This is a genomic window from Ochrobactrum sp. MYb379 (genome assembly GCF_037479515.1).
Taxonomy (GTDB): domain Bacteria; phylum Pseudomonadota; class Alphaproteobacteria; order Rhizobiales; family Rhizobiaceae; genus Brucella.
This window is the reverse complement of the sequence record NZ_JBBGYW010000001.1, coordinates 570,489-685,831: the sequence shown is the minus strand read 5'-3', so window position 1 is coordinate 685,831 and position 115,343 is coordinate 570,489. Positions and strand designations below refer to the sequence as shown.

Genomic DNA, 115,343 nt, shown 5'->3' with positions numbered 1-115,343 from the left:
GTGCCCGAATGCACTGTTCCTTGATGGCGGGGGCGGCGCTGGAATTTATAGTCCTGCCATGGGTCGCAACGACATTTCATGGCATGGTGGATATGGGCCTGTTGTCGGTTTTTTTGAATAAAAAAAGCCGGGCAATGCCCGGCTTTAAAATTATTCAGCAGCTTCTGCTTTACGTCTTGGACGGCGTTCGAGCAGCTCCTTGAGGAACTGGCCGGTATAGGAACGCTTTTCCTTGGCAATATCTTCAGGACGCCCAACGGCAACGATTTCGCCGCCGCCATCACCGCCCTCTGGACCAAGATCAATCACCCAGTCAGCAGTCTTGATGACTTCAAGATTGTGTTCGATCACCACAACCGTATTTCCCTGCTCAACCAGTTCGTGCAGCACTTCGAGAAGCTTTGCGACGTCGTGGAAATGCAGACCTGTCGTTGGCTCATCAAGAATATAGAGCGTTCGGCCTGTAGCTTTGCGCGACAGTTCCTTGGCAAGTTTCACGCGTTGCGCTTCACCACCCGAAAGTGTTGTGGCTTGCTGGCCGACCTTCACATAGCCCAGTCCAACTTTGACAAGCGTTTCGAGTTTGTCACGCACAGCGGGAACGGCTGTGAAGAATTCAGCGCCCTCTTCGACCGTCATATCCAGTACGTCGGCAATTGATTTGCCTTTGAAGTGCACTTCGAGCGTTTCGCGGTTGTAGCGTTTGCCGTGGCAAACATCACAGGTCACATAAACGTCTGGCAGAAAGTGCATTTCGATCTTGATGACGCCATCGCCCTGACAAGCCTCACAGCGTCCACCCTTCACGTTGAATGAGAAACGTCCGGCTTGATAACCGCGTGCCTTGGCTTCGGGAAGACCTGCGAACCAGTCGCGTATCGGCGTGAAAGCGCCGGTATAGGTTGCGGGATTGGAACGCGGCGTGCGGCCAATCGGTGACTGGTCAATGTCGATCACCTTATCAAGGAACTCAAGGCCCTCAATACGGTCATGTTCCGCAGGATGTTCGCGGGAACCCATGATGCGGCGCGATGCAGCTTTGAACAGCGTTTCGATCAGGAACGTCGATTTGCCGCCGCCCGATACGCCGGTAACGGCTGTAAATGTGCCAAGCGGAATATCCGCTGAGACGTTTTTCAGATTGTTACCACGCGCGCCGACAACTTTGATGCGCTTTGCCTTGGAAATTTCGCGGCGCTCAGCAGGAATTGCAACTTCAAGCGCACCTGACAAATATTTGCCGGTCAACGAATTGGCGTTCGACATCACGTCATCAGGAGAACCTTGCGCAATGATATGGCCGCCATGAATGCCGGCTGCTGGCCCAATGTCGACCACATAGTCGGCGGTGAGGATCGCATCTTCATCATGTTCGACAACGATCACGGTATTGCCGAGATCGCGCAGGTGACGAAGCGTATCCAGAAGGCGCGCATTGTCACGCTGATGCAAGCCGATAGATGGCTCGTCCAGCACGTAAAGGACGCCAGTCAGGCCGGAACCAATCTGCGAGGCGAGGCGAATGCGCTGGCTTTCACCACCTGAAAGCGTGCCTGAATTACGCGCGAGCGTCAGGTAGTCGAGCCCAACATCATTGAGGAAGTCCAGACGCTCGCGAATTTCTTTGAGAATGCGCGCTGCGATTTCGCGCTGCTTGTCGTTGAACGTACCATCGACATCGCGGAACCATTGGTCAGCGTTGCGGATCGACATGCTGGTGATTTCACCGATATGCTTCATGCCAACTTTGACGGCCAGTGCTTCTGGCTTCAAGCGATAGCCACGACATGCCGGGCAGGGCGTTGACGACATGAAGCGCTCAATTTCCTCTCGCGACCATGCTGAATCGGTTTCTTTCCAGCGGCGCTCAAGGTTTGGAATAACACCTTCAAATGCCTTGGTGGTCTGATAGGCGCGCAAACCATCATCATAATTAAAGGCAATTTCTTTGCCCTTGGTGCCGTAAAGAATGGCCTGTTGAGCTTCTTCTGGGAGATCAGTCCACTTGGCACTCAGTTTGAAGCCATAGGATTTGCCAAGCGCTTCAAGCGTTTGGTTGTAATAGGGCGATGACGAGCGCGCCCATGGCGCAACTGCCCCATCTTTCAGAGAAGCGGAATGATCCGGGATGATCAGATTAGGATCAATTGCCTGTTGCGTGCCTAGACCATCGCAGGTCGGGCAGGCACCGAACGGATTGTTAAACGAAAACAAACGCGGCTCGATTTCAGGAATTGTAAAACCTGAAACAGGACATGCAAATTTTTCCGAGAACATCACGCGTTCATGCGTTTCGTTCGCCGATTTATTCGCTGCACCCCCGGAGGCTGTCTCTTCTGCTGGTAAAGGTTTGTCGGCAAATTCGGCAATCGCCAGACCTTCGGCCAATTTCAGACAGGTCTCAAGACTGTCGGCCAAACGGGTTGCAAGATCACCACGCACAACAACACGGTCCACAACCACATCAATGTCGTGCTTGTATTTTTTATCGAGGGCAGGGACATCAGCGATTTCGTAGAAGGCGCCATCGACCTTTACGCGCTGGAAACCCTTCTTTTGAAGCTCTGCCAGTTCCTTCTTATATTCGCCCTTACGACCACGAACGATTGGAGCCAGAATATAAAGACGGGTGCCTTCTTCAAATGCGAGAACGCGATCAACCATCTGGCTGACAGTCTGGCTTTCAATCGGCAGGCCCGTCGCAGGTGAATAAGGCACACCTACGCGTGCGAAAAGCAGGCGCATATAGTCGTAGATTTCGGTTACAGTACCGACGGTCGAACGCGGATTGCGGCTCGTTGTCTTTTGCTCGATGGAAATAGCCGGGGAAAGACCATCAATCTGGTCCACATCTGGCTTCTGCATCATTTCAAGAAACTGGCGCGCATAAGCCGAAAGGCTTTCGACATAGCGACGCTGGCCTTCTGCATAAATCGTATCGAAAGCCAGCGATGATTTGCCGGAGCCCGAAAGACCGGTCATGACGATCAGCTTGTCGCGCGGCAGATCAAGGTCAACATTTTTCAGATTGTGTTCACGCGCGCCACGTATGGAAATGAATTTCTGATCGCTCATTCCGCGTCCTGCCTGTTTGGTCCTGTCATGGATTGTCGGGCGTGGAACTCAATGCCGCGCCGCTCCACAATATGGGTATGAACCCCTTCCAAGGAAAGGGGCGTTCAATCATTCCGGGCTTAAATAACACCGGAACAAAGATCGAACAACTGAACTTCTGATATGCGATACGAAATGTGAACGCAAGAGCGTTGACTGTTACTCCTGACAGGCGCAGACTGCACCTACTCGCTGGATGGAGAGATATCGGGATGATTATTCGATATCGACAAGAGGTCCAAACGGTTGGGTTAATGCAACAGGAGGAAATGGAGCATGAGTCCACCTGACTAAGTTGCCTCGCTTTCACGATTGTGAAAGCACAATCACTTCACGTCATTCTGTATCGTCTTTTCGGACAAATGCATAATTGATCGTGTTAGCTGATTGCAGAAAACCTGAAATATGCGCGGAGATCGTCCGCTTCCAGGCAGTAGATTTCCGAAAACATTTATCGGCGAAGCATTGTCGATATAAGAGCATTGCTCAAATCCAAGCCCTGCGCGCCAAAGAAACAGTGAGCGGCAGGGCTTAACTTTGCAATACGATTTCAAATCATTAGAGTGCCATATATCCTCGGAGTATGACTTTTAAATGCGTCAACGCGGTCATGATTTATGAATATTGTTGCATTTTGAACAAAACAAGAACATAATCATCTGTGGAACATTCTTAAAATAATCTCTGCAATCAGCGCGCTTCGAGAATGACTGTTGTAGTGTGTGTTCAGAGTTTTATGTGATGGCGCATATTTGCGCCTGATCTTTATTGTGGAAAGCACGTCTTGCCAGATCAGTCCGATCCAATTCGGATGAAACTGTAGGTTAGGTTGTGCTTGCGAGACCCGGAGTAAGTTTTCGATGGCTGGTAGCGTCAACAAAGTCATTCTGGTCGGCAATCTTGGTGCCGATCCTGAAATTCGTCGCCTTAATTCAGGCGACCAGATCGCCAATCTGCGTATTGCGACCTCGGAAAGCTGGCGTGATCGTCAGAGCGGTGAGCGCAAGGATCGCACAGAATGGCACAGCGTTGTTATTTTCAATGAAAATCTTGCTAAGGTTGCCGAACAGTACCTGAAGAAGGGTTCTAAGGTTTATATCGAAGGCGCGCTTCAAACACGCAAATGGCAGGATCAGAACGGCAACGACCGCTATAGCACCGAAATCGTGTTGCAGAAGTTCCGTGGCGAACTGCAGATGCTCGATAGCCGTGGCGAAGGCGGCGGTGAGGGTCGTTCCTTTGGCGGCGGCGGTGGTGGTGGCAATCGTAACCAGATGTCAGATTACTCGGGCGGCGGTAATGATTTCGGTTCCTCCGGCCCATCCAGTCAGGGCGGCGGTGGCGGCGGTTTCTCCCGCGATCTCGACGACGAAATTCCATTTTGATGAAAAAAGCGGGCGCATTAAACGCCCGCTTTTTTAATTAAATTGAATAATTGAGATACAAGAATAGTAACTTGTTCTAATTGATGTTTTTATAGATTTTAACATATCAATTTATCGCTCTATTTTCAGCTACCTGCATTAGCTTTGAAGCATTTTTGTTCTTAAAAGTTATCGGCTTTGGTTGAATAAAATCATGTTCACTTTCGTTGCTTAGTGCCTGTTATCCAAGTGTACGGTTTTTTGAAAAAGCCGATTTTTACCGGTCTGTGACATATAATTTATATATCTGTTCGTTGATCTTCATATCCGCAAAGCTTATGAAGTTCATGCGAGTGAGCGAACATATGAAGCATGAGGAACCGAGGGCGAAGTGGCCCATCCGCTGCGTCCCTTTTGGTACATCGTTTTGAAATGCATCGAGTGCAGATATGAGTGATGTTAGTCGGAGATTGGCGCCGAAAGGTTGCTTTGTGGCGGTTGTCGGCCCTAGCGGTGCCGGCAAAGACACAATCATGGACGCCGCGCGTGCCGCACTCGCTGATGATCATCGATTTCATTTCGTTCGCCGCATAATCACTCGCCCACAAATGCCCGGAACGGAAGACCATGACAGCCTGACCGAAGATGCTTTTGTTAGGTTCGCTAACGATGGTGCTTTTGCTCTGCATTGGCAGGCACATGGGTTAAGCTATGGTCTGCCAAAGTCGCTAAACGAGGAGATTGCAAAAGGTTCGGTCATAATTGCCAATGTTTCGCGCCGCGTGCTGGGTGAAATACGCAGTCTTTATGCCTCGCGGTCCATAGTTGTGATTTCTGCAAAGCCAGAGGTATTGGCAGAGCGATTGGCTGCGCGCGGTCGCGAGAGCCGGGAAGAAATTATCAGACGACTTTCCCGTGAAGTCTATTTTGATGATGGCGCTGAAGATGTTTTCATCATCGATAATTCTGGAGATATCGCCTTTGCTACGGATATTTTTCTAAAAAATTTGAAAAAATATAATTAAGCTAATTATTTAAATTATACTCCTCGCAAAGTAGTTTGCCTTTTCTCAGCCCGTTCGCGGTATATTTAATAACGAGCTGAGTGCTTTTACGGCCTAGCCACTAATCAGCGATCGCACACCGTCTGCTACGAACTGAACTGCAAGTGCTGCAAGAATGACACCGAGCAGTCGGGTTAGAATAGAACGACCGGTTTCACCCAGAAACCGGTCTACGCGTTCTGCGAGCAGCAATACGACGTAGGTAATCAGTAGGCAGACTGCGATCACACCGAGCAGGGCTGCGCGCGGCCCGATACCGTCAAAGGAATCCGATGTCAGCACGATGGCTGAGATCGCGCCCGGACCAGCTATCAGCGGAATGGCAAGCGGGAAAGCAGCGATATTGCGGATATGATCCTTGGTGATCGCGACTTCCGCGCTCTTTTCCTTGCGCTCTGTTCGCTTTTCAAAAATCATTTCGAAAGCGATCCAAAAGAGCAGCAGACCACCTGCAACGCGGAAAGCCCCGATGGAGATGCCGAACATGCCGAGTATCTGTGCTCCAGCAATCGCAAACAGTGCCATGACAATGAAGCCAATTATAGAAGCGCGCAGTGCAACCTGACTGCGATGGCTACGATCCATGCCTGGCGTGAGCGCCAGAAATAGTGGTGCCAGACCGGGCGGGTCGATTGTTACAAGGAGGGTGACGAAGGCGCTGAAAACCGTATCGTAGAACCCCATGTTAAACTCGCCTCTTTTATTGGTAATGATTACCTGATTTGTTAAAGGGATTGTAGCCGATCAGTGGCACACGGTCGATGCAAAGCGTGCGCTCACACAACATCATTGCGCGATGTTTATGTGAATATCTTTCAAGCCGTTGATAAGGTAATGGAATTTCACGCCGCGAAATGGCGGTCAAATTGGCCTTTTGTGCTAGTTTGCTCTATAAAGTGACTTTATCGATTCTGTTGAGAAAGATATCTGAATAGTGTCAGATCTAACGCCACCACCCGGTTCCGAAGATATGAATGGCGGCCCGAGCGGCCCTACAGGTATCGAGCCGATCTCTATTATTGAGGAGATGCAGCGCTCCTATCTCGATTACGCGATGAGCGTTATCGTTAGCCGTGCGCTGCCTGATGTGCGCGACGGCTTGAAGCCTGTGCATCGTCGTATTCTCCACGCCATGAACGAGATGAACCTCGCTTACAATCGCCCCTACCGTAAATCGGCAGGTGTGATCGGTGAAGTGATGGGTAAATACCATCCGCATGGCGATGCATCCATTTATGACGCCCTCGTACGTATGGCGCAGGACTTCTCGCTGCGCGATCCGCTTGTGGATGGGCAGGGGAATTTCGGTTCCATCGATGGCGATCCGCCAGCGGCAATGCGTTATACCGAATGCCGTCTTGAAAAAGTCACTGAATCCCTTCTGTCGGATATCGACAAGGATACGGTTGATTTTCAGGACAACTATGATGGCCGCGAGCGCGAACCAATGGTTCTGCCTGCGCGCTTTCCAAATCTTCTCGTCAATGGTTCGGGCGGTATTGCGGTTGGTATGGCCACCAATATTCCACCGCATAACCTTGGCGAAGTCATTGATGGTTGCGTAGCGCTGATTGAAAATCCGGCCATTGAGCTGGAAGAAATCATGGAAATTATCCCCGGTCCGGATTTCCCGACCGGCGGTATCATCCTTGGCCGCGCTGGCATCAACTCTGCTTACAGCACAGGTCGCGGCTCCGTCATTATGCGCGGTGTTGTTGCAATTGAGCCAATGCGCGGCGATCGTGAAGCCATTATCATCACCGAGATTCCTTATCAGGTGAACAAGGCTTCGATGATCGAGAAAATGGCCGAACTGGTACGCGATAAGCGTATTGAGGGCATTTCCGATCTGCGTGACGAATCTGACCGTGATGGTTATCGCGTTGTGATTGAGCTGAAGCGCGATGCGGTTGCCGATGTCGTGCTGAACCAGCTTTATCGTTACACGCCTTTGCAGACATCGTTCGGTTGCAACATGGTTGCGCTGAATGGCGGCAAGCCAGAGCAGATGGTTCTGCTCGATATGCTGCGCGCATTCGTGTCGTTCCGTGAGGAAGTCGTCACACGCCGCACCAAGTTCCTCCTCAACAAGGCTCGTGATCGCGCGCATGTGTTGGTTGGTCTGGCCATCGCTGTTGCCAATATTGACGAGATCATTGCTCTCATTCGTCGTGCGCCAGATCCGGCAACGGCTCGTGAGCAGTTGATGGAACGTCGCTGGCCTGCCGCTGATGTTGCCCCGCTGATCCGTCTCATTGATGATCCGCGTCATAAGATCAATGAAGACAACACTTATAATCTGTCCGAAGAGCAGGCACGTGCAATTCTTGAATTGCGCTTGCAGCGTTTGACTGCACTGGGTCGCGACGAAGTTGCGGATGAACTGAACAAAATCGGCGAAGAAATCCGTGATTATCTAGACATTCTCAGCTCGCGTATTCGCGTGATGACAATCGTCAAAGAAGAGATGATTGCCGTTCGTGACGAGTTTGCTACGCCACGCCGCACTGAGTTTGGTCTTGGTGGCGCGGAAATGGACGATGAAGACCTCATCGCCCGCGAAGACATGGTCGTCACGGTCAGCCATGCGGGTTACATCAAGCGTGTGCCTCTGGCGACCTATCGTGCGCAGCGTCGTGGCGGCAAGGGTCGCTCCGGCATGGCCACGAAAGACGAGGATTTCGTAACCCGTCTGTTTGTTGCCAATACGCATACGCCGGTGCTGTTCTTCTCTTCGCGTGGTATCGTTTACAAAGAAAAAGTATGGCGTCTGCCAGTCGGTAATCCGCAATCGCGCGGCAAGGCACTCATTAATATGCTGCCATTGCAGCAGGGTGAGCGCATCACCACCATTATGCCATTGCCGGAGGATGAAGAATCCTGGGCAAACCTCGACGTCATGTTCTCGACAACGCGTGGAACGGTGCGCCGTAACAAGCTTTCCGACTTCGTTCAGGTCAACCGTAACGGTAAGATCGCGATGAAGCTGGAAGAAGAAGGCGATGAAATCCTTTCGGTCGATACTTGTACCGAATTTGATGACGTCCTTCTGACCTGTGCTGGCGGCCAGTGTATTCGCTTCCCGGTTACTGATGTTCGCGTCTTTGCGGGCCGTAACTCGATTGGTGTTCGTGGCATCAATCTGGCAGATGGCGATAAGGTCATTTCAATGGCGATCCTGCATCACGTTGATGCGGATGCACCGCTGCGTGCCGCTTACCTCAAGCGCTCTATTGCCGAGCGTCGTGCGATGGGTGCGGATGATGCGGATGATATTGTTGTTGTCGGCGAAGAAGTCGCGGTTGAGGCTGAGCTGACGGAAGAGCTTTATCAGGAACTGAAAGCACGTGAGCAGACTGTTCTGACTGTTAGCGAATATGGTTACGGTAAGCGTTCCTCGTCTTATGAGTTCCGCGTTTCTGGTCGTGGCGGCAAAGGCATTCGTGCAACGGATACTTCGAAGACCGACGAAATTGGTGAACTGGTTGCACTATTCCCAGTCGAAGCAAGCGATCAGATTTTGCTCGTTTCCGACAAAGGCCAGCTGATCCGCGTGCCGGTTGGCGGCATTCGTATTGCCGGACGTTCGACTAAGGGTGTCACGATCTTCAATACGGCTGACGGCGAAAAGGTCGTTTCGGTCGAGCGCATTTCGGAAACGGAAAGCGATGAAGAAAATGGCGCTGTTGAAGTTGAGGGATCGACTTCGGAAGGTGAAGCGCCTGTAGCTGGTGGCGAAGATTAAAAGAGTTTCCTGAAGCACAAAATAATCAGGTTAGTCTTTTTAACAAATGAAAAGGCCGGTGGCGGAAGCCATCGGCCTTTTTGAGATGTCAGGACTGGAGGGAACTGACGATCTTTAAAATAAGCAATTAATGTGAACGCAATTTACTCATAGAACTCAAACTGAATGCTGCGGGACGAACTCGGTTACGCTTTGCTTCATTCTCTTCCAGAAGCAGAATAACCGCCGATGCAGCCATTGCTACCATCATGGATAATGCCAGAAGAAATATCATCATCGCTGTATCCTTTCATTATAGATACGCTTGAGAAGCAAAAAGGTTGCACCGAACTTGCACCCATGCTGGTAAACTGGTTGTGAATCTGTCGTGAAATCGTGTTTCATTGCTCATTCAATTTGTTTTCTTGGTTTCTGATTTCTTTCAATTGTGGTTGTTGTTGAAAAACTGACGAGAAAAGGCTAGCTGGAAGAAATGACAATCGCGATTTATGCGGGTTCTTTCGACCCGGTAACAAACGGCCATATGGATGTGCTCAAAGGCTCGCTCCGCCTTGCCGACAAGGTTATTGTCGCGATTGGCATGCATCCCGGTAAAAAGCCGCTGTTCAGTTTTGAAGAGCGCGTCGCGCTTATCAATGCGAGTGCGGAGGCTTTGCTTGGCAAGGATGCAAAGCGCGTTTCGGTGATTTCGTTTGATGGGCTCGTGATTGATGCGGCACGCGAGCACGGTGCGAAGCTGATGGTGCGTGGTCTGCGCGATGGTACCGATCTCGACTATGAAATGCAGATGGCAGGCATGAACGGAACGATGGCGCCGGAATTGCAAACCGTTTTTTTGCCCGCCGATCCGGCTGTGCGCACAATTACTGCCACATTGGTTCGCCAGATTGCCTCAATGGGTGGCGATATAAAGCCCTTCGTTCCCGCCTCTGTTGCTTCCGCTCTGGAAGCAAAATTCAAATCCTGATTTAGGGAGTTTCTCGATTATGTCCTTCATTCGTTCGGCTTTCGCCGCTGCCACCATTGTTGCGCTTTCTCAGGGTGTAGCTTTTGCTGCTGATACTCTCAATTTGCAGCTCAAAGACGGCAATGTCGCTATTGAACTCGATTCAAAGCTTGCCCCAAAGCATGTTGCGCAGATTGAAAAGCTTGTGAAGGAAGGCGCTTATGATGGCGTCGCATTTCATCGCGTGATTCCGGGCTTCATGGCACAGACTGGTGATGTGAAGTTCGGCAATGTCGATAAGGGCTACAATGCATCGCGCGTCGGCACCGGCGGTTCTGACATGCCAAACATTCCGGCTGAGTTTTCTAAGGAACCATTCGTACGCGGTACGGTTGGTATGGCACGCAGCCAGTCGCCAGATTCGGCCAATTCGCAGTTCTTCATCATGTTCAATGATGGCGCATTCCTGAACGGCCAGTACACTGTTGTTGGCAAGGTTGTCAGTGGTATGGATGTCGTCGATAAGATCAAAAAGGGCAGCGAATCCGACAATGGTTCGGTTGAAAGCCCTGACAAGATCGTCAAAGCCACAATCGACACGAAATAAGTTTTAGATTCAACGCGTATCCCTGTCCCAAAACTCATTTAAACTTTTGGGATACGCTCAATAGGAGAGGCCCGATGGCTTATAAAGACCCGGAAAATACACTCGTTCTTGAAACCACCAAGGGCAATGTTGTTATCGAACTCTTTAACGAACTGGCTCCTGGCCATGTGGAACGCATCAAGGAACTGGCACGCGAAGGCGCTTATGATGGCGTTGTGTTTCACCGCGTTATCGATGGCTTCATGGCGCAGACTGGCGACGTGAAGTTCGGTAAAAAGGGCGGTGCGGATTTCAATGGCTCGCGCGCTGGCATGGGCGGTTCGTCCAAGCCTGATTTGAAGGCTGAATTCTCGAACGTATCGCATAAGCGCGGCACGGCATCGATGGCGCGTTCGCAGAACCCAAATTCGGCTAACTCGCAGTTTTTCATCTGCTTTGGCGATGCATCGTTCCTTGACCGTCAGTACTCCGTTTGGGGTCAGGTTATCGAAGGCATGGAAAATGTTGATCAGATCAAGCGCGGCGAACCAGTTACCGATCCAGACACGATCGTAACCGCACGTATCGCTGCTGACATCTAATTCTGTATTTACGATAGAAATATAGCGGCTCCGGTTTTGCCGGGGCCGCTCTTGCTTTGACGCATTTCTGAAAGTTGAAATGCTTTAATGAGGTTTAAAATGCGTGTTGATCTTTTTGATTTCGATTTGCCGGATGAGAGCATTGCTTTGCGTCCAGCCGAGCCGCGTGACCATGCTAAGCTGTTGTGTGTGCGTCCGGGCCAGCCGTTCGAAGATCGACAGGTGTTCGAGTTGCCTGATTTGTTGCAGCCGGGCGATGCGCTCGTTTTCAACGACACAAAGGTTATTCCAGCGCAGCTTGAAGGCATGCGCGAGCGCGAAGGCAATATTTCTCAAGTGAGTGCGACGCTGCATATGCGTACTGGTGCTGATCGTTGGAAGGCATTCCTGCGCCCTGCCAAGCGTGTGAAGGAGGGCGACCGCATCCGTTTCGGTCATTCGGGTTCAAGCTGCTTTTTGGGTACGCTTGATGCAACCGTTGCTGAAAAAGGCGATGCAGGCGAAGTGTTGCTGGTGTTTGACCTTTCTGGCGCAATGCTGGATGAAGCGATTGCTGCCGTCGGCCATATTCCTTTGCCACCTTATATCGCATCGAAACGTACCGAAGATGAGCGCGATCGCAGCGATTATCAGACGGTTTATGCGCGTGAAGAGGGCGCAGTTGCGGCACCAACGGCTGGTCTGCATTTCACGCCTGAACTGCTCGCGAAAATTCGCGAACGCGGTATCGAAGAACATTTCGTGACGCTGCATGTGGGGGCAGGCACCTTTTTGCCAGTCAAAGCTGACGACACAATCGATCACAAGATGCATTCCGAGATTGGTTATGTTTCGAAGGAAACGGCGGATGCACTCACTGCAGTTCATGCGCGCGGTGGCCGCGTGATCTGCGTCGGTACAACTTCGCTGCGCCTCATTGAGAGCGCAGCCGGTGAAGACGGTATTATTCGCCCATGGGCCGGCCCGACCGATATTTTCATCACGCCGGGCTACAAGTTCCGTGCCGTTGATCTGCTGATGACCAACTTCCATCTGCCGCGCTCAACACTGTTCATGCTTGTTTCGGCCTTTAGTGGTTTTGAAACCATGCATGAAGCTTATAAGCGCGCTATTGAGACAGGCTATCGCTTCTATTCTTATGGCGATTCAAGCTTGCTCGAACGAGGTTAGCCGAAACGGTTTCCTTTTCAGTCAAAATTATTTAGAGACACGGCATGACCAGCGAAAATTTTGAATTCAAAGTGGTTGCGCGTGATGGCGCAGCCCGTCAGGGCGAAATCTCCATGCCGCGCGGCGTGGTGCGTACGCCTGCCTTTATGCCGGTTGGCACAGCCGGTACCGTCAAAGCCATGTATATGGATCAGGTGAAGGATCTTGGTGCGGATATTATCCTCGGCAATACCTATCATCTGATGCTGCGTCCGGGTGCGGAACGCGTAGCTCGCCTTGGTGGTCTGCATGAATTTGGCGGTTGGAAAGGCCCGATTCTCACGGATTCTGGCGGCTTTCAGGTTATGTCGCTCGCGCAGTTGCGCAAGATTGATGAAACCGGCGTGACTTTCCGTTCGCATATCGACGGCAAAGCCTATGAAATGACGCCAGAGCGCTCTATCGAAATTCAAGGCCTGCTCGATAGTGATATTCAGATGCAGCTTGATGAATGCGTGGCCCTGCCATCCCCTGAAAAGAACACCGAGCGCGCCATGGAAATGTCGTTGCGTTGGGCTGAACGCTGCAAGGTTGCTTTCGGCACACAGCCGGGTAAAGCGATGTTCGGCATCGTACAGGGCGGTGACAATGCGCGTCTGCGTGAACGCTCGGCAGAAGCGCTCAAAGCCATGGACCTGAAAGGCTATTCCGTTGGTGGTCTGGCTGTGGGTGAGCCACAGAGTGTTATGCTCGATATGCTGGAAGTGGTTTGCCCGATCCTGCCTGCAGAAAAGCCACGTTATTTGATGGGTGTCGGTACGCCAGATGACATGCTGAAATCTGTGGCTCGCGGTATCGACATGTTCGATTGCGTGATGCCGACGCGTGCTGGCCGTCATGGTTTGGCTTTCACCCGCTTCGGCAAGGTGAATTTGCGCAATGCACGCCATGCTGATGATCATCGTCCGCTTGATCCAGAATCAAACTGTCCGGCAACGCGTGATTACAGCCGTGCCTATCTGCATCATCTGGTCAAATCGGGTGAAGCACTCGGCGGCATGCTGCTGACATGGAACAATCTTGCCTATTACCAATATCTCATGCAGGGCATTCGTGCCGCTATTGCGGAAGGTCGTTTTGAGGATTTCGCGGCTGAAACAACAGCCGGATGGGAGAGGGGCGATATACCCGCTCTTTAATCTAATAAAAACGCGCCTCACAGGGCGCGTTTTTTGTAGGTCTACTTAAGTAAAAAATATTAGCCGGCTTCTAACAGCGTTTCCAATCGACAGATCAATGAATGTCGCTCTTCGTCACTGACAATATCACAATCAAGCAATCGACCACATTCGAGCCCGGAAACTGCTAAATACGTAATCAGTACAAGGTTGCGATCCGAAGCATCCTTGAGCATGCGGTCGAGCAGACTACGGTGGTAATGTCTGACCGGGATCATGAAATCCGGGTTTTCGACCAGAGCCGCTAGAATGCCGCTTGCTGGTGGTTCATCATCTGCCTGAACGCGAAAAACATCAAAAAACGCACGCGCGACCTGATTCTTGCCTCCGCTTTGAAGGTTCTCCTGAACCTCCATCGCGTGTTCATGCACTTTCATATATTCTTCAACCACACCTTCCAAAAGTTTAGCTTTGGTTGGAAAAGAATAAAGCAATCCACCTTTTGAAAGCCCAGCGCGTGCAGCCACTGCGTCGAGTGAAATATGTGCGGGTCCGACCTCCTGAGCGAGCTCAACAGCCGCTTTAAGGATACGTTCACGCGAAGAGACCTTCTTTTTTGTGTTCAATTCTATGGGTCTCCTGACAGTTCAATAGTTGACAATACCGTCCAGACGGTACAGTTATTTGATCCAAACATTCAAGTAAAATACGCGCGATTTTTGCTGTGGCAGAAACGCGCTTGAGCCGCCCTGGAGTGCAGCCGCAATGATCAAACGCCTTATTCTGGCAATAATCTTTCTCGTGATCGTCGTAGGGGGGCTCGTCGGTTTTAACCTGTTCAGGACGCAGGCGATCAAAGATTTCTTCGCCAATATGCAACCGCCGGCAAAGACGGTTTCTACGATCACCCTTGAGCCGACGACCTGGACGCCGGGTATTGAAGCGATCGGTTCTGCCAATGCTATCAATGGTGTTGATCTGACAGTTCAGGTCAGCGGAATTGTTGATAAGATCGACTTTAAAGCCAATCAGGAAGTGAAGCAGGGCACGGTCCTGCTTCAGCTCGAAAACAGTATTGAAACCGCTGATCTGGTGGCTGCCAAGGCTGAAGCCGTGCTTGCAGACCAAAATCTCAAACGCGCTGAAACGCTTCGGACGCGTGGTGTAGGTGCAGTTTCTGACGTTGATACAACAGCGGCGGCGGCAAGTGCCAAGGAGGCTGCTGTTGCCAAGATGCAGGCTGTACTCGATCAGAAGACTGTAACGGCTCCGTTTACAGGCGTTATTGGTATTCCTAAGGTTGATCTTGGGCAGTATCTGACGCCAGGAACGATTATCGGAACCTTACAGGAAACCGATAAGATGCGTATCGATTTCACTGTGCCGGAGCAATCGCTGCCTTTGCTCAAACTCGGTCAGCCGGTGAAGGTTGGCCCAAGCATGGAGCAGCTCAATTATAGCGGCACCATCGTCGGTATCGATCCAAAAATCGACCCATCCAGCCGTCTGGTTTCGGTGCGTGCTGAAGTGCAGAATGATGAGCCACGCCTCACACCGGGACAATTCGTTCAGGTTCGCGTTGAGCTTCCAAAAGAAGACAATGTGCTGGCATTGCCGATGACTTCCGTTGTTCGCAGCCTTTACGGCGACTATGTTTACGCTGTTCGCCCTGCACAGCCAAAAGAAGGCGAAAAGGCTCCTGAAGGTGATGCTGCAAAACAGGTCGCACAGCAGGTTTTCGTCAAAATTGGCCGCAGCTATGGCGGTGTCGTCCAGATTAACGATGGCCTCAAGGCTGGAGACGTTGTGATCACGGCGGGCCAAAACCGGCTTTCAGCGGGGACACCAGTAACGATTGACAACACCGTCAATCCTATCCCTGCAGCTGACAAGTAATAGGCAAGCGAGATGAGTTTTTCCGATATTTTCATCCGGCGACCCGTACTTGCTACAGTGGTCGCCCTCATGATCATTCTCCTCGGCCTTTTGGGTATCGCGCAGCTTTCTGTGCGTGAATATCCGAAGGTCGATGAAACTGTAATCACCGTCTCGACCGCTTATGCCGGAGCGAGTGCGGAGCTTATTCAGGGCTTCATCACGTCGCCGATTGCTGAATCGGTGGCTACGACCGAAAACATTGATTACGTCACATCGTCCAGCCGCCCATCGTCCAGCACGGTGACGGTTCAGATGAAGCTTGGCGCTAATCCTGACGCAGCACTCACCGAGGTGATTGCCAAGGTCAATCAGGTTCGCGGTAATCTGCCAACACAATCTGATGATCCGGTGATCGTTAAGGGAACGGGGCAGAGCTTTGCGACCATGTATCTGGCCGCGCAGAACCCCAACATGACCAGCGAACAGATCACTGAATATCTGGAACGCGTCATGCAGCCGCGCATTTCTACCGTTCAGGGTGTGGCGAAGGCTGAAATTCTTGGTGGACAAGTTTATTCGATGCGTGTCTGGATCGATCCGATTCAGCTTGCAGCGCGCCAAGTTACGGCTTCTGAAGTGTTGAATGCGATCAACGCGTCTAACTTCTTGTCCGCGCCGGGCCAAACGAAGAACGAGTATGTTGCATCCTCGATCACGCTTGAATCGACATTGCAAACGCCTGAAGCGTTTGGCGCAATGCCAATCAAATCGACTGGCGATCAGATTGTTCGTCTGCGCGACGTCGCAAAAGTTGAACTTGCTGCGAAAAGCACAGACACGATTGTTTCGTTCAACGGTTCTGCCGGTACATTCCTTGCAATTTATCCAACGCCGTCAGCCAACCCGATTGATGTTGCAACTGCGTTTAAAAAGGAATTGCCGGCCATTCAGGCTTCCCTGCCTGAAGGCATGACGCTTGATCTCGTTTATGATGCGACCGAGCAGATCAGCTCATCAATCAGTGAAGTGTTCACAACCATCGGTGAAGCTGTCGCGATTGTTATTCTGGTTATCATCGTCTTCCTCGGCTCGTTCCGTTCGGTTCTTATTCCGATTGTGACGATCCCGATTTCGCTCATCGGCGTTTGCTTCTTCCTTTATATTCTCGGCTTCTCCATCAATCTTCTGTCACTTCTGGCGATGGTTCTGGCGATTGGTCTGGTGGTCGACGACGCGATTGTGGTGCTTGAAAACATCCACCGGCATATCGAAGAAGGATTGCGTCCGATGGATGCGGCCTTCAAGGGTATGAAGGAAATCACCGGCTCGATTATCGCGATGACGATTACGCTTGCTGCGGTGTTCGCGCCTCTCGGCTTTACCGGTGGTTTGACCGGATCGCTGTTTCGCGAGTTTGCCTTCACGCTTGCGGGTGCAGTTATCATTTCGGGCATCGCAGCTTTGACGATCTCGCCGATGATGTGTGCGCGTATGCTTAAGCACGGTGAAGCGTCACGTTTCCAGCAGTTCATTGACCGGAATTTTAAGAAGCTCGAAAAATGGTACCATGGCATGGTATCCGGTTCGCTGAATTATCGTCCGATTACGCTGATGATCGTTATTGCTCTGGTTGGTCTGACAGGCTTTCTGTTCGTCAACACGTCGAGTGAACTGGCCCCTGAAGAAGATTCAGGCGCATTGTTCTCGATGTTCCAGGCTCCGCAATACGCGACTTCAGCCTATACCAACCTCTATGCAAAAGAGATTGATAGTCTGACCAAAGATCTGCCGGAGCTGGATACACGTTTCCAGATCGTTGGTATGGATGGCGGTACAACATCTGGCATCGCTCTTTGGGTTCTGAAAGACTGGTCCGAACGTACACGTTCGCAAAAGCAAATTCAGGAAGATCTGACTGCTCGACTGACCAAAGTTGCGGGCGTTGACGCATTCATTTTTGCGCCTCCGTCGCTGCCGGGTGCTGGCGGTGGTCTGCCGATTTCCATTGCGCTTCAGTCAACGGGACCATCCAGTCAGGTGTTTGAACTGGCCGAAGAAATTAAGAACGAAGCGCAGGCATCGGGTCAGTTCATCGTCGTTCAGAATTCGATGTCCTTTAATGCACCGCAGACCACGATCACTATTGATCGTGATCGTGCTGCGACGCTCGGTGTTCAGGTCAGCGATATCGGTTCGACGCTTGGTCTTCTGACGGGCGGTGCAAAAATTGCTCAGTTCGACCGTGATTCCAACAGCTATGACGTCATTACTCAGGTGCCGGATGCTTATCGTTCCACCCCGGAAAAACTCGGCGAATTCTTTGTTCGCAGTGTTTCTGGCGAAATGATTCCACTGTCATCAGTAATTGAGATCAAACAGAATGCTTCTCCTGCCGCTATTGAGCAGTTTAACCAGCTCAACTCAGCGACGATCTCTGCTCTGCCAATGCCGAGTGTCACAACAGGTCAGGGCCTGCAAACGCTCGTCAATCTGGCGCAGCAGAAGATGCCAGAAGGCTTCTTCCTCGACTATTCCGGCCAGTCACGTCTGGAAGTCGAGCAGGGCAACACGATCATGATCGCCTTCGGCCTTGCCGTTATCGTGATCTATCTGGTGCTTGCGGCACAGTTTGAAAGCTTCCGTGATCCGTTCATCATCATGATGTCGGTTCCGCTTTCGATCTTCGGTGCGATTGTTCCGCTGAATCTCGGTCTTGGAACGCTCAACATCTACACGCAGGTCGGTCTCATTACACTTGTGGGGCTGATAACCAAGCACGGCATTCTGATGGTCGAGTTTGCCAATCAGCAACGTCGTCTGCATGGTCATTCACGTCGTGAAGCGATTATTCTCTCTGCCGAAACACGCCTGCGTCCGATTCTGATGACCACGGCTGCGATGGCACTTGGCGTTGTGCCGCTGATCATTGCAAGCGGCGCGGGTGCAGCGGCACGTTACTCGATGGGTCTGGTGATTTTCACTGGTATTACCGTGGGAACGGTCTTCACGCTGTTTGTGGTGCCGATGTTCTACACCTTCATCGCTAAGAAGGACGTGGAAGGTGAGTTTGTACCATCGCAAGAAGATGGAAAAGAACCGGCGACCGCATCCCATCACTGAAACTTGTCCATCACTGAAACTTGTATTGAATAATAAGATTAAGGGCGGCCACATGTGGGCCGCCCTTTTTGTTGGGAGTCGAGCGATTTCCAGCATAATCTTATCGATCCTCGTTTTACTCCGGTCGGATTATGCTCTGTTGCATCCCCGATTTTTCACACCATATGAGCAAGCATGATACCTTTATCCGTACTTGATCTATCACCCGTCCCTGAAGGCAGCGATGCTGGTCAGTCTCTGCGTAATACGCTGGAGCTCGCCCAACAGGCAGAAAAGCTTGGTTTCACGCGCTATTGGCTGGCCGAGCATCACAACATGCCCGGCATTGCCAGCGCTGCAACGTCGGTCGTTATCGGCCATGTGGCAGCGGGCACGTCCACCATTCGCATCGGCGCCGGTGGCATCATGCTGCCCAATCATTCTCCATTGGTAATCGCTGAACAATTCGGTACGCTGGCTTCGCTGTTTCCGGGTCGTATTGATCTCGGACTTGGTCGTGCGCCGGGCACCGATCAGATGACAGCGCATGCACTGCGCCGCAATCTGGAAAGCAGCGCCAATGATTTTCCGCGTGATGTCGTTGAGCTTCTCAATTACTTCAAGCCCGCCGATCCTGCTCAACGCGTACAAGCAGTTCCCGGGGCTGGGTTGAATGTTCCAGTCTGGATTCTCGGTTCGAGCCTGTTTGGCGCGCAACTGGCTGCGATGCTGGGGCTTCCTTATGGCTTCGCCTCCCATTTCGCACCGGCTGACATGGAACGCGCTGTAGACCTTTATCGCGAGCGATTTGAGCCGTCCGAATATCTGCAGAAGCCTTATGTCATGCTTGGGCTGAATGTCATTGCAGCGGATACGGACGAAGAAGCACATCACCTGTTCACGTCCCAATTACAGGCATTTGTAAATTTGCGCAGCGGCCGTCCGGGCAAGTTACCTGCGCCTGTAGCGGGGTACCAGGAACAGCTCGATCCGTCAGCACAGGCACTGGTTCGCCAGATGCTTTCATGTCGTGTCGTGGGTGGCCCCGAAACAGTCGACAAGGGCATCCGCGAATTTGCCGAACGCACCGGCGCAGATGAATTGATGGTGACGGGCATGATCTATGACCATCAGAAGCGTCTTCGCTCTTATGAGATCGTCAGCAACTCGATGGCATGAGGATCGAACTCGCGATTGACCTCGGTAAGAAGCCAATCGCGGAAAGCTTTAACCGCAGGCGTGTTTGCGCGCGCCTGCGGTGTTACAAAGTAATAGCTGCTCGGGCTTTTTACCGTGTGCTCATAAGCCACGACAAGCTGGCCGCTCTCAATTTCGGCACTGATCAGAAATAGCGGCATAAGCGCAATCCCAAGACCTGCAACACAAGCCTGAGAAACATTTGAGAACTGCTCAAAGCGCATCCCGCCTGCAACAGGTGCTGCAATGTCAAGGCTTTTGAACCAGTGGCTCCATGCGCCGGGGCGTGATGCCATGTTGAAAAGCGGTAGACGCAAAAGGTCTGTGGGGCCGTTGATCGGATGCTGTTTCAGAAAAGCTGGGCTGCAAACAGGCGCAACCATTTCCTCCATCAGAAATGTGCAGTCGGCATTGGGCCAGTCTGGCTGGCCAATATGGATTGCCGCATCGAGGCCTTCGCGTTCAAAGTCGAACTGGCCAATACGCGTGGCAAAATTCAGAATAATATCCGGATATTGCGCGACAAAGCGCGGGATGCGCGGGATCAGCCAACGGGTGCCAAAGGTAGGCAGAAATGCGAGATTGAGCGTTGTCCCCCGCATTTGCGACATGACCTGTAATGACGCCGCACGAATGGAAGCAAGCGCAGGGCTTATTGCTTGAAGATAGGCGCGTCCGGCATCGGTCAGCATGACATGTCTACTGGTGCGATCAAACAGGACGGCGCCGAGCTGTTCTTCCAGCAAGGCAATCTGACGGCTGACAGCACCTTGCGTCAAAGACAGCTCTTCCGCAGCGCTCGAAAAGCTCTGATAGCGCGCGACTGCATCAAAGGCGGCAAGTGCACTTGTCGAAGGAAGCAGGCGTCTCGAAAGTGAAATCATTATCTATTACTAAATGGAATAGATCGATGAGTAAACGTAAATTGCATGTCGAATAATGCTGCGCCATAGTCTCACCAACCGAATTTGAGGAGATGATTGATGTCGCGTGCCGCATTTAACTGGGAAGATCCGTTTCTGCTTGATGAACAGCTGACCGAAGATGAGCGGATGATCCGCGATTCGGCACAGGCTTTCTCTAGTGATGTTTTGCTGCCGCGCATTGAAAAAGCTTATCTCGATGAAACGACTGATCCAGATCTGTTTCGCCTGATGGGACAGGCCGGTCTTCTTGGCGTAACGCTTCCTGAAGAATACGGCGCGGCAAATGCTGGTTATGTTTCTTATGGTTTGGTGGCGCGCGAAGTCGAGCGTATTGATTCCGGCTATCGTTCGATGATGAGCGTTCAGTCGTCACTCGTAATGTATCCAATCTATGCTTATGGCTCTGATGAACAGCGCAAGAAATATCTGCCGGGTCTAGTTTCGGGCGAGTTGATCGGTTGCTTTGGTCTGACCGAGCCTGATGCCGGTTCCGATCCTGCTGGCATGAAAACCCGCGCCGATAAGATCGATGGCGGTTATCGCATCAGCGGTTCAAAAATGTGGATTTCCAATTCGCCGATTGCCGACGTTTTCGTGGTCTGGGCCAAATCGACTGCCCATGACGGTGCGATCCGTGGCTTTGTGCTTGAAAAGGGCATGAAGGGTCTTTCTGCCCCCAAGATTGGCGGAAAGCTTTCGTTGCGTGCTTCGATCACTGGCGAAATCGTCATGGATGGCGTGGAAGTATCGGAAGATGCATTGTTGCCAAATGTATCGGGTCTGAAGGGTCCGTTCGGCTGTCTCAACCGTGCACGTTATGGCATTTCCTGGGGTGTGCTGGGTGCGGCAGAGGATTGCTGGTTCCGTGCGCGTCAGTATGGTCTTGATCGCAAGCAGTTCGACAAGCCGCTGGCTGGCACACAGCTTTACCAGAAGAAGCTCGCCGATATGCAGACTGAAATCACCTTGGGCTTACAGGCAAGCTTACGCGTTGGTCGTCTGTTTGACGAAGGCAAAATGGCGCCTGAGATGATTTCGATCGTTAAGCGCAACAATTGCGGCAAGGCGCTCGATATTGCGCGTCAGGCTCGCGACATGCATGGCGGCAACGGTATTCAGATCGAATATCATGTCATGCGCCACGCGCAGAATCTTGAAACCGTCAATACCTATGAAGGCACGCATGATGTTCATGCGCTGATTCTCGGACGTGCGCAGACCGGCATTCAGGCATTTTTCTAATCACTCAGAAGGGATTTGAGAAATGCACAATACACCGCTTGCTGGTCTTAAAGTCATTGAGCTGGCCCGCATTCTGGCAGGTCCATGGGTCGGACAGACACTGTCCGACCTTGGTGCCGACGTCATTAAGGTCGAAAGCCCTGAAGGTGACGATACTCGCACATGGGGGCCGCCATTTATCGAGGTTGAAGGCGAAAAGTCGGCAGCCTATTTCCACGCCTGTAATCGTGGCAAGCAATCCATCATCGCTGATTTTCGTACGGATGAGGGGCGGGCGCTTGTGCGCAAGCTCGTTACTGACGCGGATGTGGTGATTGAGAATTTCAAGCTCGGCGGTCTTGATAAATATGGCCTCGACTATGAAAGCCTGAAAGCGATCAATCCACGGCTGATCTATTGCTCAATCACGGGTTTTGGCCACACGGGTCCTTATGCAGAACGTGCGGGTTATGATTTCATGATCCAGGGCATGGGCGGCATCATGGACCTGACTGGCGAGCCGGATCGTGAACCGCAGAAGATTGGTGTGGCGTTCGCAGACATCTTCACCGGGCTTTACAGCGTCATTGCTATTCAGTCGGCTCTTATCATGCGTGAGCGCACAGGCAAGGGCCAGCATATCGATATGGCGCTGTTTGATTGCATGTCAGCAGTTCTTGCCAATCAGGGAATGAATTATTTGGCATCCGGCATTTCGCCCAAGCGTATGGGCAATGCGCATCCCAATATTGCGCCTTATCAGACGCTGCCTGTATCGGACGGTTATTTCATTATCGCTTGTGGCAATGACGGGCAGTTTGCAAAACTGACCGCTTTGCTGGGGATTGGTGAAATCGCGCGCGATTCTCGCTTCCTCACCAATGCATTGCGCGTTGCTAATCGCGATGCACTCACGTCTTTGCTGGAAGAGCGCACGAAGCAATGGGTGCGCGATGACCTTCTGGCAGCACTTGCCAAAGCAGGAGTGCCTGCCGGGCCGATCAACACGGTGGAGGATGTATTTGCTGATCCGCAATTCATCGCGCGACAGATGAGAATCGATCCCGATGGTGTGCCGGGCTTGCGTACGCCAATCCGATTCTCGGACGCAGAACTGAAATTGGATAAGCGATCACCAAAGCTCGGCGAGCATAAAAATAATGAGTAAGAAAAAACCCGCTTTAAGCGGGTTTTTTTAATGGGTCAGTCGTCGGTGGCGACCATCACGTCGGATGCTTTAACGACCGCATAGGCCGTCTTGCCGACCTTAAGATCAAGTTCATCTACTGCTTCATTGGTGATAGACGAGGTAACAACGACACCATTTCCGATATCAATGCGGATATGCGCAGTGGTTGCGCCTTTGGTAACATCGACGATTGTGCCTTTGAGGCGATTGCGTGCGCTGATTTTCATGGTGTCTTCCCGTTATCAATTGGCGTCTACATGATGCAATAAAGCATTTTAGCGACTGGGATAACATCCCAAATTCGAGAAGCTATTCACAGTTAGCGCGCAAAAAATTATATTTTTCAGGGAAGAGAATGGTGCGGTCGAGAAGACTCGAACTTCCACGGGTTGCCCCACAGCGACCTCAACGCTGCGCGTCTACCAATTCCGCCACGACCGCACTGTGTGGTAGAAGCTGAACAATGTCAGCGAGACGGCATTTAGCAAATCAATTTGGACTGCACAAGACCATTTTTTGACTTGAGCACAATTGTTTCACATTGCGCTTAAATACATGATTTGAAATGCAAAAAAGCTTCGCGTCATCTGGAGTAAACCAGATAGCAAAGCTTTAACAAGAACAGATAAAATATTTTGGGAAGAGAATGGTGCGGTCGAGAAGACTCGAACTTCCACGGGTTGCCCCACAGCGACCTCAACGCTGCGCGTCTACCAATTCCGCCACGACCGCACTGTGTGGTAGAAGCTGAACACTGTCAGCGAGGAGCCATCTAGCAAATCGATCCGACAGGCACAAGCCTATTCTTTAGCTAGTTTCAATCTTTTTTGAATTATCGGTGAAATATCAAATTATTAAGCACTTATGCTCTGTAGGCGCCGTATGTCTTCCAGTCGCTTCACCGTTTCGGCATAGCCAATGTCGATTGCTTCGGATGCACGATGAAAGTCCGCGAGACCGATTTGCCCCACCGTTGGCATAAGGGATACATCAGGTGGATCTCCAGCCATACGGGCGCGGGAAATGCGGTCCTGAATGATGTTGAAAGCTTCCATCATTACCCCAGTAATACCAAGACGACCTTCATTTCCGCCATGTATCATCTCGCTTAACGTATCTGGATGCGATTGCGCGTGTTTGATTACAGCAGCACGTCCAAACTGATCATAATGCAGGTTCACCGCCAGTACGAGGCGCTGTTCATAAGCGCGACAGACAGAGACGGGCACAGGATTGACGAGTGTTCCATCAACGAGAACACGTTCCTGCCAACGGACGGGCTCAAATATGCCGGGCAGGGCATAAGATGCACGCATTGCTTCGACCAACGGGCCAGTAGAGAGCCAGATTTCATGGCCTGTGCGCAGTTCGGTGCAGACGGCAACGAAAGGCCGGTCAAGATCTTCGAGACGCAGACCATCAAGGTGTTCGCGCATACGGCTATCAAGCTTCATGCCGCCAAAAAGACCACTGCCGCGTAAGGTTATGTCTAGGAGATTGAACATGCGTCGCCGCGTCAGGCTTCGAGCAAATTCTTCGAGTTCGTCCAGTTTTCCTGCAAGGTAGCAGCCACCAACCAGCGCGCCGATTGATGTGCCGGCAATCATTTCGATTTCAATGCCGGCTTCATCAAGAGCGCGAAGCACGCCGATATGAGCCCAGCCGCGCGCTGCGCCGCCGCCTAATGCGAGTGCGATTCTTCGTGGCTCAGGTCGGGCTTGAGGCCGGGCAGTCTCAACACCTTCGAGGTTCAAAGGCTGTGAACTGGCTGCTTTACGCTTTTGACCCCAAGGGAACATATCGATCAACACCTCTTGTTTCGGCGAGTTTATCAAAACACTGTAGCGAAACAATAAATGTTAAAAGTAACAGTATGAAAAATTGGGGCGCATCCCGAAAAGTGCGAAACGGTTTTCTGGATGCGCTCTAATGGTTACGGTCGCAGGTGTCTTCAATCGACAGGCTAGCCTGACCGTTATCGGACTGAACCTGCCGATAAAAGCACGAGCGGCGTCCTGTGTGGCAGGTTGGACCATCACCCGCCACGCGGACCTTCAGCCACAGCGCGTCCTGATCGCAATCCGTACGCAGTTCGATCACGCTTTGTAGATTGCCAGAGGTTTCGCCCTTTTTCCAAAGTTTGGATCGCGAGCGGGACCAATAATGCGCAATGCCGGTTTCAAGCGTCAGACGCAATGCTTCATCGTTCATATGAGCGACCATCAACAACTCACCATCCTGCGCGTCGGTGACGACCGCTGTGATAAGGCCGGAAGCGTCGAAACGCGGCATGAAAACAGCGCCTTCTTCTATCGACTTTTTGTCTGAGGGCTGTGCTCGAAAACTGCTCATTTTTGCGCCTGATAATATACTTACTTACGAATAAGAGACATGAAGCGAACCTGTTCATTCACGTCTGTCTTATAATCGCCCGTAAAGGTCGTGGTGATTGTGCTTGCACCTTGTTTGCGGATGCCACGCATCGCCATGCACATATGTTCAGCATCAATCAACACCGCAACGCCGCGTGGCTTCAAAATGCGCTGAATGCTGTCAGCGATTTGTGCGGTAATGCTTTCCTGCGTTTGCAAGCGACGCGCAAAAATATCAACAACGCGGGCAATTTTCGACAGACCAAGCACCTTGCCGTCCGGCAGATAAGCGACATGCGCCTTGCCGATGATCGGCACCATATGATGTTCGCAATGCGAGAAGAACGAAATATCCTTCACCAGCACCATGTCGTCATAGCCGGACACTTCTTCAAAAGTGGTGCCGAGTACATCTTCAGGGCTTTCGGCATAGCCCCCAAAAAGCTCGCTATAAGATTTTGCCACACGCTTTGGCGTATCCAGCAGACCTTCGCGATCAGGATTATCTCCCGCCCACAAAAGAAGTGTGCGTACTGCGGCTTCTGCTTCAGCCTGCGTTGGCTTCTGCACTTGTGCAGAAGCAATAGATTCGTCACGGATTTTTTTGATGCGCGCGTCCATCGTTATTCTCCAGTAGCCTCCTTCAAAGAGGAGACGAGTTAAACGGACAATACAACGATGCGCCCGGCGATTGTGCTTGTGAGCGTGCGGTGTATTGATCCAACAACACTGAGCTGCCGGACAGTTATTCCTGCGACTTCATAACCATGTGATAATCTGACCATGGCGTCGTCGCGACTTGCCTATTATATAGACATCAAAATGCAACTTCAAACCGTAACCGGGCGACAATTTTACGTTTTTATCCGGCAAGGCAGAAGGTTCGTCTCAATGATCGACGATGTTTATAATAAACGTATCCTTGAATTTGCAGGGAATATCGAAAAGCTTGGCCGCATTGCTGACCCGGATGCGGTGGCGACCGTTCACTCAAAATTGTGCGGTTCTACCCTCACGGTCTATCTCAAGATGCATGATGGTGTGGTTACCGACTTTGCGCATGAAGTAAAAGCCTGCGCATTGGGGCAGGCATCATCGTCAGTTATGGCGCGGCATATCATCGGCTGTTCATCCGAAGAACTGCGGGCAGTGCGCGATTCGATGTATTCAATGCTGAAGGAAAACGGTCCTGCACCGGAAGGACGTTTCGAGGATTTAAAATATTTCGAGCCGGTTCGCGAATATAAGGCCCGTCACGCCTCGACACTTCTAACGTTTGATGCGGTGGTCGATTGCATTCGCCAAATCGAGGAAAAGGTGCAAGCCGCCTGATGTGTGGTTGCGGGAAAGATCACGCGGGTAATGCCGAGGCACTCAAAAAGCGTCAGACCCGCAACTTCAGCGATCCGTGGCGCAAAACGCCGGGCAGGGTGCTGGGTACAAGTTTGATACGATTATATCAGCTCACACTTTCCTCTTTCATCGGCAATTCGTGCCGCCATATGCCAACCTGTTCCGAATATACCTACGAATCTGTAGCACGATATGGCCTGTGGAATGGTAGCTGGATGGGGCTTTTCCGGATCATGCGTTGTGGACCGATGGGCACGCACGGCTTTGATCCAGTGCCGAGAGAATTATCTAACCATTATCGTTGGTATTTGCCGTGGCGTTATTGGCGCGTTTCATCACCGAAAAACTAAATTCTTTTATAAAAAACTGTTGATCAATTCTATGCTGATTAGAATTCGTTAATGATAAATCTGTTTTATCAGGAAACGCAAATCAGTTTGAGCCAACGTCTTTTTGACGCCGCATTTCAGCTGCATTTGCATCGTGTTTTCTAGTCTTGCGAGCCATCATGAATAAATCGTCGTTCCGCATCTCCCAGCTTATTGCCGGTGTTGCGCTTGGTGCCAGTGTTCTCTGTGCAACCAGCGCTATGGCCAACGTATCATGGGTCGTTTTCGATGCGGATACGGGCGTTGTGGTGGGGCAGGACGGAGCGACTGAGCAACACGCGCCAGCATCGCTAGCCAAAATGATGACGCTTTATCTGGCGTTTGAAGCATTGAAAACAGGTCGCATCCATTGGGATGATGAAATGCCTGTGACAAAAAATGCTTCTGCAAAAGTTCGCATGAAGCTTTATCTCAAACCCGACACGACGATTTCTGTTCGTGATGCGGTTAATGGTATGATCGTCGTTTCTGCTAATGATGCTGCAACCGTTATGGGCGAGTATCTCGGTGGTTCTGAAGCAGGTTTTGGCCGTCTGATGACGCAGAAAGCCAGAAATCTTGGCATGAAGAGTACCTATTTCGTCAATCCATCGGGTTTGACAGGGCATTTGCCACAGCTGACAACTGCACGCGATATGGCAGTGCTTGGAATGTCTCTTCGCCGTGATTTTCCTCAGGAATACGCGTTATTTTCGCAGCGCTCCTTTGAATATAACGGTCGTCCATTTAACGGCCATAACAATCTGATGTATCGCTATCAGGGCGTTGACGGCATTAAGACCGGATATACCGATGTCTCGGGCTATAATCTGGTTTCATCTGCAATCATTAACAACAAGCATCTTGTTGGTGTCGTTCTCGGCGCTGGATCGTCACGTGAACGCGATGACCGCATGTCAAAGCTACTCACGCGCTTTGGCACAGAAGGTGCCGGGTTCGCAGGACGTGAACTGACCGCCTTTGCAGCACCTATTGAAAATGCTCTGCCAATCGTCACGCAGATCAAGACGCCTGAACCAAAAGAAGATGCCGTCTCGGATATGATTGATGATTCCAAGATCGAGCAGGGCGATGGTGGTTTTCTGGTCAATCCTGCAGCGTCACCGTGGCGTGTTCAGGTCGGTATGACGCCATCGCGCAAAGGTGCGGACGAGTTGCAGGCGAAATATATGCCTGTCGTAGACCGCTTGGTGCCGGGCACCAAAGCAGAGATTTCGGCAGCGCCGCGTGGTCGCAAGCTTTATCGCGTTCGCTTTACCGGCTTTAAAGACTCGGATGCTGCGCAAAAGACCTGCACGCAGCTTAAATTGCAGGGTGTTCCTTGCCTGGCTATCCGCAACTGATTTCAGCCAGATTTTAAGATGCCCTGAAAGCACCGTGATGCAGTTTGCCACGGTGCTTTTGCTTTACGTAATGGCCAAAAAAGATTAATAGCTGGCCTTCATTTCCTGTTGTGTAAGCAACATATAGATGGTTCTGCCAATTCAAAGCAGGATCGTTTCATGACTAACCACCCGCAATCGTTGGCGGGACTGGATAAGGATAATATGATGTCGAATGTTTCCATGCAGTTTCCTGATGGATCGGTGCGCGAATATGATGCCGCAACAACCGGTTTCGAGTTAGCTGAATCAATCTCCAAATCACTCGCTAAAAAGGCCGTGGCTTACGCCGTAGACGGCACCGTGCGCGATCTGTCTGATCCGCTTGGCGCTTCCGGTGCAATTGAAATTCTGACCCGCGAAGACCCGCGCGCGCTTGAACTGATCCGTCATGATACGGCACACGTTCTTGCAGAAGCCGTGCAGGAGCTTTTCCCGGGTACACAGGTTACGATTGGTCCGGTGATCGAGAATGGTTTTTATTACGACTTTGCGCGTAATGAACCTTTCACGCCTGATGATCTGCCAGTGATCGAAAAGAAAATGCGCGAAATCATTCAGCGCAACAAGCCGTTCACCAAGCAGATCTGGTCGCGTGAAAAGGCCAAGCAGGTTTTTGCCGATAAGGGCGAGAGCTATAAGGTCGAACTCGTCGATGCGATCGCTGAAGGTCAGGACCTCAAGATCTATAATCAGGGCGAATGGTTCGATCTTTGCCGTGGTCCGCATATGGCCTCCACAGGTCAGATCGGCAATTCATTCAAGCTGATGAAGGTTGCTGGCGCTTACTGGCGTGGCGATTCAAACAACCCAATGCTGACCCGCATTTACGGAACAGCATTTGCCAATGACGCCGATCTCAACGCTTATCTTCATATGCTTGAAGAAGCCGAAAAGCGCGATCACCGCCGCCTTGGTCGCGAAATGGACCTGTTCCATTTTCAAGAAGAAGGTCCGGGCGTTGTGTTTTGGCACGCCAAAGGCTGGCGCATGTTCCAGACGCTTGTGGCCTATATGCGCCGTCGTCTCGACAGCCATGGCTATCAGGAAGTCAATGCTCCACAGGTGCTGGACAAGTCGCTTTGGGAAACTTCCGGTCACTGGGGCTGGTATCGCGACAACATGTTCAAGGTCACGGTTGCCGGTGATGATACCGACGACGACCGCGTGTTTGCGTTGAAGCCAATGAACTGCCCGGGTCACGTTCAGATATTTAAGCATGGTCTTAAGTCTTACCGCGATCTGCCTATAAAGCTTGCAGAATTTGGTAATGTGCATCGCTACGAACCATCAGGTGCTTTGCATGGTCTGATGCGTGTTCGCGGCTTCACACAGGACGACGCGCATGTGTTCTGCACTGAAGAGCAGATGGCTGCCGAATGCCTGCGTATCAATGATCTCATTCTGTCGGTCTATAAGGATTTCGGCTTCAAAGGGATCACGATCAAGCTTTCGACACGCCCCGAAAAGCGTGTGGGTTCGGACGAATTGTGGGATCGCGCTGAAAGCGTGATGATGACCGTTCTGGAACAAATCGCGGAACAGTCAGACGATATAAAGACTGGCATTTTGCCGGGCGAAGGTGCCTTCTACGGTCCGAAGTTCGAATATACGCTCAAAGACGCGATCGGTCGTGAATGGCAGTGCGGAACGACACAGGTTGACTTCAACTTGCCGGAACGTTTTGGCGCATTCTATATCGACAGCAATTCGGAAAAGACCCAGCCTGTTATGATCCATCGCGCGATCTGCGGATCGATGGAGCGCTTCCTTGGCATTCTGATCGAAAATTTTGCCGGTCATATGCCACTTTGGTTCGCGCCAATTCAGGTGGTTGTAGCAACGATTACGTCTGAAGCCGATGGTTATGCTGCTGAAGTTGCGGCTAAGCTCAAGGCAGCTGGCTTGCAGGTTGTGACTGATGTTCGCAACGAGAAGATCAACTACAAGGTCCGCGAACATTCGGTTCAGAAGGTTCCGGTCATTCTCGTTTGCGGTATGCGTGAAGCGGAAGAAAAGACGGTCAATATGCGCCGTCTGGGTTCACGTGATCAGGAATCGATGACGCTGGACGAAGCAATTGCTCGTCTCGCAGAAGAAGCAACGCCGCCAGATTTGCTGCGTTTGCGCAACGTATAATAGCAAAAGGCCCGCTTGAAGCGGGCCTTTTCATTTCAGATATAATTTAATTAGTCTTGCGCGGCATCATCGTCCGTGAGTGCTTCGGATTCGCGGTTTGCGACCACTTCAACCTCTTCATTGGCACCAGAGGTCACTTTGAAGTCGCGCTGATAAATACGATCCTTGTTTTTTGCGACGGCAACATAGTCACCTTCAATCAAAACCATGGACGAGTAAGCACCAGCGCTTTCACGAACGACATCACCTGAGGCATTGAGGATCGACCATGAAGTGTCGGCGAGGGCTTCGCCGCCTTTTTTCGCTACAAGCTTGAGCAAGACTTCGGCTGCACGATGCTGAACCGTCGCTTCTGTCAGCTTGCCCGCTTCCACACGGATATCCGCGCGGATAATAGCATTTGCGGTCCCGTAGTTAGAAACGACGTGATAGGTGCCGCTATTCAACCGGATGATTGTGTCTGGCTTTACGTCTGGCACGATGAGCGAACGGTCGCTGTTGTCTTCGTCTGCATAAATGGAGAAGCGCACGAGATCGCTTTTGATTTTGCCTTCATCGGGCAAAACGGCGCTCAGTTTCATTCCGCCAGCATCAAGCGTCATAACTTCATGACGTGTATTTTTATTGAGCGTAATGCGCTTTGTCGCACCAGCGCGGCCATAGGCAGCGTGAACGAGATAACTGCCTTCTGGCAGGTTGAAAACTGTGCTGCCACCCTTGGCTGATGCAATCAGAGCCAGTTGTCCGTCTGCGCCAACCTCCGGCGCAAAAACCCGCCAAACGATTCCCGAAGAAATATCCGGTCCATCCTGATTGAGGCGAGCCTTCAGATCGAGCTCACTCGTTTTGATCAGTGGATTATTATCTGGGCTTGTCGGGCCGGCATAGGGGCTGATCGATGGTAAATTCAGTTTTGGATCCGGGAAATTAGGCAAGCCAATTGCATTGTTAGACGGGGTTGGTCCGTTATTTCCCAAAGGGGATTGTATGACGGGTGCTGCTGCCGGTGCGGGTAATTCGAGCTGAAAGCTCGGCAATTTGAAGCCACTGTCACTTGGACCACCTTGTGGGCCGCCACCAAATCCGCCGCCGGGCCCGCCCTGTCCACCACTCGGTCCACCACCGGGGCCACCTGGACCCTGCGCTAAAGCCGACGATGCAATCAGGACAAACGAGAGTGTTGCTGCAAGGGTCTTGCGGCGCGATGATTTTGCACTGTTTGCCCTATACGGACCCAGACTATCTGACATGTTGTTGTTTTGAACCGAAGCGGGTGGCGAATTCAAGGCTAAATTGACCGACACCTTTGCAAATTTATATTTACGCAGCGTGCACAGTCATGGATTTTTGACTTTACACCCAGATCACGTCGGGCGAGAAGGAGCTGCCTCCATATTAACTGGAGTGACATATACAAATTTCAGCGATGAGGTTTCCCCCGTGACGCATCCGGTTTTTGAATTTTTGGCGCAGCGCAGTTCTACGCCTATTTCCGCAATTTCAGAGCCTGCTCCGCAAGGTGCTGAGCTGGATGATTTGCTGAAAGTTGCCGCGCGTGTGCCTGATCATGGCCGTCTGACGCCATGGCGCTTTATTCTCTATCGCGGTGATGTGCGTCATAAGGTTGGTGAATATTTGGCTATACGCGCTGAAGAGCGGGAAGGGCCGCTTAATGAAAGCCGCAAGGATCAGGAGAGGGCGCGTTTTGCGCGCGCACCACTGGTCATAGGCGTCGTCTCTTCGCCAGTCGCCCATGAACGCATTCCGGAGTGGGAGCAGTTTTTGTCGGCAGGTGCCGTCGCTATGAATCTTTGCACCGCAGCCAATGCACTTGGTTATGCAACCAACTGGATTACCAACTGGTATTCGGATGATGCGCCAGCGCGTGCATTTTTGGGTGTTGCACCTGAAGAGCGCGTTGCTGGATTTATCCACATCGGTACGGCAGCAAACAAAATGCCAGAGCGTCCGCGTGCGGATATGGATAAGATTGTTTCTGATTACAGCGGACCATGGGTATCCTAATCGTTCTCCTCTAAAATAAGTTATAAGTGACGGAAAACGCTGATGTTTTATGAACCTTCATCTGGTCATAATCTTCCTCATAACCCATTCAAGGCGATTGTCGCACCGCGTCCTATCGGTTGGATTGGTACGCGCTCGAAAGACGGTGCGGTGAACCTTTCACCGTACTCATTCTTCAATGTGGTCAGTGACACCCCGCCAATGATTATGTTTTCATCCAGCGGTTTCAAAGACAGTGTTTCATTCATCGAAGAGACGGGCGAGTTTACGGCCAGTCTGGTCAGCGACCATCTCAAGGAGCAGATGAATGCGTCTTCAGTAAATGCTCCGCGCGGCGTGAGTGAATTTGACTATGCAGGTTTGACCGTTGCGCATAGCAAACTGATTGCAGCACCTTTTGTCAAAGAGGCCTATGCGGCATTGGAATGCGTTCTGGTCGAGATCAAGCGTTTGCAGGACAAAGAAGGCAGGCCAACCGACAATTACATGGTGATTGGTGAAGTCGTCGGCGTTCACATCGATGAAAGCGTGCTGACCGATGGGCTATTTGACATTAAAAAAGCCAAGCCGGTGACCCGCCTTGGCTATATGGACTTTGCGACAACGGATGATGTTTATCAGATGTTCCGCCCCAAATGGGACGATAAGATTTGAGGGACGGGGCTGATTACAGCCCCTTTTTCTTTGCCTCGCCCCAGATCGCTTCCATGTCGTCGAGTTGGGCCGCTTCAAGGCTACTTCCTGATTCCTTCAATGATGTTTCGATGAAGTCAAACCGACGCTTGAACTTGTCATTCGCCGCAATCAGTGCAGTTTCTGCGTCGATCTCGAGATGACGTCCAAGATTGACCATCGCGAAAAGCAGATCGCCATATTCTTCTGCAATATGCGCCTTGTCCTGCGATGCCATCGCTTCTTTAAGTTCAGCCGTTTCCTCAGCGATCTTGTCGAAGATCGGTTCTGCCTCCGACCAGTCAAAGCCAACCTTGGCAGCCTTTTGCTGGAGTTTCAGAGCACGAAGAAGGGCAGGGAATGCATTTGGAATATCGTCAAGATAGCGGGTTTTCTCGACCGTCTCCAAACCAAGCTTAGCGCGACGTTCAGCACGCTCGGCTTTTTCTTCGGCCTTGATGCGGTTCCATGAACCCTTTGCCATGCCAGCACTTCTGGCTTCTGCATCACCAAAAACATGTGGGTGGCGCCGGATCATCTTGCGGGTGATGGCTTCTACGACATCGCCGAAACCGAATTTGCCGTCTTCTTCTGCCATGCGTGCATGGAAAACAACCTGTAACAACAGGTCTCCCAGTTCTTCGCGAAAGTCATCCATATCGTCGCGCTCAATCGCGTCGAGTACTTCGTAGACTTCTTCGAGCGTATAGGGCGCAATAGATTGAGATGTCTGCTCAACATCCCAAGGGCAACCAGTCTGCGGATCACGCAGCGCAACCATGATTTCGAGAAGACGGTCGATATTTTGCGAGGGTTCCATCTTCACTCCGTAAGAATTGATGTCGCATTGTTGATGCAAGCTGCCAAAATCAAATGGTTTGGGTTGCGGTCAATCGTGTTTTTGCATAGTCCAAAGCTAAACGCCCATGGGATCGCACATCGGTGCGGCATGTTCAACAAGCAGGTATTTAAACAATGACGATTCTTGTGACAGGTGGTGCCGGATACATTGGTTCGCACACATGCGTTCAGTTGATCGAAGCAGGTCATGACGTTGTTGTGGTCGACAACTTTGAAAATAGTAGTCCGGAATCGCTTCATCGGGTGGAGAAAATTACAGGGCGTGCGCCGATCCGTGAGCCTGGAGATATCCGTGATCGTGCCTTGCTGGAAAAGATCATCACACGGCACAAATGCTCGGCAGTCATCCATTTTGCTGGATTGAAAGCCGTGGGTGAATCGAATGAAAAACCGCTGCATTATTATGACTGTAACGTGCTGGGCACCTTGCGTCTTTTGCAGGCAATGGAATCGACCGGCGTAAAGACTCTCGTGTTCAGTTCGTCAGCGACAGTCTATGGCGATCCGCAAAAGCTGCCGATTACTGAAGATCAGTCGCTTTCTGCAACTAACCCTTATGGCCGCACAAAGCTCGTGGTCGAAGATATGCTACGCGATCTCTATAACAGCGATAACAGCTGGAAAATTGCGATTTTGCGTTATTTCAATCCTGTTGGTGCGCATGAAAGTGGTCTGATTGGCGAAGACCCAAAGGGAATTCCCAACAATCTGATGCCGATCATTGCGCAGGTGGCGACTGGTCGCCGGGAAAAACTCAATGTCTGGGGCAATGATTATTCGACGCCAGACGGAACTGGCGTTCGTGATTATATCCATGTCGTTGATCTGGCTGCGGGTCATCTCAAAGCATTGAAAAAACTTGATGATCCTCAGTGCTTTTCAGTCAATCTTGGGACCGGGCAGGGCTATAGCGTGCTTGATGTGGTCAAAGCTTTCGAGCACGTCTCAAACCGCGAAATCAAATATGAAATTTCTCCTCGTCGTCCGGGCGATGTGGCCGAATGCTATGCCGATCCGGCCTTTGCACGCGATTTTCTAGGCTGGACTGCGCAGAAGGATTTGCGTGAAATGTGCAGGGATATGTGGAACTGGCAGTCCAAGAATCCAAATGGATACGAACCAGACTGATTATGCTCGGCTTCCCGCAAATGTGAACCGATCAGCTGCTTTGCCTATCCTTTAGTATTGTACCAAAGTCTGATTGGACTATTACAACAGGGAAGAGAGCTGACCAGTTTGCGGCCTGAAGGTTCTACGCGAGCTTATTAAGGACTATCGAGATAATGCGTTTTCTACCGGACAAATTCACCTGTATGTTGATTGCAACCATTGTGCTTGCGTCATTTCTTCCAGTGCAGGGTGATTTTGCCGAGTGGTTTGGCATAGCGACCAAAATCGCTGTTGGGCTCCTGTTCTTCCTGCATGGTGCACGTCTATCGCGTGAAGCTGTCGTTGCTGGCGTCACGCATTGGCGTTTACATCTGGCCGTTGCGCTTTCAACATTTGTGCTCTTTCCAATTCTGGGTCTTCTTGCTGGCTGGACCATTCCGGGACTGTCGCAATCGCCATTCTATCTGGGCATTCTCTATCTCTGTGTTCTGCCTTCGACTGTGCAATCGTCGATTGCTTTCACGTCGATGGCGGGTGGGAATGTATCAGCGGCCATTGTTTCAGCATCCGCATCCAACATTTTCGGCATGTTTTTAACGCCTTTGCTTGTTGGCCTGTTGTTTGCAGTTAAGGGCGGCGGTGGAATTTCCGTAGATGCACTTGAATCAATCTTGCTGCAATTGCTCGCGCCGTTCGTACTTGGCCAGATTCTTCAGCCATGGATCGGCAATTTTATGCGTCGTCACGGCAAGTCGTTGGGCCTTGTCGATCGCGGTTCAATCCTGATGGTCGTCTATCTCGCATTCAGTGAAGCGGTTGTTGAAGGCTTGTGGCACAAGGTTTCGTGGAACGATCTCAGCGTGATGATTGGCGTCAATATCCTGCTTCTGGTTATCGTCATGCTCGCCACCTGGTATGGCAGTAAATGGCTTGGTTTCAATCGCGCCGACCGGATTACGATTATGTTCTGCGGCTCCAAGAAAAGCCTTGCCAGCGGAGCGCCGATGGCGAGCGCTATTTTCATCGGCGCTGATGTGGGTAGCATCGTATTGCCGCTAATGCTGTTTCATCAAATACAGCTCATGGCCTGTGCTGTGATCGCGCGAAAACTTGCCGATCATAAACCCGCATCCAACACGGTAACGTCGGCAGCAGAATAGAACTGTTCTTGCTGTCAAAGCGTTATAAGGTTAGGAGGGCAGGAGGTCTCAAGAAAAGGCAATGCATATGTCCGAGCAGAACGGCAAATCCACTGATACAGAGTCATTTGATCAGGAGGCTTTAGCAGAAGCTTACAATCAGGCACTTGCGCTGGAAAAAGCTGGCGATTTGGATGCTGCCGCGCTGGCTTATCAGGCCGTTCTTGAAATCGATCCCGAGGATCACGGTGGCGCTGCTGTGCGTCTCGCCAGCATGGGACGTGGCGCTGTCCCGTCCAAAGCGCCGGATGCGTATGTATCGACGTTGTTTGATCAGCATGCTGAAATGTTTGATACAATTCTTGTCGATCAGCTCGGCTATGATGTGCCGTTGCAATTGCGTGAAATGCTTCTGGAAATGGATGAAGAGTTTCAGGCTGAGAGAATGCTTGATCTCGGCTGCGGAACTGGACTTTCGGCTGATGCGCTGGATGACATGGCTGACCACAAAACCGGTGTTGATATCTCCGAAAACATGATCGAAGTCGCCTATGAAAAAGGTGATTATGATGCACTGTTTGTGGGCGAAGCTGTACGCTTTCTTGAAGAGACCAAGGAGGACGCCTGGGATCTGATCGTCGCCACAGACGTGCTGCCTTACATGGGTGATCTTGAGCAGTTCTTCGCTGGCGTGGCTGCACATTTGACATCTGGCGGCTACTTCAGCTTCTCAAGCGAAACACAGTCTGAAAAGCGATTTGCCGGACGTAATTTCATGGTCGGCGATTATCAGCGCTTTGCACATGCTCAGACATATGTAAGTTCGCTTCTATCTAAGCACGGTATTGAATGCATCCGCTGCGAAGATATCGTTGTGCGTAGTGAGCAAGGTTCGCCAGTGCCTGGGCATCTTTATATCGCCAAACGCAACTGATCTTAGAACGGTCGGTATAATTTAGTTCCATAAGATAGATTATGCGATTATCCTATATAACAGGGTGGGTTCTAGTTTGAAGTGCGACTTGCAAATGATAACAATGAGTTATCGAATGCAAGGAACCTGTCATGGACCGCACCTATTCGCATATTGATCTGGATGGACGTCGCAGAATAGAACTTTGCTGCGCAACTCAGCGTCAAATAAACAAAACCGAATAAGCGTTGCTCATCCGGTTTCGGTGTAGCTCTAGATTTTCTGGCCTACATCAATACGATTGCCGTCCGGGTCTTCAAAAACAAAGGCTCGCAATCCATAGTCCTTATCCTGCAAGCCTTTTATGATCCGCATTCCGCTCTGCTTACATATTGTGTGTAGAGCGTCGACATTTTCCACCAGCATATGAGCGATGTTGAAAGTTGCCGCCTTATGCTCTTTTTGCAGCGATAAATGCAATTCGGCGTTCTCACGGCGCAGGATCATAAAACCCACCGGATTTCCGTTCTCAAAGACTTTTTCAAAGCCCAATACATTCATGTAAAAACTACAGGCCCGGTCCATATCTTTAACGGGAATCATAACTGCAATTCGTCCGAAACCGACATTCTGATTAGCGACATTGTTCATCGCATAACCTCTGTTTGCGAAGGCCTTGCCTTCAGGAAGACGGTGCTGCTGAAAGAAATGCGCTTCATTGTTTTTATGAGAAGGACGGTGCCAACGCCCTACTCCTACTTTGTTTTCATTTGCTTTGGAACTCGTCTGTGTTGATTAAGATCATTTTCCGGCTGGTGTATTTTGATATAGCTGCTGTGAGTTGATCTAAGACGAAAGCATGCGTGTAATAGCTGACTGCTTAGGCTATTACCTCTATGCGCCGACTCCGAATGCCAGTGTGAATATCCCTGCACGGAGAACGTTGTTTCCGGTCTTTTGGACTGGTCTGCAAGGAAGGTAATTTACATGTTGGAAGCTCGTATCAGGAATACATCTCTGCGTGATAAGATCATCACCGCGGAGGAAGCAGCAAGCCTGATAAAAGATGGCATGATTGTCGGTATGAGCGGTTTTACCCGCGCAGGTGACGCCAAGGCCGTTCCTCTCGCAATGGCAGCGCGCGCTGCGGAAGACCCATTTCAGATCACTCTGATTACTGGTGCTTCTTTGGGCCATGACGTTGATAAGATACTGACAGAAGCCCATGTTCTGGCACGACGTATGCCGTTTCAGGTGGATCGCACGTTACGCGCTGCGATCAATCGCGGCGAAGTGATGTTCATCGATCAGCATCTGTCGGAGACTGTCGAGCAACTGCGTTCCAACCAGATTGGCCCGATTGATTATGCGGTTGTGGAGGCTCTGGCGATCACTGAGAATGGCGGGATAATCCCGACTACCTCCATCGGTAATTCTGCAAGTTTTGCAATTCTTGCTGAGAAGGTGATTGTTGAGGTGAACCTCAATCAGCCATTGGCGCTGGAAGGACTGCACGATGTGTATATTCCGACGAAGCGCCCTTCCCGAGATCCGATCCCTGTGACGGCTTGCGATAGTCGTGTCGGTTTGCCCTATATTCCAATTCCGCCAGAGAAGATCGCTGGCATCGTTATTACCCATGAAAATGATAGCGCATCTACGGTTGAGCCTGCCGATGGCGAAACGATTGCGATTGCTTCCCATCTGATAAAGTTTCTTCTTGATGAAGTCGAAGCTGGTCGTCTTGATCTGACACTTAATCCTTTGCAGGCCGGTATCGGCACAATTGCAAATGCAGTTCTGAATGGTTTTGCTGAAAGCCCATTCCATAATCTGCGTATGTATAGCGAAGTGTTGCAGGATAGCACTTTTGATTTATTTGATGCTGGCAAGTTGGACTACGCATCGGGTTCCTCAATCACTTTGAGCCCAGCTTGTGGCGAACGAGTGTTTAACAACATTGACCGCTATCGGGACAAGCTAATTTTGCGCCCCCAGGAAATTAGCAATCATCCCGAAGTCATTCGCCGCCTTGGCATTATTGGTATCAACACAGCGCTTGAATTCGATATCTACGGCAATGTGAATTCCACACATGTGGATGGAACGCACATGGTGAACGGTATTGGCGGTTCCGGTGACTTTGCACGCAATGCCTATATCTCGATTTTCGTCAGCAAGTCTGAAGCGAAAAATGGCGCAATTTCTTCAATTGTACCGATGGTTACCCATGTTGACCATACCGAGCACGACGTTGATATTCTTGTCACCGAACAGGGGCTCGCAGATCTGCGTGGACTTGCGCCGCGCGAACGCGCTAAGCAGATCATAAATAATTGTGCGCATCCAGACTATCGCGGTCAATTGAACGATTATTTTGATCGTGCGTGCCAGCGCGGGGGGCATACCCCTCACCTGCTTGAAGAAGCATTCAGTTGGCATAGCCGCCGCAAAGAGACTGGCTCAATGCAGGCTTAGCAAAAGCCGCGACAAGAGCTAAGGTTGGGCGACTAAAAGCGAGATCGACGCTTTGAAAATTATTTGGATCGGCGGCGTAAGTCGCCGATTTTGTGGAACCTTATTCTGATTTGAACGTTAACCGGCATATCATCTCTGCATCTGGGATGATGGAGATCGGGGACAGTTTCAGGCTCTCACATGAGCCGCACTTCCCATATTATATGCACTTTCGGCATCGCGATGGAACGGCCGTCGAGAGTGTTCATAAACCGCCGTTCCGGGAAGGGTTCGACTGCCTATGTCTATCCTCATTAGCCTTCTGATAACAGTTCTTGTTATCTTTCTCGTCCTGTATCTCATCAATATGCTGCCCCTTGATGGCAAGGTGAAACAGATTGCTCAAGTAATCGTTATTATCATCGGTATAATATCGCTTTTGAAGTATTTGGCAGTCTTCTAAAAATGTGATCCCATTTTGTTATTTTAAAAGGGGCGTCTTAGGACGCCCCTTTTGCCTGTTAATTATAGTCACATAAATTAGACATATGTTAAAAATTACATTTTGTGTAATTTTTATTAAATACTGTTGCCGTGCGAATGATGTTTAGGTAGTATAATTTCCACCACCTTAGATTGCGCTACTAATGATACGAATTTATCAATAATTGCATATGGGCGGGGACGTAACTTTCAGTATTGGTGCTCTTCTCCTATAAGCCCCCTGACGATTAGGTCTGTTCATAGAGGGTTCAGAAACAGGCACATAAATATCTTCGGCGGGTTTGGGGAGTTTTTAGGCATGAAGACGGCTTTATGGAAAGCAGCGTTAATAACGTTGTATGTGGTTCTATTTTCCGTCGGCGTTAGCTTTCTCGTTGGATTTGTCTCTGGATCTTTGCCTGGTCGTGTCGCGATTGCACTTAGTACCGGCATTCCATTGGTGACGGCGTTTCCATCTCTTGCTTACATTTTCATTCAGCATAGTAAGCTCGGTGAAGCTTACTCACAGCTCGAAAAGGCGCATAGCGAGTTACAGGCGCGCTCGCGCGTCGATCATATGACCGGGCTGCTGAACCGCGAAGCATTGTTTGATGCTATGAAAATCAGCCGTTCGCGCATTGAAAGTGGAACACTGCTGGTTATCGACGCCGACCATTTTAAGGCGATCAATGATACATTCGGGCATAGTGTCGGTGATCGTGCACTTAAACTCATTGCCTTCGCACTTCAGAACGTAACACGCAAAGGCGATCTTGTCGGTCGTATCGGCGGCGAAGAGTTTTGTGTCTTCCTTCCGGGCGCCACAGGCGAAACTGGTATGCGCGTTGCGCAGAGAATACGTGCAGAAGTCGAACACACGCCATTTCATGCAACAGAATATCAAATATATCCGCTCACCATCAGCATTGGTGTAGCATCGGCTCCGAAGAACGAAACCAATTCTCAAGTGTTAAGCCGCGCTGATCGTTGCCTTTACATGGCCAAGCAGCGCGGTCGTAATTGTGTCGTTTTTGATGAGGAAAGCGGTCGTATTACGAGCGCATCGGTTGTATCGATCACCAACGGACGCGAAGTTGCCCGGGGTTAATTACTATTCCCAGGGAGTAACTTCTTCTTCTGACCATCCTACAGGAACAAAACCCATTCTCTGATAGAGTTGCAGCGCGCGCGGATTATCGAGCGTATTGGTATGAATTGCCACTTTTTGCGGGTTGTGTGACCAAGCGGTTGAAATGGCTTCATTTAGGAAAAACTTGCCAAGCCCCCGCCCCTGATAGTCCGGCATAAGACCAAAATACAGAACCTCGGCCGTCTCGGGAAGCGCAGAAAGATCAAGCTCTAAAAGACCTGCTGGATTACCGTCTGCATAGAGAACATGAATATCGGTTGTTTCTGCATGAATCGCCGCAGCCACTTCCGCGTCGCTTTGCATGCGGCGCATCATCCAATGATGCTGACGTCCGACCTGCTCATAAAGGTAGCGATAGAAATGCACCGGCGTTTGTGTTGAACGCATCAGTGCAAGGCGCAGGCCAGATGGCACTGGAGCCGACAGTGCCGGGCGCGCTGTCATTTCCAGATGGGTCACTCTGGCAATCAGTTTTTCAGCCATGCTTAATCTGCTTCGCCGGTCACCACGGGCGTATCCTGCCTGCTGCCCCATTCGCTCCACGAACCATCATAAAGTCGATTGTCCTCATGGCCTAGCGACGTCAGCGCGAGTGTGATGACAGCCGCCGTCACGCCAGAGCCGCAGCTTGTGACAACCGGCTTGTTGAGATCGACCCCTGCATCGGCAAAGATTTCACGCAGGCTATTGAGGCTTTTCAGTTTGCCATTCTCAGACAGCGTACCGACCGGGACATTACGCGCGCCCGGCATATGGCCTGAGCGCATGCCTTCACGTGGCTCTGCATCGCAACCTGTGAAGCGGCCAGCGGCACGTGCATCTGCAATTTGCGAGCTATGTTCTTCCACCACCTTGCTCATCTCTTTGAAGCTGACGACTTTGGCTTCATTGAATGATGGCGTGAAAAGTGTTGCTGCGATTTTGGTGACTTCATTGGTGATGGGGAATTCCGCGGCCTTCCAACCATCAAAACCGCCATCGAGAACCAGAACGTTCTTCACACCCATGACGCGGAACATCCACCAAACGCGTGGAGCCGAGAACATGCCGGGGCCGTCATAGACAACGACTGTTTCATCCGCCGTAATGCCCATTGCACCGACATGGCGTGCAAAAAGCTCTGGCGATGGCAAAGTGTGCGGGAGGCCGGATTCCTTATCCGCAATTAGATCCTGATCGAAAAAGACCGCCCCCGGAATGTGCGCTGCATCATATTCATCGCGCCCATTGCGACCGGCTGCGGGCAAATACCAGGATGCATCCACGATTGCGAGACCCGGCTCGCCCAATCGGGCTTTCAAATCATCGCGGGAGATAACAAATGCGCTTTTATCGGACATGATTGCTCCTGAATTTATGAGAGTGGTGCATTGCCAAATCGAATGCGGAAACGGCGGTTTTCCTTGCCCTTCTTTTCGATTTTGCCAATGTGGATTTCACCCACTTCCTGTGTGTTAGAAACGTGTGTTCCGCCGCAAGGTTGCGAATCCACCGAGCCATTTTCACCGATAACAACCAAACGAAGGCGTCCGGCACCCACAGGTGGCCGAACATTCTTTGACTTCACAATGTCTGGATTGGCGAGAAACTCTTCGTCGGTAATCCAGTGGAGGCTAATCGGTTCACTGGCATTGACCAATTCCATAAGCTTCTCTGTGACGAGTTCTTTTGTGTAGCTCGCATCTGGCAGATCGAAATCGACACGACTTTCCTCTTCACCAACGGCGGCGCCAGTAATTGGAAATGGACAGGCTACGGAAAGCAGGTGGCAAGCCGTATGCATACGCATCAACTTGAGACGACGATCCCAGTTGATATGTAGTGTAAGCTTTTCGCCTATAGCGGGAACCGCCTGCCCTTCGGCTGGCACATGAATGATTTCGCTTTTGTTTTCGCCCGTAACGGTTGCAGCAATCTCAATGCGCGAACCATCAGAGCGTTCAAAATAACCAGTATCGCCCGGCTGGCCGCCGGAAGTGGCATAAAAATTTGTCTGGTCGAGAATGATGCCGCCGGTATCTGTCACAGCCAAAACCGAACCCTCCGCGCTTTTAAGATATGCATCTTCGCGGAACAAAGCTTCGGTCTCATATGCCATGGTCAGTCCTCGTAAGGTATGTGAATTTCAGTTTTCGTTTCCAGCCAGCCCGGCACCGGCAAGTCTTTGCCGCGCAGGAAAGCCGGATTAAACAGTTTGGACTGGTAACGATTACCATAGTCGCAAAGCACGGTCACGATGGTGTGGCCCGGCCCGAGATCTTTTGCAAGGCGGATCGCACCGGCGATATTGATGCCTGAAGAACCACCCAAGCAGAGCCCTTCGTCCTGCACCAGATCAAAGACAATATCGAGCGCGTCAGCGTCGCCGACGCGGTACGAAAAATCGGGCGTAAAGCCATCGAGATTGGCCGTGATGCGCCCCTGCCCTATGCCTTCGGTGATGGAATCACCCTCTGATTTCAATTCGCCTGTCGTGTAGAAGGAATGAAGTGCTGCGCCATGAGGATCAGCAAGCGCAATCTTGATATCGGCATTCTTGTCCTTGAGGCCAAACGCCGTGCCCGCCAGTGTGCCACCTGAACCAACAGCCGAGACGAAACCATCAACCTTGCCATTGGTATCGCGCCAGATTTCCTGCGCAGTTGTTTCAATATGCGCGATGCGATTGGCAACATTATCGAACTGATTGGCCCAGACTGCACCGTTTGGCTCGGTTTTGGCCAGTTGTTCGGCCAGACGACCGGAGAGACGCACATAATTGTTCGGATTGCGATAAGGTGCTGCAGGAACCTCAATTAGTTCAGCACCAAGAAGGCGCAACGCATCCTTCTTTTCCTGGCTCTGGGTTTCTGGAATAACAATCACTGTGCGATAGCCAAGTGCCTTGGCAACAAATGTGAGGCCGATGCCGGTGTTTCCTGCTGTACCTTCAACGATAACGCCGCCGGGCTGCAGAAGCCCGCGCTTTTCGGCATCGCGAATAATATAGAGCGCCGCCCGGTCCTTAACCGACTGGCCTGGATTGAGAAATTCGGCTTTGCCGTAAATCTCGCAGCCGGTGACTTCGGAAGCCTTTTTCAAACGGATCAATGGCGTATTGCCGATAGCGTCGAGTGCCGAATTGAGCATGGCTTCTATCCCTCTGGTTAAGACGAAACTATGTGGAAGTATGCTGATCTTCAAGCAAGCGAGGAATAATTTTCCGTGTGAAACTGCAATTGCAAACTGGTTAGTATCAATGAAACGAAAAAACCGCCCTGTTGAGGGCGGTTTAAAGGAAATGTCATTCTGACAGATTACGCAGCGCGCTGACCACCACCGCCGCCACCTGGACGACGCTTCCGATGGAATGGACGCTTTGGCTTTGCAGCAGCTTCACCACTTGCAGGCTGCGCAGCTGGTGCTGAACGGTGCTCGCTAGACTTTGCCATCTTGTGAGCCGGACGACGATGCTTCTGCGGAACACCGTTTGAGCCGGGTTTGCGATCAAAGCGTGGCTTGTCTTCCGCATCATCAAACTTTGCAGCCGGTGCAGGTGCAAGCTTAACAGGCGCTTCCTTAATGGTCAGCTTGTTACGCGTCACACGCTCAACGGCGCGCAGCTTTGTGTCTTCCGTTGCGGCATCATAAAGCGTGATCGAAGCGCCGCTTGCGCCGTTACGACCGGTACGGCCAATACGGTGCACATAGGTTTCTGGCTCATCTGGCAGATCGTAATTGACGACATGGCTGATACCAGGAACGTCAATGCCGCGGGCGGCGATGTCAGTTGCGACCAGAATACGAAGCGTGCCATCGCGGAATCCGTTCAGTGCGCGCTGACGGGCATTCTGTGATTTGTTGCCATGGATCGCAGCAACATCAAAGCCATCGCGTTCGAGATGACGCACAACAGCGTCTGCGCCGTGCTTTGTGCGCGTGAAGACGATAACCGACTTCATGCCCTTGTCAGCCAGCAGACCAGAAAGCAGACGGCGCTTGTCTTTGGTCGGAACCGGATGCACAACCTGCGTGATTTCCGCAGCAGTTGTACCCTGTGGCGCAACTTCTACACGGATTGGATCGCGCAGCAGTGTCTGTGCAAGCGCTGCAATTTCCTTTGGCATGGTTGCCGAGAAAAGCGCAGTCTGACGGTTCTTATGCGTACCCTTGGCAATGCGCTTGACATCATTGATGAAGCCCATGTCGAGCATGCGGTCAGCTTCATCGAGAACCAGCCAGCGGGTTTCCGAAAGATCAATGCAATTTTCACGTACGAGATCGGTCAGACGACCGGGCGTTGCGATAAGAACATCAACGCCGCCCTGCATGCGCTTGATCTGGCTCAGACGCGATACGCCACCCAGAACGAGTGCTGTCGAAATATGGGCCTGCTTGGCCACAACGCGGATCGTTTCTTCGATCTGCACGGCCAGTTCGCGGGTTGGTGCAAGGATCAGCGCGCGTGCAGTCTTGCCCTTGCGCTTGTCACCAAGTGCAATGATTTTCTGCAGGATCGGCAGGCTGAATGCGGCTGTCTTGCCGGAGCCAGTCTGTGCAATACCCAGAATGTCGCGGCCTGCCAGCTGATGTGGAATAGCCTCGGTCTGGATTGGCTTGGGCTCGGTCATGCCAGCAGCTTCAACGCCTTTGAGCAGCACGCCAGTAACGCCAAGAGCGGCAAAGCCGCCAATATTTTCAGTTGTCAATTTAAACTCTTTCGGCGGCACCACATGATTGCGGTCCGCTTTAAAAACTTCGGACAAGCGCAACTTGCCGAACGGGAATTTCTTGGATGTACGACGGGACGCCGGAAAAAAATCCGGTCGACTTGCGCTGCCGTGCCCGAAACCAGCCGGGTCTCCCCTGCTGTCAGACCATTCTGACTGCAAGAGGCGAGACGCAACAAGTCCGATTCCGGGAAGACTGAAAAAGTTCAGTCCATGCGCCTGAGCCGCCATATGGGGTATTATGCCCCAAAAAGCAAATGAATTTTGTTTTTGGAACTATCAGATAATGAAATCTGCAAGCACCTGATTGTCGGTGATGTCCTGATAAGCCCAGCCCGCTTCGGCAAACTTCTTTTCAAGAATCTTAAAATTTCCGGCATTCTTCGTTTCGATGCCGATCAGCACCGAGCCAAAATTACGCGCAGACTTCTTCAAATATTCAAAACGGGCAACGTCGTCTTCCGGTCCAAGAAGATCGAGGAACGAGCGCAAAGCGCCCGGACGCTGCGGAAAACGGAAGATGAAATATTTCTTCAAACCTTCATAGCGAAGTGCGCGTTCTTTGACGTCTGGCAGTCGTTCAAAGTCGAAATTACCGCCCGATACGACGATGACAATACGCTTGCCTTTGATTTCGCTTTTCTTGAAATCCTTGAGCGCATCAATACCAAGAGCACCGGCAGGCTCGAGCACAACGCCCTCAATATTGAGCATTTCAACCATTGTTGAGCACAGACGGTTTTCCGGAACTGTGATCACAACGTTTTTGTCGAAGCCTTTGAGAAGCTTGAAGTTTTCTTTGCCGATTTCGGCAACTGCAGCTCCATCAACGAAATTATCAACGTGTGAAAGTTTGATACGCTTTCCCGCTTCAAGGCTACCTTTAAGGCTTGCAGCGCCCTGCGGTTCGACAAAGCGATAAGACGCTTTCCAGCCGATGCCATCAAAATACTGTGTGACGCCTGCTGACAGACCTCCGCCGCCAACTGGCAGAAACACAAAATCCGGCTTTTTGTTATCAGGCAACTGCCGTTCGATTTCGAGTGCGACGGTCGCCTGCCCTTCAATGATGCCCTGATGATCAAATGGCGGTACCATTACACCGCTATTCGCTGCGGCATATTCCTGTGAAGCAGCATAGCAGACGTCGAAAATATCGCCGATGAGTTTGATTTCGATAAATTCAGCACCGAAAGCGCGTGTTTTGTCGATTTTTTGCTGCGGCGTCGTCACGGGCATAAAAACCACGCCCTTGCGGCCAAAATGGCGACAGGCGAAGGCAAAGCCCTGTGCGTGATTGCCAGCCGACGCACAGACAAAAACTGCATTTTCGTCTGTTGTCTTCACTGCGCGCGAAATGAAATTGAAAGCACCACGTATTTTATAAGAGCGAACTGGCGTCAGATCTTCACGCTTAAGCCAAATCTCTGCGCCATATTTCCGTGAAAGATAGTCATTGAGCTGCAATGGTGTCTCTGGAAAGAGCGCACGCATGGCGGTTTCAGCTTGAACTACGGCTTTAACGAAGGCGTTCATCGGTCGGCTTTCTGCATTCACAATACTATTTTCGCATGGCTACATGGCTTTCGCGCCGCAAACAAGCGCGAAACACAAAACATGAGTAAAATAGTATTGTTTTATCAATGAAGACGGGTGGTGCGGTCGGCGGGACTTGAACCCGCAAGCCTAAAAGGCGACGGATTTTAAGTCCGTTGCGTATACCAATTTCGCCACGACCGCAGCTAAGACTTTCTATGTCATGATTTGTGAAGCAAATTCAAGCGGTTTTGAGCAGTTGTAACAACTGGTTTTCATGACAGTGGAAAAAAATTAGAAAATAGCCCGCAACGTTTTTGTTGAATAAAAGTTATATTGATAACAATCAGTCGTATGCGGGGTCTCCACTTTGAAAAACACAGAAAACCAGTTGCAGCTTTCATCTGCCGGGGATTAACTGTGCATATACAGAATGGAGTCTGGGCATGACGAATACCCCGCAGCAGGCCGTGACGGCTGCAATGCTTGCTATTGGCGACGAACTTCTCTCAGGACGTACAAAAGATAAAAATATCGGTCATCTCGCCGATGTGATGACGGCTGCCGGTATTGATCTCAAAGAGGTTCGTATCGTTCCTGATGATGAAGACGCCATCGTTACAGCGCTCAATGCTTTACGCCCCGGCTATGACTATATTTTCACGTCGGGCGGCATCGGCCCTACTCATGATGATATTACCGCCGATGCCGTATCGCGCGCTTTTGAAGTGCAGTGCATCTATGACGAAAAGGCTATGAAACTCTTGGCTGATAATTATGCCAAGCGCGAACTTGAGTTCACCGACTCGCGTAAACGCATGGCGCGTATGCCACAAGGATCAGAGCATATCGATAACCCGATATCTGCTGCACCCGGCTTTCATATTGGCAATGTTTATGTGATGGCAGGTGTGCCGTCGGTGTTTCAGGCTATGCTCGACAATGTTTTGCCGACGCTGAAAACTGGCCGTAAACTTTTATCCAAAGCTGTGCGCTGTCCATTTGGTGAAGGTGTTATCGGCGCACCGCTAACAGCAATTCAGAAAGAAAACCCGGAAACAATAATCGGATCATATCCGAAATTTGAAAATGGTCGTTTCAGCACCGAATTGGTTGTTCGTGGCAGTGATGAAGCAAAAATCGACGTGGCGGTTGCTGCAATCGAAGCGATGATTGCCACATTGCAAGAACAAGGTGCGGCGTGAAGGTAATAGTTATTACCCAAGCGCAACCACCATCATATGTTAGAATGAAATATAGCCGGAAGGAGATCTGATATGTCCTACAAAACGGTCGTGGCCTATTCCCGCAGCGAGGCAGAACTGAAGCGGATTTTGTCTGCAGTTGCTCTTCTGACGCGCAGAACGCATGACATTCATGTCATCGGCCTTTATTCTGTTCCCTCGCCCATCGTGTATGCAGATCCCAATGGTTTTATCGATCCGGGCATGTTTGAGCTGCATGATAAGCAGCACAAAGAAATATCGGAGCATCTGAAAGCGCAGTTTGAAGATGAAATGCGCCGTCAGGGAATCAATCATGAGTTCCGCATCACGCGTTCTGAAACCGGAACTGCTGCCGATGGTGTGCTAACCTCGTGCCTCGGCGCTGAATTGCTGGTAGCAGGTCAGCCCGATCCGGATGATCCAGCAACCAATGATGAAACAGCCGATACGCTGGTGTTTAATTCCAGCTGCCCTGTTTTGCTGGTGCCTCATGCGCCCGTCGTTGCCATGGAAGCCATTGATCGCATTGTGGTTGCATTTAATGGCAAGCGGGAAGCATCGCGCGCAGCATTCGACGCTTTGCCTTTCATGAGACATGCAAGCCGCTCGGAACTGGTTTGGATTGATCCACCAGAGCGCGAAGGTGAAGACGAAGCGCTTGCAGGCAGCGAACTGGCCGAAGCCTTGTCGCGGCATGGGGTGGATGTGAGTCTCACTCCGCTTGCATCCAATAGTCGTAGCGCACAGGATGTGCTTCGTGAGCATATCATCGCGCATCGCACCGATCTTCTGGTGATGGGCGCATATAGCCATTCGCGATTGCGCGAACTGGTTTTCGGCGGTGTTACCCGTTCGATGTTGAACGACCTTCCCATCCTGACCCTGTTCTCACGCTAAGAATAATTATAGCGCCGGTCCGTTTTATGCGGTCCCGCGCTATATTTTTGGCCTTAAAAGGACGTGGGGTCTCACGCCGCTCTTGCGCAAAAGGTCTTTTTGCGGTTATCAGCATCACCCGGCGCTGACTGTGCCGGGCGGAGAGCCTTTCCTTCTTGTGCAGCATGCATATGAAATGCTGTGCGCGCATTAGGGAAAGCGGCAGATCCAGACAGTTCAGCGCGAATGGCACCCGTCATCGCGCATTTTTGGTTTGACAGATCCGGAGTGAAACTCCCGGATTTTCCATGGAGCGTTTCGATGTCGTTGCCTGATAAAGCCTTTCCCGTTTCCTGGGATCAGTTCCACCGTGATGCCCGTGCGCTTGCCTGGCGCATTGCTGATATGAATCAGGAATGGCGCGCTATCGTGGCCATTACCCGTGGCGGCTTGGTTCCAGCAGCTATCGTTTGCCGTGAACTCGGCATTCGTTTGATCGAAACTGTCTGCGTTGCATCCTATCACGATTATACATCGCAAGGCGAAATGGAAATTCTCAAAGGCATCAGCGCACCGCTTCTCGAAAATGGCGGCGAAGGCGTGATTGTCGTTGATGACTTAACGGACACCGGCAAAACCGCCGCTATCGTACGCGAAATGATGCCGAAGGCGCATTTCGCTACCGTTTATGCTAAGCCGAAAGGCCGCCCACTCGTCGATACTTTTGTAACGGAAGTCTCACAGGATACGTGGATTTATTTCCCGTGGGATATGGGCTTCACCTATCAGGAGCCAATCGCTGGCGGAAAACGCGGATAAACGAAAATAAATGAAAGTCGATTGCGGTGGTAAAGCTGCCGCAATCGCACTATATTGAAAGTCTGCCGAAATTGTATGGAGGCGTGACTTCAAGCTATTTAGCTAAAGCGTTGCGTTTACTAATTTAAGCAAGGCCTTAAAAATAAAAGCATTTTAAGCTTCTTATCGAAAGACCCTGTCAAACAAATCCATTGTTATTTTGGCGAATCAATCCATTCTGTTTTGAAAATGGTGGGACTTTCGCGGTGAAAACACAGGCTAAAAAATTTGTTGCAACGGAGAAGCGTATTCTGACGCCTTCTGGTCGTTTGCAACAAGTTGCGGCTCTTGTTTACCGCTTTGAGGCCGGCGAACGGCAAATTCTCGTCATTACCAGTCGTGGAACGGGCCGTTGGGTCATTCCTAAGGGCTGGCCGCAAGTGGGCCGTACCCTTGCTGAGACGGCTGCGCGTGAAGCTTATGAAGAGGCTGGCGTGCGCGGGGAGATTTCATCTCATCCGATTGGCAGCTTTGATTATTGCAAAAACGATCTTCCGCCGGAATGCATCAATCAGTTTACGGTGGCAGTTTATGCTTTGCACTTCGTCGAGCGTGCAAAAGATTGGCCGGAGCGTGAGCAGCGTATCTGTGAGTGGGTATCCCCTCGTCAGGCTGCGGAGCGTGTGGATGAAACAGATCTCAAGCGTATTTTGCTGGGTTTTGACGGGTCGCTTACGGCTATTGCTGCTGAATGATGGCTTTGCCAGCGCCACAAGTCGCTATTTCGTCAGATATTGCCTCGATATAATGGCCGGTGTTGCTGATTGGCATGTGTCACCGCATTATTTGAGCTGACATTCATATATCTGTCATTCTCCCCGTTATCCACATTTACCCCCAGAGCTCGATCACAATATCTAGCGCTCTAAGCCATATGGTAAACCAAAGCTTGACGCTCATGTCCGAGTCGTTTTTTATGAAACGGTCGTTGCGTAAGTGGCGTGGCCGAGCGTGAAGTTATGTCGGCCTTTTCTTCAATTTAGTCGGTTGAGTAACGGGCGTTGCGTAGATAATACGTTTATCGCACGAGATTTTTTGCGTCTGAATTTCAGATACTTAGCCTAGTGGAAAGATTTCTGTTTATTGGTGCTGATGTCGGATTAATACTAGATTTAGTATTTTCAATCATGATAACATACTAGATAAGCAAAAACCTTATCCGTCAGCATGTATGAATGAGTCTAGAACTGGCCTCATGGCTGGAACGTTGATCATGCCCTGTTTGAGGCATTTGATCGAAAGAATCCTTGAGGAGATCGCTCCTCGATATGATTGCCCTCCCGCATTGGGAGGATGTTCGAAACGAATATGCAAGACGCCGGTTGTGGCTCGTGTGACAAGGCTGAACTCGGGCTGAAATTGATCAGTCTGCTACTATATATAGAACGTTTGGATGGGACAGATGAAGATCGAACGCCGTTTTACGAAAGAAAACCAGTCAGCTTATGCGGAGATCGAATTTCGCACAGCGACGAGTGAGATCAAGAATCCCGATGGTTCGGTGGTATTTCGCCTTGAAGGCATCAATGTTCCGGCACAGTTCAGCCAGGTAGCAGCCGATATTCTAGCGCAAAAATACTTCCGCAAAGCCGGCGTCCCTGCCCGTCTTAAAAAAGTTGAAGAGTACGATGTCCCATCGTGGCTCTGGCGTTCGATCCCGGATGAAGATGCTCTGGCGAAGCTGCCGGAAGAAGAGCGTTTTGGTTCCGAAATGGACGGCTGTCAGGTTTTCGATCGCCTCGCGGGAACATGGACCTATTGGGGCTGGAAAGGCGGCTACTTCAACTCTGAAGAAGATGCGTCGGCTTTCCGCGACGAACTGGCTTACATGCTGGCGACGCAGCGCGTGGCGCCAAACAGCCCGCAATGGTTCAACACTGGTCTTCATTGGGCTTACGGCATTGACGGTCCGGGTCAGGGTCACTTCTATGTTGACTGGCAGACCGGAAAACTGACGAAATCGAAATCCGCTTACGAGCATCCGCAGCCACACGCCTGCTTCATCCAGTCTGTTGGCGATGATCTGGTAAACGAAGGCGGCATCATGGACCTTTGGGTCCGCGAAGCCCGTCTGTTCAAATATGGTTCTGGTACAGGCTCCAACTTCTCGCATCTGCGTGGCGCTGGCGAAAAGCTTTCGGGCGGCGGCAAGTCTTCCGGCCTGATGAGCTTCCTCAAGATCGGCGACCGTGCGGCGGGCGCGATCAAGTCTGGCGGCACAACACGCCGCGCAGCCAAGATGGTGGTTGTTGATGTCGATCACCCGGATATTGAAGAATATATCGACTGGAAGGTGAAGGAAGAGCAGAAAGTTGCTGCTCTTGTCACTGGTTCCAAGATCGTCAAGCAGCATCTAACTGCAATCATGAAGGCTTGCGTCAATTGCGAAGCCGATAATGACGACTGTTTCGATGCATCGAAGAACCCTGTTCTTAAGCGCGAAATCAAGGCTGCTAAGAAGAACCAGGTACCTGAAAACTACGTCAAGCGCGTCATTCAGTTTGCGCGTCAGGGCTATACGGACATTGAGTTCAAGACCTATGATACCGATTGGGATTCAGAGGCCTATCTGACTGTTTCGGGCCAGAACTCGAATAACTCGGTTTCACTCAAGAATGAATTCCTACGCGCTGTTGAAAATGACGGCGACTGGAACCTGACCGCGCGCCGCGATGGCCGTGTGATGAAGACGCTGAAAGCCCGCGATCTTTGGGAAAAGATTGGTTATGCGGCATGGGCATCGGCTGATCCGGGTCTCCACTTCAACACCACAATGAATGATTGGCACACCTGCCCTGCGGCGGGTCCAATTCGCGCATCCAATCCGTGCTCGGAATATATGTTCCTCGACGACACGGCTTGTAATCTGGCGTCGATCAACCTGCTGACCTATCGCAATAAGGATGGCTCGTTCGACATCGAAGCTTACGAGCACACCGCGCGTCTCTGGACGATGGTTCTCGAAATCTCGGTGATGATGGCGCAGTTCCCTTCCAAGGAAATCGCCCGCCTCTCCTATGAATATCGCACGCTTGGTCTGGGCTTCGCCAATATTGGCGGCCTACTCATGACGTCCGGCATTCCATATGATTCCGACGAAGGTCGTGCGATCTGTGGTGCGTTGACTGCAATCATGACCGGCGTTTCCTATGCGACATCTGCGGAAATGGCCAAAGAACTTGGCGCATTCCCAAGCTATGAGCCAAATGCTCAGAGCATGCTACGTGTTATCCGCAATCACCGTCGTGCTGCTTATGGCGAAAACGACGGCTATGAAGGTCTGGCCGTTAATCCAGTTGGTCTGATTGCCGAAGATTGCCCTGATCAGGACATGATCACTCACGCACGTGCTGCTTGGGACAAGGCGCTGGAACTCGGCGAAAAACACGGTTACCGCAATGCACAGGCAACCGTTATCGCGCCGACCGGCACGATTGGCCTCGTCATGGATTGCGATACCACGGGTATCGAGCCTGATTTCGCACTGGTAAAGTTCAAGAAGCTGGCTGGCGGTGGCTATTTTAAGATCATCAACCGCGCCGTTCCTGAAGCGCTGCGTACACTTGGCTATTCTGAAAGCCAGATCGCTGAAATCGAAGCCTATGCTGTCGGTCATGGCAACCTCAATCAGGCACCGGGCGTCAATCCTTCGACTCTGAAAGCCAAGGGCTTTACAGATGAGAAGATTGAAGCGCTGAATGCTGCTCTGAAGAGCGCCTTCGACATCAAGTTCGCTTTCAACAAGTGGACGCTTGGCGAAGATTTCTGCAAGGACGTCTTGAAGCTGACTGATGAGCAGCTCAACGATTTCTCATTTGAATTGCTGCCAGCAATTGGCTTTGGCAAAAAGGAAATTGAAGCAGCAAATGTTCACGTTTGCGGCGCGATGACCCTTGAAGGCTCGCCCTTCCTGAAAGAAGAGCATTATGCAGTTTTCGATTGCGCCAATGCATGTGGCAAAATCGGCAAGCGTTATCTCTCGGTGGAAAGCCACATCTGGATGATGGCAGCGGCACAGCCGTTTATTTCGGGTGCGATCTCGAAGACCATCAACATGCCAAATGAAGCGACCGTTGAAGATTGTAAGAGCGCTTACTTGCTTTCATGGAAACTCGCTCTTAAGGCGAATGCGCTTTATCGCGACGGCTCCAAGCTTTCGCAGCCGCTCAATGCATCGCTGATCTCGGATGATGAAGACGAAGATGATGCGGTTGAAGCACTGATCGAAGCACCTGCTGCCGCGCGCGCAGTTCAGATCACCGAACGCGTTGTCGAGAAGGTCATCGAAAAGATCGTTCATGAGCGTGAAAAACTACCGAACCGTCGTCAGGGCTACACGCAGAAGGCTGTTGTCGGCGGTCACAAGGTTTACCTTCGCACAGGTGAATTTGGTAATGGTCGCCTCGGCGAGATCTTCATCGATATGCACAAAGAAGGCGCTGCTTTCCGTGCGATGATGAACAACTTCGCCATCGCTGTGTCCCTCGGCCTGCAATATGGTGTGCCGCTCGAAGAATATGTCGAAGCGTTCACTTTCACGAAGTTCGAGCCTGCTGGCATGGTCATCGGCAACGATGCGATCAAGACAGCGACATCGATCATCGACTATGTGTTCCGTGAATTGGCCGTGTCCTATCTTGGCCGCAACGATCTTGCGCATGTCGATACGAGCGATTTCTCGAACACTGCACTTGGCAAGGGCATTCAGGAAGGCAAAACCAATCTCGTTTCAACCGGCTGGACACGTGGCTACAAGCCAACGCTTGTGTCGAACACACAGTCCGGTACGGAACCGAAGGGTTCGGTCACATCGGCACCACAAGGTTCCAATGTTACCACGCTGAAAGCTTCTGCGGCGCGCCCGGCAGCGGTTGGTTTGATGACCGAAGGTGCGACAGCGTTGAAACGCGAGTTTGAACAACAGCCAACGCAAGCACCGCAGCAGGATAATGTTGCAGCAACGGAACTGTTTTCTGACAAAGCAGCTGCTGATGCAGCATCTGCCCGTGCAGAAACGACCAATGCAGCCAAAAAGCTTGAAGCAGATCGTCGTATCAAGTCGATGATGCAGGGCTATACGGGTGATAGTTGCTCTGAATGCCAGAACTTCACTATGGTTCGCAATGGCACCTGCCTGAAATGCGACACCTGTGGATCTACGAGCGGTTGCAGTTAATCTGAAGTTCAATTGAATATAAAAAGCAGGCCGGATCATTCCGGCCTGTTTTGTTTTGGTACATTTGAATTATTTTTCCTAAGCAGCAGAACTCAGAAAAAATTATATTAAAAATTGGAACCCTATTCAGATCTCTACGTTCAACTAATGGAACAAGATGAACAAAGGAGATGATTATGCTTAGAACAACACTGCTGACAACGACATGTGCGCTGCTGATTAGTGGTTCGGCTTTTGCCCAGACAGCGTCTCCCGCACCGACTGAAGCTGCACCTGCCGCCGCAGAGCTTCCAGTTTCTTCCCAGAATATGTTTGGTAGCCCCCCAGCTGCAGAATCTGAAAAGATTGGTTTTGTAGAAGCAAAAGATGGCCAGCTGCTCGTTTCAAGTTTCATCGGACAGACCGTCTATGAAAGTGATGCAGCCGATGCAGCCTCTGTCGGTAATCTCAATGATCTGATCGTTAGCCCCGATGGTGAAGTTCAGGCCGCAGTTATCGGTGTTGGTGGTTTCCTGGGCGTTGGCCAGAAGGATGTGGCTGTTAGCCCCGATCAGTTGCAGCTTGCAACACGCAGTGACGGTAAGAAATGGCTCGTCATCAAAGCCACCAAGGATCAGCTAACCGAGGCACCTGCCTTTGATCGCTCGGTGCTGTTTGTTGATGGTGTTGCTGATCCTGCCGCAGCGGGAGAGACAAATGCTCCAGCCACGGATGCGCCAGCGGCTGACCCGGCCTCACCAGCGCCAATGGCTGATCCAGCCCCGGCACCGGCCGCACCTGCTGCGCCTGCCCAATAATGCGAAATACTCGTTGTATCGCGAACAAAGTCCCGGCCACTGGCCGGGATTTTCTTTGAAATGAGGCCGAAAGGTTGATTTCAGCGGTTCAGACACGTAGGACTCTTGAAAATCACCAAGCTATTCGGGAAAATATATTGTCGGAATTTTTTATTGCCCATCCTTGGGCGCAGACTGTTGCCGCCCTTACAGGTCTTTTCCTTGCGGCCTTTGTGGCAAATTTTCTCATTAAAGCCATATTGCTCAAAATTCTGGACCGGATTGTTCAGAAGACTGCTTTTGGTCAAGATGAAGAACTCAAGCAACATGGCGTGATTGCGCATCTGGCGAATATTGTTCCGGCGCTGATCATTGCGACGGGCATTGTGGCTGTGCCTGAACTTCCAGAGACCGCATTAAAAGTTATCAGCAATGTTGCCATTGCATTTATCATTCTGACGTTGGCCTTTACAGTCAGTGCGGCGCTCAGCGTTGTCGATACGCTTTATAGTCGCCGTGAAGAGTCCAAAGATCGTCCGATCAAGGGCTATGTACAGGTCAGCAAGCTCGTGATTTACCTCGTCGCGGTGGTGCTGATCATTGCAACGCTTCTAGATCGCTCGCCTGTGATCCTGCTGTCTGGTGTTGGCGCCATGGCTGCCGTGCTTATTCTGGTTTTTCAGGATACGCTGCTCTCACTCGTTGCCAGTATGCAGATTGCCTCATCCAACATGGTGCGTGTCGGCGACTGGATCGAGATGAAAAACCTTGATGCCAATGGCGATGTGGTTGAGATCGCGCTCTATACGGTCAAGGTTCAGAATTTCGACAAGACGATCACCACAATCCCGATCCGCAAACTCATCACCGAACCGATGAAAAACTATCGCGGAATGCAGCAATCGGGTGGCCGTCGCATCAAGCGCGCACTTTTCATCGATCAGGCAACAATCCGCTTTCTAAGCGAAGATGAGTTACAAAGCCTTGCCTCCATTGATCAACTGACGGGCTATCTTTCGAAGAAAGAAAAGGAAATCGCTGACTGGAATGCTAAGCTTGGCGATAAGGCAAAAAACCCGGTCAATACGCGCCGGTTTACAAATATTGGCACGTTCCGCGCCTATGTCGAAACCTATCTGCGGAATCACCCTAACGTTCACAAGGGCATGACGCTTCTCGTGCGCCAGATGGACCCGACACCAGATGGTTTGCCGCTGGAGGTCTATTGTTTCACCAACACAACCGTTTGGGCCTCTTATGAGCAGATCCAGTCCGATATTTTCGACCATCTCTATGCAGTAATGCCAGAGTTTGGTCTCTATCCATTTCAGAATCCAAGCGGTGGCGATTTCCGTAAGCTCAATCTTGTGGACCTCACTCTGCCTGCTGCAAAGCCTGAATGATTGCCGCCTGAAGTTGAGGAACCTTATATCCAGTGCGTGATGGTGTAAGGCCAAGCCGAACAATCGCCAAATTCATCGATGGAACAATGATCATGCTTTGACCATCGTGACCCGACATCCAGAAGGCATCTGCCGGAATGCCTTCTGTTCCGGCTTTAACACCTGCGGCTTGCAGCCAAGTCTGTGCTGACCCGTACCAGCCGTCAGAGGCTTTGGACGGCGCTTGCATCAGGCGAATGAAATCTTCACTTAGAAGCTGTTTGTCGCCGACTTTACCGTCATCGAGAATAAGGCGCGCGATAGACAGCCAGTCGTGTGCATTCGCATAAAGGTAAGATGAGCCAACAGGAACGCCGCTAGCATCAACTTCGAGCGTGGCGCTCGCAATACCCAATGGCTCAAAAAGCGCGCTTTGCGCGTAGGTGAGCGCTTGTTCGGGTGTATCAAAGCTTTCCATATAAAGTTTCGACAAAATGTTGGCTGTACCGCTGGAATAGTTGAATTTTGTGCCAGGTTGCGCTTCGAGCTGCAACGATTCTGCAAATTCGGTCATATTGTTTTCGAGAAACAGCATACGCGTCACATCGGTGACGCTGCCATAATCCTCATCAAATTTGAGCCCGCTTTCCATCGCCAACAAATCAGCAAGCCTGATCTTTGAACGGTCGTCGCTCTCCCATTCCGCTAAGAGATGATCGCGCTGCAAATCCATCTTGCCTTCGGCAATACGCATTCCAATCAGCGTAGCCATAACCGATTTGGTCATCGACCAGCCAAGCAAGGGGGTATTTGCATCGAAGCCTAGTCCATAAGTTTCAGCGATGATCTGGCCGTCTTTCAACACGCCAATCGCGCGCATCCCCGGCCCTGCCAGTGTCGGGTTTTCGATAATGCTTTGTATTGCCGGATTGATATTCACATCGGCAATGAGAGCTGCTGCATCCATAGGCTGGTTCAATGAAGGGCGTAAATCGACGTCGTGCACATTGGCGCAGCCAAGCCCCGGGCGATAAACGGCCTTGCTCGGTGCAAAGAAACCAAAAATATGGGCGGTAACTGTCTCGCTGGCATTATCGACTGAAACATCGACAAATTTCAGTAAAGGATGACCGGGGGCCTGCACATCAAGTGCGAGCACCTCTTGCGGATCACGATTGGCCAGAAAGACATTCGAGCAGACGATCTTGGCAGCATAGCCGCTGCCAACTTTAAGAAGTTCGGGCGGACGAAAACCAAGCCATAAGACGACAGCCAGAATAGCAAGAAGGAGAATGGAACCGGTAACTTTTAAAAAGCGCATCGCATTTCCTCTTTGATATTAACGTGACTAACTGCCTTTCGCGAGCCAGTTATCTATGCCATTCGCTGCTGCTAAGCCCGTTGCAAAACACGCGGTCAGAAGATAGCCGCCAGTTGGTGCTTCCCAGTCGATCATCTCGCCAGCGACAAACGCACCAGGCAATTTGGTAAGCATGTAATGCTCGTCGAGCTCTCGCCATTCTATCCCACCTGCCGAGGATATCGCCTCTTCAATCGGACGCGGACGGACGAGCGGAATTTTCAATGCCTTGATAGTCTGTGCCAGCTTGGCAGTATCTTTCTCACGCTGGAATTCCAACATGAGAGCTGCCTTGACGCCCGTTAACCCCGCGCCTTTTCGCAATAAATTACTGATACTTAGCTTGCTGTCTTGTCGGTTAATATCATGTGTTAGCCGTTCAAGGCTTCGCCCAGGCGCGAGATCAAGAATGAGGTCTGCATGGCCATTTTGTTGCAGCGCATCGCGCAAAGCGCTTGAATGCGCATAGACAAGACTGCCTTCCACACCGCCGCGTGTGATCACGAATTCACCCTGCGTTACACCTGCCTCGCTGGTGATGGTCACAGACTTGACCGGCTCGCCTGCGAAACGCTCGGCGAAAAAATCGCTCCAATTTACATCAAAGCCGCAATTGGCCGGACGCATCGGAGCGGACAAAATGCCCTGCTCGGTGAATGGTTCGATCCATGCACCGTTAGAGCCCAGCTTTGGCCAGCTAGCACCGCCAAAGGCAAACAGTGCTGCGTCACAGGTTATTGCTTCTATACCTGAGGGCGTTTCGATGATCAGCTTGCCATTCTCAAAACCTGTCCATTTATGGCGAATCAGAATTTTGACACCCTGTGCTTCCAGTCGCTTTATCCATGCGCGTAAAAGCGGCGATGCTTTCATGGCTTTTGGAAAGACGCGACCGGATGAACCGACGAAGGTTTGCGCACCCAGCGCATCTGCCCAATCGCGCAAATTTTGCGGCGTGAAGTGTTCTAAGGCAGACCGGAGATGCCGATTACTCGCACCATAGCGCTGCGCAAATTGTGCGAAATCTTCGGAATGGGTGATGTTGAGGCCGGACTTTCCGGCAAGCATAAATTTGCGCCCGACGGTGGGCATTTGCTCGTAAACGCTGACGGAGTGCCCAATTGCCGACAAATGTTCGGCGGCAAAAAGCCCGGCTGGCCCGCCGCCGAAAATCGCGATTTCACGCTTACGCATGATTTTCTGCCCTGCATTCTGGCATCAATCTTCTTTCTCCAGCATTTCTTTAACAGAAGTTGCTAACTGTTTGAGAGAGAAAGGTTTTGGCAGGAAGCCAAATTTGGCATCTGCTGGAAGATTGCGTGCAAATGCGTCTTCTGCGTAACCCGAAACGAAGATGAACTTGATGTCTGGATGGGTCTTGCGGAGTTCGCGCAATAAAGTTGGCCCATCCATTTCAGGCATCACAACATCCGAGACAATAATGTCCACCTGACCATTGAGTTCTTCCAGAACCTCAAGCGCTTCAACGCCGGATGCCGCTTCATGTACGGTGTAGCCACGCGACTGCAATGCACGCACGCCGCCCATACGCACCGCATCTTCGTCTTCAACCAAAAGCACAGTTGCAGATCCAGAAAGGTCGGTTGCTTTTTCGACCTTCTTTTCTTTGACCGCTACAGGTGCATTGTCTGCCCCCTGTTCTTCAACGTGGCGCGGCAGGAAGATTTTGAAGGTTGTGCCTTTGCCAACTTCGGAATCGCAGTAGATGAAGCCGCCGGTCTGCTTGATGATGCCATAGACCATAGACAAGCCAAGCCCAGTGCCCTTGCCGACTTCCTTTGTGGTGAAAAACGGCTCGAAGATTTTTTCAAGAACGTCAGCAGGAATACCAGTTCCGCTGTCTTCGACTTCAAAGACAACGTAATCGGCTTCAGGTAGCTCACGATAATTGAGCTTGGCCGCTTCCGACGCTTTGACATTGCGTGTGCGTAGCGTGATTTCGCCACCATCTGGCATGGCATCACGTGCGTTGACAGCAAGATTGACGGCGACTTGCTCAAACTGACCAAGATCAGCCTTCACTGGCCAGACATCGCGTCCATGTTCGATCTTGAGACTAATATCCTTGCCCACCAGACGCGCCAGCAGCATACGCAGATCGGCCAGAACATCGGTCAGATCCAGAACCTCTGGACGAAGTGTCTGACGGCGCGAGAATGCCAGCAACTGCCGCACGAGTGATGCAGCACGGTTGGCATTCTGCTTGATGTTCATGACATCCGGGAACGACGGATCAGAAGCGCGGTAATTGCTTAACAACAGGTCCGACGACATGATGATCGCGGTTAATACGTTGTTGAAGTCATGCGCGATACCACCAGCCAGCTGGCCAACTGCCTGCATCTTCTGGCTTTGCGCCATCTGATTTTCGAGCGCTTTCTGCTCAGTGGTTTCCACCGCAGAAATGATCGCCGCTTCTTCGCTGGTTTCACGAAGATCGGTAACAGCACTCATATAAAAACGGATATGGCGGTCTTCGTTGCCAGGAAGCACTGTATCAACCGGCGAAATACTTGCCTGACCTGCGAAAGCTGCAGCAAGCGCCTTATTGAAGGTTTCGCGATCGCGTTCATGCACAACGTTTTCGAGTTTCACACGATTATCGACGGCATCGCGATCAACCACAGGTGCAAAAATATCGAGGAAACGCGCATTGGTGCGCAGCGTATGGCCTTCGGCATCAACGGCAGCAATGGCCATAGGAGCGGAGTTGAAGAAGCGGGTGAAGCGCACTTCGGCGGAACGAAGAGCGGCGGACGAATCTTCGCCCTCTGCGCGATCCAAAACGATGGTCCGGCTTGTGCCGCGCGTACCATCGCGGGCAGCCTGTACGCGGTGATAAAAACGTACAGCAAGGCTCTGACCATTGCGCTTGATAAGATCAAGATCGATCACGGTGTTGCGGCTGGTGCCCGGCTCTGCTTTGACGGCCTTAATAAGAGCCATGCCACTGCCCGCAACAATGTCTTTCAACGTGAGCGAGCCCGGCGTGAATTGCGTCAGGTCAACGCCAAGCCATTCGGCAAGCGTCGCATTCAGATAGATAATGCGGCCCGAAGGATCAGCTGAGAAAAAGCCTGCAGGCGCATGGTCAAGATGATTAATTGCTTCCTGTAATTCTTGAAAGAAGCGCTCCTGTTCGGCGCGTTCATCCGAAATGTCTGCGATCTGCCAAGCGACGAGCTGACCTTTATAGTCCTGTCCGCCATCAACAGGGCGTGCTTTGATGCGATACCAGACCGGAGATGCAGAGCCGTGGCTGTCACGTGAAAGGCCGCCGGAAATGCGCACTTCTTCTTGCGCGGATAGGCCATCGCGCACCGCATTTGTCAGGCGATAGATTGCGTCGGACGCAGCTGGCTCGCTTGTGAGAATATTATCGAGCGAGCGCACACCATCAGCAGCAGCGACACCTGTCATGCCGGCATAAGCATTATTTGCATAAACAATTTGGCCGCGCGCATCCGAAATCACAGTGCCTTCTGGCATCGTATCCATAAAACGATGCTCAAGATCTCGCCCGCCATGACGCTGACTGAACTCAATGAGACCTGTTGCAGCGCCAAAAAGATAGAACACGCCGATCATCGACAGAATGCCCATCAGAACGATAGCAAACCCATCGCCAAGCTGATCGCGGAACACGAAATAGACGAGTGCCGCAACCGTCAGCACAATGCCGATGACGAGCAGCCGTAAAGCTGAACTTGAGCCACGCTTCGGCATGACGAGCGGTTTCGGATAATTATTGTCCGTCGGTCGCGACATCAGGCCCACTGCCCTTTCATGCTGTTTAGCTGAACTACAAGGGCCGCAAATCGTCCCGCTGCTGTTTGTTTCAGCTTACGCGCTATCTTATTCATCAAGCAAAACCAATCACGTTCCCTGCTTCGTTTTCCAGCTTTATATCTTCTGCCAGATTTTGACGCATATTGCAGGGTATATACGATTCGCAGAATGCGTTAATCGCCTGACAGCACAAGCTTGCAGGCCTTAAAACAGCGTGAGATGGCGTGTTTTGCACTGTTTTGGCTGGGGATCATATGTTTCAGCCAAATGGATGGAACATTCCCAAGTGAGACAAATTGAATTAGTGTTGCACGAGAAATGTGTTGTCCTGTGATTTGAAGCGCGGGGAATTGTAGTTTCCGTCACGGACATTATTGGTTTTAGTATGAGAGGGTTACCCGCATGAAAGAATGGCTCAGCGGTCTTGTTGGGGAAAGTGCTGCAAACATTATCGGCTTTATCCTCATTTTTGCGATCATTCTTGGCGGAATTTTCGTTGTTCTGAGCATTATCCGGCGGTTCAGTGGCGGTGGTTTTTCCACAAACGGTCGAACAGGCCGTCAGCCACGGCTCTCAGTCATGGATGCAGCAGCCGTTGACGGGCGCCGTAAGCTGGTTCTGATCCGCCGCGATGATGTCGAGCATCTTTTGCTGATCGGTGGCCCGACCGATGTTGTCGTTGAGCAAAACATCGTCATGGAAGCCCGAGCAAATCCACGTTTGCAGCCTTCGCGTATTGAGCCGGAACATATTGAGCGGTTTCGTCAGCATGAAGCCAGTGTCACATCGGATATTGCGGAGCGTCCAGCACTTGCTCAGCCTGTCGCTCAAGTGGTCGAAAAAGACGAAGCCATTCAGCTCAACTCTCCAATTGAGCCTGTTGCCCAGCGTAAACCTGAGCCAGTTCAACAGATTGCTCCTGAAGCCCAGCAGTTTCGTGCACCTCCACGCCCGCCGGTAGCACCGCCTGTAACTCCAGTTACATCGCAGGCTCCGAAAAAAGTTGAAGCACCAGCGGTCGCTGCTCCAGCGCGTCCACAGCCGCCTCGCCCAGCTCCTAATTATCCGCCGCAGCCGCGCACAGTTCTTCCAGCTGCGCATCCGTCTGAGCAGCCGCAGTCACCTCGCTTGCACCCGGCTTATCCGCTAAGTCAGGTATCGCGCGGTGTTTTGAGCTCTACATCTGCGGCCAGTGCTGCTGCAGCTGCAAGCGTTGCAGCTGCCAACCTTGGTAATGTCACGCCAGCCAATGAACAGACGACGAACCCGCAGGCTGTTGCACCTGAAGTGAGCCCAGTTGCTGATATTGCGCCTGCGTTTAGATCAGAACCAGAGCCGATTGTAGCAACAGCAAAAGAAGAGCCTGTTGTCGTGATTGCTTCAGAGCCTGAACCACAGTTTGAAGATGATCTGGGTGATATTGGCGGCGCACTGCATGATGCCATCATGGCTGATCTTGCGACAGATGGTGTCGATATTGCAGGCAATAAAGAACCGGAAATGCTCGAAATAGATATTTTTGAAGAAGAGCTGCTTGGTTCGCTCGATATTTCTCCTAGAGGCAGCAAGCCAGATGACAGCATCGAAGACGAAATGGAAAAACTGCTCGGTGAACTCACCAGCGATGAAACCCGTAAGTTCTAATTAAATACATAATCTAAAAAGGGCGTCAGCAGAAATGCTGACGCCCTTTTTTGTTTGAGTTATAAGGCAAAGAAAAAAGGCTGCGAAAACGCAGCCTTATAAATTTCTGTTCGACTGAAATAAATCAATCGTCGCGATAAACCTTTTCGCGGCGCTCGTGGCGCTCTTGTGCTTCAATGGAAAGCGTTGCGATTGGTCGTGCATCCAGCCGTTTCAAACTGATTGGATCGCCGGTCTCCTCACAAAAACCGTAGGTCCCCTCGTCAATACGGCCAATGGCTGAATCGATTTTGGAAATCAGTTTGCGCTGTCTGTCACGAGCGCGAAGTTCAATGGCCCGATCCGTTTCGGAGGATGCCCTATCCGCCAGGTCCGGGTGGTTTGCATTTTCCTGCTGTAGCGCGTCGAGAGTTTCGCGCGCTTCGCGCAGAATATCATTCCTCCATGCAATAAGCTTTCCACGGAAGTAAGACTTCTGCCGTTCATTCATGAACGGCTCGTCTTCAGTGGGCCTATAGTCAAGGTCGATCAATTCACTCATTCTGAATTACCCCACATCTAGGAGACGCGTGCGGTATATAAGTCGATCACATCAATGACACAACATTAAACACACGCTGCTTGCTATTTTTTAGTTCATCAAAATTATGTGATTATGATGAAATTATAAGCAACTAAAATGAAAAATTTAAATTATTCGATTTTGTTTTTTGTAAAACGCTTCAAATAGGCAGTCTTGCAACTTTTTACGAAACATAATTACCGCATAAGGACAATCCTCAATCAATGCTATGCCCAATATTGCAGCAAAACTACCTGTGCATATTTATTCTTTTCATAGAAAAAGCGGCTGAAATTGAAATCCGTATCCCTATTTTGAAGCAATTGTGGCATGAAATGTATTCGATCCTCCTCAAAATGCCTATGGGAGTCCGCTATGAGTCGTCTGTTTCTTCTTCGCCATGCCAAGGCAATCTGGCCAAAACCCGCCATGAAGGACTTTGACAGATCACTGGATGAAGAAGGCATAGCTTCACTGGATGGACTGGCAAAAGTAATGAAATCATCCGGCTCACTGCCGGACAGGATTGTGCTGTCGGCCTCTTGCCGGACTCGCGAAACAGCATTCGGTTTAGTCGAACGACTTGAGATCGATGTTGAAACGATTATTGATCAGACGATCTATAGCGGCGGGGCTGCTGAATATTTACAGGCTATCAAGAACAACTCCGGGTCAGAGCAATTAATGCTGGTTGGGCATAATCCTAGCATTGAGGATCTCGCGCTAGCGCTTGCGGGCGACGGAGATACACAAAGCATAGCGCGGCTTGAGGCAGGTTTTCCCACCGCTGCACTCGCAACATTCAAATTTGATGGACCGTTATCAGGGATTGCGCAGAAGCAGGGTTTTCTTGAAAGTTTTGTTGTCCCGCGCTGACTGCGCATTACAGCGATATTGCTGGCACCTTGTTGATATGCCTCATAAGTTCCTATCTATGGCTTTGACAGGACGTAATTTCTACGAGGGCACAATTGGTAAAACTGACCAGTTTCGGCGATGAAGCACGGATCGCACTCGACACGCTGACAGATCGGGCGACCGGCTTGATGTCTCCTTCGCTAAGGCTTGGTGTCACTGGTCTGTCCCGCGCGGGCAAAACCGTTTTCATCACGGCTCTGGTGCACAATATGGTGCATGGCGGTCGTTTGCCCCTGTTCGAAGCTTATAAATCCGGGCGCATATCGCGCTCGCAGCTTGAGCCGCAGCCAGACGATGCAGTTCCACGTTTTCAATATGAAGAACATCTTTCAGCGCTGCTTGATGAGCGGATCTGGCCGGATTCAACGCGCGCGATATCGCAGCTTCGCCTGACAATTGAATATGAAACGGCATCGGCATGGGGGCGCTGGCTCTCACCCGGACGGCTTTCTGTCGATATTGTCGATTATCCGGGCGAATGGCTTCTCGACCTGCCCCTGCTTGGCAAAACTTATCGAGAGTTCAGTGCCGATTCCTTTGCCCTTGCCAATGAGCCAACACACAAGGATCTGGCACTTGCGTGGCTTGCCGACGCGCACGCGATCACGCCTTCGCATAATGCCGATGAACTGACGGCGCAGCGGTTAGCTAAGAGTTTTACTGCCTATTTGCGTGCCGGTAAGGCCGATGAGCGTGCATTATCGACGCTTCCTCCGGGGCGCTTCCTGATGCCCGGTGATCTGGACGGTTCACCTGCCCTCACATTCGCGCCATTGCCTGATCTGAAGCCGGAAGATTTCAAAACCGGCAGTCTGGCTGCAATGATGGAGCGCCGTTACGAAGCCTATAAAACGCATGTCGTAAAGCCGTTTTTCCGCGAGCATATTGCAAGGCTTGATCGCCAGATTATCCTGATTGACGCAATGCAGGCCATGAATGCCGGTGGTGCGGTGGTTGCTGATCTCGAACGCGCAATTACCGATATTCTTTCCTGCTTCCGTCCGGGCCGTGCCAATCTGCTGACGGGGCTTATTCAGCGCCGCATTGGTCGTATTTTGGTGGCCGCCACCAAGGCAGATCACCTGCATCATGAAAGCCATGACCGTCTGCAAGCAATTGTTCGCCGTCTGGTCGAACGCGCCATTGAACGGGCGGATTTTTCCGGGGCCGACATTGAAGTTCTTGCTATGGCCGCTGTTCGCGCTACTCGCGAAGCAACTGTTAAAGAAGGCAAAGATACGCTGCCCGTTATCATCGGAACGCCGCTGAAAGGCGAGCGGATCGACGGTGAAATCTTTGATGGTGAAACAGAAACGGCTATATTTCCCGGTGATTTACCAAAGAACCCTAATGTAATATTCGAGCCATCGCTTTCGAATGATGATCCTGCCATCCGTTTTGTTCGTTTTCGCCCTCCACGTCTCGAGCGAACGGCTGAAGGCATCACGCTTTCGCTGCCGCATATCCGGCTTGATCGGGCATTGCAGTTTTTGATTGGAGATCGTCTGGCATGAGTGAGCAGCCTCCACGCAAACCAGCGGCCTTTATTGTTCAGCAACCTGCGGAAAAGGTTGCAGCGGCAGAAACACCTCGCCGCCCACGCGCCGTTACCGATCTTGAAAAAGTCGTACCAGACGTTGATGTTTTTGCGCTGAGTGAAGAAGAAGCTGCAGAGCTTGAGATTCTGGATCCGGCTTTTGAAGCGCCGTCACGTAGTCGCTGGTCGTTGAGCAAGGTTTTATTTGGTGCGCTGGTTATTCTTGCGTCCTTCGCCATTGGCATCTGGATTGAAGACCTCATTCAGGCACTCTTCTCCCGCGCTGACTGGTTGGGTTGGGCCGCATTTGGCGTGGCGATGGTAGCGCTTGCAGCATTTGTGGCAATTATTGCGCGCGAGTTGATGGCTCTTCGACGACTGGCTTCGGTTCAGCACTTGCGAAAGCATGCGGCTGATGCGGCTGAGCGCGATGATATGGCAGCTGCGCGTAAAGCGGTCGATGAGTTGCGCGGAATCGCGGCAAGCTTGCCGGAAACTGCACGCGGTCGGCAAATGCTTGATGGCCTGACTGATGAGATCATTGATGGTCGCAATCTCATTCGTCTTGCCGAGACTGAAATCCTGCGCCCGCTTGACCGTGAAGCACGTGCATTAATCCTCAATGCGTCAAAGCGTGTTTCGATTGTCACAGCTATCAGCCCGCGCGCACTTGTTGATATTGGCTATGTGATCTTTGAATCGGCGCGTCTCATCCGCCGACTGTCACAGCTTTATGGTGGGCGCCCCGGAACGCTTGGTTTCCTTAAGCTCGCGAGACGCGTCGTGGCGCATCTGGCCGTCACCGGCACGATTGCCATGGGGGATAGTGTCATTCAACAGCTGATCGGTCATGGGCTTGCATCGCGCCTCTCGGCAAAACTCGGCGAAGGTGTTGTTAATGGCTTGATGACTGCCCGTATAGGCATTGCCGCTATGGATGTGGTTCGGCCCTTCCCGTTTAATTCAGAGAAACGTCCCGGTGTTGGCGACTTTATTGGTGATATCGCTCGCTTAAACGGCGATAAGGCTGTAAAGCCAAAGGATCGTGGCTAAATAGCTTTTTATTCTGGGTAAACCTGTCAGCTTTAATGGCGATGAAAACGAAGCGTTAACCATTCGCGACGATTATAAGACGTGAATATAGGGTGCTCGAATCTGCGATCCTTGCACCATAAAACGCTCTGCCATTTGGTTGCGGCGTGTTTACAAATCATCTATTGGAAGCGTGCCCTTCAGGCAAAAATTCCGGGACAGAGCTGACTATGAAAAACACCATCGCTGCATGCCTCACGCTTCTGCCCGCATCGCTTTTCGTTGCGCCGTCTCTGGCCGCAGATAAGGATGAACAGTTTTTCCAGACAATCGAAGGACAGTGGTCCGGTCCGGGTGAAATTGTTGCCGGTAAATACAAAGGCACCAAATTCGTCTGCAATCTCGCTGGTACAACGCCTGATGCCGCAGTCGGCATGACACTTGATGGCACCTGCCGCGTTGGTGTTTTCTCGCAGGCGATGAAAGCAACAATCACACGCGATGGTTCAACCTATTCCGGTAAGTTTAATGATGGTGCAGAAGGCAAAGGCCTGAACGTTACGTCTGGTACGGTTTCCGGCAACAAGGTCGTTCTTGGGCTGAACCGCAAAGAACTGAACGGCGCTATGCTTGCTCGTGTTGCCGATAAGAACACGATGAATGTCACGGTTTCTGTGCGCGTTGAAAAAGAACTCGTCCCGGTAATCGGCATGAGCCTCAAGCGCGTTGATAATATCGCGGTCGGCAGTATCGCTAAAAACTAAAGCTATTTATTCTTCAAGCCACCAGCCCGCATCTGTGCGGGCTTTTTCTATGTCTGCGCTTGTGCATACAGCATTCCATTCGGAAACGCTTTTACCAGCGATTTCAAGTTCCGACGCAATATCATTGAGTGGAACCAGCACGAAGGCCCGATCCTGAATGCGCGGATGCGGCAGTTCAAGCGTCGCGTCATTCATGATGATCGCCTCGCCCGCCTTCGTTTCCATCGCCAGAATATCAATATCAATGATACGCGGTCCCCAGCGCTCAAGTCGCACGCGTTTGAGCGAACGCTCCACATCGAGACAGATTTCAATCAATTGAAGCGGTGTAAGCACGGTTTCAATTTCCGCACAGGCATTATGAAACCAAGCCTGATCCGTCTTGCCCCATGGCGGTGTGCGATAGACGTTTGAAACGGCGATGACGTTCGTATCGTCACGCGTATCAAGTAGCCTCAAGGCTTTCGCCATCGATGCAATAGGATCATCAATATTGCCGCCAAGCCCAAGCCAGGCGCGATAAGGCAATTCATTGCTCATCAGCGCGGATAAACCACCGTGACTTCAACATGGTCAAGCACGCCAGGAACCGGCGCATTTGGCTTACGAATGGTGATTTCGGCGCGTTTGATCTGCGGGAAACGTTCAGTCAAAGCTTTGCCGACATCCAGCGCAAGTGTTTCGATCAGATAACGCTGACGGCCAGTGATAATGTCCTGAATGACGGCGAAAGCGATGCCGTAGTGAACAGTGCCTTCAATATCGTCGTTTTCCAAGGATGAACCCGCATCAACATCGAGTATTGCATCGACATAGAAGCGCTGTCCTAGCTTATTTTCTTCGTCAAAGACGCCGTGATGCGCGAAGAAGGCGCAATTCATAATGCGGATAGTGTACACGGCTCTTTTCCTATTGTGAACTTGCTCTGCTTTGCAGGATAGCATCAGCAACTGCAAGAGCGTCTCTATTAAACGCGACATTATGAACGCGGAAAATGTCGGCACCTGCCAAACGCAGCGCTAACGAAGTTGCAGCAGTCCCTACATCGCGCTGCGAAGGCTCGGCCTGCCCTGTCATCGCTCCGATAAAGCGCTTCCTCGATGTTCCGATCAGCAGAGGATAACCGAAACGCTGCAATTCTTCCATGTGCGCCATCAGCGCAATGTCCTCATTCTGACTTTTGCCAAAGCCGAAACCCGGATCAAGCGTGATATTAGAAGCGTTGATGCCTGCCCTGCCCGCAATTTCGAGCGATTTGTTCAGAAAGGCGAACTGATCCGCAATCACGTCTGCATCGGTTTCCCGGTCACGGCTTGTATGCATGATGACAATCCCAGCACCTGTATCTTTCGCAACAGCTGCAATTTCCGGCTCTTTTTGCAGACCCCACACATCATTGACGATATGCGCGCCCGCTTCCACCGCAAGTAGTGCTGTTGAAGCGCGATAGGTATCAATCGAAATGATGCAGCCAAAATGCTCGGTCAGCGCACGAATGATTGGCACAACGCGTGCGGCTTCCGTTTCTGCATCGACATTTGTCGCACCCGGACGGGTTGATTCACCGCCCACGTCGATTATCCTAGCGCCTTCGTCGAGCATCGCTTTTGCAGCTGCCAGCGCATTATCCAGCTCAATATGCTTACCGCCATCGGAAAATGAATCCGGCGTGACGTTCAAAATACCCATGATGACCGATTTTGAACCCAATTGGAGGCTACGGCCATGGGCGAGCTGCCATTGTTTGATCATTCAATGATATTCCAATTGTTTATTAACGCTGCTGACTGAACGCTCTGCTGAGTGTGCCATTTTATGAATGCGTTATAGTTCTCTTGACGATTGCATGCCATGTTGCTCATCAATGAATTTGCAATTTTCTTTCTGGTTTATGAAGAGGTGCCGGAACATGTCTTTGAAAAAACGAGTTCTGGCATTGGGACTAGCTTTTGCCGTCATTGCTCCACAGGCGCAGGCTGCTTCGATTTTCCGTACCTTTAGCTATTATAATGTGAACGGAAAGACTGCGGAAGATCTCGACAAAGCATTATCGCGTAGCGGGCCTTTTCTGAAAAAAACCGGCCAGCATCATCCGGGTGCAGCCGAAATTCGTTTTGATGCCAAAGTTCGTTATGGTCGTGCCACAGGTCAGCAAGCCTGCAAGGTGCAGGATGTTTATGTGAACGTTCACGCTAAGGTCATGCTGCCGCGCTGGAAACAGCGCCGCAAAGCTGAGCCAGAAATCGCACTGATCTGGGATACGCTTTATCAGGATATTCGCCGCCACGAAGAAAGCCATATCGTGATTGCCCGCAGTCATGCGAGCGAAATGGAACGTGAAATACGGTCCCTACGCAGCCGCAAAGATTGCGTCACGCTCCGCGCTGACATTGATAAGGTCACGGAAAAGCTGATGGCAGCGCATGATAAAGAGCAGGAACGCTTTGATCGTGTTGAAACCATCAACTTCGAGCGCCGCTTTGAACGCTTGCTGACCTATAAGCTCGAAAAGATGGTTCAGTAGCCGAAAAGTACAAATGCCGCTGAGGTGCATCAACACATTTCAGCGGCATCTTTATATAATGCGTTCTTAGTTCTGGCGTTCTGGCACCCTGATCACAACACCATTGAGCTCGTCGCTTACACGGACCTGACAAGAAAGACGCGAATTGGGCTGCGGCTCATAAGCGAAATCCAGCATGTCTTCTTCCATAGCGTCCGGTCCGCCGACAACCTCTGTCCATTCATCGTCAATATAGACGTGACAGGTTGCGCAGGCACAAGCACCGCCGCATTCGGCATCAATCCCCGGCACGCCATTGCGAACAGCCGCTTCCATCACACTTGATCCGTTATCAGCCTCAACTTCAATGCGTGAAGCACCATCGGCAGATACGAAGATAATCTTTGTCATTTTAAGTTCCTGAACACGCGCGTTCTGCGTGTTTGATAAGCTCATGCGATGTAAAGTGATCGCTGTGAGTTCTATTAATATCTTGCAGACGCAAATACGGACTTATTCAAAGAGTTTCAACCGCCATAAGTCGCTGTTTGAGCCAACTGCGCCAATATGCCGTTATGATCACATCTTCTAACGTAAAAGCCACATTATCCGCACCTATAACTGCGCAGGTTTCCTGAACCAGGCGGCGCAGATGAATCAACCTATCAATAGTACAATATTACCAGTTCACTTTTTACGTGTAATTTTGTTAACGAATTGATGTATGGGTATTATGGTTGTAAGATGGGTGGAGGTGATTTCCACAGAATGATCGTTAACCAAAAAACGCCGCATTTCCGGGCTTTTCTGCAAGCTCCCTTTCGTTTGTTAACCTTGTATTTAAAGTTTTACATATCCTGCCCGGGCGCCTATTTCCTTAACAAGCCCGAGCCGATACGATGAAAAATGGCGGAGTAAGTTTTGTAACGGCTCTCAGTTGATCCGGCCGTCGCAGTAAAGAGTACGAGGTAGGCAAGGCTATGGCTTCTAAATCCAAGGCGCAAAAGCTCGACCATGAGGTTGAACAAGCACTTGAACATGCACTCGATATCGAATTCGGTGACGACTTTGACATCGATATGGATCTGAGTGCACTTGACGAAGAATTTTCGGTCGATGACCTCGAAGAACAGATTTCGCGCGCAGCCGAAGAACTGGTTGCTGAGCAGAACACGAAAGTGGTCGAAGCCGCGACTGTCTCTCCTGTAGACATTACCACTGAAGGAACTGCGAAGGCTGAAACGATTGCTACCGTTTCCGTCATTGCAAGCCCTGCCGCGCCGCCTATGCCGCCAGTTGTGAATGCTGCCTTCCCGTCTGCCAAGCCAGAAGCTGCCAATGTTGCGCCCAAGCCAGCCAACAAGGCAAAGCCTGCTACTCAAGAAGCAGCGCCAAAGCCCACCGCTTCGCCTGCGCCTGTTGTTGCTGCCACGCCTGCTGCAGCTCTTACACCGGCCAATGACGATTCCCGCAGCAGCCGTACAATCACTGCCGCGCCTCGCCGTATAACGGAACGCTCTTCTAAGCTTTACTGGACGACAACCGCCATGAGTGTCCTTTGGGCTGCCGGTGGCGTTGCGATCAGCAAGGCAATCAGCCCTGATGTGTTTTCAAGCCTTCAGGCAACCACGAATTTCTTTACCTCTCCTGCAGGTATTGGCGTGATGGCTGGTGTTGCTCTTCCAGTCGCGATGTTCTGGGGCTTTGCGCACATCGTAAAACGCGCACAAGAAATGCATGTTGCTGCACGCAGCATGTCGGAAGCAGCACTCAAGCTATTGCAGCCTGAAGCAGCAGCCGGTGATCGCGTATCAACGCTTAGCCAGGCAGTTCGTCGCGAAGTTGCTGCGATGAATGAAGGCATTGAACGTACGCTTGCTCGCGCTGTTGAGCTCGAAACGCTTGTCCAGTCTGAGGTCAATCAGCTTGAGCGCGCTTACACCGATAACGAAGTTCGTATTCGTTCGCTCGTGAGCGATCTTGGTAATGAACGCGAAGCCGTGGTCAGCCATGCGGAGCGCGTACGCTCTTCCATTACAGGCGCGCATGAGCAGCTTAAGGAAGAATTGTCGAGCGCTGCCAATATCATACGTGATAATGTTGCATCTGCATCTGAGCAGCTTAGCTCGCTTTTGGGCGATTCTGGTGAGCGCCTGATCAGCAGCATCAATAATAGCGGCGGTGCAATTGCTGACGCGATCGAAACGCGTACCGGCGATATTGCCACCCGCATCACGACCTCGGGCGAAGCTTTCTCGAGCCAGCTCGATTCTCGGATTACGACACTCGACCAGCAGTCACGTGAGATTTCAGAACGCGTTAGTTCGGCGCTTGATGAGCGTACTGCAGGTATTGCAACGCTGCTCGGCGGCGCAACGCAGTCGATGGTCAGCGAGTTTGATGCTCGTCTCACACAGCTCGACACAACGCTCAATGAGCGTGGCCGTTCCCTGCTCAGCGAGTTTGAAAACCGCGCGCATGCGTTGGATAGCAGCACAGAGAAGCTTAACGCGGCTCTTGAAACCCGCTCGCGTCAGATCAATGAGAACCTCATTGCGCGTACCCGTGAAATTGCTGAAACCTTCTCAGGTGGCCGCAATGCACTGAGCACGATGATTGACGAGACAAAGACCAAGATCAGCGATGATCTGACCTCGATCAGTGTTAGCGTTGGCAATGTTCTCAATGAAAATGCCACAGCATTTGCCGGCAAGCTTTCAGAAAGCCGTGATGTTCTGGCTGCGTCGCTTGAAGGTGAAACTGAACGCGTTTCCGCTGTTATTCGCGGCCATGCCGACACGCTTGCTGCCCGCACCAACGACATCGAAAGCGCCATCAACAACAGCGCTTCTGCCCTCAATTCGGCTGCCGAACATCATGCCGCTATTCTTGCTGACAGAACGAGTGTTCTTCAGGAAGAAATGGCAAACAACGCTTCGCGTCTTGATGCGACATTTGCTGATCATGCCCGTTCGCTGGATGAACGCGCCGCTTCACTTAGCGGTGTGATTGCCGGCAATCAGACTATGCTTGCTCAGCTGATGGATGAACGCACCACTGCTCTGCGCGATAACTTCAATGAAAATCGTGAAGTTCTGGCACGCACTTTCGATGAACGTGTTGCATCGCTCGAGGCACTTATTGCTGGAAATCAGCAGGAACTGGCTCGTGTGTTTGACGAGCGTTCGCATGCAATCAGCGAAACGATTGGCGCCAGCCGCGACGCATTCGAGGCGACATTTACCGATCACGTGCAGCGTGTTGAAGAACGCACAAGCGGCCTTCGTTCTGTCCTAAACGATCACAACAGTGCCCTTGCCAACATTCTTGACGGTCATGAACAGACTATTGAAGGTCGCACGGCTGCAATTCGTGAAACACTGACCGAAAGCACAGCTTCGCTGAGCCAGACGCTACAGGATCACGGCGATATTCTTTCGCAGCGTACAGCCAATCTGCACAATGCGATTGAAACCAGCAGCGATAGCATCAGCCGTGCCTTTGAAGGCCAGACCGGTATTATCGAAGAACGCACCCAAACGATGGAAAAGGCGCTTACCATTGGCGTCGACAATGTTCGCCGTGCTCTTGAACAGAGTGCGGGTACAGTTGCTGGTTCGCTGCGTGACAAGATCACAGAAGCAGCAAGCATTCTCTCCGCAGAAGCTGCAAAAGCTGGTCAGTCGCTTGATGGATTTGGTCAGAGCTTCAGCGCTGATCTCAGCACCAATCTTGCGGCTACGGAAGAACGTCTCAGCGAACGCGCCAATGCTATTGCATCGCGTATGTCTGAGATTGAATACAGCATTGCGGACACCGCTGCCAAAACCAGCGAGACGCTGGCCGGTCATGGTGAAGCTTTTGCTGCAAGCGTTGCCGAAAACTTGGCAGGCACGGAAGCTCGCCTGAATGAGCGCGCAAGCACGATTGCTGGTGGCCTTGAAGCCATTGAAAGCCGACTCACCGGCGAACTTTCAGCGATTGAAGCCCGTATTGCTGATACTGCAAGCAAGACCAGTGAAACGCTGGCTGGCCACAGCGAAGCCTTCTCGTCGAGCGTTGCCGATAATCTCGCAGGTACAGAAGCGCGCCTTAACGAACGTGCAAGCGCAATTGCTGGTGGCCTCGAAGCCATTGAAAGCCGCCTCACCGGTGAACTTTCGGCAATTGAAGCGCGTATCGCTGATACTGCAACCAAAACCAGTGAAACGCTGGCTGGCCATAGCGAAGCCTTCTCAACAAGCGTTACAGAAAATCTGTCGGGAACCGAAGCACGTCTTACCGAGCGTGCAGATGCTATTGCGACACGCCTTGGAGACATTGGTTCGCGTATCACGATGGAACTCGGTTCTGTTGAAGCACGTATCGCTCAGGTGACGGATACAACTGCTGTTACGCTTGAAGAACGCACCCGTGAACTCAACGCAGTTCTCTCCGCTCGTTCGCAGGAGATCACGCAGATCCTCAACGATACTGCGGAACCTTTGGTACAGCGTCTGGCTGATAGCGGTCGCGGACTGGCAGAACAGCTTGAACAGGCAACCCATGCAGCAACCGATCGTCTGCGTGCGGAAAATGCTGCTCTCGTCAACGCGCTGGCTAACCGTACAGCTGAAACCATTGCTGCGGTTCAGCAGGCAAAATCCGGTCTTTCGGAAAATGTCAGTGAGCTGATTGAACGCCTCTCGGCGTCGAATGGCGAACTTGGCAAGCTGATCGATGCGGCTGCAAACAACCTCAACAGCATTGATGGCCGTCTTGTTGAAACGACAAGCAGCTTTGTTGAGAATGCAAACCGTGCTGCACAGATGTTCCAGGCATCGACTGGTCTCATTGACACAAATATTGGCACGCTGCGTGCACTCTCCGACGGAACATTGTCGCAGATTGCAGATATTGCCGAGCGCTTTGAAGATCATGGAAAGGTTCTCTCGACCGCTTCCGATATGATTAACTCGGCACAAAACGGTCTTGCTGGTACGCTTGAAGATCGTCATCTGGCGCTCGACAAGCTGGCCTCGGGGCTGGTTGAAAAGTCGGAAGGCATCGAAAAGCTGATGCAGTCGTTTGAAACTGTTGTGGCTTCTGCCTTCCAGCGCGCTGAAGGCCAGACACGCAGTTCGGCTGAGAAGATGCGCGAAAGCGTTACTGAGATCGTTGAACAGGCTTCGCAGAAGTTCTCTGCTGCTACCGACGATATTCGTCGTACAGCAACGGAAATTCGCAGTGAACTCGACACCACTCGTGGCGAACTCAAGCGCGGCGTTCTTGATATGCCAGCGGAAGCCAAGGAAACGACGAGCGCGATGCGCAAGGCAGTTGGCGAACAAATCAATGCTCTGAAAGAACTGGCTGAAATCGTCAATAAGTCAGGCCGTCTAGTTGATGTCGGCGAAAGTCGTGCAGACCGTCCGGTTTCGCGTCCAGTGCAGACACAGCGTGCAGCGCCTGCTCCGGTTCAAGCACCTGTAGCAGCACCGCGAGCGCAGCAGGCAGACGTCGCAGTTCGCAGCCGTCCGGTTGAAGCTCCAAAGGTTACACAGCCAGTACAGTCTTCTGAAAAGCCACGCGGCTGGGTTTCTGACCTTCTGGCTCGTGCATCGGTTGAGGATGATATTGCTGCGCCAGCGCAGGCACAGCCAACACAGACGCCACGTTCGCCAAGCCACGTTGTTGAATCTCTCAACTCGCTCTCGGTGGACATCACACGCGCAATTGATCATGAAGCATCGGTTGAATTGTGGGATCGTTACCGCCGCGGTGAGCGCAATGTCTTCACCCGTCGTCTTTATACCCTCAAGGGTCAGCAAACGTTCGATGACATCAAGCGTAAGTATCAGACCGATGGTGAGTTCCGCCGCGCTGTTGATCGCTACATGGACGACTTCCAGCGCCTTCTTGAAGACGTTGCACGTAACGACCGCGACAACATGGTGACACAGACTTACCTGACTTCAGATACCGGCAAAGTTTACACCATGCTTGCTCACGCAAGTGGACGCCTTCGCTAATCAAAGCGAGCATAAATCTGAAAAACGCAGCCAAAAGGCTGCGTTTTTTTATGTTCATTTTAATGATGGCTAGGGGTTTTAGCATCAACTTTATGCCAACCCCACGGCCAAGCTGATATTTAAAAAGTCAGGCCAACAAAAAAGGCAGCTCGTTTTACCGGCTGCCTTGAATATTTTAGTGTTTCGGAGGATCAGAGCGAAGAGATTGTCCAGCTGACAATTTCGCTTGCGACCTGATCAAACGCCTTGTCCAACGCGCGCACATATTCGTTGTTTGTGGTGCCATGAACCGGCGTAGAGGCGCGGAAAACGCGTGTGGCACGAACTTCGCCATTCTTGTCGTTCATCAGCCTAACAGCGATCTCTACGACCGCTGCACGCTGAGAGCCATAGGCTTGAATGCTGAATACCCGCAGATCGCTCAGGATCTGGTAGTTGATTGCCAGACCATCACCTGGACGGCCTACGCCACCGAATACGCCAGCGTTTTCATAGGCCTGCACAAGACGAGACTGAACGAGATTGGGCAGTCTGTCGCCCCATTGTGCACCTTTGAGGTATTCAATCGTGCCGGGCGCAGTGTTGACGACGATATTCTCGCTATCCAGTGCCTTCAGCGCATTGGGTGATGGCACGAGGATCTGGAGGTTCTTACGGCTAACCGATGTGCCTTGCACCTGTTGTGGCGCTGACAGGCTGAATGTGTCGAGTGGCGTCGTAGTTCCGCAACCGGCAAGCATTGTTGTCAAAAGAAGCGGAACGATCAGCTTACGATGGGATTTTGTCACGATGGAACCTGTAATGGACATTAATGACGCGCCCTTCCGTTATACTGCGGTACACTGCCGGAACCACCAAAGATCAAACGCTGTGGGTTACGTTCTAGTTCTGTAATCGCCTGCTCTACGCGCTGTACAGCGCGACGGCTGTCGCCGATCAATGCCTGAACATCGCTCAGACCTGAACCGGAGAAGCGCTCAAGATTGCTGGCAATCGGCGTGATCCGCTTGTCGAGATTGTTCGATAACTGACGGATCGATTCAAGTGTGGACTTAGCCTGTGCAACAAGACCATCCTTGTCGTCACTGGAAAGCAACTGGTCTGCCTTAGCAATAACGTTTTCAACACGTGCAGACGCAGAGTTCAAACGCTCCATCATCTGCTTTGCTTCCGACACAATCTGATTGATGTTGCCTGCGTTGGAACCCAATTCATCAATAACGTCTGCATTCTTAGCCAATGCGTCTGTGAAGGTCTTTGTATTGTTGATCGTATCGATCAGAGGGCCACGTGCTTCTTTAGCAAAGCCTTCGAGTTCACCCAGCACCGAATTTGCGCGACCAAAAATGTCCTGTGCTGTTGCAAGCAGATTGTTGATCGATGAAGGATCAGCATCAATACGAGCAATCGTATCTTCTTTGGCTGCTTCAGTAAGCAGATTAGGCTCTTCGAGACTACCGCCGTTCAGTTCAATATAGGCCTGACCAGTCAATCCCTGAAAGCCAAGTGAAGCCTTTGTCGAGCGTGTAATCGGCGTCGTCGCATTTACGCGCGTCTGTACAATAACCATGCTTGGATTGGATTCATCCAAATGCAAACGACGAACGTCACCGACCTTGATACCGTTGAAGAGAACCTGACTGCCGATGCCCAGGCCGGTCACAGAACCCGGTATACGAACGTCGAGACCAACGGAATCCCGTGCCTCGCCGTAACGCGCAATCCAATACACGAAACCGAAAGCCAGCAGGCTGACGATCAGCGTGAAAACTCCCACCACAACGTAATTGGCCTTCGTTTCCATATCTTATCCCGTCTGCATTTGGCTGTTAGGCCGACGTCTGCTCGGCGCGGAAGTGTCAATCTGACGAGCGCGCTTTCCTCGAAAATAGGATTTAACCCATGGATCATCTACAGTCAGCATGTCTTCAATGGAACCGCTCACCAGGATTTTTTTATTACCGAGTACGGCAATGCGGTCGCAAATTGCAAAAAGACTATCGAGATCATGCGTTACCATAAAGACCGTGAGGCCCATTGTATCGCGAAGATTGGCAATCAACTCATCAAAGTCGGCAGCACCGATTGGATCAAGTCCAGATGTAGGCTCATCCAGAAACACGATGTCGGGATCGAGAGCCAGCGCTCGCGCCAATGCTGCACGCTTAATCATGCCGCCTGATAACTCAGATGGGAACTTTTCAGCCGCATCAGGGCTGAGACCAACCAGATCGATTTTAAGGCGTGCCAGCTCATCCATGAGTTTAGGCGGAAGATCCAGATATTCACGCATAGGAACCTGGATGTTCTCAAGGACGCTAAGAGCTGAGAACAAAGCGCCGTGCTGAAACAGCACGCCCATACGCATGTCTATAGCCATTTTCTCAACATCGGTCAGCTTATCGATATTATTTCCTAATATCTCAATCTGTCCTGCCTGCTTTTTATTCAAGCCCAAAATGGTTCGGGTCAGCACGGATTTACCTGAGCCAGATGGCCCGATAAAGCCGAGAACCTCGCCTTTGTAAATATCGAGTGAAAGATTATCGAGCACAGGTGCGCGACCGCCAAAACCAACGGTAACATCCCGCACCGAAATGATCGGTACAGGCTGATCGTTGTTGCCAACGTCCTGCAAATCCGGCTGATTATCTATACTCGTCTCCATGAATATTCTTTATCCGAGCTTATTGCGAGACTGAACCGCGAGAAACGGCTTTCTTCAGTTTTATCCCTTATTGTGTCCGAAAGACCCCATAAAGTTGCAAAACTAAAAGGTTAGAAGTCAATTGCGGCATAGAACATCGCAAACATGCCGTCTACGACAATGACAACGAAGATCGATTTAACGACCGAAGCTGTCACGCGGCTACCCAGTGATTCTGCACTTCCGCCGACTTTCATTCCTTCAACAGAAGCAAGTATGCCGATGATGAGTGCCATGAACGGAGCTTTGATCAAACCCGCGAAATAGGTGTTGAGTGCAACGGCATCATGCAAGCGACTGATGAAAGCTTCCGGCGAAATATTTGAGTAAAAGTAAGTAACTGCGGCTGCACCCACCAATGCCGACAAATCAGCGATAATCGTCAGAAGAGGCAGAATCACCACCAAGGCGACAAGCCTTGGAAAGACAAGGACGCCCACAGGATTAAGCCCGATTACTGTGAGTGCGTCGGTTTCCTCCCGCATCTTCATCGAGCCTATTTCAGCTGTGATCGCACTGCCCGAACGACCGGCGATCATAATCGCAGTCAGGAGCACGCCCAACTCACGCAGGACGAGAATACCAACCAGATCGACGACAAATATTTCCGCACCGAAATAGCGCAACTGAAAAGCGCCCTGCTGTGCAATGATTGCACCAACAATCGTGGACATGAGGACGATGATCGGGATTGCACCGACACCCATCCGATCAATCTGCTTTACAATCGCCGGAAATGGGATGCCACTGCCGCGCCCGGCTTTAAGCTGCGCGCCGCGAATGGTTGCCCCCAAAATGTGCATCGCCATCAGGAAGTCTTCGTAAACCGAGGCGACGCCTCGTCCGATAGAGTCCAGCATTTTGATGAGAAAAAATGGCTTTTTCGCTGGCTTTACATCTAGGGTACGCTCAACCGAATTGCCGACTTCTTCAACGAGCGGCAGCCACGCAGGTCTGACGCCTTCCAGATGAACATCGATATTCTGAGAAACCAGCCTCTGGCGCAGGCGTTCAATCAACCAAGCGCCAGCTGTATCAAGTCCCGCAACATTCGTTGCATCGATAATAATTGAATGCGAGCCGCCAACATTTTCCAGCTCACGCATCTTCTTGTCGACAATACCAATAGTTTGCGAAACCCAGCGTCCGCTAAGATTTACGAGGCGTGCGCCATCATGCTCGGCCAAATCAATCTTTGGCGCGACATCAGAAGCAGCACTTGCTTTGTCGGCAGTGTCGGTCAACATGGCCTAACCTCTTATACGAGTCGGTTCACGACCGAAATACTGCGTCCTAAAGGGCATATCCATGCACAATAGTTTGAAAATCATCCAAGAACGCTATCCCATTGCCGGAAAATTCACAATCTCTCGCGGCTCAAAGACCGAAGCTTTGGTCATAGTTTGTGAAATTAGCCGCAATGGAAAATTGGGACGCGGTGAATGTGTTCCTTATGCACGATATGGAGAATCAATCGAGAGCGTTAGTGAACAGATTGAAGCGGTCCGGAGCGCGATAGAAAGCGGTGCGGATCGTCTTGCTATTCAAACGCACATGCTCGCAGGCGCAGCAAGAAATGCAGTTGATTGTGCTTTCTGGGATTTGGAAGCAAAGCTGTCAGGCAAGAGCGTCGCAGATATTCTTGGAACCCAGCCCCAGCCTCTTGAAACGGCGATCACCGTATCGCTTGGCACACCTGAAGAAATGGCGGAATCGACCGCAAGAGTTGCTCACTATCCTTTGATTAAAGTCAAAATGGGCGGCGACAATGATATTGAGCGCATTCATGCCGTTACAAATGCTGCTCCAAACAGCCGAATAATCATTGATGCCAATGAAGGCTGGACTGACGATAACATCGAAGAAAATATGGCTGCGGCAGCTAAAGCTGGCGTAGTTTTGATAGAACAGCCTTTGCCTGCGGATAAAGACGAAATTCTAAGCCGCATAGATCGACCAGTGATTATCTGCGCAGATGAGAGTGTGCATACATCCGTTGGACTGGAAGAGTTGGCGACCCGTTATGATGCGGTCAACATCAAGCTCGACAAGGCTGGCGGACTGACCGAAGGGTTGATCATGCGTGAGAAGGCCATATCGCTAGGCTTGCAGGTTATGGTTGGTTGCATGGTCGGCACGTCGCTTGGAATGGCACCGGCGGTTCTGCTCGCGCAGAAGGCCGATGTTGTCGATCTTGACGGGCCGTTGCTTCTTGCACAGGATCGAGTTCCAGGTCTGCGATATTACGGCGCGCTTGTTTATCCGCCGGAGGCAACGCTCTGGGGCTGATTATGTAAGTGGCCCGATCGTTGTTTGACACTGTTTGTTGCCGCAAGGACATTCTCGAAAATATCTGCACAGGCGTCCCATGTGAAAGGTTTTAACACCTCCGCAGGATCGAATGCAGGCATTTCAAGCGCTGCCAGACAAGCGGCGCGAAGATCTTCTGAGAGAACACCAGCACCGGTCGCACCGACAACGTCGGACGATCCCGGAACTGGAAAAGCGGCAACAGGTAAACCCGATGAAATCGCTTCAAGCAGAACCAGACCAAAAGTGTCGGTTCTGCTTGGAAACACAAATACATCGGCTGATGCATAGGCTTGAGCCAGTGCGTCGCCTTCTTTCTTGCCAATGAAAACGGCGTCGGGAAACCGATTCTTCAGATCATGAAGTGCTGGACCATCTCCGACGATGAGTTTCGTTCCGGGCAAATCCAATTCCAGAAAAGCCGGCAGGTTTTTCTCGGTTGCCACACGCCCCACGCAAATGAATACGGGCTGCGGCAAATCTTTCCTCACATCGCTTCGCGAATGAAATAAGCGACGATCCACGCCCCGCGTCCATAACTCAAGTCCCGTAAACCCACGCGAATGCAAGTCGGTGAGAATAGACTGTGTTGGGACGAGCGTATGCGATGCGGCATTGTGGAATTTGCGTAAAAACGAATATGTCCAGCTTAGCGGAATTGGAAAACGATCCCTGACATATTCCGCAAAGCGGGTATGAAAGCTGGTGGTAAAGCTCCAGCCCATTTTCATACACGCACGCCGCGCCATAAAACCCAACGGACCTTCAGTGGCGATATGAACATAATCAGGCTGTAAATCAATCAACTTTCGCTGAAATGCAGATGGCGTTGTCATTGCCAGCCTGATTTCAGGATAGGTCGGGCATGGAAAAGAGCGATAATCCTGTGGTGAGATAACGATAACTTCGTAGCCACGTTCAGTCATCAGTTCGCAGCACTTGGCCAGTGTTCTCACAACGCCGTTGACTTGCGGATGCCAGGCATCGGTAACGATGACGAGTTTCTTCATTAGCTGCCGTTCATCACTTTACGTGCCACTCTGGGGAGCCGTATTATCTTGCCATTGTCGCCAGCTGCAGGAAGCTGAGGTCGTTGTCCCAGACGATCCGTCCATTCAATCAGTTCCATACGACCATCAAAATGCTCAACAACGGCTGTGCAGCTTTCCACCCAGTCGCCAGTGTTTATATATTCAACACCATTCATTTTACTGATAGTTGCATGATGAATATGGCCGCAAATCACACCATCAACGCCAATGCGTTGAGCTTCTTCGGATACGACGTCTTCAAAATTTCCGATGAAGTTAACGGCCTTCTTAACGCGAAACTTTGCCCAAGCGGAAAATGACCAATAACGCAATCCAAACTTTGCGCGCACACGGCTCATGACCGTGTTAATCCAGATCGCCGTGTCATAAGCCCAATCACCAAGATAGGCGATGAAGCGCGCATTACGTACTACTACATCGAACTGATCACCGTGAATGACGAGAAATTTGCGGCCATCTGCCGTTTCGTGAATCGCGCGGTTCATCACTTCGATGCCGCCAAAATGCGTACCCTGGAAATTTCTCAGAAATTCATCATGGTTGCCCGCGATGTAGATGATTGAAGTACCTTTGCGACTTTTGCGCAAAAGCTTCTGAACAACATCATTATGTTCCTGCGGCCAATGCCAGTTCCGGCGCAGACGCCAGCCATCGACAATATCGCCAACCAGATAAATGGTTTCGGCTTCGTGAGTACGCAGAAAATCCAAAAGCAATTCGGCCTGAGCTGCTTTCGAACCAAGATGCACGTCTGAAATAAACAATGTGCGATATTTCTTTGGTTCGATCTGTTCTTCGCTCATGTGGTTGTCCTTCCATCTGGCAACCCGAAACTGAGCAGACAAAACCCGATTCATGTCACAGACATATGACGGGCATTGTGAATTGAAAGTTGTGATGCAAATGAGCTACCAGAGCGGTGGACATTTCGGCGCGTCAACCAGAATCTGGTTGATTGCAGGTGTCCGCTGGTGGCATGTCTGATGAAATAATAGGCTGGTTTGCTGAGAAACCCTGCGATTGCGGAATAACTGCTTCTCGAAATCATGCCTGTAGTGATTTGATAGTTTGAGATAAGAACGATATTGGCTCAACAGGCGCAAATAAGCGTCATTGTGTGGTTCCCCCTTCAGCCGCGCGTATGAACCGGAAAGCGATGCGATAATGACAAAGAAAAAGACCCCCTCCACTTCCACGCGTTCGGATTTTGACGAAGCGGCCCTGTTCTTCCATCGTTATCCCAAGCCGGGAAAGCTTGAGATTCAAGCGACCAAGCCACTCGGCAATCAGCGCGATCTTGCGCTTGCTTATTCGCCGGGCGTTGCAGCACCCTGCCTTGCAATCCATGAAGATCCATCCACCGCTGCCGAATATACGGCGCGTGGTAATCTGGTAGCCGTTGTTTCAAACGGTACTGCGGTTCTCGGCCTCGGTAATATCGGCGCGCTTGCATCCAAGCCGGTGATGGAAGGTAAGGCTGTTCTTTTCAAGAAATTCGCCGACATTGACGTTTTCGATATTGAAATCGACGCGCTGGAAATCGACCGTATGGTCGATGTGGTTTCTGCGCTTGAGCCAACTTTTGGCGGCATCAATCTCGAAGATATTAAAGCGCCTGAATGTTTTGAAGTGGAAGAGCAGCTTCGCGCCAAGATGAATATTCCGGTGTTCCATGACGATCAGCATGGAACCGCGATTATTGTTGCTGCAGCCGTCCTGAATGGTCTGGAACTGGCAGGAAAAGATATTACGAGCGCCAAGATTGTAACATCTGGCGCGGGTGCTGCGGCTCTCGCATGCCTAAATCTGCTCGTTAAACTTGGCGCTAAGCGCGAAAATATTTTCGTCTGCGATCTTGAAGGCGTGGTCTATGAAGGTCGTCCGGTGCTTATGGACCGCTGGAAGGACGTTTACGCGCAGAAAACAGACGCACGTGTACTGGCCGATGTTATTGGCGGCGCAGATGTGTTTCTTGGTCTTTCAGCTGCAGGTGTTCTTAAGCCTGAATTGCTTAAGCAGATGGCCGAAAATCCTCTCATTATGGCGCTCGCCAATCCAAACCCGGAGATCATGCCGGAAGCTGCACGCGAAGCGCGTTCCGATGCCATGATCTGCACCGGCCGTTCTGACTATCCGAACCAGGTAAATAACGTTCTCTGCTTCCCCTATATTTTCCGTGGTGCACTTGATGTTGGCGCAACGGCTATCAACGAGGAAATGAAGCTAGCCGCGGTGCGCGCTATTGCAGCACTTGCCCGTGAAGAGCCTTCAGATGTTGCGGCCCGCGCCTATTCCGGCGATACACCAACATTCGGCCCGAACTACATCATTCCATCTCCATTCGATCAGCGCCTCATCCTGCGCATCGCACCTGCCGTTGCACAAGCTGCAATGGATAGCGGTGTTGCGACACGTCCGATTGAGGATTGGGAAGCTTACACAGACCGTCTCACACGTTTCGTCTTCCGTTCCGGCCTCATTATGAAGCCGGTCTTCGCCGCAGCACGTGCGCAGAGCAAACCAATGCGCGTGATCTATGCCGATGGTGAAGATGAACGCGTATTGCGCGCTGCTCAGGTTGTCATTGAAGAAGGCATTGCTTCGCCTATTCTCGTCGGTCGTCCAAGTGTTATTGAAGCACGCCTAAATCGCTATGGTCTTAAAATCCGTGCGGGCACAGATTTCGACCTCATTAACCCGGAAGACGATCCGCGTTACCGTGACTATGTTGATCTCTATCTGTCTTACACAGGCCGTCAGGGTGTGACACCAGAAGCGGCGCGTACAATCGTTCGTACGAACTCGACTGCAATTGCTGCGCTTGCTGTGATGCGTGATGAGGCAGATGCGATGATCTGTGGCCTTGAAGGCCGTTTTGAGCGCCATACCCGCGTTGTAAAGCAGATCATTGGTAAGCTGCCGGGCATCAGTGATTATTCGGCATTGAGCCTTTTGATCTCACAGCGTGGCGCATTGTTCCTGACCGATACTTACGTGACTGTGGAACCTGAAGCAGAAGAAATTGCTGAAATGGCAATTCTGGCCGCGAAAGAAATCCGCCGCTTTGGTATTGAGCCTAAGGCTGCGCTGGTTTCGCATTCAAACTTTGGTTCAAAGGAATCGGCAAGTGCCGAGAAAATGCGTCGTGCCGCCGCGATCCTTGCTGAAAAAGCGCCGGAACTTGAATCAGATGGCGAAATGCATGGCGATTCCGCACTCTCGCAGGCATTGCGTGATCGTGTGTTCCCGAATTCGCGACTGAAGGGTGAAGCTAACCTATTGGTTTTCCCTAATCTTGATGCGGCAAACATCACACTCAATGTCGTAAAGACGGTAACGGACGCATTGCATGTTGGCCCAATTCTACTTGGTGCTGCGCGCCCTGCTCATATCTTGACGCCATCGGTTACTTCCCGAGGTGTAGTCAATATGACCGCACTCGCTGTAGTTGAAGCACTTCAGCGCACTGGCGATAATATCAAGAAAAAGTGATTAATAATAAAATCAAAAAGCAAAAATAGATAAATCCATAAACGCCAAGTATACAAATAATACTTGGCGTTTATGTTTTTTTTACTTAAAAGGAGCACATTCAGCCATACGAACAATCAGGACGGGCTTGTTCTATGAAAATCTCAAACCGATATTTGACGCGTTTTATAACTCCATCAATTCTTTTAACAGCTTCTGTGCTTATTTCAGGATGTACGACTATCCAACCGGCGCAGCAATGTACGCCGGCTGAAAAGGTTAGATTAGCAAGTAATGTTAAAACGACTAAGGCTAAGCTGGAGCAAACAAAATCTCAGTTAGCGCGGACACAGACTCAGATGTCCAGGCAAAGCTGCTTGAGCGGAATCAACTCAGCCGCCTGCATTCGAATTAAGAGCAGAGCAGATAAACTCAAGTCAGATATTAAAATTCTGGAACTTCAGCTTGCGGAGCTAAATGCAACAATTGCTGGTAAATCACATACTGGGAAATTTGTTCAGGCTTATACTGCAACATGGATACCAGTCCGAAAGCAGCAAAAGACAGCCCCTAAAAAAGCGGCCGTTAACAAGTCGGCGAAGAACAGCGGTGAACCGGCAACCTACGTTGTTACGCATCCGGTAGAGGACGTTGTGGTTCCGGGCTATCAAGAGATGCCGAAGCCAACTTATACATCGATTTCACACGAGCCATTGAAACAGACTGATTATCGCAGTCCAGCGTCAATTAGTCCGGCATCAAGCACTCCAGCCTCAAGCACTCCATCGGCGGCAGCTTCGCAGTCTGCAACGACGACGCCGGTAGAGCGTGATTATTCGCAAAGCTCAAAGGTCAGAGTTGTCGGTTCTTCGTTCCTTGAAGACCAATCAAAACCAGTAGGTCCGCAAGCTCCGGACCGTGAAGCTGCCCAGTAAGTGCAAGGCGCAGGGGCATGAATAGTGTCTTGCCCTTGCGTCCCGTTGCTGCCTTCACGGCGTCGGTCCAGACCTTCCAGGTCTGTTTGTCCCATGGCTCTGCGGGAAGCAACTTGAAAGCGTCCTTCACAAAGGCCTGATCTTCTTCAGATAGTTCAGGCTTTTCGGGCAAGTTCCCGGTGATGATCTGCCACCAATGAGCCGCATCATTGAAGCGTTCGAGATTCCCGCGCACAGTCATCCAGAAATGCTCTGCCTTTTCACCCGAAATACCCAATATTTCGAGACGATCTTTTGCCTTATCAAATGGCATTTCATGCAGCAGTGTACGGTTGAGCGTATCAAGTTCTGCCGGATCGAACTTTGCCGATGACTTTGAAATTGCAGCCAGATCAAAGCGCTCTGCGAGAGCATCCATATCTGTTGCCGCGGAAACGGATTCCGAAGTTCCAATCAGGATCGCCAGTGACGCTACCGACATTGGTTCATAACCGGCATCACGCAGAGAACCGATGGACAAAGCACCGGAGCGCTTGGAAAGTCCCTCACCCGAAACCGTGGTCAGCAGGTTGTGATGGCCGAAGACTGGTGGCTCTGCGCCAAGCGCTTTAAAGATGGCAATCTGCACACCCGAATTGGTGACGTGATCGTCGCCGCGAATGATATGGGTGATGCCGAGATCAATATCGTCGACAACCGATGGCAGCGTGTAAAGATACGTTCCGTCTTCACGCACCAGAACCGGATCCGACATCGAAGCCAGATCAACCGTCTGTGGACCACGCACCAGATCATCCCAATGCACTTCAGTGCGTGTGGTGTTGAAAGGATCGCTTTCAAAATTCGGCAGAAGAAAACGCCAATGCGGCTTGCGGCCTTCTGCTTCAAAGGCCGCTTTCTCTTCGTCGGTTAGCTTTAATGCTTCACGGCCATAAACCGGCGGAAGCTTACGCGCTAAGCGCAAGCGGCGACGGCGCTCCAGATCCTCTGCTGTTTCATAGCAGGCATAGAGAAGACCAGCCTGTTTAAGCTTTTCAACCGCCTTGGCATAAACCTCAAAGCGCTTTGACTGATATTCGATGCGGTCAGGCGTAACACCGAGCCAAGCCAGATCAACTGCGATGGCGTCAGCATATTCCTGCTTCGAACGCTCAACATCTGTATCGTCATAACGCAGAATAAAATTGCCGCCATTCTTCTTGGCAAAAAGCCAGTTTGAAAGCGCAGTGCGTGTATTGCCAATATGAATATAGCCCGTCGGCGACGGTGCAAAACGAACAGTTACGGTCATGACTAAATCTTTCAGCGGTCGCGGAAGCGGTTCGTTATTGGATAACGACGATCCCGCCCGAAATTCTTCTTGGTAATTTTGACACCCGGGGCCGATTGTCGGCGCTTATATTCGGCCAGATTGAGCAGATGCTCAATCCGTTGCACCGTTTCAAGCGCGTGGCCACGCGCGACAATCTCGGCATTACTCATCTCGTTTTCAACGAGGCATTCGAGAATATCGTCCAGCACCGGATAAGGCGGAAGACTATCCTGATCGGTTTGGTTTTCGCGCAACTCGGCTGATGGTGCTTTAGTAATAATGTTGGTTGGGATCACTTCGCCGGATGGCCCAAGACTTCCCACAGGAACATTGTTGTTGCGCCATTCAGACAGCGCGAACACCTGCATTTTATAGACGTCTTTGATGGGGTTGAAGCCGCCATTCATATCGCCATAAAGCGTTGCATAGCCAACTGACATTTCCGACTTGTTGCCGGTGGTCACGACCATCGACCCAAACTTATTGGAAACAGCCATCAAAATAGTGCCACGTGCACGGCTTTGCAGATTTTCCTCGGTAACGCCGCTTTCGGTGCCTTCAAACATTGGCTTAAGTGCAGAAAGGAAACCTTCAACAGGCTCTGCAATTGGTACAATATCATAACGCACGCCGAGCGCTTTTGCGCAATCAGCAGCGTCTTTCAGCGATTCGTCTGAAGTATAGCGATAAGGCAACATGACGCAACGCACGCGATCTTTGCCAAGTGCATCAACACCCAGAGCCGCACAGATCGCCGAGTCGATGCCGCCCGATAAGCCAAGTACAACATCTTTGAAGCCATTCTTATTCACATAATCACGCAGGCCTAACATGCAGGCTGCATAATCTGCTTCGAGACCTTCGGGAAGCTTCGCCTTTTCAGTGTCTTCACAGCGCCAACCATCAGTTTCGCGCTTCCAGACAGTCAGAGTGATAGCTTCTGCAAACTGCGGCATTTGCAAGCAAGGGAAGTGGCTATCTGGATTAAAGGCAAACGAGCCGCCATCGAACACAAGTTCATCCTGCCCGCCCATCTGGTTGGCATAGAGCATTGGCAGCTCAGTTTCGATAACCTGTTTCAGAACAACCTGATAGCGGCGCTCGATCTTGTCGCGATGATAAGGCGAACCATTGGGCACAAGCAAAAGTTCTGCACCGCTTTCAGCAAGCGTTTCTGCAACGCCCAGATCACCCCAAATGTCCTCGCAGATCGGAATACCGATGCGTACACCACGAAAATTCACTGGTCCTGGCATCGGGCCGGGCTGGAAAACGCGTTTTTCATCAAACTCGCCGTAGTTAGGCAGATCGACTTTGAAACGCTCAGCGATGATTTCGCCGCCATCCAAAACTGCAATCGAATTGTGCAAACCACTATCGCGCTGCAAAGGCGTGCCGATAATCACACCGGGGCCGCCATCGGCTGTGTCTTTGGCAAGTTCACGGACTGCTTTTTCGCATGCTGCAACAAAGGCAGTTTTGAGAACCAGATCCTCTGGCGGATAGCCTGCAATGAACAGCTCCGTGAACATCACGAGATCGGCGTTCATTTGAGCTGCTTGTGCACGCGCTGCACGCGCCTTCGCAAGATTTCCGGCGATGTCGCCCATTACAGGATTGAGCTGTGCAACGGCAATACGAAGCATATCGAGATTCTCGCTAACGCTGATCATGCGCAAGCTTTAGCGCGCTTGTGCATTTAATTGCAACGGATTGCGTGGAAGAACGACAGTTCTTTGTCAGATCAGATAGGTTGTGGCGAGAATGTAGCCCCATGTAACGGCTACAAAAATAACGGCGATAAGAACGGCCAGCGAACCGCAATCCTTGGCAATCTGGATTTCCTTATGGAAATCGCGTGAAACGGCATCGCAGGTCGCTTCAATGCCGGTGTTGAGCACTTCGACCAGAATAAGAAACAGGATTGATCCTGTCATCAGCAGAAATGTCAGCCAAGTTGGGGCAACAAAGAACGCAACTGGTAGCGACAGCAAAAAAAGAACCAGTTCCTGTTGAACGGCCTTTTCGTGTTTCGCCAAGTGCTTGAGAGCACGCATTGAATTTAGAAACGCCAGAAAAATCCGCTTCATGGATGCCCCCTAAAAGTCTTGCGAAAATCAATAAGTGTCTTCATCCGAAAAGCAACAGGGCGGAGAATGAATTCTCCGCCCTGCCATTATTTCAAAGTGGGATTACCCAATCAGCCGTTAACAGCCTGCTTTTCTGTCCCGGCATCGCGTTCCTTCTTGAGCAGCTCTGCAAGAAGGAATGCCAGCTCAAGCGCCTGATCGGCGTTGAGGCGTGGATCACAATGCGTGTGGTAACGATCGTGCAGATCTTCCGCCGAAATGGCTCGAGCGCCGCCCGTGCATTCGGTCACGTTCTTGCCGGTCATTTCAACATGGATACCGCCCGGATGCGAACCTTCGGCGCGATGGATCGCGAAGAAAGATTCCACTTCCTTGAGGATACGGTCGAACGGACGCGTCTTGTAGCCGCCAGCAGTGATCGTGTTGCCATGCATCGGATCACAAGACCAGACGACCTTACGGCCTTCACGTTCAACTGCACGGATGAGCTGTGGCAGATGATCGCCGACCTTGTCGTAACCGAAACGAGCAATCAGCGTCAGACGACCAGCTTCGTTTTCAGGATTGAGAAGATCGATCAGACGGATGAGATCATCCGGCTGCAACGATGGACCACATTTCAGACCGAGCGGGTTCTTGATGCCACGGCAATATTCGATATGCGCATGATCGGCCTGACGTGTGCGGTCGCCAATCCAGATCATGTGACCTGAAGTGCCGTACCAGTCGCCAGAGGTCGAGTCGACGCGTGTCAGCGCTTCTTCATAGCCAAGCAGCAAGGCTTCATGACTGGTGTAGAAATCGGTTTCACGCAGCGCGTGATTGCTGTCGGAAGTAATCCCGATAGCACGCATAAAGTGCATGGTTTCCGAAATACGCTGTGCGAGAGCTGCGTAGCGCTCTGCCTGCGGGCTTTTGCCAACAAAGCCGAGCATCCACTGATGCACGTTCTCAAGGTTCGCATAACCGCCCTGCGCGAATGCACGCAGCAGGTTCAGCGTAGCGGCAGACTGGCGGTAGGCCATATCTTGGCGCTGCGGATCAGGGATACGCGAAGCCGCATCGAAATCGATGCCGTTGATGATGTCACCACGGTATGAAGGCAACTCAATGCCATTGAGTGTTTCCATATCGGACGAACGCGGCTTGGCGAACTGACCAGCAATACGACCAACCTTAACAACCGGCTTCGAAGCACCAAAAGTCAAAACAACGGCCATCTGCAAAAAGACGCGGAAAAAGTCGCGAATATTATCCGCGCCATGTTCAGCAAAACTTTCCGCACAATCGCCGCCCTGAAGCAGAAATGCTTTTCCTTCGGCAACGGCTGCGAGCTGTGTTTTCAGCTTGCGTGCTTCGCCTGCAAAAACGAGCGGTGGATAGGTACGAAGGCGAGCCTCAACATCGGTCAAAGCCTGTGCGTCTGGATAAAACGGCACTTGCTTGATCGGTTTGTTTCTCCAGGAATTCGGGGTCCAGTTCTTCGTCATTTCACACCTGTTTAATTATCCGCGCGATTTCTCTCGGATTTATTCCTCCTTGCACGAAAGCTGGAATGCGCTTGAGCAAGACAATTTAATGTCTGTGCACGCAAACCAGCACGCGTGATCGCGTTGATATAATGCAGACGCTCACTTTATACCAGCAAGAATCGTTAACAGGATTGGAAGGATACGAAAGTTCAGCTCTCGACCTTCTTGCCGTTCACAACGCGGTAGGTCGGCTTATACATCGTCACCAGCTCTTCAGCTGCTGTCGGATGCACGGCCATGGTGCGATCAAAGTCGTCTTTCGTTGCGTCGGCTTTCAGTGAAATACCCAGCAACTGTGCCATTTCACCTGCATCTGGCCCCATAATATGCGCGCCGACGACCTTACGGCTTTCAGCATCCACGATGAGCTTCATCAGCATCTTTTCATTGCGGCCCGAAAGCGTGTTCTTCATCGGGCGGAAAAGTGCGCGATAGATTTCCAGTTCAGGATATTTCTTGGCAGCTTCATCTTCTGGCAAGCCAACGGTGCCGATTTCAGGCTGCGAGAAAACTGCCGTAGCGATCAGGTCGTGATCAGGCTTGGTCGGATTGTTCTTGAAGGCTGTTTCTAGGAAGCACATGGCTTCATGAATCGCTACAGGTGTTAGCTGAACGCGGTTGATGACATCACCCACGGCCCAGATGTTTGAAACGCTTGTGCGCGAATAATCATCAACTTCGATCGCGCCAAGCGCGTCTGTTTTAACGCCAGCTTTTTCGAGACCAAGGCCTTTGGTGTTTGGCTTGCGGCCAATGGCCATCATCACCTGGCCGACATTCAGCGTTTCACCATTGGTCAGCGAAACTTTCAGCTCGCCATCAGCCTGTTTTTCAACCCTCTCGAACACCGCGCCGCAAATGATGCGGATACCTTTGGCTTCCATGGTTTCATGCAGCAGATGACGCAGATCATGATCGAAGCGCGACAGGATTTCCTTGCCGCGATAAACAATTGTGGTTTCAACGCCAAGACCATGGAAAATATTGGCAAACTCAACAGCAATATAGCCGCCGCCAGCGATCACGATGGCTTTTGGCAGTTCTTCAAGATGAAAGGCTTCATTTGAGGTGATGCAATATTCCGCGCCCGGTAAAGATTCGTGCACGCTGGCATGGCCACCGGTAGCAATCAGAATCTGATCCGCAGTTACGCGACGACCATCGGCTTTGAGTTCAATCGTGTGTGCGTCGATAAGCTCTGCACGGCTTGCAAAAATCTCGACCTTCGAATTTTCCAGACCCTTGCGATAAAGGCCTTCAAGCCGGTCAATTTCTTTGTCTTTGGCTTCAATAAGCTTGGTCCAGTCAAAGTTTGATTTGCCGACATCCCAGCCATAGCCAGCTGCATCTTCAAAATGCTCTGGAAATTGGGAGGCGTATACGAAAAGCTTTTTAGGAACACAGCCACGAATAACGCAGGTTCCGCCCATGCGATATTCCTCGGCCAGACCAACCTTTTTGCCCAGGGCACCGGCAAGTCGCCCTGCCCGTACACCGCCCGAGCCACCGCCGATAACAAAAAGATCATAATCATAACCGGCCATGGGACTCTCCATTCAAATCTGATGCGTGAGATATATGTAAGCAAAAGAAAAAGCCCGGCCAAGTCGCCGGGCTTTTAAATTCTACGTGATTGTTAGGAATTACTGCGCTGGCTGCTCAGGAGCAGCGGTAGCGCCAGCCTGTGCTGCGAGAACTTCTGCGACAGAGGTCGCCAGATCGCGCGCAATGCCGTTCTGCCAGATATTTGCAGCTTTCACGACTTCACGGGTTACGATTGGGCCTTCCGCAAGAAGCTTCTTGCCTGCATCAGATGTATAGAACGCAGCGATTGCCTTGAGTTCGTCTTCGCTGAACGCATTCGCATAAGCGCGAGCAGATTCGGTTTCGAGATCAGCGCGGCGTGCAGCCAAAGCAATAGCCTTGTCATCAACGGTCTTGGTGATGAGGGCTTCAAGGTTTGGATCCTTCTGGATCAGCTCACCCTTGAGAGCGCGTGCAGCGCTTGGCAGGATTTCGTCGAACTGTTCAGTTGCCTGAATCGAAGCGATTGCCGCGCGGGCAGCATCAAGATGCGATGCAGAAATTTCCTGCGCAGATGCCGCATGGATGCCTGACATCAGGACAAGTGCAGAAAACGGTGCAATCAGACGGCGGAAGCCAGTTGCCGGGATCATATGGTCGGTACTCCGTTCAAACAATTCGTGTCGGCCACTCAAGACCGGTTCATGGTTCGGATACCGTCAGCGCCAGCGATGATTGCGGCGCGTGCCAGTCCGATAAAAAGTCCGTGCTCAACAACACCCGGTATGGCGAAGAGAGCGTCAGAGAGAATCTTTGGATCGGGAATGCGGCCAAAAGATGCATCCACGATATAATGTCCACCATCCGTTACAAATGGTGCGCCATCTTTTAACCGCAGGACGAGCGGACCTGCAAGACCGCATTGCGATGCAGCGGCCTCAATACCGAGCAAAGTCGCTTTAAGGCCAAAGCGATTGACTTCGATTGGCAGAGGAAAACGGCCGAGTGTTTCAACGACTTTCGATCCGTCGGCAATAACGATCATCGAATCAGATGCAGTCGCTACTATTTTCTCGCGAAGCAAAGCACCGCCGCCGCCCTTGATAACCGAGAGGTTCGGATCAACTTCATCAGCGCCGTCAATGGTCAGATCAAGATGTGGCGTTTCTTCAAGCGTCGTCAGCGCAATACCAAGTTCCGCACAGAGTTCTGCGGTGCGCTCAGATGTTGGCACACCAATAACCTTAAAACCGCTCTTCACCTTTTCCGCCAGCAGACGCACAAATTCTTCTGCGGTAGAGCCAGTTCCAATTCCCAAACGCATTCCGTCTTTGACATGCGTGAGTGCCTCGGCAGCGGCGGCGATTTTCAGCTTGCGTGCTTCATCCATGCTAGAGTTCCTGAGTTTCCCGCGGATTCTTAATCCGCCTCCGGCAACGCCTCTAGCATGGGTGCGCAACGCAACAAAGCTCTCAATACAATTTATCGTTATTTTTGCGATGAACTCTTGTTTCAGCTTTGTCTTGAGAAGACACAAACTTGAGCCTATCTGAAAGATCAACTTGTGTGGTGGATTTGAAGTTCCTATCATTTGTATTGCATTCACGTTTAGGAACTTCAAATCCGTAAACCACACTAGATTCAAAAGTTACTAGTATGGCTTAGAACCCGAAATTCGCTCCGAGAACTGCTTCAAAGCGATACGAATTTCGGGTTCGCCATACTAGCAATGAGAAGATCAATTCCAGAAGGAAACATTATGTCCGCTGCCAATTCCAAACCAATCATTGTGTTCGATCTCGACGGAACGTTGGTTGAAACTGCACCGGACCTTCTGGATAGCTTAAATCATTGCCTGTCAATTTCCGGTTTGAAGACAGCAGATAATGACGCACTTCGCCGCTTTGTCGGTCAAGGTGGACGCGTCATGATTGAGCGTGCTTTTGCAGCGCAGCAAAAACAAGTCGATGATGTAAAGCTTGATGAACTCGTTGAAGAGTTTCGCGAGCATTATAGTGCGCATATGCCGGGTCATTCATCATTCTATCCGGGCGTGCTAGAAGCCATGGATCGCTTCACTGCTAATGGCTATACGCTGGCAGTTTGTACCAATAAGTTTGAAGCGCTGGCAGTAAAGCTGCTGAAGGCAATGGGTGAAGCGCATCGTTTCGCTGCCATTTGCGGCGCGGATACATTTGCATTCCGCAAGCCTGATCCTCGTCATTTGACGGAAACCATCGCTCTTGCATGCGGCAATCGCGATCTCGCTATTATGGTTGGTGATAGCCGTACTGATATTGATACGGCCAAGGCAGCAGGCATTCCTGTCGTGGCGGTCGATTTTGGCTATACTGACCTGCCAGTTCAGCATTATGAACCGAGCCGTGTGATCTCGCATTACGATGAGTTTACGCTCGAAATGGCGGATCAGCTTTTAGAAGCCGTTGCAGATAAAGTGTAAGGGAGTATTATTATGAAGAGAATACTTATGCTTACCGCTGTTTTCTCGACAACAATATCAGCATTTGCTTTTGCAAATGAACCGAGGCCAACTGGCCTACCCGGAGTGAAGCCGCAAACGCCGATTGTATCAGCGCCACCGCCTGCTCCCGAGCCTGATAATCAGCAAGGCGGAACGTGGAAAAACTTCCGTGTCGGAAATACTGATGTGTCGGTTTCCGGCAGTGTCACCGTCGACGTCGGTAGCGGCAACAGCCGCATTTCAGGACGCTGATCGTTCGAGAGCGCTCCAGACAGCAGGCAATTGTAGCGGTAAGTCGTCCGCAATAAGGCCATGGCCGAAGCGACGTGCAGCATCGGCATGCACCCAGACAGCAGCACATGCAGCTTCGAAAGCTGGCATTCCCTGTGAGAGCAATCCGCATATGATGCCAGCAAGCACATCCCCTGATCCGGCAGTCGCCAAGAGTGGCGTGCCATTAGCATTGATCGCGGCGCGCCCATCCGGTGCTGCGATGACTGTATCTGGTCCCTTATAAATCACCACAGCATTGGCACGGTTGGCTGCTTGGCGTGCCCTATCTGGCTTTGATGTTTCGTTATCGGCAGCGATATCAGGAAATAATCGCCGAAACTCGCCTTCATGCGGAGTAAGTACGAGCGCCGTATGAACACTGCGTTTCGCATTGAAAAGCTGGTCTCGCTTATCCTCGAAAGCGGTTATGCCGTCCGCATCAACTACCAATCCCTTTAAATGTTCTGCGCGATTATTGGCGGCTGACAGCAACATCAAAGCATGGTCACGGGCAAAAGCAGCGCTGCCATATCCCGGGCCGAGAACGCAGGCCGCAACCTTACGATCAATCAAAAACGCTTCGACATCTTTGATGCTGCGCGTCTCGCGCACCATTATGCTCGTCAGATGAGCCGCATTTGTTGCAACCGCGTCAGGTGGCGATAGAAGGGTAACCGCCCCTGCACCACTCCGTGCAGCAGCCATTGCGGAGAGCCGCGCTGCTCCGGTTGAATGTGCTGGGCCAGAAAAAACAACGGCGTGACCACGACTATATTTATGCGCGTTGATTGAAAGTGCGGGCAATTGCTTGCGCCAAAGTTCAGGCGCGTTTTCAAATGTATTTGGCGCAATCTTTTCGAGCACACTATCTAAAATGCCAATGTCTGCTACGTGCACCACACCGCAATACGCTCGCCCGGGCTGCAAAAGATGCCCAGGCTTTTTGCGAAAGAAGGTCACGGTTGCGCGTGCGTTGACGGCAGTACCAAGTACCTGCCCGTTTAAACCTGAAATCCCGCTCGGCAAATCGACTGAGAGAACTGGAACATCCGACGAATTGACGGTTTCAATAACACGCGCCTCAACGCCATCTACGCGACGCGACAGCCCCGCACCATAAAGTGCATCGACAATACCGACGAAATCTTCTGGCACCAACGCGCTTAAACGACGAACTTCGCCCTTATAAAAAAGCAGCGCGCGCATGGCATCGCTTCCTTGAGCTGGCTGTTTCGTGCCAAAACAGATGACATCGCGCCCAGCCTCGGCAAGAAATTGCGCCGCTACATAACCGTCACCGCCATTGTTTCCCGGTCCGCATAGAATTGCGATTGGTCCTTGTGCGGGAAACATATTCCGAGCCAACTCGGCAACGGCATGGCCAGCAGCAAGCATAAGAGAAAAACCATCACGCGTACCGCTATTAACTGTCATCGCATCTGCACGTGACATTTGCTCCGGCGTTAGCAGTTCAAACATGGCCGCTATTCTCCTCTACGATGAATGTGATTAATTACGCGGCAAATGACTTTGCGCAAGTCTGATGAAATTTACTGCATAATGTCTATTTTTTAATCACCGATAACGAGATCGAAACCGTATTAAAAATCTTTCACGCAGCGCAGCTTGTGCAGATGCTAATAATAATGCCAGTCTGCGGCAAAGAAGTTGAACTCTTGCAATTTTTAAAAATGCGCTAGCCTTACCTAAAGCCTATTTCCTAACGGCTTATATGCAGAAATTTGGGAAAAATCTCCCAAAACGGCGCTGGATTTAAAAAAGTCGACCAATAAAAATTGAGTTGGCACAGTTCATGCTTCTATTTCAGCGAAACGGGCACAATGTCCATTTCCGAACAAGAGCGGAGACAATTCTCTGATGAAAAAGATCGAAGCCATTATTAAACCTTTCAAACTCGATGAAGTGAAGGAAGCTCTTCAGGAAGTCGGTTTGCAGGGTATTACGGTCATTGAAGCCAAGGGTTTCGGCCGTCAGAAAGGCCATACTGAACTTTATCGCGGTGCGGAGTATGTCGTCGATTTTCTTCCCAAGGTGAAAGTCGAAGTCATCGTCGCCGACGAAACCGTTGATGGCGCTATTGAAGCTATTCGCAAAGCGGCCCAGACAGGCCGTATTGGCGACGGTAAGATTTTCGTTTCCAATATCGAAGAAGTTATTCGTATCCGTACCGGCGAATCCGGCGTGGACGCGATTTAACGAAATCAAACTGACGACCGAAGTCTATCGACCCAAGTCTACCGAACACCGCCGTGCAAACAGGATACCAAAATGACGACTGCCAATGACATTCTGAAACAGATCAAAGACAACGACGTCAAGTTTGTCGACCTCCGCTTCACAGACCCTAAGGGCAAGCTGCATCACGTCACGATGGATGTTGGCCTCGTCGACGAAGAAATGTTTGAAGACGGCGTTATGTTTGACGGCTCTTCGATTGGCGGCTGGAAGGCCATCAACGAATCCGACATGGTTCTGATGCCAGATCCAGAAACCGCGCACATTGATCCATTCTTCGCGCAGTCCACGCTGGTCATTCTCTGCGACATTCTTGATCCGATTTCGGGTGAAGCTTATGGCCGCGATCCACGCACGACTGCAAAGAAGGCCGAAGCCTACATGAAGTCGCTCAACATCGGCGACACCGTTTATGTTGGCCCCGAAGCTGAATTCTTCGTCTTCGATGATGTGAAGTTCAAGGTTGATCCATTCAACACCGGCTTCAAGCTCGACTCGACCGAACTGCCGTCGAACGACGATACCGATTACGAAACCGGCAATATGGGTCATCGTCCACGTGTTAAGGGTGGCTATTTCCCGGTTCCACCAGTGGACAGTCTTCAGGACATGCGCTCAGAAATGCTCACCGTTCTGACGGAAATGGGCATCACCGTTGAAAAGCATCACCACGAAGTCGCCTCTGCACAGCACGAACTGGGCACGAAATTCGACACGCTGGTACGCAATGCCGACAAGATGCAGATCCAGAAATATGTCGTGCATCAGGTTGCTAATGCCTATGGCAAAACCGCAACCTTCATGCCAAAGCCAATTTTCGGTGACAACGGCTCGGGTATGCATGTTCACTTCTCGATCTGGAAAGATGGCAAGCCAACTTTCGCTGGCAATGAATATGCTGGTCTGTCGGAAAACTGCCTGTTCTTCATCGGCGGCGTTATCAAGCACGCCAAGGCTGTGAACGCATTCACAAACCCATCGACCAACTCCTACAAGCGTCTGGTTCCGGGTTATGAAGCTCCAGTTCTGCTGGCTTACTCGGCTCGCAACCGTTCGGCTTCCTGCCGCATTCCTTTCGGCTCGTCGCCGAAGTCGAAGCGTCTTGAAGTTCGCTTCCCGGATCCATCAGCAAATCCATATCTCTGCTTCTCAGCGCTGCTGATGGCTGGTCTTGATGGCATCAAGAACAAGATCCATCCAGGTCAGGCAATGGACAAGGATCTTTACGATCTGCCTGCAAAGGAACTCAAGAAGATCCCGACTGTTTGCGGTTCGCTTCGTGAAGCCCTGCAGTCGCTCGACAAGGATCGCGAGTTCCTCAAGGCTGGCGGCGTGTTTGAAGACGATCAGATCGATAGCTTCATCGAACTCAAAATGGCTGAAGTGCTGCGTTATGAAACAACGCCGCATCCAGTCGAGTTCGACATGTACTACTCGGTTTAACCACTAGAGCAGGTCGGAAACGACCTGCATCGGTTAAGACAGTTACCGAGGGGAACGACGTGCAAAATGCACGCGAAAGAAAACCCGGCGAAAGCCGGGTTTTCTATTTCTATCAATCTATTATGCTTATTAGATGAATAATAACTAGAGCGCTTTGAGCACGCGATCTGCAACCAGCATTTCACCGTGACGCGTCTTGCGGCGCGCCTGTGCCTCAGCGTCTTCACCCCAATGCTCGACCGTCCAGTCTTCATCAAGATGTGCACGCTTCCAGCCGTCTTCAACAGAGATTTCGCCCTTAGCAATTGCAAGCGCGATCAACGATGAGCCAGTCAGCGTTGTCATGGTGTGGAGCGAAGCAAGCGCTATTGGATTTTTGAATTCGGTCAGATGAACACCGAAAGCTGAGATCGCTTCGCGAGACTGTTCGACATGCATCACGCCTTCGGCTAGCGCAAAACGAGCGCCAAGGCTCTCCGCCCAATCAATCAGCGGATCCCATTGCTCTGTCTGGCGAGCAACCAGTTCTTTCGGGCTTGCGGCGCGATAGCAGATCATATCCGTGCCTGCGAAACGCAGAATATCTTCAAACACAGCCTGCGGGTCTTGCGCAATGCCGTCGATTGCGGTGTTCACCAACCGTGTTGCAGGCATTTTGGAAGGGTCGATCACTTCTACCTGCGCACGAAATTCTTCGGCGATGATTTCAGCGGCTTGTGCTGTTGGTAAAAGCAAAACAGCACGCGCTGGCGTTTTAACCGGGCGACCGTCCAGATGCACGGTGAAACCACCCTCAGTTTCAGCGACTTCTGCCTTTTCATAAAAACGCTTTGGCAAAGGTGTGCGCATCAGTTCTTGTGAGCGCTTTACCGGGTCAGTTTGCGAGATTGGCATTTCGGCTTGGGGATCGCTCAGTGTGTCGCGCATATTATATGTCCAATTGTTGTCGGTCAGGATGCGAAGGCATCCATTTCATGCAAAATCGCATGGAGCTCTTCGGGCTTGTTCATAACATGATGGGCGCCTGCATCTTTCAGTGCGTCAGGCTTATGATAGCCCCACGAAACACCCGCGGCACGCGCACCCGCTGAACGGGCCATTTGCATATCGTAAATCGCATCGCCAATCACGATGGTTCGCTCTGGTTCTATCCCTATTTCAGCGCAGGATTCAAGCACCATAGCCGGATGCGGTTTGGACGGACAATCATCGGCCGTGCGTACGGTCACGAAATGATGGCCGATGCCATGACGTTCAAAAATCGAACGCACGCCACGCTGCGACTTGCCTGTGACTATGCCCAGTAACAGATCATCGCGACCGCCAAGTTCATTCAGAAGTGGCAGAATACCGTCATAAAGTGGCTCTGCAAAATCAGGGTTCTGACGATATTTTACAAAATTTTCTTTGTAACGCTGTGTTAGCCAATGCACCTGTTCATCAACTTCGCGACCAAGCAATTGTGCAATGGCAATCGGCAATGAAAGACCGATGATCGAATGGGTCTGCTCAATTTCCGGCGGCGTCAGTCCAGCATCTTCAAAACTTGCAGCCATACAATGATGGATAGTGTCGCCACTATCGACAAGCGTGCCGTCGCAATCAAAGAGAACGATTTTCATGAAGCTGCTCCGGCTTTTGCTGGTCGGTTGATAATAATGAGCCCAAGTCCGATCAGAGCCAGCGCTGCAAAGATTTTCCAGCCCATTTGCTCATTGAGCAGCAAGCCACTCAGCAGCACACCGAAAGCGGGTGTGAGAAATGCAAAGTTCGACAATTTGGAAACCGGATAGCGGCGAACCATCCAGAACCACAAAGGATATGTGACCGCAACTACGAACATTGACTGAAACAGAAATGACAAGACCGAAAGCATATCAGGCTCGCGGATTAACGGCCCACTCAGCGACATAAACGGCAAAGGCACCAGTGCGGCAACCGCCAACTGGTAGAGCAATATCTTTTCAGGGACAGCGAGTGCCAGCTTCGAGCGTTTGATAACAATCGTTGTCAAGCCCCATAACACGCCGGATATCAAAGCCAAGATATCACCATAGAGCGCGTAAGGTCCGGGTCTGCTGCTATTGTCAGCAAACACGATGACGACACCGAAGAATGCCACACACATGCCGATAAAGGCGCGCATCGACATGCGTTCGCCCAACAGAAAATGACTGCCAATTGCCACCCAAAACGGCATAACATTCATCAAAAGCGCGACGCGACCAACGCTGGTCAGTTCCATCGCCAAAAAGATCAGAACAAACTCAACACCGAACAAAAGCCCAGCCAGAATGCCGGGCTTTAATGTTCCGTCGCGCCTGAAAAGCGGAATGTGCTTCCAATAACACCAAAGGAAGACACAAAGTCCGCCCAACGCAGAGCGTCCGGCTGCCATAAGCATGGGATTAAAACCGCGATTGCCTATCTTGATGGCAACCTGATTAAGCCCCCATGTGAACATGATGAACATGACAAGCGCGATGGCTACCCCATCAAATGCAGCACGACCTTGAGTCGCCCCTCCCGCCATGCCTGACATTTTTAATCTTCCGTTTCAGTCTCGTCGAATCCAAGCAGGTTCCACGTTTGCACCATGTGCGGCGGCAGTGGTGCTGTGACGTCAATGATGCCGCCAGCCGGATTGGGAATACGGATACGGCGTGCATGCAAATGCAGCTTTCGCTGAATACCGCCGGGGAAATCCCAGTTGTCGTCACCTTCAAAATATTTCGGATCGCCAAGGATCGGATTACCAATATGGGCCGCATGAACGCGAAGCTGGTGGGTACGGCCGGTATATGGCTCCATCTCAAGCCATGTCAGGCTATTACCACTTTTTTCGATGATCCTATAATAAGATACTGCGTGATCAGAATCCGGCTCACCATGCTGGCAAACACGCATCTTGTCACCATCAGGTGTCTGCTCTTTCACAAGCCAGGTTGAAATTTTGTCTTCGCGCTTGCGCGGAACACCTTTCACCAGGGCCCAGTATGTCTTCTTGGTAGTGCGCTCGCGAAAAGAGGCCGTCAAAGCCTGCGCGGCACCGCGTGTTTTTGCAACAACAAGACAACCCGACGTATCGCGGTCGATACGATGAACCAGACGCGGCTTTTCACCACGCTTATTGCGCCATGCTTCCAGCATGCCATCAACATGGCGAACGAGGCCAGAACCGCCTTGCACTGCCAGACTGGCAGGCTTGTTGAAAACATAGACCTTCTCGTCCTCATAGATCAGCATCTGTTTGAGAACGTCACCGTCATCCTGACTGCGGATGGTGCGAGCCGTCATTGGACCAGTTGGTGTTTCTTCTACACCAATGGGCGGAATACGGACTGACTGGCCGGCTTGCAAGCGTGTGTCTGACTTTGCACGACCGCCATCAACGCGGACCTGCCCGGAACGCAGCAGCTTTTGCAGGTGACCGAAAGCCAATCCCGGCAAATGGACTTTAAACCAGCGATCGAGACGCATGCCCGCCTCGTCTGTAGCCACTATTTTTTGTTCAATGCCTGCCATGGAAAAACCCGATCGATACTTTTTTGGGGCACAAGCCTTGCGTGCCGCTCTTTTATGACTGTCAATAGACGTGCCAACGCCGGATTACTAGGCATAAAAGTATGTGCGATTGTCACAAAAGCGATCCACAATCTTCACGCTCGGTTACATCTGTTTTTAATTTATGGTCAACCTTGTCACCTATTCGCCACTTCTTGCCATCATTGCATATTGATAGAATAGGGCGACTGCACCATGTAGTCCTCTGAAATAGAACGAGCGGGAGTGCTAAGGTGTCATTGCTCAAAATCTACTGGCGTGCCATGGAATATCTTGCGGCGGAGAAAGCTGCAACGATCACCATGTGTATTGCAAGCGTATTGGTTGCCCTTGTCATGCTGGCCGAGCCGATCCTTTTCGGTCAGGTTATTCAGGCTATCTCCGATAAGGGCGATATTGTTACGCAGCTCGCCATGTGGGCAGCTCTTGGTGGGTTTAACATCATTGCAGCGGTTTTTGTGGCGCGTGGGGCTGACCGCCTCGCCCATCGTCGCCGTCTTGGCGTGATGATCGATTCCTATGAGCGCATCATCACCATGCCGTTGTCATGGCATCAGAAGCGCGGTACATCGAATGCTCTGCACACGCTGATCCGTGCAACTGACTCGCTCTTTACGCTCTGGCTCGAATTCATGCGCCAGCACCTGACCACTGTTGTGGCTCTCGTTGCGCTTGTTCCCGTCGCGATGACCATGGATATGCGCATGTCCATGGTGCTGATCGTACTCGGCGTCATTTATGTGATGATCGGCCAGCTCGTCATGCGCAAGACCAAAGACGGTCAGGCAGCGGTTGAAAAGCATCACCACAAGCTGTTTGAGCATGTGAGCGATACAATCAGCAACGTTTCCGTCGTGCAGAGCTATAACCGCATTTCTTCGGAAACAAAGTCGCTACGTGAATATGCTAAGAACCTCGAAAACGTGCAGTTTCCAGTTCTTAATTGGTGGGCGCTTGCCAGCGGTTTGAACCGCATGGCTTCGACACTATCGATGGTGATTGTGCTGCTGCTCGGTGCATATTTTGTGACCAAAGGTCAGATGCGCGTGGGTGATGTGATTGCCTTTATCGGCTTTGCACAGCTTATGATCGGTCGTCTTGACCAGATCAGCGCCTTTATCAACCAGACAGTAACAGCGCGTGCAAAGCTCGAAGAATTCTTCGAGATGGAAGATGCGACCGCTGAACGTCAGGAACCGCAGGGCGCGACAGACATTGAAAATGTTAAGGGCGATATTGTTTTCGACAATGTGACCTTCGAGTTCCCAAATTCGGGTCAGGGCGTCTATGACGTATCGTTTGAAGTAAAGCCCGGTCAGACTGTCGCTATTGTTGGCCCAACAGGTGCGGGCAAGACCACGCTGATCAATATTCTTCAGCGCGTATTTGATCCGGCAGCTGGTCGCATTCTGATCGATGGCACTGATACACGGACCATCAGCCGTCGTTCGCTGCGTCATGCTATTGCGACGGTGTTTCAGGATGCAGGCCTGTTCAACCGCTCGGTAGAAGAAAATATTCGCGTCGGTAATGAAGATGCTTCTTCCGACATGGTTCATGCTGCTGCCAAGGCTGCTGCCGCCCATGATTTCATTCTCGCCAAGGGCAATGGTTACGACACGGTTGTCGGTGAACGCGGTTCGCAGCTCTCTGGTGGTGAGCGTCAGCGTCTGGCGATTGCCCGCGCGATCCTGAAAGATTCGCCAATCCTCGTGCTTGACGAAGCGACCAGTGCGCTCGACGTTGAGACCGAAGAAAAGGTGAAGCAGGCTGTTGATGATCTGAGTCATAACCGCACGACCTTTATCATTGCGCACCGTTTGTCGACTGTCCGCTCTGCTGATATCGTCCTGTTCATGGACAAGGGGCATTTGGTCGAACGTGGTAGCTTCGATGAACTAGCTGCACGCGGTGGACGCTTCTCCGACCTGCTTCGCGCTGGCGGTCTGCAACTTGAAGACAAGTCTGCAAAAGCTGACGAAGAAGAAGTTGAGGAAAGCAATGTTATGCAGTTCCCGGTTAAGGGTTCGGTCGCTTAATCAAGCTCAAAACGCAAAGAAAAAGGCCCGCAACGGGCCTTTTTTTTATGTCATGGGAACTTCAAAGCTTAACCCATCATAGCCGGGTTCGACATGATCAGGCGTCTCACGCATGACCGTGTCGTAATCGAGCGGCACATGCATATGCGTCAGGATTGCGCGTTTCGGACCGAAAAACTCAATCCATTCCAGCGCCTGCTCCAGTGAGAAATGGCTTGGATGCGGACGATATTGCAGAGCGTCGATAATCAGCACATCCGCATGGCGGATATATTTATGGCTCTCATCAGGGAACGCACTGACATCGGTGCAGTAAACGACATTGCAAATACGGAAGCCGAGCGATTCAATATCGCCATGCACTTGGCTGAATGGCTCAAAGCGGATCGGTCCACCCGCACCAGTGATCGAGAATGGTGTTTCAGCCATAATATCATGCATAGACAAGATCGGCGGATAGTTCGATCCCGCGGGTGTCTCGAAACAATAGCCGAAAGCCTCGTAAAGACGGTTGCGCGTCAGACGGTTGGCGTAAACATCCATCAGTCGCTTGTTTTCAACGACATAGGTGCGCAAGTCATCAATGCCGTGAATATGGTCGGCATGAGGATGCGTGTAAACGGCAGCATCAAGCGAACGCACATTAGCATCGATCATCTGGGCGCGGAAATCCGGGCCTGTATCGATTACAACGACTGTATTGTTTCCAGCTTCATCAAACCGCTCGACGAGAAGAGAAGCACGGCGGCGCTTGTTCTTCGGATTTTGTGGATCGCAATTGCCCCAATCGCCGTTGATGCGCGGCGTTCCCGGGGATGAACCGCACCCGAGAATTGTAAACCGCAGGCAATTGCGAGGAGAACCCACGATCACTATCCCTCAATCGGCTTTGGCATTTTGGAGAAAAGCCGGAACACGTTTTCGCTGGTAATGTCCGCGATTTCATCGCGGCTTACGCCAATGGTTTCCGCCAGCACCGCTGCCGTGTGCTGCACGAATGATGGCTCGTTGCGCTGTCCACGATGCGGCATCGGCGCGAGATAAGGCGCATCAGTTTCTACCAGCAGACGATCACGAGGAACAATCTGGGCTATTTCGCGAATATCAGCAGAGTTCTTAAAGGTCAGAATGCCGGAGAACGACACATAACCGCCAAGCTCTACGCCCTTTTCAGCCAATGCTTTGCCTGATGAGAAGCAATGCAGGATGAAGGGAAATGCACCCTTAGCCATCTCAGCCTCCAGAATATCGACCATATCCTGATCAGCACTGCGCGCATGGATCACAAGCGGCAATTGTGTGCGGCGGGCAGCTTCGATATGCACGAGAAAGCCCTGACGCTGAGCTTCCTGCGGCGCATAATCATAATGATAATCAAGGCCCGCCTCGCCAATGGCGACGACTTTCGGGTGCTCTGCCAGCTTCACAAGATCGTCAGCGGTGACGTCGAGTTCTTCATGCGCATTGTTCGGATGGGTGCCAACCGAACAATAAACGCTTTCGTATTTCTCGGTGAGTGCGAGGATCGTATCGAACTTGCGCACACGCGTTGAAATCGTGACCATGCGTTTGATGTCAGCATCAAGCGCGCGTTGCACAATCGCATCGCGCTCTGGCTCGAAATCCGCAAAATCGAGATGGCAGTGACTATCGACAAGCATATTCGGCTCAGTTCTGCTCTTCTGGTTCCACATAGCGCGGGAAAACCGGCTGTGGCGCTGGCAGTTCTGCACCGCCAACAAGTGGATGCGCGCTCACGTCAGAAAACTGACGCTGATCTGCCGGAATTGCCAGAATATCGAGCAGCTTCTCTGCCGACTGCGGAATAAACGGCTGCACCATAATACCGACGCGACGGATCACTTCTGCCGTTACATAAAGCACCGTGCCCATGCGTTCCAGATCGGTCTTGCGCAGCGCCCAAGGCTCCTGCCCTGCAAAGTAACGGTTCGCTTCGGCCACAACGGCAAAAATGCTGCCAAGTGCGATATGCAATGCCTGATCGCCAACGGCCTTACGTGCGGTTTCCAGTGCTGCATCGGCCTGATCGAGAATGGCCTTGTCGGCATCCGAGAACGCGCCCGGAACTGGAACCTTGCCTTCACAGTTCTTTGCAATCATCGACAGAGAACGCTGTGCGAGATTGCCAAGATCATTGGCAAGATCAGCATTGGTGCGGTTGACGATGGCGTCGTGGCTGTAGCTGCCATCCTGACCGAACGGCACTTCGCGCATTAGGAAATAGCGCAGCTGATCCAGACCATAGCGCTCAACCAGTTCAAACGGATCAATGACGTTGCCGAGAGATTTCGACATTTTTTCACCGCGGTTGAACAGGAAGCCATGCGCAAACACGCGCTTTGGCAGCGGAATGCCTGCCGACATCAGGAATGCAGGCCAGTAAACCGCATGGAAACGCGAAATATCTTTACCGATGATATGTGCATCGGCTGGCCAGTAAGCCCATTTTTCGTCAGTCGTATCAGGGTAACCGAGCGCTGTGATGTAGTTGGTCAGCGCATCGACCCACACATACATGACGTGCTTTTCATCGCCGGGAACCGGAATGCCCCAGTCGAATGTCGTGCGCGAAATCGACAGATCCTTCAGGCCAGATTTTACGAAGCTAACGATTTCGTTGCGACGCTCTGCAGGCATGATAAAGCCGGGATTGTTTTCATAAAGCGCAAGCAACCTGTCGTGATAATCCGACAGGCGGAAGAAATAGCTTTCTTCTTCAACCCATTCGACAACTGTTCCCTGTGGACCATAGCGAAGATTGTCGGCACGGACTTCGGTTTCTTCTTCGCCGTAATAGGCTTCGTCGCGAACCGAATACCAGCCGGCATAACCGCCCTTATAAATGTCGCCACTGGCTGACATTGCCTGCCAGATTGCTTGGCTGGCCTTGTAATGACGCTCTTCTGAGGTACGGATATAATCGTCGTGTGAGCTGTTCAGAAACTCGCCCATGCGCTGGAAAGCAGCCGTATTGCGGTCTGCGAGTTCGCGGGGCGTGATGCCCTCCTTGCGCGCGCTCTGCAACATCTTGATGCCGTGTTCGTCCGAGCCGGTCAGGAAGTGAACATCCTTACCATCCAGACGCTGAAAACGCGCCATAGCATCGGTCGCAATCAACTCATAAGCATGACCGATATGCGGCTTGCCATTCGGGTAAGCAATCGCAGTGGTGATATAGAATTTTTCGCGGCTCATCTAAAATCCGGCTTCTTCAAGTGTGATGTTCAAAAAACGTTAGCGGTGACATAACGCAAGTCAGACGGCATGTCACGTAAGCGGAGGCACGCCAGATCGAAAAGCGCGATGCGTTTTTTCCAAAAGGATCATAACGGCCTGCTTGCGGTCGAGATTATAGGTCTCGGCATTGGTAATTTCGCGGGTCAACTCGCTCCAGTAGCGCGACCACTGATCGGCTTCACGCGTTTGCCCCGAATCTGCATAGCGACGCGCTTCATCTGCAATAAGGCTCATCAGATAATCGCGGAACAATTCATATTGAACTTCAGCCTCGCGACCATTGAGAACATTTGAAAGCGTCTGTGCTTTTGGTAGATCAAACGCCTGCCCCCGCAAGATAGCATCGACCGTATCCGAGATTTCCAGTCCACCATGCGCAACGAGCAGCAGCGCTTTGCGAACGCTGCCTTCTGCGCGCGTCAGCAGTGCTGGCGTGATGTTGCCCGCATCAAGGCCAACGCTTGGCCCGATATGCCTCAATGCATCGGTGAGTGGCTCATCCGTCAGCGGCTTGAACTGGATGCTCTGGCAGCGCGACCGGATGGTCGGCAGAAGTCTGCCTGACGAATGCGAGATCAGAATAAACATCGCGCGTGCTGGTGGTTCTTCCAGCGTCTTCAGCAGAGCATTGGCCGCATTGCGGTTCATGTCATCTGCCGGATCGACTATGACAATGCGCCATGCGCCGTCCGATGCCGTGCGTGTCAGAAAATGCGTGACGCGGCGAATTTCCTCGACCGGAATGCCGGTTTTGAACTTACCCGTCTTTTGGTCAAAAGGCCGGTTGATGTGCAGCACCGCTGGATGCATACCGCCTGCAATCTGTCGCCAGAGTGGCTTGCTGAAATCAGGTGTTTCAATGGTTTCAGGCGCAGATGCATGATCACCATGCGCAAGCATGTGACCTGCCAGATGGAAAGCTAGAGTTGCTTTGCCAATGCCCTGCTCACCCTCAAATAACAGCGCATGATGCATACGGCCTTCGCGATAAGCTTGTGCAAGAAACGAAGCTATTTCACTATGTCCTGTCATATAATCGCTGGCCGAAGGTTCTGGAACGCCTTCGATTGAATCATGGGCTTTTGGGACGTCGAGTTCTTCGATCATAGAAGTCCCCTTTTCTTCAAAATTTCATCAGTAACAGCAATAATATCAGCGGAAATAGCGTCTAGATCGCGATCAGCATTGATCACCTTGCAGCGATCAGGCTCAGCTTTGGCGATAGCGAGAAAAGCTTGGCGGCGTGCCTCATGTACCGCTATCGCTTCTTTCTCGAAACGATCTGCCACATCACTCCCGCGTCGCTTGTTCGCTCGCGACAGCCCCTTCTCGGCAGGAATATCGAGAATGATGGTGAGATCAGGCATGGCGCCATCAATCGCAATGCGTTCAATGGCTGACATATAGATGGCATCGAGATTACCAGTTACGCCCTGATAGGCGCGGCTCGAATCGATAAAGCGGTCGCAAAGCACGATACGATTATTGGCAAGCGCCGGACGGATCAGCTGATCAACATGATCGGCGCGGGCAGCAGCGAACAGCAATGCTTCCATCGCAGGGCCATAGCTTTCGGCATTGCCGCTCAGAATCACATGACGAACAGCTTCGGCACCCGCAGAACCACCCGGTTCGCGCGTTATCAGAGGATCAAGACCAAGAGTGCGCAGATGTTCTGCCAGCAAGGCTATCTGGGTCGATTTCCCAGCACCTTCCCCACCCTCGAATGTAATGAACAATCCGGTCAAGCTGACTTCCGCAAAAAGAGTTAGTGCCTATTTAGGCTTCAATCTGTTTAACGGCCTTTATGCGCAAGGTCGAGCGTTTAGAGATACTTACGCAGCCATCCAGTGGAAAGTTCGAGTGCTGCACCCATTGCGCGCTGAGAAAGTGTTCCGACTGGTACGGCTTGCGCCGTATAAAGCGGCATTTGCTGAACCACATTGCCGTTCAGTTCAAAGGCAATTGTCCCAATTTGCGTATCGGCTGCAACCGGTGCGTTCAGCGGACCTTCATAAGAGATGCGCGCTATAAGCTTATCACGGCCTTCTTTTGGCAAAAGCAGCTCGACGTGATCTTTAACTTTCAGCGGAACAGTTGAGGCAGCACCGCCAAACACCTGTGCCGTGCTCACCTCTTCATTAGCCGCATAAATATTGACAGCATCAAAAGACGTCATGGCCCACTGAATAAGCTTTTTAGCTTCTTCTTCGCGTTCTTTGATGCTGGTAAGACCGCTCATGGCCAGAAAAAGCCTACGGCCATTCTGCTCGGCGGAGCCAACAAGTGCATAGCCAGATGCTTCAGTATAACCAGTACCCATGCCGTCCGCGCCAATATCAAGTCGCAAAAGTGGATTTCGATTGCGCTGGAAAATCTTGTTCCAGGTAAACGCATCCTGTGCGTAATATTTATATCGTTCAGGATGTGCGCTGTAGATGTGTCGTGCAAGCTTTATGAGATCAGACAACGTGACCGTCTGTCCGTCAGCGGGTAATCCCGTGGAATTCACGAAATTCGACCCTTTAAGCCCCAGTTCTTTCGCACGCGCATTCATTTTGTCGGCAAATGCAGATTCGTTACCAGAAATTCCCTCAGCAAGAATGATGGCACCGTCATTTGCAGCCTGCACGATCATACCTTGCAGAAGGTCAGCGACAGTTGGCGTCGACTTCAAGGCCGCAAACATTGTTGAGGTGCCAGAAGGCGCGCCACCCGTGCGCCATGCATATTCCGTTACCGGATAGGTCGTCTCAAGCGTTGTTTCGCCTTTTTGAAGCGCCTCGAAAACCACTTCTGCCGTCATCAGTTTAGCAAGCGACGCAGGAGGAATTTTCAGGTCTGGATTCTTAGAAAGGAGGACCGTACCGCTTTTATCATCGAGCAACAGAACTTGCGGGGCTTTGGTTGCAAACGCAGCCTCAGCAGGCTGCGCATAGCCCGGAGACGACAATGCAAGAGCGACAGTCGCCGCCATTGCAAACTTTACGCTGATCGAAGAGCGCCCCATGATACACCTGTCATGCTTTGACAAGCTTGCGCCGCGGCTTTTGCTTATTTCAGTCAGCACGAACGACAAAGGCGTCGGTCGCTCCAGCCTTCCAAGCAGCGCGTAGCAGATCGTCATTGTTGCCTTTTTGTGAGAAGGCCGTCAGCTCATACATATCGCCATTTTCCGTCGGCGTTTTCATACGAGTAACGCGTGCGAAACGCGGCAGCAATTTTTCAAGCTTTATGACGTCTTCAAGCGAGCTAAACGTGCCCAACTCAACATATTCACGCTGCTCTTCCGAATTTCTGCGCTTCCATGCATCCGAAACAGCGCTAGCGGTCAGGATGCTGCCATATGTTTTTTCTTCTGCATATGCAGAAACGGCCATGCGATCTGACGCATAGCCCAAAGTTCCAAGCCGCGATGCATTGGCGACACCAAAACCAATTGCCGGTTTTGGTGATGGAATTGGAACGCTGGCCGGTAAGAGAGGCGCTTCGCCATCACCATAAGCCGGATTTACTTCAAACGGTGATGATTGCGGAACTGGCATAGCGGCAATACCAGCAGGTGTCGGGGTTGGCGCATTCATCGCCATCATCACGCCCGTTGCAGGTTGGCCAACTGGATCGCCGTTACCCGGACTATAAGATGCCATCAGATAAGCATCATCCTGCCCATCAAGCGGTGCACGCCCTACATATTCCACCTTCACATCAGCTGTACCGTGATGCTGATAATCCAGCATTTCCGCAGCCTTCTGCGACAGATCGATCACGCGATCCCGCTCAAACGGGCCGCGATCATTCACACGCACAATAACGGAACTGCCGTTATACATATTGGTAACGCGCGCATAACTTGGCAATGGCATCGTCGGATGCGCCGCTGTCAGATGCGTCATATCGTAAATCTCGCCATTGGCGGTCAAACGCCCATGAAAGGCGCTGCCATACCAAGAGGCACGGCCTCGCGAAGCATAATTCTTGTTCTCTTTTGGATAATACCAGCGGCCTTTAACCTGATAAGGTTTGCCCGTCTGGTCACGACCGCCACCACGCGGCAGAGGCTTGCCCTGCACATTCGTCACGCGCGGGCTGGCTTTGACACCATATTTGGATTCAGCAAAATACTCTTTCGGATGCTTCTTCTTAGAAGACTTCGGCTGCGGAGCGCTTGCACAGCCTGCCAAAGCAAGAGCGAGCGCCATGAATGTCAACATAGCAGTCGATCCGCGTTTTTCACGCTTGATCGATAGCCCCACGCTTTCATCCCGGTTTTGCCACCCGTTCGAACTCATACGCCAACACCCGCAACTCTTTAAGCAACCTGGAGGTCAAAATCTCTTTGAGCAAATAGTGATGTCACTGAATTATTGACGGATCATTAAAGAATTTGCAAATCGGACACTTGAGTCGATGAAGGTTAATAAATTTTCATAGCATCCACCAGGGAACCAAAACGCCTCTTCCACGTTGTTTTTCCAACACGAAGGAGAGAAAAATGTTCCGTGCACTTATCCTATGGCTTCTCGGCGTACCTTTTATTGCAGTGCTGTTTATCTGGTACTTTTTCTTCTGATTAAGGAACAATCGAGGAGTTCCGCCGTTACTTATACGGCTCTTATGACCTCCGAGCCAATCACCTAACGTCATGATTTAGGCCCGTTCTTGTTAGAGCGGGCCATTTTTTATGCGGGTCTGAAAGCATCAATTGCTTT

The 115,343-nt window shown here is 51.3% G+C and carries 99 protein-coding genes, 3 tRNA genes and 1 pseudogene (2 of these 103 cut by a window edge); 48 read left to right on the top strand and 55 right to left on the bottom strand.

The genetic code is table 11. The features are described 5' to 3' along the window. On the top strand, positions 1-121 hold the end of the coding sequence (locus tag WH356_RS03465) for a phosphodiester glycosidase family protein (protein WP_421565864.1). 653 nt of this gene lie to the left of the window's left edge; only the last 121 of its 774 coding nucleotides appear in the window; its start codon lies beyond the left edge, outside the window; its stop codon occupies positions 119-121. 29 nt (positions 122-150) lie between these two features. Here the strand turns inward: WH356_RS03465 and uvrA are convergent, their stop codons facing one another. Next, complete coding sequence (gene uvrA / locus WH356_RS03460; RefSeq protein ID WP_339508801.1) at positions 151-3,075, bottom strand: excinuclease ABC subunit UvrA; 2,925 nt, start codon at positions 3,073-3,075, stop codon at positions 151-153. A gap of 899 nt (positions 3,076-3,974) precedes the next feature. On the opposite strand from uvrA, the gene ssb reads away from it, so the two are divergent. Beyond that, the gene (ssb, locus tag WH356_RS03455; protein WP_339508800.1) at positions 3,975-4,499 is read left to right on the top strand and encodes a single-stranded DNA-binding protein; all 525 of its coding nucleotides are present in this window, start codon (positions 3,975-3,977) and stop codon (positions 4,497-4,499) included. Positions 4,500-4,927: 428 nt separating this feature from the next. After that, the gene (gene phnN / locus WH356_RS03450) at positions 4,928-5,503 is read left to right on the top strand and encodes a phosphonate metabolism protein/1,5-bisphosphokinase (PRPP-forming) PhnN (RefSeq protein WP_339508799.1); all 576 of its coding nucleotides are present in this window, start codon (positions 4,928-4,930) and stop codon (positions 5,501-5,503) included. A gap of 93 nt (positions 5,504-5,596) precedes the next feature. On the opposite strand, the gene WH356_RS03445 is transcribed toward phnN, so the two are convergent. After that, on the bottom strand, positions 5,597-6,226 hold the full coding sequence (locus WH356_RS03445; RefSeq protein WP_339508798.1) for a MarC family protein: 630 nt from the start codon (positions 6,224-6,226) through the stop codon (positions 5,597-5,599). 286 nt (positions 6,227-6,512) lie between these two features. On the opposite strand from WH356_RS03445, the gene gyrA reads away from it, so the two are divergent. Beyond that, a complete protein-coding gene (gene gyrA / locus WH356_RS03440; RefSeq protein ID WP_339508932.1) occupies positions 6,513-9,287 on the top strand; it encodes a DNA gyrase subunit A in 2,775 nt (924 codons plus the stop codon). A gap of 127 nt (positions 9,288-9,414) precedes the next feature. Here gyrA and WH356_RS03435 read toward each other — a convergent pair whose 3' ends face one another. Beyond that, complete coding sequence (locus WH356_RS03435) at positions 9,415-9,564, bottom strand: hypothetical protein (RefSeq protein ID WP_339508797.1); 150 nt, start codon at positions 9,562-9,564, stop codon at positions 9,415-9,417. Positions 9,565-9,759: 195 nt separating this feature from the next. On the opposite strand from WH356_RS03435, the gene coaD reads away from it, so the two are divergent. The 5 genes from coaD (at position 9,760) to tgt (ending at position 13,769) form a co-directional block, all read left to right on the top strand. Beyond that, the gene (gene coaD / locus WH356_RS03430; RefSeq protein WP_339508796.1) at positions 9,760-10,254 is read left to right on the top strand and encodes a pantetheine-phosphate adenylyltransferase; all 495 of its coding nucleotides are present in this window, start codon (positions 9,760-9,762) and stop codon (positions 10,252-10,254) included. 19 nt (positions 10,255-10,273) lie between these two features. Further along, the gene (locus WH356_RS03425; protein ID WP_339508795.1) at positions 10,274-10,840 is read left to right on the top strand and encodes a peptidylprolyl isomerase; all 567 of its coding nucleotides are present in this window, start codon (positions 10,274-10,276) and stop codon (positions 10,838-10,840) included. 74 nt (positions 10,841-10,914) lie between these two features. Further along, positions 10,915-11,421, top strand: coding sequence for a peptidylprolyl isomerase (locus tag WH356_RS03420; RefSeq protein ID WP_339508794.1), 507 nt, complete (start codon positions 10,915-10,917; stop codon positions 11,419-11,421). A gap of 99 nt (positions 11,422-11,520) precedes the next feature. Next, positions 11,521-12,591, top strand: a complete 1,071-nt coding sequence (gene queA / locus WH356_RS03415) for a tRNA preQ1(34) S-adenosylmethionine ribosyltransferase-isomerase QueA (protein WP_339508793.1) — start codon at positions 11,521-11,523, stop codon at positions 12,589-12,591. 44 nt (positions 12,592-12,635) lie between these two features. Next, positions 12,636-13,769, top strand: a complete 1,134-nt coding sequence (tgt, locus tag WH356_RS03410) for a tRNA guanosine(34) transglycosylase Tgt (protein ID WP_339508792.1) — start codon at positions 12,636-12,638, stop codon at positions 13,767-13,769. Between the two features lie 59 nt (positions 13,770-13,828). Here the strand turns inward: tgt and WH356_RS03405 are convergent, their stop codons facing one another. After that, positions 13,829-14,374, bottom strand: a complete 546-nt coding sequence (locus WH356_RS03405; protein WP_339508791.1) for a TetR/AcrR family transcriptional regulator — start codon at positions 14,372-14,374, stop codon at positions 13,829-13,831. 139 nt (positions 14,375-14,513) lie between these two features. On the opposite strand from WH356_RS03405, the gene WH356_RS03400 reads away from it, so the two are divergent. The 3 genes from WH356_RS03400 to WH356_RS03390 all read left to right on the top strand — a co-directional run bounded on the left by WH356_RS03400 (position 14,514) and on the right by WH356_RS03390 (position 19,904). Beyond that, entirely contained in the window at positions 14,514-15,644 is a 1,131-nt protein-coding gene (locus tag WH356_RS03400) for an efflux RND transporter periplasmic adaptor subunit (protein WP_339508790.1), read from the top strand. 12 nt (positions 15,645-15,656) lie between these two features. Then, positions 15,657-18,746, top strand: coding sequence for an efflux RND transporter permease subunit (locus WH356_RS03395; protein WP_339508789.1), 3,090 nt, complete (start codon positions 15,657-15,659; stop codon positions 18,744-18,746). Positions 18,747-18,920: 174 nt separating this feature from the next. Then, positions 18,921-19,904 (top strand): LLM class flavin-dependent oxidoreductase, encoded by a 984-nt coding sequence (locus tag WH356_RS03390; RefSeq protein WP_339508788.1) that lies wholly within the window; start codon positions 18,921-18,923, stop codon positions 19,902-19,904. On the opposite strand, the gene WH356_RS03385 is transcribed toward WH356_RS03390, so the two are convergent. Further along, entirely contained in the window at positions 19,874-20,806 is a 933-nt protein-coding gene (locus WH356_RS03385) for a LysR family transcriptional regulator (protein WP_339508787.1), read from the bottom strand. The two genes, WH356_RS03390 and WH356_RS03385, sit on opposite strands and share 31 nt — an antisense overlap. A 99-nt stretch (positions 20,807-20,905) precedes the next feature. On the opposite strand from WH356_RS03385, the gene WH356_RS03380 reads away from it, so the two are divergent. Next, complete coding sequence (locus tag WH356_RS03380; RefSeq protein WP_339508786.1) at positions 20,906-22,090, top strand: acyl-CoA dehydrogenase; 1,185 nt, start codon at positions 20,906-20,908, stop codon at positions 22,088-22,090. A 22-nt stretch (positions 22,091-22,112) separates the two neighbouring features. Then, entirely contained in the window at positions 22,113-23,237 is a 1,125-nt protein-coding gene (locus WH356_RS03375) for a CaiB/BaiF CoA transferase family protein (protein ID WP_339508785.1), read from the top strand. A gap of 35 nt (positions 23,238-23,272) precedes the next feature. On the opposite strand, the gene WH356_RS03370 is transcribed toward WH356_RS03375, so the two are convergent. The 6 genes from WH356_RS03370 to folE form a co-directional block, all read right to left on the bottom strand. Beyond that, positions 23,273-23,485 (bottom strand): TOBE domain-containing protein, encoded by a 213-nt coding sequence (locus WH356_RS03370; protein ID WP_064320641.1) that lies wholly within the window; start codon positions 23,483-23,485, stop codon positions 23,273-23,275. A gap of 129 nt (positions 23,486-23,614) precedes the next feature. Further along, positions 23,615-23,699, bottom strand: a tRNA-Leu gene (locus WH356_RS03365). Positions 23,700-23,905: 206 nt separating this feature from the next. Then, a tRNA-Leu gene (locus tag WH356_RS03360) sits at positions 23,906-23,990 on the bottom strand. 122 nt (positions 23,991-24,112) lie between these two features. Continuing rightward, positions 24,113-25,057: a patatin-like phospholipase family protein gene (locus WH356_RS03355; RefSeq protein WP_339508784.1), complete on the bottom strand. Its 945-nt coding sequence runs from the start codon at positions 25,055-25,057 to the stop codon at positions 24,113-24,115. A 127-nt stretch (positions 25,058-25,184) separates the two neighbouring features. Beyond that, positions 25,185-25,610, bottom strand: coding sequence for a phosphoribosyl-AMP cyclohydrolase (gene hisI, locus WH356_RS03350; RefSeq protein ID WP_339508783.1), 426 nt, complete (start codon positions 25,608-25,610; stop codon positions 25,185-25,187). Positions 25,611-25,630: 20 nt separating this feature from the next. After that, positions 25,631-26,251 (bottom strand): GTP cyclohydrolase I FolE, encoded by a 621-nt coding sequence (folE, locus tag WH356_RS03345; protein WP_339508782.1) that lies wholly within the window; start codon positions 26,249-26,251, stop codon positions 25,631-25,633. Positions 26,252-26,521: 270 nt separating this feature from the next. On the opposite strand from folE, the gene WH356_RS03340 reads away from it, so the two are divergent. The 4 genes from WH356_RS03340 (at position 26,522) to thrS (ending at position 30,893) form a co-directional block, all read left to right on the top strand. Continuing rightward, positions 26,522-26,962, top strand: coding sequence for an iron-sulfur cluster assembly scaffold protein (locus WH356_RS03340; RefSeq protein ID WP_339508781.1), 441 nt, complete (start codon positions 26,522-26,524; stop codon positions 26,960-26,962). Next, complete coding sequence (gene yidD, locus WH356_RS03335) at positions 26,962-27,333, top strand: membrane protein insertion efficiency factor YidD (protein WP_339508931.1); 372 nt, start codon at positions 26,962-26,964, stop codon at positions 27,331-27,333. The genes WH356_RS03340 and yidD overlap by 1 nt, the downstream gene beginning before the upstream one ends. A 158-nt stretch (positions 27,334-27,491) precedes the next feature. Further along, on the top strand, positions 27,492-28,715 hold the full coding sequence (locus WH356_RS03330) for a D-alanyl-D-alanine carboxypeptidase (protein ID WP_339508780.1): 1,224 nt from the start codon (positions 27,492-27,494) through the stop codon (positions 28,713-28,715). Positions 28,716-28,919: 204 nt separating this feature from the next. Beyond that, complete coding sequence (thrS, locus tag WH356_RS03325) at positions 28,920-30,893, top strand: threonine--tRNA ligase (protein WP_339508930.1); 1,974 nt, start codon at positions 28,920-28,922, stop codon at positions 30,891-30,893. Between the two features lie 50 nt (positions 30,894-30,943). Here thrS and WH356_RS03320 read toward each other — a convergent pair whose 3' ends face one another. Beyond that, positions 30,944-32,143, bottom strand: a complete 1,200-nt coding sequence (locus WH356_RS03320; protein WP_421565792.1) for a hypothetical protein — start codon at positions 32,141-32,143, stop codon at positions 30,944-30,946. Positions 32,144-32,333: 190 nt separating this feature from the next. Between WH356_RS03320 and WH356_RS03315 the strand changes: the two genes are divergently transcribed. Beyond that, positions 32,334-32,918 (top strand): nitroreductase family protein, encoded by a 585-nt coding sequence (locus WH356_RS03315; RefSeq protein WP_339508779.1) that lies wholly within the window; start codon positions 32,334-32,336, stop codon positions 32,916-32,918. Positions 32,919-32,960: 42 nt separating this feature from the next. Then, positions 32,961-33,572, top strand: a complete 612-nt coding sequence (locus tag WH356_RS03310; protein WP_310010074.1) for a flavin reductase family protein — start codon at positions 32,961-32,963, stop codon at positions 33,570-33,572. A gap of 13 nt (positions 33,573-33,585) precedes the next feature. Here the strand turns inward: WH356_RS03310 and mazG are convergent, their stop codons facing one another. Continuing rightward, a complete protein-coding gene (gene mazG / locus WH356_RS03305; protein WP_339508778.1) occupies positions 33,586-34,410 on the bottom strand; it encodes a nucleoside triphosphate pyrophosphohydrolase in 825 nt (274 codons plus the stop codon). A gap of 155 nt (positions 34,411-34,565) precedes the next feature. Here mazG and galE point away from each other — a divergent pair, with 155 nt between their 5' ends. The 3 genes from galE to WH356_RS03290 all read left to right on the top strand — a co-directional run bounded on the left by galE (position 34,566) and on the right by WH356_RS03290 (position 37,634). Beyond that, positions 34,566-35,579, top strand: a complete 1,014-nt coding sequence (gene galE / locus WH356_RS03300; RefSeq protein ID WP_339508777.1) for a UDP-glucose 4-epimerase GalE — start codon at positions 34,566-34,568, stop codon at positions 35,577-35,579. A gap of 155 nt (positions 35,580-35,734) precedes the next feature. Next, on the top strand, positions 35,735-36,721 hold the full coding sequence (locus WH356_RS03295; RefSeq protein ID WP_339508776.1) for a bile acid:sodium symporter family protein: 987 nt from the start codon (positions 35,735-35,737) through the stop codon (positions 36,719-36,721). A gap of 67 nt (positions 36,722-36,788) precedes the next feature. Then, positions 36,789-37,634 (top strand): class I SAM-dependent DNA methyltransferase, encoded by an 846-nt coding sequence (locus WH356_RS03290; protein WP_339508775.1) that lies wholly within the window; start codon positions 36,789-36,791, stop codon positions 37,632-37,634. Between the two features lie 252 nt (positions 37,635-37,886). Here the strand turns inward: WH356_RS03290 and WH356_RS03285 are convergent, their stop codons facing one another. Further along, positions 37,887-38,264 carry a glyoxalase superfamily protein gene (locus WH356_RS03285; protein ID WP_339508774.1) on the bottom strand — a complete coding sequence of 126 codons (378 nt, stop codon included), beginning with the start codon at positions 38,262-38,264 and terminating at the stop codon, positions 37,887-37,889. Between the two features lie 336 nt (positions 38,265-38,600). On the opposite strand from WH356_RS03285, the gene WH356_RS03280 reads away from it, so the two are divergent. From WH356_RS03280 to WH356_RS03270, 3 genes are all read left to right on the top strand, one after another. Further along, positions 38,601-40,091, top strand: a complete 1,491-nt coding sequence (locus tag WH356_RS03280) for an acetyl-CoA hydrolase/transferase family protein (RefSeq protein ID WP_339508773.1) — start codon at positions 38,601-38,603, stop codon at positions 40,089-40,091. A gap of 280 nt (positions 40,092-40,371) precedes the next feature. After that, positions 40,372-40,533 (top strand): Thivi_2564 family membrane protein, encoded by a 162-nt coding sequence (locus WH356_RS03275; RefSeq protein ID WP_250040694.1) that lies wholly within the window; start codon positions 40,372-40,374, stop codon positions 40,531-40,533. Between the two features lie 339 nt (positions 40,534-40,872). Next, a complete protein-coding gene (locus tag WH356_RS03270) occupies positions 40,873-41,661 on the top strand; it encodes a GGDEF domain-containing protein (protein WP_339508772.1) in 789 nt (262 codons plus the stop codon). A gap of 3 nt (positions 41,662-41,664) precedes the next feature. Here the strand turns inward: WH356_RS03270 and WH356_RS03265 are convergent, their stop codons facing one another. From WH356_RS03265 to WH356_RS03235, 7 genes are all read right to left on the bottom strand, one after another. After that, positions 41,665-42,186, bottom strand: coding sequence for a GNAT family N-acetyltransferase (locus WH356_RS03265; protein ID WP_339508771.1), 522 nt, complete (start codon positions 42,184-42,186; stop codon positions 41,665-41,667). A gap of 2 nt (positions 42,187-42,188) precedes the next feature. Continuing rightward, positions 42,189-43,043, bottom strand: a complete 855-nt coding sequence (gene sseA / locus WH356_RS03260; RefSeq protein WP_339508770.1) for a 3-mercaptopyruvate sulfurtransferase — start codon at positions 43,041-43,043, stop codon at positions 42,189-42,191. 14 nt (positions 43,044-43,057) lie between these two features. Then, positions 43,058-43,801 carry an alanyl-tRNA editing protein gene (locus WH356_RS03255; protein ID WP_339508769.1) on the bottom strand — a complete coding sequence of 248 codons (744 nt, stop codon included), beginning with the start codon at positions 43,799-43,801 and terminating at the stop codon, positions 43,058-43,060. Positions 43,802-43,803: 2 nt separating this feature from the next. Next, positions 43,804-44,832: a cysteine synthase A gene (locus tag WH356_RS03250; protein WP_339508768.1), complete on the bottom strand. Its 1,029-nt coding sequence runs from the start codon at positions 44,830-44,832 to the stop codon at positions 43,804-43,806. A 167-nt stretch (positions 44,833-44,999) separates the two neighbouring features. After that, a complete protein-coding gene (locus tag WH356_RS03245; protein ID WP_421565790.1) occupies positions 45,000-46,643 on the bottom strand; it encodes a DEAD/DEAH box helicase in 1,644 nt (547 codons plus the stop codon). Between the two features lie 48 nt (positions 46,644-46,691). After that, complete coding sequence (ilvA, locus tag WH356_RS03240; RefSeq protein WP_339508767.1) at positions 46,692-47,948, bottom strand: threonine ammonia-lyase IlvA; 1,257 nt, start codon at positions 47,946-47,948, stop codon at positions 46,692-46,694. Positions 47,949-48,066: 118 nt separating this feature from the next. Beyond that, positions 48,067-48,152 (bottom strand) — tRNA-Leu (locus WH356_RS03235). Between the two features lie 242 nt (positions 48,153-48,394). On the opposite strand from WH356_RS03235, the gene WH356_RS03230 reads away from it, so the two are divergent. The 7 genes from WH356_RS03230 (at position 48,395) to WH356_RS03200 (ending at position 58,263) form a co-directional block, all read left to right on the top strand. Continuing rightward, a complete protein-coding gene (locus WH356_RS03230; RefSeq protein ID WP_339508766.1) occupies positions 48,395-49,153 on the top strand; it encodes a competence/damage-inducible protein A in 759 nt (252 codons plus the stop codon). 72 nt (positions 49,154-49,225) lie between these two features. Next, positions 49,226-50,071 carry a universal stress protein gene (locus WH356_RS03225; RefSeq protein WP_339508765.1) on the top strand — a complete coding sequence of 282 codons (846 nt, stop codon included), beginning with the start codon at positions 49,226-49,228 and terminating at the stop codon, positions 50,069-50,071. A 300-nt stretch (positions 50,072-50,371) separates the two neighbouring features. Beyond that, positions 50,372-50,869, top strand: a complete 498-nt coding sequence (gene gpt / locus WH356_RS03220; protein ID WP_339508764.1) for a xanthine phosphoribosyltransferase — start codon at positions 50,372-50,374, stop codon at positions 50,867-50,869. A 245-nt stretch (positions 50,870-51,114) separates the two neighbouring features. Further along, positions 51,115-51,603, top strand: coding sequence for an NUDIX hydrolase (locus WH356_RS03215; protein WP_339508763.1), 489 nt, complete (start codon positions 51,115-51,117; stop codon positions 51,601-51,603). Between the two features lie 707 nt (positions 51,604-52,310). Then, positions 52,311-56,084, top strand: a complete 3,774-nt coding sequence (locus tag WH356_RS03210; protein ID WP_339508762.1) for a vitamin B12-dependent ribonucleotide reductase — start codon at positions 52,311-52,313, stop codon at positions 56,082-56,084. Positions 56,085-56,260: 176 nt separating this feature from the next. Next, positions 56,261-56,881: a PRC-barrel domain-containing protein gene (locus tag WH356_RS03205; protein ID WP_339508761.1), complete on the top strand. Its 621-nt coding sequence runs from the start codon at positions 56,261-56,263 to the stop codon at positions 56,879-56,881. A 137-nt stretch (positions 56,882-57,018) separates the two neighbouring features. After that, a complete protein-coding gene (locus tag WH356_RS03200; protein WP_339508760.1) occupies positions 57,019-58,263 on the top strand; it encodes a mechanosensitive ion channel family protein in 1,245 nt (414 codons plus the stop codon). Here the strand turns inward: WH356_RS03200 and WH356_RS03195 are convergent. From WH356_RS03195 to cckA, 3 genes are read right to left on the bottom strand one after another with little or no spacing between them, the layout of a single operon-like run. Next, entirely contained in the window at positions 58,235-59,563 is a 1,329-nt protein-coding gene (locus WH356_RS03195; protein ID WP_339508759.1) for a serine hydrolase domain-containing protein, read from the bottom strand. The genes WH356_RS03200 and WH356_RS03195 overlap by 29 nt on opposite strands. A 27-nt stretch (positions 59,564-59,590) precedes the next feature. Next, entirely contained in the window at positions 59,591-60,796 is a 1,206-nt protein-coding gene (locus WH356_RS03190) for a TIGR03862 family flavoprotein (RefSeq protein ID WP_339508758.1), read from the bottom strand. A 24-nt stretch (positions 60,797-60,820) separates the two neighbouring features. Further along, positions 60,821-63,391, bottom strand: coding sequence for a cell cycle histidine kinase CckA (gene cckA, locus WH356_RS03185; RefSeq protein WP_339508757.1), 2,571 nt, complete (start codon positions 63,389-63,391; stop codon positions 60,821-60,823). Positions 63,392-63,814: 423 nt separating this feature from the next. On the opposite strand from cckA, the gene WH356_RS03180 reads away from it, so the two are divergent. Further along, positions 63,815-65,056 carry a flagellar biosynthetic protein FliO gene (locus WH356_RS03180; protein WP_339508756.1) on the top strand — a complete coding sequence of 414 codons (1,242 nt, stop codon included), beginning with the start codon at positions 63,815-63,817 and terminating at the stop codon, positions 65,054-65,056. 124 nt (positions 65,057-65,180) lie between these two features. On the opposite strand, the gene dksA is transcribed toward WH356_RS03180, so the two are convergent. Next, positions 65,181-65,597, bottom strand: coding sequence for an RNA polymerase-binding protein DksA (gene dksA / locus WH356_RS03175; RefSeq protein ID WP_250040726.1), 417 nt, complete (start codon positions 65,595-65,597; stop codon positions 65,181-65,183). Between the two features lie 396 nt (positions 65,598-65,993). On the opposite strand from dksA, the gene WH356_RS03170 reads away from it, so the two are divergent. The 4 genes from WH356_RS03170 (at position 65,994) to WH356_RS03155 (ending at position 69,869) form a co-directional block, all read left to right on the top strand. Continuing rightward, complete coding sequence (locus tag WH356_RS03170; protein WP_339508755.1) at positions 65,994-66,494, top strand: SixA phosphatase family protein; 501 nt, start codon at positions 65,994-65,996, stop codon at positions 66,492-66,494. A gap of 95 nt (positions 66,495-66,589) precedes the next feature. Continuing rightward, on the top strand, positions 66,590-68,050 hold the full coding sequence (locus tag WH356_RS03165) for a YcjX family protein (RefSeq protein WP_339508754.1): 1,461 nt from the start codon (positions 66,590-66,592) through the stop codon (positions 68,048-68,050). Next, a complete protein-coding gene (locus WH356_RS03160) occupies positions 68,047-69,126 on the top strand; it encodes a YcjF family protein (protein WP_339508753.1) in 1,080 nt (359 codons plus the stop codon). The genes WH356_RS03165 and WH356_RS03160 overlap by 4 nt, the downstream gene beginning before the upstream one ends. 209 nt (positions 69,127-69,335) lie before the next feature. Continuing rightward, complete coding sequence (locus tag WH356_RS03155; protein WP_250040729.1) at positions 69,336-69,869, top strand: hypothetical protein; 534 nt, start codon at positions 69,336-69,338, stop codon at positions 69,867-69,869. Positions 69,870-69,875: 6 nt separating this feature from the next. On the opposite strand, the gene folK is transcribed toward WH356_RS03155, so the two are convergent. The 3 genes from folK to folP are packed head-to-tail and all read right to left on the bottom strand — an operon-like array spanning position 69,876 to position 71,621. After that, on the bottom strand, positions 69,876-70,409 hold the full coding sequence (folK, locus tag WH356_RS03150) for a 2-amino-4-hydroxy-6-hydroxymethyldihydropteridine diphosphokinase (protein ID WP_339508752.1): 534 nt from the start codon (positions 70,407-70,409) through the stop codon (positions 69,876-69,878). Continuing rightward, positions 70,409-70,768, bottom strand: coding sequence for a dihydroneopterin aldolase (gene folB, locus WH356_RS03145; protein ID WP_310010102.1), 360 nt, complete (start codon positions 70,766-70,768; stop codon positions 70,409-70,411). The genes folK and folB overlap by 1 nt, the downstream gene beginning before the upstream one ends. A 10-nt stretch (positions 70,769-70,778) precedes the next feature. Next, positions 70,779-71,621 (bottom strand): dihydropteroate synthase, encoded by an 843-nt coding sequence (folP, locus tag WH356_RS03140; protein ID WP_339508751.1) that lies wholly within the window; start codon positions 71,619-71,621, stop codon positions 70,779-70,781. A gap of 157 nt (positions 71,622-71,778) precedes the next feature. Between folP and WH356_RS03135 the strand changes: the two genes are divergently transcribed. Continuing rightward, a complete protein-coding gene (locus WH356_RS03135) occupies positions 71,779-72,393 on the top strand; it encodes a DUF922 domain-containing Zn-dependent protease (RefSeq protein WP_339508750.1) in 615 nt (204 codons plus the stop codon). Positions 72,394-72,459: 66 nt separating this feature from the next. On the opposite strand, the gene WH356_RS03130 is transcribed toward WH356_RS03135, so the two are convergent. Then, positions 72,460-72,783: a 2Fe-2S iron-sulfur cluster-binding protein gene (locus WH356_RS03130; protein WP_250040736.1), complete on the bottom strand. Its 324-nt coding sequence runs from the start codon at positions 72,781-72,783 to the stop codon at positions 72,460-72,462. 1,034 nt (positions 72,784-73,817) lie between these two features. On the opposite strand from WH356_RS03130, the pseudogene WH356_RS03125 reads away from it, so the two are divergent. Then, positions 73,818-78,383, top strand: a pseudogene (locus WH356_RS03125) (kinesin); the annotation flags it as partial. A 191-nt stretch (positions 78,384-78,574) separates the two neighbouring features. On the opposite strand, the gene WH356_RS03120 reads toward WH356_RS03125, so the two are convergent. From WH356_RS03120 to WH356_RS03105, 4 genes are all read right to left on the bottom strand, one after another. After that, a complete protein-coding gene (locus tag WH356_RS03120; RefSeq protein WP_339508748.1) occupies positions 78,575-79,192 on the bottom strand; it encodes an ABC-type transport auxiliary lipoprotein family protein in 618 nt (205 codons plus the stop codon). Beyond that, a complete protein-coding gene (locus tag WH356_RS03115) occupies positions 79,192-80,187 on the bottom strand; it encodes an MlaD family protein (protein ID WP_339508747.1) in 996 nt (331 codons plus the stop codon). The genes WH356_RS03120 and WH356_RS03115 overlap by 1 nt, the downstream gene beginning before the upstream one ends. A 3-nt stretch (positions 80,188-80,190) precedes the next feature. Then, positions 80,191-81,051, bottom strand: coding sequence for an ABC transporter ATP-binding protein (locus WH356_RS03110; RefSeq protein WP_339508746.1), 861 nt, complete (start codon positions 81,049-81,051; stop codon positions 80,191-80,193). 110 nt (positions 81,052-81,161) lie between these two features. Beyond that, positions 81,162-82,337 carry an ABC transporter permease gene (locus WH356_RS03105; RefSeq protein WP_339508745.1) on the bottom strand — a complete coding sequence of 392 codons (1,176 nt, stop codon included), beginning with the start codon at positions 82,335-82,337 and terminating at the stop codon, positions 81,162-81,164. Positions 82,338-82,398: 61 nt separating this feature from the next. On the opposite strand from WH356_RS03105, the gene dgcA reads away from it, so the two are divergent. Then, the gene (gene dgcA / locus WH356_RS03100; RefSeq protein WP_339508744.1) at positions 82,399-83,379 is read left to right on the top strand and encodes an N-acetyl-D-Glu racemase DgcA; all 981 of its coding nucleotides are present in this window, start codon (positions 82,399-82,401) and stop codon (positions 83,377-83,379) included. Here dgcA and WH356_RS03095 read toward each other — a convergent pair. Beyond that, on the bottom strand, positions 83,349-84,410 hold the full coding sequence (locus tag WH356_RS03095) for a glycosyltransferase family 4 protein (protein WP_339508743.1): 1,062 nt from the start codon (positions 84,408-84,410) through the stop codon (positions 83,349-83,351). The genes dgcA and WH356_RS03095 overlap by 31 nt on opposite strands. Further along, positions 84,410-85,255, bottom strand: a complete 846-nt coding sequence (locus WH356_RS03090) for a UDP-2,3-diacylglucosamine diphosphatase (RefSeq protein ID WP_339508742.1) — start codon at positions 85,253-85,255, stop codon at positions 84,410-84,412. The genes WH356_RS03095 and WH356_RS03090 overlap by 1 nt, the downstream gene beginning before the upstream one ends. 361 nt (positions 85,256-85,616) lie before the next feature. On the opposite strand from WH356_RS03090, the gene WH356_RS03085 reads away from it, so the two are divergent. Continuing rightward, positions 85,617-87,944, top strand: a complete 2,328-nt coding sequence (locus tag WH356_RS03085) for an NADP-dependent malic enzyme (protein ID WP_339508741.1) — start codon at positions 85,617-85,619, stop codon at positions 87,942-87,944. 134 nt (positions 87,945-88,078) lie between these two features. Beyond that, positions 88,079-88,858 (top strand): hypothetical protein, encoded by a 780-nt coding sequence (locus WH356_RS03080; RefSeq protein WP_339508740.1) that lies wholly within the window; start codon positions 88,079-88,081, stop codon positions 88,856-88,858. Here the strand turns inward: WH356_RS03080 and gltX are convergent. The 7 genes from gltX to rpiA form a co-directional block, all read right to left on the bottom strand. Further along, positions 88,776-90,149, bottom strand: a complete 1,374-nt coding sequence (gltX, locus tag WH356_RS03075; RefSeq protein WP_339508739.1) for a glutamate--tRNA ligase — start codon at positions 90,147-90,149, stop codon at positions 88,776-88,778. The two genes, WH356_RS03080 and gltX, sit on opposite strands and share 83 nt — an antisense overlap. 11 nt (positions 90,150-90,160) lie before the next feature. Beyond that, the gene (locus WH356_RS03070) at positions 90,161-91,843 is read right to left on the bottom strand and encodes an NAD+ synthase (protein ID WP_421565783.1); all 1,683 of its coding nucleotides are present in this window, start codon (positions 91,841-91,843) and stop codon (positions 90,161-90,163) included. A gap of 66 nt (positions 91,844-91,909) precedes the next feature. Continuing rightward, positions 91,910-92,260, bottom strand: coding sequence for a diacylglycerol kinase (locus WH356_RS03065; protein ID WP_339508738.1), 351 nt, complete (start codon positions 92,258-92,260; stop codon positions 91,910-91,912). Positions 92,261-92,370: 110 nt separating this feature from the next. Further along, the gene (locus WH356_RS03060; protein WP_339508737.1) at positions 92,371-93,750 is read right to left on the bottom strand and encodes a class II 3-deoxy-7-phosphoheptulonate synthase; all 1,380 of its coding nucleotides are present in this window, start codon (positions 93,748-93,750) and stop codon (positions 92,371-92,373) included. A 191-nt stretch (positions 93,751-93,941) separates the two neighbouring features. Continuing rightward, a complete protein-coding gene (gene gor, locus WH356_RS03055; RefSeq protein ID WP_339508736.1) occupies positions 93,942-95,336 on the bottom strand; it encodes a glutathione-disulfide reductase in 1,395 nt (464 codons plus the stop codon). Between the two features lie 99 nt (positions 95,337-95,435). After that, entirely contained in the window at positions 95,436-95,969 is a 534-nt protein-coding gene (locus tag WH356_RS03050) for a DUF2059 domain-containing protein (RefSeq protein ID WP_339508735.1), read from the bottom strand. A gap of 38 nt (positions 95,970-96,007) precedes the next feature. Beyond that, entirely contained in the window at positions 96,008-96,706 is a 699-nt protein-coding gene (rpiA, locus tag WH356_RS03045) for a ribose-5-phosphate isomerase RpiA (protein ID WP_339508734.1), read from the bottom strand. A gap of 369 nt (positions 96,707-97,075) precedes the next feature. On the opposite strand from rpiA, the gene WH356_RS03040 reads away from it, so the two are divergent. Further along, positions 97,076-97,777, top strand: coding sequence for an HAD family hydrolase (locus WH356_RS03040; protein ID WP_339508733.1), 702 nt, complete (start codon positions 97,076-97,078; stop codon positions 97,775-97,777). 12 nt (positions 97,778-97,789) lie between these two features. Beyond that, positions 97,790-98,050 carry a hypothetical protein gene (locus tag WH356_RS03035; RefSeq protein WP_339508732.1) on the top strand — a complete coding sequence of 87 codons (261 nt, stop codon included), beginning with the start codon at positions 97,790-97,792 and terminating at the stop codon, positions 98,048-98,050. Here the strand turns inward: WH356_RS03035 and WH356_RS03030 are convergent. Next, entirely contained in the window at positions 98,039-99,550 is a 1,512-nt protein-coding gene (locus WH356_RS03030; RefSeq protein ID WP_339508731.1) for an NAD(P)H-hydrate dehydratase, read from the bottom strand. The two genes, WH356_RS03035 and WH356_RS03030, sit on opposite strands and share 12 nt — an antisense overlap. A gap of 399 nt (positions 99,551-99,949) precedes the next feature. Here WH356_RS03030 and WH356_RS03025 point away from each other — a divergent pair, with 399 nt between their 5' ends. Both WH356_RS03025 and glnA read left to right on the top strand, forming a co-directional pair. Beyond that, positions 99,950-100,288 (top strand): P-II family nitrogen regulator, encoded by a 339-nt coding sequence (locus WH356_RS03025; protein WP_007874909.1) that lies wholly within the window; start codon positions 99,950-99,952, stop codon positions 100,286-100,288. A gap of 72 nt (positions 100,289-100,360) precedes the next feature. After that, positions 100,361-101,770: a type I glutamate--ammonia ligase gene (gene glnA / locus WH356_RS03020; protein ID WP_339508730.1), complete on the top strand. Its 1,410-nt coding sequence runs from the start codon at positions 100,361-100,363 to the stop codon at positions 101,768-101,770. Positions 101,771-101,914: 144 nt separating this feature from the next. Here glnA and WH356_RS03015 read toward each other — a convergent pair whose 3' ends face one another. Genes WH356_RS03015 through WH356_RS03000 form a run of 4 tightly spaced genes read right to left on the bottom strand, consistent with a single transcriptional unit; the run spans position 101,915 to position 105,295 of the window. Further along, entirely contained in the window at positions 101,915-102,697 is a 783-nt protein-coding gene (locus tag WH356_RS03015) for an ATP12 family chaperone protein (RefSeq protein WP_339508729.1), read from the bottom strand. A gap of 23 nt (positions 102,698-102,720) precedes the next feature. Next, positions 102,721-103,392: an HAD-IA family hydrolase gene (locus tag WH356_RS03010; protein WP_339508728.1), complete on the bottom strand. Its 672-nt coding sequence runs from the start codon at positions 103,390-103,392 to the stop codon at positions 102,721-102,723. Further along, the gene (locus WH356_RS03005) at positions 103,389-104,312 is read right to left on the bottom strand and encodes a DMT family transporter (protein WP_339508727.1); all 924 of its coding nucleotides are present in this window, start codon (positions 104,310-104,312) and stop codon (positions 103,389-103,391) included. Before WH356_RS03005 ends, WH356_RS03010 begins: the two co-directional genes overlap by 4 nt. A 2-nt stretch (positions 104,313-104,314) precedes the next feature. Continuing rightward, the gene (locus tag WH356_RS03000; protein WP_339508726.1) at positions 104,315-105,295 is read right to left on the bottom strand and encodes an RluA family pseudouridine synthase; all 981 of its coding nucleotides are present in this window, start codon (positions 105,293-105,295) and stop codon (positions 104,315-104,317) included. Positions 105,296-105,567: 272 nt separating this feature from the next. Here WH356_RS03000 and WH356_RS02995 point away from each other — a divergent pair, with 272 nt between their 5' ends. Then, positions 105,568-107,373, top strand: coding sequence for a glucan ABC transporter ATP-binding protein/ permease (locus tag WH356_RS02995; RefSeq protein WP_339508725.1), 1,806 nt, complete (start codon positions 105,568-105,570; stop codon positions 107,371-107,373). 45 nt (positions 107,374-107,418) lie between these two features. On the opposite strand, the gene WH356_RS02990 is transcribed toward WH356_RS02995, so the two are convergent. From WH356_RS02990 to WH356_RS02955, 8 genes are all read right to left on the bottom strand, one after another. Beyond that, a complete protein-coding gene (locus WH356_RS02990; protein ID WP_339508724.1) occupies positions 107,419-108,240 on the bottom strand; it encodes an MBL fold metallo-hydrolase in 822 nt (273 codons plus the stop codon). 5 nt (positions 108,241-108,245) lie between these two features. Next, positions 108,246-109,034, bottom strand: coding sequence for a TatD family hydrolase (locus WH356_RS02985; protein WP_339508723.1), 789 nt, complete (start codon positions 109,032-109,034; stop codon positions 108,246-108,248). A 7-nt stretch (positions 109,035-109,041) separates the two neighbouring features. Beyond that, entirely contained in the window at positions 109,042-110,589 is a 1,548-nt protein-coding gene (gene metG / locus WH356_RS02980) for a methionine--tRNA ligase (protein WP_339508722.1), read from the bottom strand. 72 nt (positions 110,590-110,661) lie between these two features. After that, positions 110,662-111,738 (bottom strand): DNA polymerase III subunit delta', encoded by a 1,077-nt coding sequence (locus tag WH356_RS02975; RefSeq protein ID WP_339508721.1) that lies wholly within the window; start codon positions 111,736-111,738, stop codon positions 110,662-110,664. Beyond that, on the bottom strand, positions 111,735-112,379 hold the full coding sequence (gene tmk / locus WH356_RS02970) for a dTMP kinase (RefSeq protein ID WP_339508720.1): 645 nt from the start codon (positions 112,377-112,379) through the stop codon (positions 111,735-111,737). The genes WH356_RS02975 and tmk overlap by 4 nt, the downstream gene beginning before the upstream one ends. Positions 112,380-112,456: 77 nt before the next feature. Then, positions 112,457-113,641, bottom strand: coding sequence for a D-alanyl-D-alanine carboxypeptidase family protein (locus WH356_RS02965; RefSeq protein WP_421565863.1), 1,185 nt, complete (start codon positions 113,639-113,641; stop codon positions 112,457-112,459). A gap of 49 nt (positions 113,642-113,690) precedes the next feature. Then, positions 113,691-114,923 carry a septal ring lytic transglycosylase RlpA family protein gene (locus WH356_RS02960; protein WP_339508718.1) on the bottom strand — a complete coding sequence of 411 codons (1,233 nt, stop codon included), beginning with the start codon at positions 114,921-114,923 and terminating at the stop codon, positions 113,691-113,693. Positions 114,924-115,313: 390 nt separating this feature from the next. Further along, a protein-coding gene (locus WH356_RS02955; protein ID WP_339508716.1) for a lipid kinase crosses the window boundary here: on the bottom strand, positions 115,314-115,343 show its end. The gene runs 852 nt beyond the window's last position; the window shows 30 of its 882 coding nt (coding positions 853-882); the start codon falls outside the window, past its right edge; its stop codon occupies positions 115,314-115,316.

Excerpts from the sequence above, each read along its gene's own strand:
- uvrA (WP_339508801.1), bottom strand. The coding sequence starts at position 3,075 with ATGAGCGATCAGAAATTCATTTCCATACGTGGCGCGCGTGAACACAAT.
- ssb (WP_339508800.1), top strand. The coding sequence starts at position 3,975 with ATGGCTGGTAGCGTCAACAAAGTCATTCTGGTCGGCAATCTTGGTGCC.
- phnN (WP_339508799.1), top strand. The coding sequence starts at position 4,928 with ATGAGTGATGTTAGTCGGAGATTGGCGCCGAAAGGTTGCTTTGTGGCG.
- WH356_RS03445 (WP_339508798.1), bottom strand. The coding sequence starts at position 6,226 with ATGGGGTTCTACGATACGGTTTTCAGCGCCTTCGTCACCCTCCTTGTA.
- gyrA (WP_339508932.1), top strand. The coding sequence starts at position 6,513 with ATGAATGGCGGCCCGAGCGGCCCTACAGGTATCGAGCCGATCTCTATT.
- WH356_RS03435 (WP_339508797.1), bottom strand. The coding sequence starts at position 9,564 with ATGATGATATTTCTTCTGGCATTATCCATGATGGTAGCAATGGCTGCA.
- coaD (WP_339508796.1), top strand. The coding sequence starts at position 9,760 with ATGACAATCGCGATTTATGCGGGTTCTTTCGACCCGGTAACAAACGGC.
- WH356_RS03425 (WP_339508795.1), top strand. The coding sequence starts at position 10,274 with ATGTCCTTCATTCGTTCGGCTTTCGCCGCTGCCACCATTGTTGCGCTT.
- WH356_RS03420 (WP_339508794.1), top strand. The coding sequence starts at position 10,915 with ATGGCTTATAAAGACCCGGAAAATACACTCGTTCTTGAAACCACCAAG.
- queA (WP_339508793.1), top strand. The coding sequence starts at position 11,521 with ATGCGTGTTGATCTTTTTGATTTCGATTTGCCGGATGAGAGCATTGCT.
- tgt (WP_339508792.1), top strand. The coding sequence starts at position 12,636 with ATGACCAGCGAAAATTTTGAATTCAAAGTGGTTGCGCGTGATGGCGCA.
- WH356_RS03400 (WP_339508790.1), top strand. The coding sequence starts at position 14,514 with ATGATCAAACGCCTTATTCTGGCAATAATCTTTCTCGTGATCGTCGTA.
- WH356_RS03395 (WP_339508789.1), top strand. The coding sequence starts at position 15,657 with ATGAGTTTTTCCGATATTTTCATCCGGCGACCCGTACTTGCTACAGTG.
- WH356_RS03390 (WP_339508788.1), top strand. The coding sequence starts at position 18,921 with ATGATACCTTTATCCGTACTTGATCTATCACCCGTCCCTGAAGGCAGC.
- WH356_RS03385 (WP_339508787.1), bottom strand. The coding sequence starts at position 20,806 with ATGATTTCACTTTCGAGACGCCTGCTTCCTTCGACAAGTGCACTTGCC.
- WH356_RS03380 (WP_339508786.1), top strand. The coding sequence starts at position 20,906 with ATGTCGCGTGCCGCATTTAACTGGGAAGATCCGTTTCTGCTTGATGAA.
- WH356_RS03375 (WP_339508785.1), top strand. The coding sequence starts at position 22,113 with ATGCACAATACACCGCTTGCTGGTCTTAAAGTCATTGAGCTGGCCCGC.
- WH356_RS03370 (WP_064320641.1), bottom strand. The coding sequence starts at position 23,485 with ATGAAAATCAGCGCACGCAATCGCCTCAAAGGCACAATCGTCGATGTT.
- WH356_RS03355 (WP_339508784.1), bottom strand. The coding sequence starts at position 25,057 with ATGTTCCCTTGGGGTCAAAAGCGTAAAGCAGCCAGTTCACAGCCTTTG.
- hisI (WP_339508783.1), bottom strand. The coding sequence starts at position 25,610 with ATGAGCAGTTTTCGAGCACAGCCCTCAGACAAAAAGTCGATAGAAGAA.
- folE (WP_339508782.1), bottom strand. The coding sequence starts at position 26,251 with ATGGACGCGCGCATCAAAAAAATCCGTGACGAATCTATTGCTTCTGCA.
- WH356_RS03340 (WP_339508781.1), top strand. The coding sequence starts at position 26,522 with ATGATCGACGATGTTTATAATAAACGTATCCTTGAATTTGCAGGGAAT.
- yidD (WP_339508931.1), top strand. The coding sequence starts at position 26,962 with ATGTGTGGTTGCGGGAAAGATCACGCGGGTAATGCCGAGGCACTCAAA.
- WH356_RS03330 (WP_339508780.1), top strand. The coding sequence starts at position 27,492 with ATGAATAAATCGTCGTTCCGCATCTCCCAGCTTATTGCCGGTGTTGCG.
- thrS (WP_339508930.1), top strand. The coding sequence starts at position 28,920 with ATGATGTCGAATGTTTCCATGCAGTTTCCTGATGGATCGGTGCGCGAA.
- WH356_RS03320 (WP_421565792.1), bottom strand. The coding sequence starts at position 32,143 with ATGTCAGATAGTCTGGGTCCGTATAGGGCAAACAGTGCAAAATCATCG.
- WH356_RS03310 (WP_310010074.1), top strand. The coding sequence starts at position 32,961 with ATGTTTTATGAACCTTCATCTGGTCATAATCTTCCTCATAACCCATTC.
- mazG (WP_339508778.1), bottom strand. The coding sequence starts at position 34,410 with ATGGAACCCTCGCAAAATATCGACCGTCTTCTCGAAATCATGGTTGCG.
- galE (WP_339508777.1), top strand. The coding sequence starts at position 34,566 with ATGACGATTCTTGTGACAGGTGGTGCCGGATACATTGGTTCGCACACA.
- WH356_RS03295 (WP_339508776.1), top strand. The coding sequence starts at position 35,735 with ATGCGTTTTCTACCGGACAAATTCACCTGTATGTTGATTGCAACCATT.
- WH356_RS03290 (WP_339508775.1), top strand. The coding sequence starts at position 36,789 with ATGTCCGAGCAGAACGGCAAATCCACTGATACAGAGTCATTTGATCAG.
- WH356_RS03285 (WP_339508774.1), bottom strand. The coding sequence starts at position 38,264 with ATGAACAATGTCGCTAATCAGAATGTCGGTTTCGGACGAATTGCAGTT.
- WH356_RS03280 (WP_339508773.1), top strand. The coding sequence starts at position 38,601 with ATGTTGGAAGCTCGTATCAGGAATACATCTCTGCGTGATAAGATCATC.
- WH356_RS03275 (WP_250040694.1), top strand. The coding sequence starts at position 40,372 with ATGTCTATCCTCATTAGCCTTCTGATAACAGTTCTTGTTATCTTTCTC.
- WH356_RS03270 (WP_339508772.1), top strand. The coding sequence starts at position 40,873 with ATGAAGACGGCTTTATGGAAAGCAGCGTTAATAACGTTGTATGTGGTT.
- WH356_RS03265 (WP_339508771.1), bottom strand. The coding sequence starts at position 42,186 with ATGGCTGAAAAACTGATTGCCAGAGTGACCCATCTGGAAATGACAGCG.
- sseA (WP_339508770.1), bottom strand. The coding sequence starts at position 43,043 with ATGTCCGATAAAAGCGCATTTGTTATCTCCCGCGATGATTTGAAAGCC.
- WH356_RS03255 (WP_339508769.1), bottom strand. The coding sequence starts at position 43,801 with ATGGCATATGAGACCGAAGCTTTGTTCCGCGAAGATGCATATCTTAAA.
- WH356_RS03250 (WP_339508768.1), bottom strand. The coding sequence starts at position 44,832 with ATGCTCAATTCGGCACTCGACGCTATCGGCAATACGCCATTGATCCGT.
- WH356_RS03245 (WP_421565790.1), bottom strand. The coding sequence starts at position 46,643 with ATGGCGGCTCAGGCGCATGGACTGAACTTTTTCAGTCTTCCCGGAATC.
- ilvA (WP_339508767.1), bottom strand. The coding sequence starts at position 47,948 with ATGAACGCCTTCGTTAAAGCCGTAGTTCAAGCTGAAACCGCCATGCGT.
- WH356_RS03230 (WP_339508766.1), top strand. The coding sequence starts at position 48,395 with ATGACGAATACCCCGCAGCAGGCCGTGACGGCTGCAATGCTTGCTATT.
- WH356_RS03225 (WP_339508765.1), top strand. The coding sequence starts at position 49,226 with ATGTCCTACAAAACGGTCGTGGCCTATTCCCGCAGCGAGGCAGAACTG.
- gpt (WP_339508764.1), top strand. The coding sequence starts at position 50,372 with ATGTCGTTGCCTGATAAAGCCTTTCCCGTTTCCTGGGATCAGTTCCAC.
- WH356_RS03210 (WP_339508762.1), top strand. The coding sequence starts at position 52,311 with ATGAAGATCGAACGCCGTTTTACGAAAGAAAACCAGTCAGCTTATGCG.
- WH356_RS03205 (WP_339508761.1), top strand. The coding sequence starts at position 56,261 with ATGCTTAGAACAACACTGCTGACAACGACATGTGCGCTGCTGATTAGT.
- WH356_RS03195 (WP_339508759.1), bottom strand. The coding sequence starts at position 59,563 with ATGCGCTTTTTAAAAGTTACCGGTTCCATTCTCCTTCTTGCTATTCTG.
- WH356_RS03190 (WP_339508758.1), bottom strand. The coding sequence starts at position 60,796 with ATGCGTAAGCGTGAAATCGCGATTTTCGGCGGCGGGCCAGCCGGGCTT.
- cckA (WP_339508757.1), bottom strand. The coding sequence starts at position 63,391 with ATGTCGCGACCGACGGACAATAATTATCCGAAACCGCTCGTCATGCCG.
- WH356_RS03180 (WP_339508756.1), top strand. The coding sequence starts at position 63,815 with ATGAAAGAATGGCTCAGCGGTCTTGTTGGGGAAAGTGCTGCAAACATT.
- dksA (WP_250040726.1), bottom strand. The coding sequence starts at position 65,597 with ATGAGTGAATTGATCGACCTTGACTATAGGCCCACTGAAGACGAGCCG.
- WH356_RS03170 (WP_339508755.1), top strand. The coding sequence starts at position 65,994 with ATGAGTCGTCTGTTTCTTCTTCGCCATGCCAAGGCAATCTGGCCAAAA.
- WH356_RS03160 (WP_339508753.1), top strand. The coding sequence starts at position 68,047 with ATGAGTGAGCAGCCTCCACGCAAACCAGCGGCCTTTATTGTTCAGCAA.
- WH356_RS03155 (WP_250040729.1), top strand. The coding sequence starts at position 69,336 with ATGAAAAACACCATCGCTGCATGCCTCACGCTTCTGCCCGCATCGCTT.
- folK (WP_339508752.1), bottom strand. The coding sequence starts at position 70,409 with ATGAGCAATGAATTGCCTTATCGCGCCTGGCTTGGGCTTGGCGGCAAT.
- folP (WP_339508751.1), bottom strand. The coding sequence starts at position 71,621 with ATGATCAAACAATGGCAGCTCGCCCATGGCCGTAGCCTCCAATTGGGT.
- WH356_RS03135 (WP_339508750.1), top strand. The coding sequence starts at position 71,779 with ATGTCTTTGAAAAAACGAGTTCTGGCATTGGGACTAGCTTTTGCCGTC.
- WH356_RS03130 (WP_250040736.1), bottom strand. The coding sequence starts at position 72,783 with ATGACAAAGATTATCTTCGTATCTGCCGATGGTGCTTCACGCATTGAA.
- WH356_RS03120 (WP_339508748.1), bottom strand. The coding sequence starts at position 79,192 with ATGTCCATTACAGGTTCCATCGTGACAAAATCCCATCGTAAGCTGATC.
- WH356_RS03115 (WP_339508747.1), bottom strand. The coding sequence starts at position 80,187 with ATGGAAACGAAGGCCAATTACGTTGTGGTGGGAGTTTTCACGCTGATC.
- WH356_RS03110 (WP_339508746.1), bottom strand. The coding sequence starts at position 81,051 with ATGGAGACGAGTATAGATAATCAGCCGGATTTGCAGGACGTTGGCAAC.
- WH356_RS03105 (WP_339508745.1), bottom strand. The coding sequence starts at position 82,337 with ATGTTGACCGACACTGCCGACAAAGCAAGTGCTGCTTCTGATGTCGCG.
- dgcA (WP_339508744.1), top strand. The coding sequence starts at position 82,399 with ATGCACAATAGTTTGAAAATCATCCAAGAACGCTATCCCATTGCCGGA.
- WH356_RS03095 (WP_339508743.1), bottom strand. The coding sequence starts at position 84,410 with ATGAAGAAACTCGTCATCGTTACCGATGCCTGGCATCCGCAAGTCAAC.
- WH356_RS03090 (WP_339508742.1), bottom strand. The coding sequence starts at position 85,255 with ATGAGCGAAGAACAGATCGAACCAAAGAAATATCGCACATTGTTTATT.
- WH356_RS03085 (WP_339508741.1), top strand. The coding sequence starts at position 85,617 with ATGACAAAGAAAAAGACCCCCTCCACTTCCACGCGTTCGGATTTTGAC.
- WH356_RS03080 (WP_339508740.1), top strand. The coding sequence starts at position 88,079 with ATGAAAATCTCAAACCGATATTTGACGCGTTTTATAACTCCATCAATT.
- gltX (WP_339508739.1), bottom strand. The coding sequence starts at position 90,149 with ATGACCGTAACTGTTCGTTTTGCACCGTCGCCGACGGGCTATATTCAT.
- WH356_RS03070 (WP_421565783.1), bottom strand. The coding sequence starts at position 91,843 with ATGATCAGCGTTAGCGAGAATCTCGATATGCTTCGTATTGCCGTTGCA.
- WH356_RS03065 (WP_339508738.1), bottom strand. The coding sequence starts at position 92,260 with ATGAAGCGGATTTTTCTGGCGTTTCTAAATTCAATGCGTGCTCTCAAG.
- WH356_RS03060 (WP_339508737.1), bottom strand. The coding sequence starts at position 93,750 with ATGACGAAGAACTGGACCCCGAATTCCTGGAGAAACAAACCGATCAAG.
- gor (WP_339508736.1), bottom strand. The coding sequence starts at position 95,336 with ATGGCCGGTTATGATTATGATCTTTTTGTTATCGGCGGTGGCTCGGGC.
- WH356_RS03050 (WP_339508735.1), bottom strand. The coding sequence starts at position 95,969 with ATGATCCCGGCAACTGGCTTCCGCCGTCTGATTGCACCGTTTTCTGCA.
- rpiA (WP_339508734.1), bottom strand. The coding sequence starts at position 96,706 with ATGGATGAAGCACGCAAGCTGAAAATCGCCGCCGCTGCCGAGGCACTC.
- WH356_RS03040 (WP_339508733.1), top strand. The coding sequence starts at position 97,076 with ATGTCCGCTGCCAATTCCAAACCAATCATTGTGTTCGATCTCGACGGA.
- WH356_RS03035 (WP_339508732.1), top strand. The coding sequence starts at position 97,790 with ATGAAGAGAATACTTATGCTTACCGCTGTTTTCTCGACAACAATATCA.
- WH356_RS03030 (WP_339508731.1), bottom strand. The coding sequence starts at position 99,550 with ATGTTTGAACTGCTAACGCCGGAGCAAATGTCACGTGCAGATGCGATG.
- WH356_RS03025 (WP_007874909.1), top strand. The coding sequence starts at position 99,950 with ATGAAAAAGATCGAAGCCATTATTAAACCTTTCAAACTCGATGAAGTG.
- glnA (WP_339508730.1), top strand. The coding sequence starts at position 100,361 with ATGACGACTGCCAATGACATTCTGAAACAGATCAAAGACAACGACGTC.
- WH356_RS03015 (WP_339508729.1), bottom strand. The coding sequence starts at position 102,697 with ATGCGCGACACACTGAGCGATCCCCAAGCCGAAATGCCAATCTCGCAA.
- WH356_RS03010 (WP_339508728.1), bottom strand. The coding sequence starts at position 103,392 with ATGAAAATCGTTCTCTTTGATTGCGACGGCACGCTTGTCGATAGTGGC.
- WH356_RS03005 (WP_339508727.1), bottom strand. The coding sequence starts at position 104,312 with ATGTCAGGCATGGCGGGAGGGGCGACTCAAGGTCGTGCTGCATTTGAT.
- WH356_RS03000 (WP_339508726.1), bottom strand. The coding sequence starts at position 105,295 with ATGGCAGGCATTGAACAAAAAATAGTGGCTACAGACGAGGCGGGCATG.
- WH356_RS02985 (WP_339508723.1), bottom strand. The coding sequence starts at position 109,034 with ATGCTTGTCGATAGTCACTGCCATCTCGATTTTGCGGATTTCGAGCCA.
- metG (WP_339508722.1), bottom strand. The coding sequence starts at position 110,589 with ATGAGCCGCGAAAAATTCTATATCACCACTGCGATTGCTTACCCGAAT.
- WH356_RS02975 (WP_339508721.1), bottom strand. The coding sequence starts at position 111,738 with ATGATCGAAGAACTCGACGTCCCAAAAGCCCATGATTCAATCGAAGGC.
- WH356_RS02965 (WP_421565863.1), bottom strand. The coding sequence starts at position 113,641 with ATGGGGCGCTCTTCGATCAGCGTAAAGTTTGCAATGGCGGCGACTGTC.
- WH356_RS02960 (WP_339508718.1), bottom strand. The coding sequence starts at position 114,923 with ATGAGTTCGAACGGGTGGCAAAACCGGGATGAAAGCGTGGGGCTATCG.